Origin of the sequence: Cupriavidus sp. DF5525, from assembly GCF_040149425.2 — a bacterium.
In the GTDB taxonomy this organism is placed as follows: domain Bacteria; phylum Pseudomonadota; class Gammaproteobacteria; order Burkholderiales; family Burkholderiaceae; genus Cupriavidus; species Cupriavidus pickettii_A.
The window spans coordinates 1485917-1601259 of sequence record NZ_CP168267.1; the positions used below are offsets into that span (position 1 = coordinate 1485917).

Here is a 115343-nt window from a genome sequence, read left to right on the forward strand (position 1 = left end):
ATGTCCATGGCCGATTCCGCCAGCATGAACTGGATCGCCTGGTGGTCGGCGATCGGGCGGCCGAAGGTCTTGCGCACCTTCGCATACTCCAGCGCCTGGTCCAGTGCCCAGCGCGCCAGCCCTACGCAGGTTCCTGCCATCGACAAGCGGCCCACGCTGACGCCGCCCAGCGCCACGGCCAGCCCCTTGCCGACTTCTCCCAGGCGATGGCTGTCGGGCACGCGCACCTTGTCCAGCGTGACGATGCCGATTTCAGCGCCCAGGTGGCCCATGGTCGGGATCACGCTCGGCACGCTGAAGCCCGGCGTGCTGGTCGGCACCAGGAAACCGGAGATGCCGCCCTTGCGTTCGCGCGCCAGGGCCTCGTCGGTGACCGCGAAGACCATGGCCAGGTCGGCGTAGGGGGCGTTGGTGATCCATTGCTTGGTCCCGGTCACCTCCCAGTGGTCGCCGTCCCGGACCGCACGTGTCTTCATGGCGAAGACGTCCGAGCCCGCGTCGGGCTCGCTCAGTCCGAAGCACATGGTCTGCTCGCCGCGCGCCAGGCCGTCGCGGTACAGCTCCAGTACCGCGGGATCGAGATGGCGCAGCACCGGCGACAGGCCGTTGGTGAACGACGAAGGCAGGATCACGTTCTGGATCAGGGTGCGAGCCGGCCCGTATCTGGCGTTCACCGCTTCCTGGATCGTCAGCGCGGCCTGGGCCCCGAGGCCGCCGCCGCCGAGTGCCTCGGGCGCGAACAGGTTGTAGAAGCCCAGCTCGGCCGAGCGCATGCGCACCTGCCGGCGCAGCGCGACCACGGGCGCGGTGAAGCGGCCGTCGGCACCGTAGATGGTGCGTTCGCTGGCCAGCAGCTCCTTGTGCTCGCGTTCGAGCGGCAGCACCTCGCGGTCGATAAAGCGGATCAGCGAGTCGGCAATGACCAGCGCTTCGTCTTGCAATTCAGTATTTGTCATGTCGGCTTCCGGTGGTCAGACCGGGTCCCAGGAGAAGACGTCGGACGAGCGGTCCAGCGGCGCGAGCGAGGACTTCAGCGCGGGCAGCATGTGGTCTGCCAGGGTCTCTGGCGTCCAGCCCTCGCCACGGTGCATGGAACGCACCGGCCGGGGATGGTTGATCAGGAACACTTCATTGCGCCGCACCGCGAAGATCTGCCCGGTCACGTCGCGCGCCGCGTCGCTGGCCAGGAACACCGCCACCGGGGCGATGGTTTCCGGCGACAGCTTCTGCGCCTTCTCCAGCCGTTTCTCCTGGTCGCCGGTATTCGGGATGCTGCCGACCATGCGGCTCCAGGCGAAGGGCGAAATGCAGTTCGAGCGCACGTTGTAGCGGGCCATGTCGAGCGCGATCGACTTGGACAAGCCCAGGATGCCCATCTTTGCCGCGGCATAGTTGGCCTGGCCGAAGTTGCCCACCAGACCCGAGGTCGAGGTCATATGCACGAAGCTGCCGCCCTTCTGCTCCTTGAAGTGGTCGGCTGCCGCCCGGCTCATGTAGAAGCTGCCGAACAGGTGCACCTTGAGCACCGATTCCCAGTCGTCCTCGGTCATCTGGTGGAAGATGCGGTCGCGCAGGATACCGGCGTTGTTGATGACGCAATCGATGCGCCCGAAGGTGTCCACCGCCGCTTCCACGATGTGTCGGGCACTGTCCGATTGCGCCACGCTGTCGCCGTTGGCCACCGCTTCGCCGCCGGCCTCGCGGATCAGGCCGACTACCTCGTCAGCTGGGTTCTCCGCACCGGCTTCGCCATTGACCGACACCCCGGCGTCATTGACCACCACACGTGCGCCATGCGCCGCCATCAGCATGGCAATTCCGCGGCCGATGCCGCGGCCCGCGCCGGTTACGACGACAACCTTCCCTTCCATAGTCTTGCTGGTCACCTTGATGTCTCCCTCATGGATTGATGAATTGCCGGCAGGCGGGTCATGGCGACCAGCTGCCGTGTGAGTGAATGCATGGCGCGCTGCGCTACCGCTGCAACTCCAGCTCCTGCAGCTCGCGCCACGCGATCTTCCCGGTCGCGGTGCGCGGCAGCGCGTCGACGATCTCGACCATGCGCGGCGCCTTGTAGGTGGCCATCCGTTCGCGGCACCAGGCCAGGATGTCGGCTTCGCTGGTCTCGCGCATCGCCGGCATCAGCACCACCACGGCCTTGACGGTCTCGCCCCGGCGCTCGTCGCGGCTGGCGATCACGCAGGCTTCGCGGATGGCCGGGTGGCTGTGCAGCATGGCTTCGACCTCGGCGGGCCAGACCTTGTAGCCGGACGCGTTGATCATGCGCTTGAGCCGGTCGCGCATGACGAAATAGCCGTCCTCGTCGACATAGGCCAGGTCGCCGGTACGGAAGAAGCGCTTGCCGTCGATCACCACGAAGCTCTCTTCGTTGGCGCGCGGCTTGTTCCAGTAGCCCAGCATGATCTGCGCGCCATGGGCGACGATCTCGCCGGTCTCGCCCTGCGGCAACTCCCGCAGCGTGGCGGGATCGACAATGCGGGCGTCCACGCCAAAGGTGCGCACGCCCAGGCAGCCGGGCTTGAGCCGGTGCAAGGGGTTGGCCAGCAGGAACGCCGCGGTCTCGGTCAGGCCGTAGCCCTCCGCATACTCCAGGCCGTACTGCTCGCGCATCAGCCGGGCGGTGCCCTCCGGCATGGCCGCGCCGCCGCCGGCCACCAGGACCAGGCTGCTCAGGTCCCGCTGCGCCAGGCCCGGTTGCGAGAAGAAGTCGACCATCATCGGCGGCGGCCCGCCGAAGAATGTCACGCGGTAGCGCTCAATCAGCTGCGCGGCGGTCTCCTTGTCCCAGCGCGGCAGGATCACGACCGTGCCGCCGGCGTAGAACACCCCGTTGACGCCTCCCTGCAGGCCGAGCAGGTGAAAGAACGGCGCGGAGGCCAGGAAGGTCGATTCGGCATTGACATGCCGCCACAGCCGCGAACCGGCGACGGAAGACATGACCGTGCGGTGGGTGTGCATGCACGCCTTGGGCGCCCCGGTGGTGCCGGAGGTATAGGGCAGCAGGCACAGGTCGTCCGGCTGCGCCTGCGGCGCGTCCGGCGCTTGCCCCTGCGCCAGCGCATCGTGCCAGCGCGTGCCCGGCAAGGCATTCGCAGCCGGGAGGCGCTCGCGCACGGCATCGGGAATGTTGAAGCCCCCGGCATCGTCCGGCAGCGCATCGCCGTAGGCGTGCACGATCAGGTGCCTGAGCGTGGTCTTGCCGACCAGCGGCGCAATCTCCCCGGTCAGTTCCTGCGCACAGAAGGCCGCCACCGCCCCGCTGTCCGTTGCAATATGGCGCACTTCCTCGCGCAGCAGCATGGCATTGACCGGCACCACCACCGCATCGGCGCGCAGGATGGCGAAGTAGGCGGCAATGAACTGCGGGCAGTTCTGGCTGAACAGCAGCACGCGGTCGCCGCGCTGCACGCCGCAGGTGCGCTGCAGGTAGCCCGCCATGCGCTCCACGTCCTGCAGCAGGGCGGCATAGCTGACGGCTGCGTTGTAGAAATAGATGGCCGTCTTGTCCGGAAAACGCCGCGCCGACATCTCAAGGTTGTCGAACAGCGTCGTCTGCGGCACGTGCAGGCACTCCGGCACGCCGTTGCGGGCATATTGCCTGTCGAGCCTGAGCGGACTCTGCGGCCGTACGACCACGCCGGCGTTTATCGGGAAACCTGACTGCATTGTCTACCTCCTGGTCTGCTTGTTATGGGCATCGTGCCGGGCTGAAGCCCGGCCGCGGCCGGCTGGCGCCACGCGGCGCTCCGGCTGCAGCTGTCGTCTGACTGAAGTAAAGCAGTCACCGCTGGGCGCAGACGCCACCCGTCTCGGGTAGCGCCCCCCACACCGGGCCCGCCACCGGGACAGCGCCACCCGCCGCGGGTGGCTCGACGCGCGCACCGGATGGCTACCTTTGACGGCATGCAGCGAACTCACGCTGCCGACGCCACACAGGAACAGACCCCATCCCTTCCGGAGCCTTCCATGCAAATCACCCGCAGCATCTTTCGCGACGATCACGAGATGTACCGCACCACGGTACGACGCTTCCTGGAGCGTGAATGCGTCCACAAGCAGGCCGAATGGGACAAGGCCGGCAAGGTCGACCGCGAGACCTGGCTCAAGGCCGGCCGCGAAGGCCTGCTCTGCGTCACCCTGCCGACCCGCTACGGCGGCGGCGGCGGCGACTTCGGCCATGCGGCCGTCTTTGCCGAGGAGTTCGCCCGCACCGGCGTCAGCGGTCCGGGCTTCCGGGTCCATTCGGACATCATCGCGCCGTATATCAACCGGATCGGCAATGAGGAGCAGAAGCAGCGCTGGCTGCCCAAGGTCTGCTCCGGCGAGGCCATCCTGGCGATTGCCATGACCGAGCCCGGCACCGGCAGCGATCTCAAGGCGATCCGCACCACGGCCATACGCGAGGGCGACGAATACGTCATCAACGGCAGCAAGACCTTCATCAGCAACGGCCTGAACGCCGACCTGATCATCGTGGTCTGCAAGACCGACCCTGGCGCCGGCGCCAAGGGCGTCAGCCTGATCGTGGTGGAAGGCGACCGCCCGGGCTTCCGCCGCGGGCGCAACCTGGACAAGGTCGGGTGCGCGGCACAGGACACGTCGGAGCTGTTCTTCGACGAGGTGCGCGTGCCGGTCACCAACCGTCTCGGCGAGGAAGGCATGGGTTTTTCCTACCTGATGGGGGAGCTGCCGCAGGAACGCTTTGCCATCGCCGTCACCGCCGCCGCCAAGCTCGAGGTCTGCCTGGAGCACACGCTGAAGTACGTGAAGGACCGCAAGGCCTTCAACCAGACCGTGTGGGACTTCCAGAACACCAAGTTCAAGCTGGCCGACATCAAGGCGCAGGCGATCGCGGTGCGGCTGATGATCGATTACTACCTCGGCGAGCACATGCGCCGCCGCCTCACGCTGGAGGAGGCCGCCGTCGCCAAGCTCTTCGCCACCGAGACGCTGGGCAAGGCGCTCGACGAGATGGTCCAGCTGCATGGCGGCTATGGCTACATGCTTGAGTACCCCGTGGCCCGCGCCTTTGCGGACTCGCGCGTGTCGCGGATCTACGGCGGCACCAGCGAAGTGATGCGCGACCTGATCTCACGCAAGCTCTGATGCGACCCTGGCGCGCCGTACGCGCATGTTGCGGCGCGCCCATTTGATTCCCCAACTACATCCCTACTTCCCAAAGGAAAACTGACATGACAAGTCGCGTCTATGTTGCCGGCGTCGGCATGATCCCGTTCCGCAAGCCGGGCACCAGCGAGCATTACGACGTAATGGGCGCCCAGGCGGTCGGGCAGGCGCTGGCCGACGCCGGCCTGGACTACGCCGAGGTGCAGCAGGCCTACGTCGGCTACGTGTACGGCGATTCCACCTGCGGCCAGAAGGCCCTGTATCACGTCGGCATGACCGGCATCCCGGTCATCAACGTCAACAACAACTGCGCCACCGGCTCGTCGGCGCTGTTCCTGGCGCGCCAGGCGGTGCAGAGCGGCGCCGTGGACTGCGCGCTGGCGGTGGGCTTCGAAGAGATGGGCGCGGGCGCGCTGAAGTCGGTGTGGACCGACCGCCCCCGCGCCACCGAGCGTGCCGGCAAGCTCGCCAACGAGCTGATCGGCCGCCCCGACCTGCCCGGCGCCATCCGCCAGTTTTCCGGCGCTGGCCAGGCCCATATGCAGAAGTACGGCACCCGCCTCGAGACCTTCGCCAGCATCCGCGCCAAGGCAAGCCGCCATGCCGCCAACAACCCGCTGGCCGTGTTCCGCAATGTGCTCACCACCGAGGACGTGATGGCCGCGCCGATGCTGTGGGATGGCGTGATGACCCGCCTGATGGCCTGCCCGCCCACCTGCGGCGCCGCCGCGGCGATCGTGGTGTCCGAGCGCTTCGCGCGGAAGCACGGGCTGCGCACGGATGTGCTGATTGCCGGGCAGTCCGTCACCACCGACACGCCGAGCAGCTTCGAGACCCGGGACATGATCCGCGTGGTGGGCTTCGACATGACCCGCGCGGCGGCAGCCCAGGCCTATGAGCAGGCCGGCGTCGGCCCCGCCGACGTGGATGTGATCGAACTGCATGACTGCTTCGCGCAGAACGAGTTGCTGAGCTACGAAGGCCTGGGCCTGTGCGAGGAAGGCGGCGCCGAGAAGCTGGTCAACGACGGCGACAACACCTATGGCGGCAAGTGGGTGGTCAACCCTTCGGGCGGGCTGCTGTCCAAGGGGCATCCGCTGGGCGCAACCGGGCTGGCGCAGTGCTTCGAGCTGACCCAGCAGTTGCGCGGCACCGCGGCGCAGCGCCAGGTCGACGGCGCCAGGGTTGCGCTGGCCCACAACGTCGGCCTGGGCGGCGCGTGCGTGGTGACCATCTACCAGGCGGCCTGAGCCGGGCCAGCGCCCGACGGATTTCCAGACACCGGATACAGACATGATCGACAAGAAATACATCGGCATGACGCTTCCCGCGTTCCACGCCACGGCGGAGGCGGGACAGCTGCGCTTCTTCGCCAAGGCGACCGGCGAGGGCAACCCTGTCTATTTCGACGAAGCCGCGGCGCTTGCCGCCGGCCATCCCGGCATCCCGCTGCCGCCGACCTTCCTGTTCTCGCTGGAGATCCAGCAACCGGCCAGAAGCTGGCGTGCCGAGATCGGGATCCAGCCGGCGCGGGTGCTGCATGGCGAGCAATCCTTCACCTACCACCGCATGGCCTATGCCGGCGACGTGCTGCGCTTCGAAAGCCGCATTGCCGATATCTACGCGCGCAAGAACGGCGCGCTGGACTTCGTGGTGCGCGAGACCCGCGTGACCAACCAGCGTGGCGAGCACGTCGCGGACCTGCGCGGTGTGCTGGTGCATCGCAACTGAGCAAGGGAGAACAAGCATGCACCCGCTGAACTTCAACGACATCGAGGTTGGCCAGACCCTGCCGCCCCTGACGCTGGCACCGGTCAACCGCACCACCCTCGCCCTGTTCGCCGGCGCCTCCGGCGACCACAACGCGATCCATATCGACCTGGACTATGCGCGCCGCGCGGGCATGCCCGACGTGTTCGCGCACGGCATGCTGTCGATGGCCTGGCTGGGCCGGCTGCTGACCCAGTGGGTCGACCAGCGGCAATTGCGCCACTTCGGCGTGCGCTTTGCCGGCATTACGCATCTCGGGCACGAGATCACCTGCACCGGCCGGGTGGTCCGCAAGTATGAGCAGGACGGCGAGCAGCGCGTCGCCCTGGAAGTCCTTACCGCAAACCAGTATGGCGACACCCGGGTCCTTGGCGACGCCGTGGTCGCGTTCTGAAACTAAATTTCATCCACGGAGGAAGACATGGGAAAGCTTGACGGCAAGGTTGCCCTGGTAACCGGCTCGGGCCGGGGCATCGGCCAGGCCATCGCAATGAAGCTCGCCAGCGAAGGCGCACGGCTGGTCATCAACGACCTCGACGCCGACCCGGCGCATGAAACGGTCGAACTGCTGAGAAGCGAAGGCGCCGAGGCCGTCGCCTGCGTCGGCAACGTCACCGCGCCCGATTTCGCCGAGCGCTTCATCGGCACCGCGATGAGCACCTTCAAGGGCATCGACATCATCGTCAACAACGCCGGCTATACCTGGGACGACGTCATCCACAAGATGACCGACGAGCAGTGGCACGCCATCGTCGATTGCCATATGACCGCGCCTTTCCGCATCTTGCGCGCCGCCCACCCGCATATCAAGGCGCTGCACCAGGCGGACGTGGAGGCCGGGCGCGAGGTGTATCGCAAGATCGTCAATATCTCGTCCACATCGGGGCTGAACGGCAATGCCGGCCAGGTGAACTACTCGTCGGCCAAAGCCGGCGTGATCGGCATGACGCGCGCGCTGAGCCGCGAGTGGGGCCGCTTCAATGTCAATGTGAATTGCGTGGCATTTGGCCTGATCCATACCCGCATGACGGCCGCCGACGCGCACGCGGGCGCCACCATCAACATCGAAGGCCGCGACATCCGCGTCGGCATGAACCCGGAACGGCTCAAGACCGTGGCCCAGCGCAATCCCCTCGGGCGCGGCGGCACCACCGCCGAAGCCGCCGGCGGGGTCTACCTGTTCTGCTCGCCTGAGTCAAACTACATCACCGGCCAGACCATCGCCGTGTCCGGCGCACCGCAATAAGCTGGCCGCCCGGCCCGCCGGCCGGGCGCACTGCCCATACCAGAAGAGGCCATCCTTCATGCGTACCAGAAGCCTGATTGCCATCGCCGCGCTCGCCGTCCATGCCTCGTGCTTCGCCCAGGCATACCCGACGCGGCCCATTACCTTCGTCGTCCCGGCACCGCCGGGCGGCGCGCTGGACACCCTTTCCCGCACCCTCGCCGAAGAGATGGGCAAGCGGCTGGGACAGCCCGTCGTTATCGACAACAAGCCCGGCGCGGCCGGGATCCTGGCCGTGCAGACCGTCACACGCGCGGCCCCCGATGGCTACACCGTGCTGGTGACCCATGCCGCGCCGATCATCAACACGCCCTACCTGCTGCCGAAGGTGCCTTACGACGTGCGCCGCGACCTGGCCTTCGTGTCGCAGGTTGCGGTCGGGCCGGTCGTCTTGGCCGTCAGCCGGGATGTACCGGCCAGGAACATGAAGGAGTTCCTGGCGTGGGCGGCGCAGAACAAGGGCAAGGTCAGCTACGGCTCCTACGGCGTCGGGACCTTCGGGCACCTGGTTGGCGTCCAGCTCAATAAGACGCGCGGGCTCGACATGGTCCACGTTGCCTACAAGGGCGAGGCGCAGGTGGCCCAGGACGTGCTCGCCGGCAACATCGCCTGGGGCGTGATCTCGCTCGGCACGCTCAAGCCACAGATCGAAAGCGGGCGGATCCGGCCGCTGGCCGTGTTCGGAGACCGCCGCGCGCAGGCCATGCCCGAAGTGCCCACCATGGCCTCGGGCTGGACGATCCCGCATTCCGCCCCGCCGGGTGGATCGGGCTGCTGGTCCGCTCCGGTACGCCGGCACCCGTGGTCGGCCGGCTGGAGCAGGAAGCGCGCGCAGCGGCCTACTCGGCACCGCTGAAGAAGCGTTTCCAGCAGTCTTCCTCGGAGCCGGTTGGCAGCACGGCGGCACAGTTCCGCCAGGAATTCGAAAGGACTGAACCCGTGGTCAGGCACCTGATTGAGACGTCTGGTGTCAAGGCGGAGTAAGGCAACAGGGGCATGGCCGGCGCCAGCCGGCCATGCCCCATCCGTCGGGCCAGTCAACGATGGCGGATCACTCCACCGTCAGCCCGATCGACCGGGTCATGGCCTGAAAGGTGGGCCAGGTCCGATCGATAAAGCGCCGCAGCGCTGCGCCCGTCAGCGGCACGTCTTCGCTGCCCAGCTGTTCGCGCACCGTCCGCACCCGTTCCGACTGGGACACCGAATCCAGCACCAGGGTGGCCAGCCGCGAGACGATCGGCTCAGGCAGGCCGGCGGGGCCGAGCAGCATATTGCACTCGTTCAGGTTCTCGAAGGCCGGGCCCTTGATGCCTTCTTCGGCCCAGGTCGGAACGCCGGGCAGCTTGGCCGAACGCGCGCCATTGATCACCAGCAGCGGCCGCAGCCCACCGCCGGCAATGCCGCCTGCCAGCCCCAGCAGGGACCCGGCACCAATCTCGATATGCCCCGCCAGCAAGTCGCCGACCATGGCACCGGTGCCCTTGTAGTTGATGATATCGAACTGCGCGCCGGTGTCCCGCGCCAGCTGCGTCACCATCAGCTGCCAGCCGGACCCGATGCCGTAGTTGCCCACGCTGACGGGCCGCTTGCGCGCCAATGCCAGCAGTTCCTTGAAGTTGCGGGCGGGCAGGCTCTTGGTCGCCACCATCACGCCGACGCCGGTACTGGTCGCCGCGATCGGCAGCAGGTCCCGCGAGGGCGAGATGGGGGGCTTCTTGAGCAGGACCGGCGCCTGGGCCAGCTGGCTCTGCAGCGTGAACAGCAACGTATAGCCGTCAGGCGCGGCACGGGCCACGGTTTCGGCTGCGATCATGCCGACCCCGCCGGGCTTGTTCTCCACCACTACCGAGACGCCCAGCTTGCCGGCGAAATAATCGGCCAGGGCACGCGCGGTGGAGTCGTTGGAAGAGCCGGGCGCCTGCGCCGCGATAATGCGGATCGGGCGGTCAGGCCACGCGGACGCGCGCGCCGCCCCGGGCAGCCAGGGCAGCGCGGCGAGGCCGGCGCCGGCCGCCAGCAGGCGGCGGCGCCGAGGGTCGATGTGTGCGATGGGGGATTGCTGCGGTGTATCCATGATGGCGTCTCCAGTCGTGTCGGCGCCCTGTGGATTGCAGCGGCGGGCGCGCTTGTGAGAGATGCCGGGCAGTGATCCCGCTGGGGCACTGCCCGCCTTCCAGCGTGTTACATGCCGATCTGCGTGGCGCGCTCGACCAGGTTCCTGACAATGCGCACCGAGGCGATGTCGATCATCTTGCCGTTGTACTGGACGGCGCCCAGGCCTTGCGCCAGGGCTTCGTCATACGCACGGATCATCTCGCGCGCCTGCGCCACGTCAGCCGCGGCCGGTGAGAACGTCTGCTGCGCAAGTTCCACCTGCGCCGGATGGATCGCCCACTTGCCCACCATGCCAAGGATCATCGCGCGACGGGCTTCTTCCGCATACGCCTGTGGATTGCGGAAATCCGCGAACGGCCCGTCGACGGCATCGAGCCGGTTGGCCCGCGCGGCAATGGTCAGCCGGTGGCGCTGGTAGTTCCAGATGTCGCCCGGATAGCCGCCGGTGCCGCCGATGTCGCGGATCGATACCCCCTGGCTCGCGGAGTAGTCGCCCATGCCGAAGATCAGGCATTCGAGCCGCGGCGTGGAGGCGGCGATCTCCTCGACATGCATCATCGCCTCGACTTCCTCGATCAGCACGTCGATGCCGATGCGCCGGCGCAGGCCGAGCTTCTTCTCCATCATGCCCAGCAGCTTGTCGACGAACAGCACGTCGGCGGCACTCATGGCCTTGGGCAGCATGATGACGTCAAGGTTGGCGCCGGCGCCCTCGACCACTTCGATGATGTCTTCGTAGGCGTACTCGGTGGTCAGGTCGTTGATGCGCACGCAACGCGTGGTCTTGCCCCAGTCGTGACCGTTCAGCGCTTCAATGATCTTGCGCCGGGCCGGCCGCTTCTCGGCCGGGGCGACGGCGTCTTCCAGGTCGAGGAACACAAAGTCCACGTCCATGGCCGCGGCTTTCGCCATCATCTTCTCGCTGGACCCCGGCACGGAAAGCTGGCAGCGACGCAGTCTCTTCACTCGTTCTTGCATGTTTGGAATCTCCTCCTGGCATTGGCTGTACTTACTGGATGACGCAATCGGTGCGCAGCGCCGCAATCTCGCTTTCGTCAAAGCCGAAGTCGAAAAGCGTGCTGTCGGTATGCTCGCCGGTCATCGGCGCGCGGCGCCGCACACCGCCCGGGGTGTCGCTCATGCGCACCGGGCTGCCGGCGATGGTCAGCGGGCGAGCGGCGCCCGGCTGGTCGACATCGACCAGCATTTCCCTGACACGAAAGTGCGTGTCGCTGAAGATCTCGTTGGCGCCGAAGACCGGGCCGAACGGGATCTCGCCGCCGAGCATCCCGGCAAGCTCGCGCTTGGTATAACGCGCGGTCCAGGCACCGACCGCGGCTTCGACTTCGCCGCGATGCGCGACACGCGCCTCGTTGGTGGCAAAACGCGGATCGGCCGCCAGTGCCGGGTCGCCCATCTGCGCCACCAGCAAGTGCCAGAAGCGGTCGTTGGGCACCCCCAGGCTGACAAAGCCGTCGCGGGCCGGGAACAGGCCGAACGGGCACAGCAGCGGATGGCCGTTGCCTTCGGTACCCGGCACCTGCGCCGTGGCGCTGTACTGGAACACCACGCGCTCGCAGACGGCCAGGATGGCATCGACCATGGCCACGTCGACGAACTGGCCGCGGCCGGTGCGCTGCGCCTGCCAGCACGCGGCCGCGACGCCGTAGGCCAGGAACATCGCCGGCACGATGTCGCCCACGCCCGGGCCGATCTTGGTCGGGGGGCCGCCACGACTGCCGCCGGTGATGCCCATGATGCCGCCCATTGCCTGCGCGACGGGATCATAGGCGGGCCACGACGCATAGGGACTCTCGCCGCTGCGCGGATCGCCGAAGCCGCGCAGCGCGGCGTACACCAGCCTGGGGTTCTCGGCCGCCAGGGTCTCGTAGCCCAGCCCGAGCCGGTCCATGACGCCGGTGCGGTAGTTCTCCACCAGCACGTCCGCCCCCTGCACCAGGCGCAGCAGCACGGCGCGGCCGGCAGGCTGCTTCAGGTCCAGGACCACCGACTCCTTGCTGCGGTTGATCGAGCCGAAATAGCTGCCAAAGCCGCCCTCCGGCATCTTCACCGAGCCGTCCAGGTGCGGCCCGGTGCGCCGCGTCTGGTCGCCGCCCGGCGGCTCGATCTTGATCACGCGCGCGCCCTGGTCAGCCAGCATCATCGACGTGTAGGGTCCCGCCAGCATCTGCGTGAGGTCCAGCACGACCAGGCCGTCGAGCGCACCCGCACCGCGTTCTCCGGATCTCATGACGTGCCCCGCTTCGGCCGGCGGCGGATCAGCGCGGTGCGCTCGGCCTGCACGCACAGCTTGTCGTTCTGGTTCAGGCCGTAGTGCCGGAAGCAGACGACGCCGGCGTCGTCCTGGTCAGCGTCGCGCTTTTCCAGCACCTCGGTGTAGGCGTAGAGTGTGTCGCCGTGGAAGACGGGATGCGACAACCGGATCTTGTCCAGCGTCAGCTCGCGCAGGCACTGCTCGGCCGTGTCCTGCGCCGCCAGTCCGAGCACCATCGACAGGTTGATGCCGCCATAGACCACGCGTTGAGAGAAGATGCCGCCCGGGCTCTTCTGCATCACGTCCTCGTTGAAATGGCCCTCCGCGGTGTTCATCACCATGTTGGTGATCAGCACGTTGTCCATTTCGGTCACGGTCTTGCCGCGCGCATGGCGGATCAGCATCCCGACCTCGAAGTCCTCGAAGTAACCGTCCGGGCTGGTCAGCGTCGCGATATCGGTGCCGGTAGTCATGCCGCCTCCCGTTGCGTGCGCGCCTGGCCGGCAAAGGCCCGCTCCGCGATCATCGCTTCCACCTCGGAGCGTCCCAGCAGGCTGTTGGCAATGACTCGCTGCTGGATCTCGGAGGTGCCTTCGAAGATCTTGGTCAGGCGCGCATCGCGCCAGTAGCGCTCGATCGGGAACAGGGTGGTGTAGCCCGCGCCGCCGAAGATCTGCAGCGCGGTGGAGGTCACGCGCTCGGCCATCTCCGAAGCGAAGTACTTGACCATCGACGCTTCCTTGTCGCAGCGCCGGCCGCTGTCGATCTCGTTGCAAACGTAGTACAGCAACTGGCGCGCCGCCTCGATCTCGGTGGCCATGGTCGCGATCTTGAAGCGGATGGCCTGGTATTCGGCGATCGGCATGCCGAACTGCTTGCGCTCCGTGGCATAGGCGATCGCGTCTTCCAGCGCGCCCTGTGCCAGGCCGATGGCGCGGGCCGCAGTGTGTGCGCGTGCACCTTCCAGGCCCTTGCTCATCAGCAGGAACGCCTTGCCCTCTTCGCCCATCAGGTTGCGCTTGGGCACCCGCACGCCGTCCAGCGCCAGCTCAAAGGTCTTCCAGCCGAAGTAGCCGATCTTGGGAATCGGCTTGCCGATCATCCCGGGCGGAAACTTGCCCCGCTCCTTCTCGATCAGGAAGCTCGATATCCCCTGCCACCGCTTCTCGGGGCTGGGCGGCGCCGAGGTGCGCGCGAATACGGTCAGGTAGTCCGCGCCGTCGGCGAAGGTGCACCAGTACTTGTTGCCGGTCAGCACCCATTCATCGCCTTCCAGCACGGCGCGGCACGAGATCGACGCCAGGTCCGAGCCGGTATCGGGCTCCGATAGCGCGCTGGCGCCGAGAAACTCGCCGCGCACCACCCTTGGCAGGTATTCCTTGCGCATTGCCTCGGGCATGGACTTCTGGATCCACCCGCCCTGCGCGCGCGCCACGATCGACGCCACCGACATCCAGCCGCGCGAGAGTTGCTCGCAAATCAGGCAGTACTCGAAGATGCCCAGGCCCAGGCCGCCGTAGGCCTCGGGAATGGTGATGCCGAAGTAGCCCATCTCGGTCAGCTTCTCGCGCAGCGCCATCGGGATCTCGCCGTCCGGGCCGTCGAGCGCGTTGGCGACCGGCAGCACTTCCTTCATCGTGAACTCGCGCGCGGCGTCGCGAATCATGCGCCGCTGCTCCGTCATGTAACCCAGTCCGTCTTGCGACATGCTTGTCCCCTTGTTTCGTCTCTGTTACTGGTTCCTGGTCCTGACCAGGTTCGAGCGCTTGAACGTGATCACCTCTTCGCCCTGCTGGTTGGTGCCGCGCGTATGCCACGTGACGATGCCGTAGCCGGCCCGGTTGGTGGCGGGCCTTGCCGACACCACGACCGAACTTGCGTACAGCGTGTCGCCCGGATAGACCGGCTTCAGGTAGGCCAGCTCATCCACGCCGAGGAACGGACCGCCGCCTTCCGACAGGTCCTCCACCGACAGCCCGAACACCGTGTTGAAGACCAGCAGCGGATTGATCGGCGTATCCGGGTGCCCCTGGGCCGTGGCCAGCGCCGCGTTGGTGTATTGCGGGTTGTAGTGCAGCGTGAGCACGCAGAACAGCGTGTTGTCCGCCGCGGTCACAGTGCGTCCCCAGTGGTGGGTGTATGACTGTCCGGCCTCGAAATCCTCGAAGCGGTGGCCGCGCGCACGCAGCTTTGCTTCGGACTTGAGCCGGGCAACGATCATGGCGTCTGATGTCATTGCATTGCCTCGAACAAGGAATTGACGGAGGGCGAACGGTCGAGCGCTTCCACCGCCGCCACGAGTTTTCTGAAACGGCCCGGCCCGATCACCGGCGTGACAATGGCGCGCGACTTTTCCACCAGCCGCTCCCATTGCGCGACGAGATCCTTGGCCGGGATCGCCACATTGGTCTGCTCGCGAAGCTCGCGCCCGTTACGGGTGCGGATGGTCACCGTGGCGGCATTGCGGTCGCCGCCCGGTTCGACCAGCAAAACGATGCGCTGCCGCGCGCGCACGTAGCGCGGGTCCAGCGCGGTGCTGTCGGAGTAGAGTTCAAGCGATGAAGTCGGCGCACCGTCGAGCGCGAGTGCCGCAAGGTGCTGCACGGCGAACTTCACGGCCAGGCCGGTCTGCGGGTTCGGGTTGTCGCAGACCCCGCGGTGATGGCCCGAGACGACGATCGTCACCGACTCCATGTCATCAAGGCCGACCCCGTGGTTGCGGCGGGCCTGGCCGATCGCCTCGATCGTCGAATGCGTGAGATAGCAGGAGGCGTGGTACTTGAAGAGCGTGCGCTCGATCGCCATGCCACGCCCGGTGTCCAGGGCCGTGGGAAACGCATTGGGCGTCGGGGCCTGCGTGCGCGCGAAGCCTTGCTCGCATTCGATGGCCCCCGTTTGCGCCGTGAAGCCGCGCGCCGCAAGCTGGGCCGCCATCAGCCCGTTCATGGCCGCCTTGCCTGCGTGCAGCGGCTTGGCCATGGTGCCGAACATGCACTTCAGCCCGGCCGCCTGAGTTGCCGCAAGGCCCAGCGCATGCGAAGTCGTGGCGGCGTCAAGCTGGTGCAGCGCCGCGCACGCCGCCGCGGCGCCGAGCGTGCCGACCGTGCCAGTGACGTGGAATCCTTGCTGGTAGTGGCTGGCGCCAAGCACTTCGCCGACCCGGCTTTCAATCTCGTGGCCGACGATCAGCGCGCGCAGCAGTGCCCGTCCGCTGGCGTTCTGCACCTGTGCCTGGGCCAGGGCAGCGGGCGCCACCGGCACGGTCGGGTGCCCGTACATGGACGAGGCGACATCATCGAAATCCAGCGCATGACCGGCCGAGCCGTTGATCAGCGCGGCCTCGAGCGGATTCGCACGCGCCGTCCTGCCCAGCAGGCTACAGGGCAAGTCGCGCGAGCCGGCATACTCCGCCGCCAGCATCTCCACCAGCGGCTCGTTGGCGGCCGCAAGGCTGACTGAGATCCAGTCAAGCATGGCGTGCCTGGCCCAGATGAAGGCCTCGGGACCGATAGCTTCATCGTCCACCGTGCTGATCCACTGCGCCAACAATTGCGTGAAGCCGGCGGCCTCACTTCCACCCTGATTCCTGTTTTCCACTCGGTTTTCCGCCTGGCTTTCCCCGGCGGTCCTCGGTTCCGGTAAACCAAGTATCGGGCAGGCTTCCGGGCTACGGCATCACATATGTGATTGTTCCCGGCACGCCAGATCCATCACATATGTGATTTACATGAGGACGCCGACAGTGGAGACTGCTGATGTGCGCTGCGTTGCCGCCGTGCCGGGCGCCGCGCCGAATGCCTCCACCTATCCATCAGATGCCATGACAGACAACCAGAGACCATCACGCCGCTCCGTCCTCTATGTGCCGGCGAGCAATGCGCGCGCCCTCGCCAAGGCGCGCAGCCTGCCGTGCGACGCCATCGTGTTCGACCTTGAGGACGCCGTGGCACCCGCCATGAAAGACGCAGCCAGGCACAACCTGATTGAAGCCTTTGCCGCGGGGGCGTTCACGGGCCAGGAGACCGTGATCCGGCTCAATGCCCTTGATACCTCGGAATTCGCCCCCGATCTGGAAGTCGCCGCCCGGTGCGGTCCGGATGCGGTGTTGCTGCCCAAGATCAACCGCGGCGCGGACATCGAACGCCTGCGCACAGCCTGCGGCGCGCACACTTGGACTCGCGCTTGCGCCCTGTGGGCCATGATCGAGACGGCCGATGCGATCCACCATATCGACGAGATCCTCCGCGCCGGCAGCGCGACGGGGCCCGCGCTCGATTGCCTGGTGATCGGCACCAATGACCTTGCCAAGGAAACCGGTGTCTTTCCGGGCGACCAGCGCCAGTACCTGCTGCCGTGGCTGATGTCTGTCGTGCTGGCGGCGAAGCGCCATGGTGTCGCCATACTGGATGGCGTGTGGAACGATTTTGGCGACCAGGCGGGTTTCGCTCAGGAAGTGGAACAGTCCGTGAAGATGGCGTTTGACGGCAAGACGCTGATCCACCCGTCGCAGGTGGAACCGGCCAACCAGGCCTTCGCGCCGTCGGCGCCCGCTGTGGAAGAGGCCAGGCAGATCGTCCGTGCCTTTGCTTCGCCGGAGCATGCCGGCGCGGGGGTCATCAACCTGAACGGCCGCATGGTCGAGCGGCTGCACCTGGAGCAGGCCACGCGCCTGCTGGCGCTGCACGACACCATCCAGGCGCGCAACGCATCGCGCGCGGCCTAGGGCGGGCAGGCGCTCAGTGGTCCTTTCCGACCGCCAGCACCGCCGTCACCAGTTTCTTGCGACGCTCATGCAGGCGGGCCACCGGCCCGCCGACGCCAATTCCCATCCATTGCCCGCGAATCGGCGTCGCCAGCAGTGTGGCGATCACACCGGCCCCCGCGGTAGCAAGACTGGCTGATTCATAGTAGCCCCGCTCGCGCGCCGACTCGACGGCGCGCATCACTTCGGCAGGTTTTGCCGGCAGCGCCCCGCCCTTTGCGTGCTCGGCGTTGTAGCGGCGCAGCAGCCGGCCGATGTCGTCATCTTCCATCTTGCTCAGCAGCATGATGCCGATGGCCGCCCGGTGCATCGGCCGGACCGTGCCGGATGACACCGACAGTCGCAGCGCATACTGCGACTCGACCACGGAAAGGTATTGCAGCATGATGCCGCTGCGCCGCCCCAGCAACACGGTCTCACCGGTCTCGCCGGACAGGCGCCGCATGGCATCGCGCACGGTGTTGCCCGGGCCCTGCTTGCGCGTGGCCCACTCGTTGAGGAAGGAGACGCGGACCGACGGACAGTACTCGCGTGTTTCGGCGTCGAACTCCATATAACCGCGCGCGACCAGCGTCTGCAGCAGCATGGATACGCTCGACTGCGGCAGGTGCAGCATGGCGACGATCTCGACGGCCCGCAGCGGCCGGCGCTCCTTTTCAAAGAGCTCGAGCAAATCAAAGACCCGGGTCGCCGACTTCACCATGCCGCGCTCCATCTGCCTGCCTCCTGTCTCGCGAAAATCCTGGTTTGCGAGCATACAGGATCTGGTCGCTCATTCGGAGATTGGCGCGGAAGCCGGCAGTACCAGCGCATCCAGCGCGATCGCGCCTTGCCCTTGTGGCATCAACAATAGCGGGTTGATATCCACCTCGCTGACAATATCGCGCTGGCTGTCGGCGAAGGTGGACAAGCGTACCAGCACGTCAACCAAGGCTTCCACATCCGCTGGCGGGGCACCGCGTACCCCGTCGAAGATGGCCTTGCCACGGAGTTCCCGCACCATCGAACGTGCCTCATCCCGATCCAGCGGCACCAGGCGCATCGCGACATCCTTCAGCACCTCTACATGCACGCCACCCAGGCCAAACATGAGTACCGGTCCGAGCACCGGATCACGGAACACGCCGCAGAGGGTCTCTGTGCCTCCCCGGCGCATGGGTGAAACCAGCACGCCGTCCACTCGCGCCGCGGGAAGTTGGTGGCGTACCCGCGCCAGCATGTCGCGTGCGGCGGCCACGGCCAGTTCCGGTTGGGAATATCCAGGACGACGCCACCCACCTCGGTCTTGTACGTGATGTCCGGCGACACAATCTTCAGTGCAACAGGGCAGCCGATGCGCGCGGCCGCCTCTCCGGCCGCTTCCGCACTTGCAGCAAGAAGCTACTGCTTGCGCTGGTGGCGGTGTGTGCGCTGGGCGGGGCATGCTATGCGTGATCCTTGCCCGACTATTACCAGGCGGATGTGCTGGTGCGACTCGAGCGCAGCGACTTGCCCGCCTTGATCGAGCGTAACCAGGCCACCGCGCAGGCCAGCGCGCCGGCACCCGCCAGCGAGCTGGGGCTTGGCTTGCTGACCAGCTGCGCAGTGCTGGCGCCGGTGGTGTGGGAGACCAGGCTCGATATCCGTGCCGCACCACGCCGCTTGCCGCTGGCGGGCACGCTCTGGGCACGGCTGGTGGGGGACGCGCCGGGCGAGAGGCACTCAGGCGGCTCGGCCAGGCCCGCGCCATTGTGGTGAGGGGCGTGCTCAATGGCGTGCAACTGCGCCGAAGCAACCGGGAGTGCTACGCCGACACGAGCGAGTACTTGCGCCCAACCAGCCCCCCCACCATCCCTGAAGCCCTGCTGCTGACCGGCGCCACCGGTTATATCGCCTCGCATACCTGGGTAGCGCTGCTCGAAGCGGGCTACCAGGTAATCGGGCTCGACAATCTGTGCAACAGCAACCGCGTGGTGGTCGAGCGGATTGCGGCCATTACCGGCAAAACCCCGCATTTCGTCGAGGGCGATGCGCGCGACCGCGCCTTGCTGGAGCAGCTGTTAGCCAGCTACCGGATTGCCGGCGCGATTCATTTCGCCGCGCTCAAGGCGGTGGGCGTTTCGGTTGCGCAGCGGCTGGCCTATTACGACAACAACCTGAACGGCCTGCTGACGCTGTGCTCGGCCATGCAGGCGGCAGGGGTCAGGCAACTGGTGTTCAGTTCCTCGGCCACCGTCTACGGCAACCCGCAGAGCGGGCCGATCCTGGAGGATTTCCCGCTCTCGGCCACCAATCCCTATGGCCAGATCAAGCTGATGGGCGAGCAGTTCTGCGCGACCTGGAGCGCTCTGACCCGTCCTAGCGCATTGCCTACCTGCGTTACTTCAACCCGGTCGGCGCGCACGAAAGCGGCCTGATCGGCGAGGACCCGGGCGGCGTGCCGAACAACCCCGAACTCTTCGGCGATGAGGTGCGCGGTCGTCAGCGCGCACAGCGCCGGGCTCGACACCAGCAGATCAGGCTTCACGTCGCGCTTACGTCACGACTCGACTTGGCGAGCCGAACGAGAAATAAAGTGTTCATGGGTCACCCTCCGCCGATGGGCATTCGCCACTACCTTGCCCGCGCCTGCGCATTTGGGGCAGTCGCTGCCGCGCCCACTGACGCGGTGAGGGCTGCGTGGCGCGCGCCGGTAGGCGTCCACTAGCCCTCCGCGAGCCTTCAGCTCGATTCGCTCGATGCGAATGGACGGCTTGCAGAATGCACTTGAAGTTAATACAGGTGTCAACTAGTTGTATGTCAAGCCCACTTTGTGGGCGCTTATGTCGAGTCACCCGAGTTGAACTCACGAAGATTACGCCAACGCTCGTCCATGAACTACAGTACCAACTGACCGGACGGAGGGTATCGTGGCAAGCCTGGATCGCGACATCTCTTCGTACGAGCGCTGGCTGCGCAAGCAATGCAGCGTCATCGAATCGGATCTGCAGGCGAAGCATGAGCGCATGCGACGAAGCCCCTTCGACTTCCTGCGCGCGACCTACTTTCGCTGGGCCAGAACGATTGGCTCCACCTGCCCCGGATGCACGGATGCGCCGAAAGTCGTGTGTGTCGGCGATATCCACGTCGAGAACTTCGGCACCTGGCGAGATGCGCAGGCGCGCCTGGTATGGGGCGTCAACGACTTCGACGAGGCCGCGGCGATGCCGTATGCCTACGACCTCGTCCGCTTGGCAACCAGTGCCGACCTGGCGCCGACGCTGCGCGTCAGCGCCGGGGACGCCGCCTCGGCCATCCTCGAGGGCTACCTGAAAGGCCTGGACAAGCCGCACCCGATGCTGCTCGACGAGCGCGAACATTGGCTGCGGCCGCTGGTCGCCGGGTCACAAGACGCCTCGCGCAAGTTCTGGAAGGAGGTGGACGACTATCCCGACGCGTCACCGCCGACACCCGTGCGTCACGCGCTTCGGAACAGCCTGCCCAAGGGGGCGAAGATCGAGCGTTACGCCTCGCGCACCAAAGGTGGCGGCAGTCTCGGCCGGCCGCGGTTTCTGGTGATCGCGCGCTGGCAGGGTGGCCGCCTCGTCCAGGAAGCCAAGGCTCTGGTTCCTTCCGCATGGCTTTGGGCCCACTCGAAATCACCCGCCAGGAGCCGCGTCCTGGATCTGGCCTTCGGCGCGCATCGCTCGCCTGACCCGAAGCTGCGCATCAAGTCTGGCTACGTCTTGCGGCGCATCGCCCCTGACGCCCACAAGGTGGAACTCGAGGATGTCGCGGAGCAAGGGCTTGGCACGAAGCTTCTGGAGGCGATGGGCACCGAGCTGGGCGCGATCCACGCCGCCGGCAAGCGCCGCAAGCGGATCCTGGAGGACGTGAGCAAGCGCGATCCCCGCTGGTTGCACGAGCTTGCCGCCGACGCAGTGCGATTCGTGCAAAGCGACTTCGAAACGTTGAAGGCGCTGTAGTTGAATTGCCCGCTCATGCCCGATGGATTTGCTGTGACGCGAGGCGGCGATCTCGAGCGCCGAGATGCGGTCGGGTGAGAGTTCGCCGTTCAAAACCGCGACCCTAACCTGCACCATGCAGTGCGCCCCTGGAGGTGACCCGTTTTTTCGGACAGTGCCTATCTTGAGTAAACAGGAGGTGCACCATGTCGAAAACGCGCCCACCTTACAGTGCTGTCTTCCGTCAGCAAATGGTTGACTTGGTCCATGCGGGTCGCCGTCCGGAGGATCTGGCCAAGGAATTCGAACCGACAGCCCAGACGATTTACAACTGGGTCGCTCAAGCGGATCGCGATGCCGGCGTTCGCCAGGACGGTCTAACCACAGCCGAGCGGCAGGAACTCACGCGACTACGCCGTGAGAACCGACAGCTCAAAATGGAGAGGGAGATACTTGCAAAAGCCGCGGCCTGGTTCGCCCGGGAGACCGACTCGCTGCCCGACAAGGGTACGAATTCATGAAGGCGAACCAGGCTCGTTATCCGCTGTCCACCATGGCCCGGCTGCTTAAGGTCTCGCGCAGTGGATTCCATGCATGGATGGAACGACGTCCGAGCGCTCATGCCGTGAGTGACAAGCTGTTGCTCGCGCAAATCCGTGAGATTCACGCGCGCTCGCGCGGTACCTATGGGATGCCACGAGTGCATGCCACGCTGCTGCGCCGGGGCGTCCACGTCGGGCGCAAGCGCCTGGCGCGCCTGATGCGTGAAGCCGGCTTGCGCGGGGCTTGCCGGCGGCACTTCATTTGCACCACCCACCGCGCGGCAACAGGCAGACCCGCGCCTGATCTGGTGCAGCGGCACTTCTGTGCCGATGCGCCCAATCAACTGTGGGTCGCCGATGCAACGTACATTCCGACCGCTGCCGGCTTTTACTAGACTGGCTGTCGTGCTCGACGTGTACAGCCGGCGCGTCGTCGGCTGGGCCATGGGAAGTCATCTGCGCACCGCACTGATGCTGCAAGCGCTGGACATGGCGCTGGCACAGCGACATCCCACCAGCGCAGTGATTCACCACTCGGACCAGGGCTGCCAATACACGTCCGTTGCCTTCGGGCGACGTTGTCGCGACGCCCGTGTTCAGCCCTCGATGGGCTCGGTGGGCGACGCCTACGACAACGCCATGTGTGAGTCCTTCTTCGCCACGCTCGAATGCGAGCTGCTGATGCGTTCGCGCTTCGCCACGCACGACGACGCCCGTCAGGTATTGTTCACCTGGATCGAGGGCTGGTACAACCCACATCGCCTGCACAGCGCCCTGGGATATCGGTCCCCGCACGAGTTTGAAAAGCTCGCTGTCGATGGCAGGGATCCGACGATACACAGGGCCTACACCGCCCCATTACGAGGAGACAACCGATCGATCTGATTCAAGTACAAATCTGTCCGATGAAACGGGGTAACCCCACCCTTCGTCCGTCCAGCGCATGATCATCGAAGCCAGGTTGGCCGACGAGGCCAGTGACCTTGCGCAACTGGGCCTGACCCTCGCGGAGGGGCGGTCGCTGCTGGTCAAGGTGCAACCACTCTCTTCTACGGCTCGAGCGTCTGCGCCTGCCGCCGGTCCTGGCCGGGCGCGACGGCAGCAACCGCGCACCTGCCCCGGCCGCCCGCATCGCCGCGGCCGACGACCTGGCCGCCGTCACCGCCTGGCTCGCCCGGTACGACGACAGACCAGCGACCCTCCCAACCTACCGGCGCGAAGTCGAGCGACTGATCCCTGTAGGCGGTCCTGCAGCTGGGCAAACCGCTGTCTCGCTCACGCACGAGGACCTGCTGGCCTACGAGCGCTTCCTGGCCGACTCGCAACCGGCCGCGCGCTGGGTCCTCGCCGGGAGCAAGAAGCTCGCGCGCAGCCATCCGGACTGGCGCCCGTTTGCCGGGCCGCTCTCGCCCGGCAGCGTGCGCCAGGCGATGGTCATCCTGAATGCGCTGTTCGCTTGGCTGACCGAGGCGGGATACCTGGCCGGCAACCCGTTTGCCCTCGCCCGCCGGCGGCGCGCGCCAACGAAGCCGCACATCCCGCGCTAGCTGAGCCATGACCTTTGGGCGACCGTGAAGGCCGGTTCAGGGCAGATTATTGTGGTTGTTGAAACCGATCATTGTGAGCGTAGGGGTTTACCGTTACAAGGGAAATCCCTAATATGCTGCCATCGGATGCCGCAGCGCAACAAAGGTCAAGGGATGACATTGGCATCCACCAGTTTGAAGAAGAGGTGAGCCATGAATACCAATCGCCAAACCCTGATCGCTGTCGCCGCACTCGCCGCCGCTCTGTCGGCCGCTCCGGCGCTTGCCAAGAGTGGCAAATTCGACACTTACACTGACGGCGCGAGGTCTGGGAAGTACGACGTTTACACTGACGGCGCGAGGTCTGGGAAGTACGACGTTTACACTGACGGCGCGAAAAGCGGCAAATTCGACACCTATACCGACGGCGCCAGGTACTATATTGCGTCTGACCGCGCCCCCCTCTGAGCTGCAACCCTCGGTCTGGGACCACTCCCCCCGAACCCGGTCCCAGCGTTAAGGTCTTGGGGAGGGCTCCTTCAGGCGCCCTCGTCGCATTCCTTAGTCGAAGTAGCTCGCCCGGAGGTGGGCTTCAGACTGCTGCGAACCCCACACTTTTCTGAAGTGTGGGGTTTTCTTTCAGGCGGCCCAACTTGCCTGGTGGAAGGCGCATCGCGGGTAGATCTGGCCGGCCAAGAGGCCAGGCACGTCAGCCAGGCCAATGCGAAACGGGCGCGGCATCTGCGAGCAGTCGTGCGGCAATAGCGCGATCAAATCCTGCGAATGTGTCGAAGCCCAGCTGATTCTCGTCGATGTCCCTGAGGTCAGGGTATCGGCACAGGCCCGGCGAAGGTACGCAACGATTTGTCTCAGGGCCACGCGCTTCCCGCGCGGCGTCTTGGCCAACCGCGGCCGCGTCAAACCCAAGTGTGTACATCGCTGACAGGCCGCAGCCCGGCATTACACCTGCGCTGATCAGGGCGCCACGCGACTTCTCCAGCTAGGCATGCTGATCCCACACAGCACCCTCGCCGACCTTGGCCGCATGGGCCGCTGCCTGTTCGAGCCAAGGCGCATGCGCCTTGGGCACGACCAGCACCGTCAAACCCAGTCCGTCCATCACACGCAGGGCGTGCTCGAGATTGACGCCCTTGCCGTTCTCCAGCTTGGAGAGCATGCCGATGGAGACACCGCAATGCCTCGCTGCCTGGTCAATTGGCATCCCGTCTCCTGCCCGGGTTGCTCGAATGCGGTCGCCCAGTGCTTGTAGGCCTTGCCTGGCGATTAATTGCGTTTTTATTTTGGCGTGCGACGTCTTCAAACTGCGCCAGAATCTGGCGCGGATGTGGCGCAGTATGAGAAATCGTGCGACATAAGTGACCCATGAGATACGGCGCGGCCAGTGCGAAGTTTTTTCGGGCCTGCCTGGAGATGGAGGTGACGTCGCACGGGAACTGCGCCAGAATCGCGCCACCCTTCAAGCGAACTGCGCCATGGCCAACATGTCCACTGCCCGGGCCTGCCTCGTCGAAGGTGCCAGCATCGCATCACGCCGAAATGGCCTCGCACCGAGGCTAGCCCAACGCCTGCCAAATAGCGGCCTTGCCCTGCCTGCGAGTGCACGGCCCCTCGTTGCCAGCCAACGGGCATGCTTGCTCCGCAAAGATGCGACATCGCACTGGCGATTATTTGCATTTGTGGGGGCGCGAGGTCGCAGCTGCCGGGCCGCTAGGTCGGCCTGTAGTTCTTCGTGCGGACATTCAAACTTTGCCGGTGGGGCTTCCCCTGCGCCACCCTGATCCCGAATCAGCCGCTTCCGGCCAGCATCACCGCCCTTTCCACCCCCCCTAAAAGCCTTCACCCCAGCGCAAAAGCACGACCGTGCCGACATTTCTAAACAGCCAGCCCGACATTTGAATCTGGTATTGACAATGTTGGTGTCAGGCACTCGCCGTTGCCGGGCGCGCCATGCAGTTTCAATACCACACCGCGCCTGCCTGGGAGCTCCGCGCTTTCGATGCAGATTGACGCGAGCGGTGCAAAAATGTCCAAACCAATCAAAAATTCAAGTTACGCTGAATTGTTGCCGCGAATCCGCAAGGATTTGTTGCGCAATGCTTTTTACCGAAAGCGCGGTTACGTCAGACAGGCACCGCTGCGGGGTTGATCGCCGTGGTGCGCCACTTCCGGCTCAAACTCGGAGATGCGGATGGGCTCCAGCACAGTGTCTCAGCATGCCTCCTGAAGCTCGTTACTCTGTCCGGTTGTTCGGTGAGTTCCATCTCGACGGTGCTGACGCGCACATACCCGATGCGAACTCCCCCCGATTACAGGCGCTGCTTGCCTACCTGATTCTGCGTCGGGGCGCGCCGCAGTCGCGCCAGCAACTTGCATTTCTGTTCTGGCCCGATTCCGGGCAAGCCCAGGCGCGCAATGCTCTGCGTCAACTCCTGTTTCAGCTGCGCAAGGCTTGGCCGCAGGCAGCCCGGCTCGTCCACGCCGATGCGCAAATGGTGCGATGGCTGCCCGATTCGGCGCTCGATCTTGATGTGGCCCAGTTCCAAATCGCCCTCGCCACTGCAGAGCAAGCTGCCAAGAACGGAGACGCCGCCGCCGAAGAGGAAATGCTGACGCATGCCGCGGAGTTGTATCGCGGCGACTTGTTAGCGAATTGCCTCGATGAGTGGATAGCCCCGGAGCGCGATCATCTGCGCGAACAGTGCATCGCGGCGCTCGCCCGTCTCAGCGAGTTGAGTGAGAACAGACGCGACTACGCAAAGGCGTTGAAGCACACGCAACAATTGCAGCGGCTAGATCCATGCCGCGAACCTACCTATATGACGTTGATGCGTCTGCATGCACTGAACCGCGATCAAGCGTCCGCGTTGCGCGCCTATCGATCCTGTGTTGAAACGTTCGAGCGCGAGTTAGGCGTCGTGCCGAGCAGCGCTCTGCGAGAGGCCTATGCGCGCCTCGCTGCCGAGGCTGCGCCAACGCAACTCCAACGCCCGCGGGACGCAACGCTGCCCCTGATTGGACGTGATCGTGAATGGCAACAGCTCCTCGAAGTGTGGCAGCGCACGCAACTCGGCGACAAGCAATTCACCCTGATCTCGGGCGAAGCCGGCATTGGCAAATCGCGCCTGGCACAGGAGTTTCTCGTATATATCGCCGGGCAAGGAATCACCGCGGCGCACTCGCGCGCCTACGCCGCCGAGGGACGGCTTGCGCTCACGCCGGTCACCGCCTGGCTACGAAGCCCTGCGCTGCACGAAGCGATATGCCGGCTCGACAAACTATGGCTGACCGAAGTCGCCCGTCTGCTGCCTGAACTGCTGACGCAGCAACCCGGCTTGTCACCGCCCTCTCCGTTCACCGAATACTGGCAACGCCAGCGCTTCTTCGAAGCGCTGGCACGAGCTGTCCTGGCGAAAGGCGGGCCGCTGCTGTTGTTGCTAGACGATCTGCAATGGTGCGACGCGGAGACGCTCGAATGGCTGCGCTTTCTGATGCACTTCGACGTGGGCGCGAAGCTCCTGGTGGTCGCTACGGCGCGTCATGAAGAAATCATGCCATTGCACGCCGTGAACCGGCTGCTTGACGCCTTGCGCCGCGACGACCAACTCATCGAGATATCACTGGACGCCCTGGATGCCGCCGAAACCGCGAAGATCGCGGCCCAGATCATAGACCGACCGCTGGCCGATACGGAGGCCACACGGCTGTTCCAGGAGAGCGAGGGCAATCCTTTGTTCACGGTCGAGATGATGCGCGCCCGCTCGGACATCGCGACGGCCGATGGAGCGCAGAGTGGGACAAGTTCGAAGTTGCCACCCAAGGTATATTCGGTCATCTCGAATCGGCTGGCGCAACTCTCGCCCGCCGCAAGGGACATCGTCGGGCTAGCCGCGATCATTGGACGCGCCTTCAACGCCGACGTACTCACCCTGGCGAGCGACTTGAGCGAGGACGCTCTCGCAAGCGCGTTGGACGAACTCTGGCAACGGCGCATTGTGCGCCAGCCCGACAGTGGGAGCATGGCCTTTGACTTCAGCCATGACAAGATCAGGGACGTGGCATACGCCGAGGTGAGCCCCCTACTGCGCCGCCGCTTGCATCAGCGCGTGGCGCGGGCACTCGAGCAGGAACCAGGCGGTGATCTCGACGCTGTAAGCGCACAGATTGCTGCGCACTACGAGCAGGCGGGCCAGACCAGCCGGTCAGCCGCTTTCTATCGTCACGCGGCTGGCGTCGCACAGAGTGTGTATGCCTATGACGATGCAATCGCGCTGCTGCAACGCGGGCTGTCACAAGCCAATCAGATCGTGGACCCACAAGAGCGCGCCAGGCAGTCGTTGGCATTGCAACTCGACCTTGCGCCACCCATCCGCATCTCCCGCGGCTGGGCGGCTCCCGAGCTGGAATCGCCGCTGCGAGGCGCCGTGGAACTCAGCAGATCCGCGGGCGACGTCAGTCAACAGGCGCGCGCTCAGGTCAGCCTTGCATTCTTTCTCGAAGTGAGGGCGGAAATTGCGCAGGCACAGAGCCTGAGCGAGGAACTCCTTGCGGGGTTGGGCCCGCTTGGCTCGGGTACCTACGCGGTGATGGCGTGGACCAACGTGATGGGGAGCCTGGTCCAGAAGGGAGATTGGGTGGCGGTGGAAGCTGCGTATCAACGTGCGCACGACGCGTATAACGAGGCCCAGCACGCCGAGCATGTGTCACTGATGGGCGGCAACTTCGGCGTATTGGCCGCAGCATGGTCGGCGCATGCCTTCTGGTTCACGGGACTTGCCGACCAGGCCTTGCAGCGTGGGCGCGAAGCACTGGCGATGGCGAATCGCGTGGCACACCCATTCTCCCAGGCGCTTGCATTGGCCTATCTCGCCATGCAGCATGCCCTGCGACGCGAGCACGGTCTCACGCTTCACTACGCCAGACAGGCGCATGAGATCGCCGAACGGTACCACGTCGGGTATTACCTCGCCTGGGCCGACGTGCTGCTCGCATGGGCGAGCGCCAAACAGTCGCCGAGCCCCGAGGCTGTGGCGGGGATGCAGGCGGCCATCGACGGCTTTCTCGCCACGGGCGCACGCCTGCGGCTGACGCTGTATCGCGGGCTGCTGGCGGAATGTCTGGGCGACGTGGGTGAAACCGAGGCCGCGCTTGCAGCGCTCGATCGAGCGCTCGATGACTCCAGGCGCACAGGGGAGCACTGGCTGGACGCCGAACTGTGTCGCCTGCGCGGCGAGCTGCTGTTGCACAACAGCGCCAACCTCGTCGAAGCCGAATCGTCGTTGCTCAGGGCGCTCGAGATCGCCACGAGCCAGGGAGCTCACTCACTCGAGTTGCGCGCCGCCCTGTCGCTGGCAAAGCTGCGACAGAAACAGGGCCACGTCGACGCGCGTACTGCGGTCGAGCCGCCGCTCGCCCGATTCACCGAGGGCTTCGACCAGCCCGACATCATCGAGGCGCGAGCGTTACTTGCGCGTTAGTTGCGGTTGGACCGCTCAGCCCGGCCGGGCAAGAAGATCTCACATCTAACGCCCGACCTAACGCTTTCCAGACGCTGCGATTGATACAACTACTGCATACCAACCGTGCAGGAGGCAGCCATGGAATCTTCGCTGAATGAGACCGTCGCAACCGCGCTTAAACCGCATTTTCGGGGCGAATTGATTCAACCTGGTGATGCGGCCTACGACCAGGCGCGCAAGGTATACAACGGAATGATCGACAAGCGCCCGGCGCTGATCGCGCGCTGCACCGACGTTGCAGACGTCATTGCGGCGGTGAACGCCGCGCGAGACGGGGGACTGATGTTGGCCGTGCGCGGAGGCGCACACAATGGCGCCGGGCTCGGCACATGCGATGGCGGACTGGTAATTGATCTGTCACCGATGAAAGGCGTGTTTGTCGATGCGAAGCGCAGGACGCTTCGCGTCGGCGGTGGCTGCACCTGGGGCGATGTGGATCATGCCGCAAGCCCCTATGGCCTGGCGACGCCCAGCGGATTCATCTCGACCACCGGTGTGGGCGGGCTGACGCTTGGCGGGGGCATTGGCTATCTCAGCAGAGCATTCGGTTTGACGATCGATAACCTGCTCAGTGCGGAGGTTGTGCTGGCCGACGGACGCTTGGTCAATGCCAGCGACGACGAAAACGCGGACCTGTTCTGGGCGCTGCGCGGCGGCGGTGGCAATTTTGGCGTGGTCACGTCGTTCGAGTTCAAGGCCCATCCCGTCGGCACGGTCTACGGCGGCCCGATGCTGTGGCCGATGGACAAGGCGCGCGAGTTGATGAAATGGTGGCGCGAGTTCATCTTGACCGCGCCGCAGGACATCAATGGCTGGTTCGGCTTCGTTACGGTTCCGCCCGCGCCGCCGTTCCCCGACGCTGTTCACCTGCAAAAGATGTGCGCCGTGGTGTGGTGCTATACCGGCCCGCTGGATGAAGCCGAAGCCCGCTTCCAGCCGATTCGCGACGCCATGCCGCCAGCGGTGGACTTTGCCGGGCCCATTCCATGGCCGGTCCTGCAGAGCCTGTTCGACGGGCTGTATCCGCCTGGCTTGCAGTGGTACTGGAAAGCCGACTTCGTGAGCGACCTGAGCGACAAGGCGATTGACCTGCACATCAAGTACGCGCAGCAGTTGCCGACGATGCATTCGACCATGCACCTGTATCCGATCAACGGCGCGGCGCATCGCGCAGGCCGAAACGACACTGCGTTCAGCTACCGCGATGCGAACTTCGCCAGCGTGATTGTCGGCGTGGATCCCGACCCGGCCAACAACGATCGCATGACCCAGTGGGCGAAGGACTATTGGCTGGCGCTGCACCCGTACGCGGCAGGCGGAGGCTACATCAACATGATGATGGACGAGGGTAATGACAACGTGAAGGCGGCCTATCGCGACAACTATGCGCGCCTGGCGGAAATCAAGCGGAAGTACGACCCGAAAAATCTGTTCCGCGTGAATCAGAACATCAGGCCTACTTGATACAGCGGATGGGGACATGCGGAGGGAATACCCCTTGCGGAGCACTCCCCTTACCTATTGGAATCTGAAGGACATATTCATGAGCAAGTTCGTGTGCACGGGATTCGCGGCCTTGATGTTCGCTTTCGCTGGTTGCGCTGGTACCGGGAGTGACGCGGATTGTTCCGGCGGCAAATCCATGGGTGCAATCGCCGGTACAGGTGATCGGGCAAACGAGGGGCAACGTTCGCTCTACCTGTTTCAATAGGGGGCGCGCGGCGGGAGACCTATCAAGAAGGCGGGCTGGCAAACGATAATGTCTCGATCATGCAGAGCTCGGTGCCACAATGCCCTACCGGCAGGCCAACAGGTCATTTGTGGTGTTCGGCAACTTGTTCCCCCCATAGCCGCGACCCCGCCTTCTCGCCGCAAAGCTCCGGTTCTGATACTTACCGGCCGCGAACGGGGGAGTTCGCAGCCGGCGCTGTCGCGCTAACTCATGATTGGTGCCATCGCGGTTTCGATTCGAGACACCTGGTTCCCAGTGATCATACCGCCGAGAATCTGACTGAAGCGGGGTTCCTGCACTCCGGAAATGATGTATTGCCACCTGTATGCTGCAAGCAGGCTCATGCGCACAGATTCTTTGTCGGCCATTGGCAGCGATCGTCCGCAGATCATCGCAAAGTAATCAGCGTCCGCGCGAGCCTGTGTTTGCAGCATGCCGTCGACGGCGGCGATCAGTTCGATCAGATCGTTGACACCTGCGTCACGTTCTTCAGGCGAAAGCGTCGCATCTTCGCGGCGCCATTCGATTTCATCGAGAATCGCATGCTGTGATTCCTCGCGCCAGTGATAGAGAAAGACATCCTTCCATAGTTCAGACGAATTCGGGTCCCCGTCGATGCTGCCGCGATAGTGCGCGAGCACGAAGAGTTCGATGTGACAGGTTAGAGCGAGCACTGCCCATGTGGACTTCGCGAGTACGAACGACGCCACGCTGTTTGCATCCGGCAAAAACGTGTAACCGGCTGGCATGCCTTCGGCGCACATGCCTTCGATGCGGCGAAACAGCTCCTGATGCTTGATTTCTTCATCGGTGAACCGGACGAGTGCTTCGAGTGCGCTTTGGTCGCCGAGGCGGTATGGGCCGCTCATCTCCAGTACCTTCGCTGCAATGAAGCGTTCGACGAGGCCAAACATGTTTGCGTAAGTGCGGCCCTGAATCTGACTGAGCAGGCGCTGCTCGTCGGAACCAAGAAAGGCGAGAGCATCGACCTTCGATAGCGCGTCCGGGAGAAACTTCTTCGTGAAATCGAAGCGTCTGCCGCGAATCACGTCGCGGTCGATATCCCAGCGGACGCGCTTGGATGCAGCGATACACTTGGCATAGCGGTTGGTGTTGAGCTTATGCCCATCAGTCATGATTTCCATTGAAACATCTCCTTCAATTGCGATTCACGGATACCTCACACGGCAGCCTGGCGGCAGTTCTGAGGCTCTTGGGTGCGTGAGCTGCCGTGCCGGTGCCGCCCGGGATTTCCCGGCCCCTCGAACGTGTCAGCCAGGTTTGGCGTACGGCATCGTCACGATCCAACTATCGTTGGCGGACGTCATCGATCTGTGAACAGCGTGCGAGGCCGCGTAAAAACGCCGTCAAAAAAAAAGAGACTCATGAAGGACAGACGGGCGGGCAGTCTGCATGGGATGCCTGAATGTCGTGCAGCGCGGAGTACACTGTTTGAGGGCGACGCATCACCTCACGCACGACATGACCCGGCTCAAGATCGAAGTCCTCGGAGGCCTGCACATCCGGCTTGCTGGGCAGCATGTGCCGCTGGACTTTCCCACCAGGAAGAGCAAGGCCATCCTGGCCTACCTTGCCTTGTCACCAGGCATGCTGCGCTCGCGAGAGCAACTGGCAAGCGTGTTCTGGGAGCGCAGCGCTGAAGAGCAGGCGAGAGCCAGTTTGCGGCAGACACTGTCGAGCTTGCGCCGGATTCTGCCGAACGCGCCGCCATTGTTGAAAGCGGAGCCGGATGCCATCTGGCTCGACGCACATCTCGTGGAAGTCGACGCGCTGCAATTCACGCACCTCGCGACTGAGCGGTCTCCCGATGCACTGGCAAAGGCTGTCGCGCTCTATCGGGGCGCGCTACTGGATGGTTTTGGCCTGCGTGAAGAGCCCTTCGAGCAGTGGATGATGGTCGAGCGTCGCTGGTTTCATGAGCGCGCTGTGGAAGTGTTCGCCGAACTCGTCAGCCATTATGAACAGTCTGGCGAATTTAGCCGTGCAATTGCGGCGGCAAGCAGAGCACTGGCTTTGGACCCATTACTCGAATGGGCCCATGCGGTGCTTATGAGGCTCTATGCGAGGACGGGACGCCGGGACGCTGCCGTTCGCCAATATCAGGAATGCGTCCGTGTGCTCAATACCGGACTTGGCATTGCCCCCGCAGAGGGCACGCAACGTCTGGCAGCCCGAATCCAGCAGGATTCAGGCGGGGATAGAGAGACTGCAGGTCCAGCTGTGTCTTTCGGGAAGCCGGCTCAGCCGTCCGGCAGCGCGTGGCGCGCTGAGTACGAAGCAGACAGTGCGACGGTATTGCCGGCGGAGCGTAAGCAGCTAAGTGTGCTCTGCGCGCGCATGCGCGAGCCGATTAGCGACATGGATCCCGAAATTGCGCTTGAGCGCGTCGACCCTGTGCTGAAAGCAATGGTCGACGCTGTTCGGCGATTCGGCGGCTTGGTCACCCAGCTCAGAAGCGATGGTGTGACAGCACTGTTTGGGGCGCCTGTCGCACACGAAGACCATGCGGTGCAAGCGTGTTACGCAGCGCTCGCGATGCGCGAAGGCATCTCGGCGATCATTGACCGGCCTCTGGATGTACGGATCGGCATACATTCTGGCGAGGCCGTCGTCCGGACGATTGGAAACGACCGGTCGCAACACTATGACGCGCTTGGCTCTGTACCGCAGCTTGCAAATCAGATAGAGGCCGCGCTCTCTGCCGGAGAGATCGGCGTGAGCGCCGACACGGTGCGGTGTGCGGAAGGCTTCATCGAGGTCTCGGATCCTCGCGCGACGCCGCTTCCTGGCGCGACGCCTCCCGTCGAAATTTTCATGCTGCGTACGAAGTCTGCGTTGCGTCTTCGCTGGAACGCTCGCACCGTACGCGGCCTCACACGTTTTGTCGGCCGCGACGCGGAGATGGCCAGTTTGCAGGGGATGCTCGAGCGTGCCGGACGCAGCGCAGGCCAGGTATGCGCGATCGTCGGAGAACCAGGCGTGGGAAAGTCTCGCCTCGTGCACGAGTTTGTCAACTCGGAACAAGCGGCCGGGTGGACAAAATTCGAGACCGGCACGACCTCACACGACACGAGCGCGATCTATCTTCCGCTCGCCAACCTGCTGCGGACATGGTTCGGCATCGGCGAGCGCGAGCCACTGGCCGAGGCAGCCGACAAGCTTCGTCGCGGAGTCGACGCGGTCGACCCGGAACTCGCGTCGACGCGTCCCGCGCTCGCTGTAGTGCTGGACTTGCCGCCGGACGATCCGCAATGGGAGATGGCGAGTCCGCCGCAAAGGCGCAAGCGCACGCTCGAAGCGGTTGCCACTCTTGTGATCCGCGCGAGTGAGCAGCGTCCATTGATACTCGTTGTCGAGGATCTGCACTGGATCGATGACGGCACCCAGGCTGTGCTCGATCATCTCGTCGACTTCATTGGTGCGTCGCGCGTGATGCTTCTCGTGACCCATCGACCCGAGTATCGGCACAAATGGTCTGGCAAGAGCTATTTTTCCCAACTGCACGTGGACAGTCTTGGCGACGAAAGCGCAGAACTGCTGCTGCGGACGCTGCTCGGCGACGACGGCAGGCTTTCCGCGCTTCGCCGGCGCCTGATCGAGCGCACGGGAGGCACGCCCCTTTTCCTGGAAGAGTCTGTTCGTGCGCTGGCAGATGCGGGCGCACTGGTCGGCCAGATGGGTGCCTACCAGATGGTTCGAGCCATCGACACGTTCGATATTCCATCGACCGTGCATGCGGTCCTTGCTTCGCGGATCGATCGCCTGTCCGTGCAGCAGAAGAACCTGCTGCAGATGGCGGCCGTGATCGGTCATGAGTTTCCGGTCGATCTTCTGCAGCCGATAGCCGATCTCGACCGCGAAGAGGTACTCGATCTGCTGGCTGATCTGCAGGCGGCTGAATTCGTCTATCAGACCCGGTTTTTGCTGCACCAGCAATACACCTTCAAGCACGCGCTCACGCATCGTGTCGCTTATGCAAGCGTACTCAAAGAGCGGCGACGCTCGGTGCACGTACAGCTTGTGGATGTCATCGAGCGACTTTACGCGCAACGTCTCGACGAGCATGTCGAACGCCTCGCGCATCACGCGCTTGCTGGCGAACTATGGGACAAGGCTGTTCATTATCTGTACCAGTCCGCGGGCAAGGCGCTTCAGCGGTCCGCGTATCAGCAGGCGGTTGAGCACCTGAACAGAGGGCTCGAGATCATCCGGACGTTGCCTCGCACCCCTGCCCTGCTCAGGCAAGAACTCGATTATCAGAAGGTCCTGGGCATGACCATGATGGCGGCGAAGGGCTGGGCGGCGAAAGAAGTGCTTGACGCGTATACGCAGGCGAGAGCGCTCTGCGAGGAGCTTGGAGACGAGAGCGAACTGTTCACCGTGCTACGGGGCGAAGGACAGTATCGAATGATCCGTGGCGAGTCGGAAATCGCCCGCGAACTCGGCAACCGTTGCATAGCTCTGACGGCGGGTTCGCATGACCACGGGATGCAAATCGAGACGCATCATCTTTTCTGGACGAATAGTTTTTTCATGGGTGAATACACTACCGCAGAGTTTCATAGTTCAAGAGGAATGGTCCTTTACGAGCGCGAGCGAGACCACTCGCTGACATTCAAATACTCTGGACATGATCCTGGTGTGTGCTGCCGATGCTTCACCGCGTTAGTGCAGTGCCTGCGCGGATACCCGGACAAATCGCTGTCGATTTGCGACGAGGCGCTGGAACTCGCGCAAGAACTTGGTCATCCACTGACGACGGCATTGGCATACTGGGCATGTAGCTTCGCGCATCTCCTGCGTGGCGAGCCGGAGCTGGCGAGACAATGGGCGGCGCGGGAAATTGCAGTTTGCGAGGAGTACGTTTTGCCCTTGCTGCTGTCGCAAGGGACATTTCAGCTGGGTTGGGCGCTGGCGCAGCTGGGTGATCTCGACGAGGGCATAGAACGGATGCGGGAGGGCATTTCAGCAATCAGTGCAACGGGTGCCGAAATGGGGCTGCCGTACTTCAATGCGCTGCTTGGCGAAGCGCTTGGCCGCGCGGGCAAACCAGAGGCAGGGCTCGTCGAGATCGATCGGGCGCTCGCCGCTGTCAATCAGCACGGCGGACGCTTCCAGCTCTCGGAAATGCTGCGTCTGAAAGGCGAATTGCTCGCAGCTCAGTGCCCCGTGCGACGAGAAGAAGCACTCGCGTCCCTTCGCGAGGCGATCGCGGTTGCGCAAAGGCAGGGCGCCAGTTTTCTCGGGCTTCGGGCGGCGATCAGCCTTGCACGCCTGTTGGCAGCAACGGGTGACATTGAAAATGCATACACCGTGCTGCAGCCCGCCTGCGAAAGCATAAGGGAAGGAAGTGAACTCACTGATGTTCGCACGGCGCAAGCACTCCTGGCTGATCTGAAGAGTCGCTAGCGCAAGGCTGAGTGGAAAGAACCGTCGGAGGCGCGTAACCAAGCTGAATCGAGACAAGAGCTCTCAGCAAGGCGGAAGGCGCGTCAGCAAGCCCAAGTGAATGGCATTTCCGCACCGATCGAGGACCGCATACGAGATTGACGCCCATCCTGATCGGCGTCTCTACCCTTCCAGCCAGGCATGCTGTTCCCTGGCAGCATCCTCGCCGGTCTTGGCCGCATGGGCTGCTGCCTGTTCGAGCCAAGGCGCATGCGCCTTGGGAACGACCAGCATCGTCAAACCCAGTCCGTCCAATACACGCAGGGCGTGCTCGAGGTTGACGCCCTTGCCATTTTCTAGCTTGGACAGCATGCCGACGGAGACAGCGCAAGTTCTCGCCGCCTGGTCAATGGGCATCCCTTCCGCTGCGCGGGTTGCTCGAATGCGGTCGCCCAGTTGATGAATGGTGCGAATTGTTGCGCGCGAAGGTGGCGTCGGATCAGGTAGTGGTCGCGGCATGGAGGCCCGTCTCGTGAAGAGGGAAGTCAGCGAGGAGGCTGCTCGCCAAATTGTTTCATGATCATGAAATTATACTCCGCAACGGTAATGGTTGCGCTCTATTCCGAGGGGAACGGCCTTATGCCAGCCAGCTTACGCACGGTTGTACGTGAAAGCTTGGCGATTAATTGCGTTTTAATCTCTGCACTACCCTTCGAGCAGTTGCCGATGCAGCACATGACCACCCGGCCCAGCTACGTGCGGAATGAGGGTCGGGCGCCGCCACGTTTGAGCTGCATGATCAGCCTTCCTGATCGCCTCCGGCGTATTCACGATCTCGCCCCACATACCTGACTTCGCCGCCTGTGTCAGCCACCGCCACTTCGATGGCTTCTCGGGGCGGCATCCAAGCGTACATACTTGCTAGACTTGTCCATGACCTGACGACTCAATGTGGCTCTGAGCCGTGGTTTATGCCTAGGCCTGCCGGTGGGCGTGCAACTGGTCGCAGGCAGTTTCCGCGAAATGCGCCTGCTCCATACGGGCGAAATCATCGAGGCCGAATGCGGAACTCTTAACGAGGTGCGCTGGGCACGCGAATAACACTGGCATGCATCGCCGCCACGCCTACCCCCTGACAAGCCGGACGCCCCAACCGTCGCGTTAAACGCGCGATGTGTCGCGGCGCGTCCGAGTGTTGCCCCCCGGTCCGCGAACGCGCGCTCGTCCGGACTGCTTGAATCCGTCCACATCCTTCTTTGACGTGACCCTCGGCGATACCGAACGCATGGCCAGGACGTGCCCGGTGCGGGCGAAGCGCGTGCTGCCGGTGGTACTCAGCCCCCACTGGGTCGGTTCAGCAAGATTGCTCAGCTGAGCAATCATTAAAGTGAAGGAAGAGGCAGCGCAGTCTTGTAGCGCACCTGCTTCAGCGCAAAGCTGGAGCGGATCTTTTCGATGCCCGATATCGGCGTCAGTTGCTCAAGTATGACGAGCCAGCACGTCTCTCGTGCCACCGGGCGCGAATGGGACGACTATCTTGATAGGTTTGCTCGGATAGGCTGGTCCTGGCTGTGCTGCTGCGATGGCGCAAGCTGGAACCGGGAGAAGAGAATCTGGCAAGCAGTCGTTGAGAGGCTTGGGTAGCAGGCGCCAGCGAGCGTGAGGGTGCGGCTGGCGCTGGACAAGGCGCAGCCTACGCCGTGTCGCACAGAATGATGTCGCTTCTTGTAGAGCGTCCTCTGAAGCGCTACCGATTTGACCCGACCCGCGAGTCTGAAATGGCGCCGGCTCCAGCGACATCTGCCGGAGGATCGGCGGGAGTTTCAGGCCGGAAACCCGAAGAGCCGCGCGAAGTCCTGCACGCGCTCCCGTGGCATCCGTGTTTGATTGACCCTGGCCTCCGGGTCTCCGTATCCCATGGACATACCGAAGGCGGTGACTTCCTCCGATGGCATGTGCAGATGCGACGCGATCAGGTCATGGAACGGCGCGAAGGAAACCTGCGGGCATGTGTCGATGCCACGCGCTTTGGCGGCGATCATCAGGTTCTGCGCGAAGAGGCCGATGTCGATCCAGCTGTGCGGCTTCAATCTGCGGTCGATGCTGATGATGAGACCCACCGGCGCGCCGAAGAATGAGAAGTTCTGCTCCGTCTGGCGCATGCGCGCCGCGGTGTCGTTGCGATCGATCCCGAGCGAAGCGTAGTAACGCGCGCCGAAATCAGTCAGTCTCGCGCGGAACACGTCTGGCAACGGCTCAGGGAAGTGGGCGGGCGGGGGGGCGGTCCCGGCGCGGGAGGCAGCGACCAGGACGTTGGCCAATTCATCCTTGACCGCGCCGCTGACCACATACACTCGCCAAGGCTGGATGTTGGCCCCGCTCGGGGCCGTCGTTGCCTCTTCCAGGATTTCTTCTACGAGTTCCCGGCGCAGCGGCTCAGGCTTGAAGGCGCGAACCGCCTGGCGCGAGCTCATGACGGTGGCGACGCATCTCACGACCGCCTCCTGGGACCATTCAATTGCTGTCTGAACCATGGACTACTCCTGCGGGACGTCGTGGTAGGAAATCCGACCGGACGGCAGGAAGAACAGCGCGATAACGGCGCCACCTTTCGCTTCAGGATAGTGATGACTGCCTGGCGCCGGGGCGGTCCAGCCTCTGGAACACCAGCCATTGGGCCCGTTCAGGGCGGCGCCGGGATCTAGCGGAACGACCATGTTGAACTCGCCATAAGGATGACCGTGATACTGCCCTCGGAATCGATGGTCAGGGTGCCCTTGCTGATTGCCGGTGCTATCCATGTACACAGCTGTGATGCTGAAATGGAGCGTGCGCTCTGAGGGCGCCGAGATGCGGCTGCGGCGGTAAGTTGGGCCGTCGATCTGGACATTCGCTGCCCAGCCGTCCTCCACGCCCTTCCTTACCAGGCGAGACAGGGTTTCGTAGAGCTCGCTGTCAGGTCCGTACTTCTGGTTCAACCAGCGCTCGACCGCGGTGCTGGCGGTCAGGTCCTTCACTTCCTCAAGGAAGGGTATGCAGCGCGCGATCAGCGCTTCTCGATCTTTGATGAGGGGTTCGGCCGTCATGGTTTCGCTTCCAGTCAAAAGGCTGGACCTGATCATGCTCCAACCGTGAATTGAATGGAATTGATGTCTTTACAATTGCATAATGAACAGCATTCAATTGATGGAGCGAGATCATGAGCATCGGCCGCACGGACCTGAACCTTTTGAAGGTGTTCGAGGCCGTCTACGAGGAGCGCAATCTGATACTGGCGGGCAAACGCCTCAATCTCACGCAATCGGCCGTTAGCCACGCGCTCCGAAGGCTGCGCGAGCTTGTTGGCGACGAGCTTTTCATGCGCATGGGGAAGGGCATGGTGCCGACCGGGCGTGCAACGGCGATGGCGCCAATCCTGCTGGACTCGCTGCGCCGCATCGAGGACGCCCTGGGCGTGGAGCCGTTTTCTCCAGATACATCCAGACGGCGATTCGTCATCGCGGCGAACGATCACGTCACTGAAGTGATCGTTGCGCCTTTGTCCCGCGAACTGCAAAAGGTCGCCCCGGGCGTCGACCTCGTCATCCGGCCGTCCACGCGGCTCGATTTGGCTGAGCAGATCGACCTGGGACGCATCGATCTTGCCATCGGCATCTTTTCCCAAGTTCCACCCCGCCTGAACTCGCGAACGCTGATGTCCCAGGGAGAGTCCATCTTGATGTACAAGGGACATCCTGCTTCCCGCCGGAAGCTCACACTCCGCGATTTGGCGAAGTACCCGCTTGTCACCCTATCCGTTGGCGGGGAGGAGGAAGGCGCGGTAGGGGGTTTCATCGTTGAGCGTGGCCTCGCGCGCCAGTCGGAGATGTTCGACCGGCGTGCGCTAGAGAAGGCGCTCCTTGAATCGAAGGAGGCTCCGCGGCTGAGAGTCACCGTCCCGCACTCGCTCGCCATTCCAGCGCTGCTTCGTGATACGCACATGCTGTCCATTGTGCCCGCGTCCTTGGCCCTGGCACTTACAAAGAGCGGCGACCTGATTCGCCGACATCCGCCGTACCAAGCTGGAAGTGAGACCATGCGTGCGGTTTGGCATGGCCGCGACGACCACGACGTGGGTCACGCCTGGCTGCGCGAGATGATCGCGAAGACAGCCCGAACCGCTGAAGAGGCGCTTGAGTAGTCATGGCATGCGCGCCCGTTGCTGGAGCGGGGAACTCCAGTCTGTTGCGGACCGGGGAACGACAGTGGAGCAGCATCGCAACCGGACGTAACATGAATAAAATCAATAATTTACACTCAGCGAAGTAAAGTCGTCATTGCTGGTCACGCCAAGGCACCAGAGCGTCGAGCAGGTCAGCTGCCTGCCCCAAAAAGGGTCCTGTCTTGGAGTATCGTCTTCACAACAAAGGTACGAACGGACGATCACACTGCCCGGCCGGGGGAGACGCTGCTGTCCCTCATCGCCCGTCAGAACGACGAGAAGGCCCTGTCATGCGGGGCATTGACTTCGGCTGCGGGTGCCTCACTCCGGGTTGCGGAGCCAAAGTGGGACTTTGAGGGGCCGACAATGTCGCTCTCGAGTACCGCTGCCTGCTCAGATGTAGGGTACCTTTCGCCAGTCTGATCGATCACAAATTGAGAAGTCTGGTGTCTCGGGGTTACCTTGAGCAGCCGCCGGGATTACGCATACGCGCGAGCTTGCACAAACGACCCCAGAGCATATCCTCGTCAAGAGTTCTATTTGGTCCGACACAGCCGGTACTGGACGGCTTCTCCCTAATGGGATTATTCAGGCAGCGACTATGGGTGGCAGATCATGCGCAGGCAACCGTTGCACCGATCGGCAAAGCTTGCTTCCTCAGCCTCCGGGTTTGAGGAGGGCTTACAGCACTTTAGATTGCTCGCCGACGGAATACCCCATATCGTTCTGACTGCCAATCCGGATGGCTGGATCGACTACTGCAACCAGCGATGGTTCACCTATACAGGACTCACGCTCGAGCAAACTCAACTTGGCGCCTGGACCGTCGTCATACACCCAGATGATGTGCAAGACACCATCGACCGCTGGAGGAGCGCCGTTGCGAGCGGGTGCGAGTATGAAGTCGGATTCCGTTTGAAAAGAGCATCCGATAGCGTCTATCGATGGCACCTCGCCCGCGGAGCACCTTTTAAAGACGCCGATGGAAAGATCGTAAAGTGGTTTGCGACCTGCACTGACATCGAGGACCAAAAGCAGGCGCAGGCGGCGGCTGAAAGCGCTAACCGCGCCAAATCAGATTTTCTGTCGAGCATGAGCCATGAGTTGCGTAGCCCCTTGAATGCGATCCTTGGCTTCGCGCAGTTGATGGCCTCGGATTCACCGCCGCCAACGCCTTCGCAGCAGGCCAGCATCGACCAGATTCTGAAGGCGGGATGGCATTTGCTGGAACTGATAAATGAGGTACTGGATCTCGCGAAGATAGAGGCTGGACAGGCGTCGCTGTCGCTGGAGCCGGTTTCCCTTGCTGAAGCCTTGCATGAATGCCACTCGATGATCGAGCAACAAACGCTCAAACGCGGCATTCGCATGCGTTTTCCATTGCTCGATTTCCCGTGTTTTGTCCGCGCTGATCGCACCCGGCTGAAGCAGATCCTGCTCAACCTGCTTTCCAATGCCACCAAATACAACCGCGACCGGGGAACGGTCGAGGTGCAATGCAGCGTGGCCACAGGGGACCGAGTTCGCATCAGCGTGCACGACACCGGCGAGGGATTGCCACCTGATCGGCTGGCGCAACTATTTCAGCCATTCAATCGCCTCGGGCAAGAAGCCGGCCCCGAGGAAGGTACGGGCATCGGCCTGGTGGTGGCCAAGCGACTGGTCGAACTGATGGGAGGGGCCATCGGCGCCGAAAGTACGGTTGGCGTCGGCAGCGTATTCTGGGTCGAACTGATTGCCGCAAGCGCCCCGGAAATGACAGGTGTGAGTGCCCAACCTGCAGTGGATGCCAACGCGCAAGTGGAGAACCGCTCTACGGTTCATACCCTGCTGTATGTCGAAGACAACCCCGCAAATCTGAAGCTGGTCGAGCAACTGATAGCGCGCCGTGCCGATCTGCGCCTGCTGACCGCGGTGACCGGGCTCCTCGGCGTCGAGCTCGCGCGCACTTCGTTGCCAGAGGTAATCGTGATGGATATCCATCTGCCAGACATCAACGGCGTCGAAGCGCTGGAACTCCTGCGCGAAGACGCCACGACGGCGCACATTCCAGTCATCGCTCTCAGCGCAAATGCGATGCCACGCGACATCGAGAAGGGGCTAAAAGCAGGATTCTTCCGCTACCTGACCAAGCCGATCAAGCTCAATGAGTTTATGGTGGCACTGGACGCGGCGCTGAAATTGACAAGAAAGGGGGCTGTTCCGAGTCAATGAAGTGGAACCCTCGAGGAGTCAGCTCAGCACGCGGAAGAAATCCCGGACGTCCGTGATGATGGCCTGCGGTTCTTCCCAGGCCGCGAAGTGTCCGCCGCTGGCGTGATGCCGCCTCTGCCTGAGGTTGTAGTAGCGCTGGGCCCAGCGGCGCGGGGCGCTGCATATTTCTTCCGGCAACACCGAAATGCCGACTGGAGCCTCGACCACGGGCATGCGGTCGTGCACCGGCGTCCAGGGATTGTGTGCAGCCTCGTAGTAGTAGCGCGCCGACGTGCCGTAGCTCTGCGTGACCCAGTAGATCATGATCGTGGTCAGCAGGTCGTCCTTGCTGAAGCGGGCTTCGACGTCACCGTGGCAATCGCTCCAGCTGCGTTGCTTTTCCAGTATCCACGACGCCAGTCCCACTGGTGAATCGTTGAGCGCTGCCGCAATCGTCTGCGGCTTGGTGCTTTGCAGCGCCGAGTAGGCCGACTCGGTGGCGAAGAAGTTCTGCAGGCGTGCAGCCATCGGCGCTTCGTCGGCGTCGTAGTCTTCGGGCACCGGCATGCCGCCACTGAACAGGTCGAGCGGCAGCACCATCGGGAAGTGGACGCCCATCACACGCTCGGGATAGCGGTGCCCCAGGTCGGCCGTGATCAGCGCGCCCCAATCGGCGCCGTGCGCAGCAAATCGCGGATAGCCCAGCCGTTCCATGAGCCTCACCCAAAGCCCGGAAGTGCGCCAGAAATTGACGCCAGGCTTGCGCAGCGGCGTGGAGAATCCGTAGCCAGGCAAAGACGGCACCACCAGGTCGAAGGCATCGGCGGGATCGCCACCGTGTGAGTGGGGATCGCTGAGGGGGCCGATTACCTTGTGATATTCCCAGAATGTCCAGGGCCAACCGTGCGAGAGGATCAGCGGCTTGGGATTGGGGCCCTTTCCGCGCACGTGGATGAAGTGGATCGGCACACCGTCGATCTCGGTGCGGAACTGCGGATACGCGTTGATTGCGCGTTCCTGCTTGCGCCAGTCGTAGCTGTCGATCCAGTAGGCCACCAGTTCCCTGAGGTAGGCGGTGTTGGTGCCATACTGCCAGCCCTCGTTGGCGAAGTCGTCGGCCCAGCGCGTGAGCTTGAGACGCGCGTGCAGATCGTTAAGCACTTCATCGGGCACATCGACGCGAAATGGTTCCATCTCGTCTTTCTCCTGTGATCTTTGGGCGCATGCGCAACCACTTGGGCGACGGGCAATCCGTTGCTCCGGGCTGCCCGAGGCCCCTTCTTCACCACTGTCAAGGCGGGCTCCGGAAGCTCCACAGACAATGCTTCATCCATGGAGCTTCCTCGAGCCCGTTACGCGCGCAGCGACCTGAAGCTCGCACGCAGCTCTTCGGTGAGGACCTTAGGCTGCTCCCAGGCCGCGAAGTGACCGCCGTGGGGAAGCTTGTTGTAGTGGATGAGATTGGGATAGGCCTGCTCGACCCAGCTCTTCGGCGCCTGGAAGAGTTCGTCCGGGAAAGCGCTCACGGCCACGGGGATCTTGACGTCCTTTGGCGTAAAGAAGCCGACCTTTCTCTCCCAGTAGAGACGGGCCGCGGAAACCCCGGTGTTCGTCAGCCAGAACAGCGTGATGTTGTCGAGCACATCGTCGCGCGAGAGACCTTCAGGGACTCCGTTGAAGGAGCGCGAGATGAGCTCGAGGCTGCGCGCATCGTGGTCGATCATGAAGGTGGCAAGGCCGATGGGTGAATCTGCCAGCGCGGTCAGAGTTTGCGGACGCGTCCCCATGAACAAGGCGTAGTAGACATTCTTGTAGAAGGCCGCCACCTGCTCGTAGGCATGCTTTTCATCCGCGGAAAGACCGGCTGGCACCGGCGCGCCGGCGAGAGCCGCAGCGTCGATCGCAGGCGGAATCACGCCGGGCATGTTGGTATGGATGGCCAGCAATTCCTTGGGTGCCAGTACGCCCATCTGGTCGACGACGACCGCACCCCAGTCGCCGCCTTGCGCCACGTAACTCGTGTACCCGAGGCGCTTCATCAGCACAGTCCACGCGTGCGCGATGCGCTCGGACCCCCAGCCAGTCTCGGTCGGCTTGCCCGAGAAACCGTAGCCCGGCATGGACGGAATCACCACGTGGAAGGCATCGCCGGCGGTGCCACCATGTGCGGTCGGGTTGGTGAGCGGCTCGATGAGCTTGAGCTGCTCGACGATGGAGCCCGGCCAGCCGTGCGAGATGAGCACTGGCAAGGCATTTTCGTGCTTCGAGCGCACGTGGATGAAGTGGATGTCGAGACCATCGATCTCGGTGATGAAGTTCGGCACGGCATTGAGGCGTGCCTCGACTTTGCGCCAGTCATATTCGCTGGCCCAGTAACGCGCGAGTTTCTGCGTGGTCGCGAGCGGAACGCCCTGCGAAAAGTCCGTGACGGTTTCCCGCTCCGGCAACCGGGCGGCGGCGACGCGCCGGCGCAATTCGGTGAGATCGGACTCCGGAAAATTCACATGAAACGGACGGATGGCAACGCCGTCGGTGCCGATCTGTTGTGCAACTTGAGTCATGGCGTGAGACCTCTTTGAAAGATTGAGAAGACCTAGGGTGCTTGCAGCGGTTGCCGCTGCAGCTCTGCAAAAGAGACGGCGACCGAAATCGAGCGTCTGTTGCATGGCGAACTCCTTGGCAACCGGTGGTTGCGTTCGGGTGTGACTGCAAATGTTCACAACCCGGGAGTAAGCTTGCGCTGCGCGGCGGTTGGCTTGTATTGCGCCGTGGTTGATCGGCTCAGCCTCCTGGTATCGACGTGCACGACTGCCGCACGCGAAACGCAGGCCGTCTTCAACCAGCGGGCCGAGGGCCTGCGCACATGGTTGGGCGCACTGAACCCTGGTTCAGTACAGGCCTGGCAGCGTGAACCTGAAAACGGTACCGCAAGGCCGATGGGTGGACAGCGTCAACCAGGATAGATGCGGGCAAGACGATTGTCGCGTTCGGAAGGCATCAGCAGCGCAGCGTCGGGGGCCGCCACCACGACGGCGGCCGTCGCGGCGTCCGCCCTCGCTACTGCGGTCACAAAGCAGTAGCCCTGCAGCAGATCGTTGACGACGTACCGCTGTGCGGCGCGTCCGTCGCCGGGCACCTTTCCAGGGCCGGCCATGTGGATCCGCAGCGTACTCGGATCGACAACCGGCTACAGACGGGCGTTGAGAGGTGGGTCAGCTGATGAGAGCCAGTGCATCGCGGGCGGTACTCCACCCGTTGACCAGGCTGGCCAGCACGTGAGCGGCGCGCGCGACCGCGCGCGAACTCAACAACAGGCGCTCAACTTGCTGGCTGCGAGCGGCTCCGGTCAGGCACCAGGAGCAGAAGTGCTCGCAGTTGTTACGCAGAACGTCGTAGGCGTCTTCGCCCAGGCGAGAGCAGGCACGGGCTACGACTTCGATACCGGAATACGCCACGTCCGCCTCACCGTGCACCCGCACCGGGTGGCCTTGGGCGAACTCGGCGAGGCTGACCTTCGCGACCGGACCGCGGCGCAGCGATGAAGACAGGCCTTCGTAGTGGACGACCTGCCCTGCTCCGACGTAGATGCCGTGATGCGTGTACCAGCCGCGAGGCGTCACGATGTGCGCGCCGAGCGGAAAGTGCGCGTCACGCGCAGCGGTCGATTCGGTCGCTGCGCTGGTCATGTCGGCCTCGCGGAATCTCGATCGAGGGTCGTGGCCTGCGTTTGCTGTGGGTCTCTCCTCGACCGCGTTCGCCGACGGCGTCTGTTGCATGACGAACTCCTTGGCAACCAGTGGTAGCGTTCGGGTGTGACTGCAAATGTTCACAGCCCGGGAGCAAGCATGCGGGGCGCGGCGGTTGGCTTGTATTGCGCCGTGGTCGATCGGTTCGACCTCCTGGTATCGACGTGCACGACTGTCGCACGCGAAACGCAGGCGGTCTTCAGCCAGCGGGCCGAGAGCCTGCGCACATGGATGGGCGCGCTGAACCTTGGTTCAGTGAAGGGCCGGCAACGTGAACCTGAAAGCGGCGCCGTGCGGCCGGTGGGCGTCCGCCCACAGTTTTCCACCGTGGGCGTCGATGATGGACCGGCAGATCGACAGGCCAATTCCCAGGCCGCCGGACTTTGTGGTGTAGAAGGATTCGAAAACCCGCTCGCGATGCTCCGGTGCGATGCCGGGACCCATGTCGGCGACCGTGACGAGCAGGCCCTGCGACGGACTCGATTCGGTGCTGATCACCAATGTCCGCACCTCAGCGCTGACGCCGGCCATGGCCTCGATCGCATTGAGGATCAGATTCAGCATCACCTGTTGCAATTGAACCCGATCTCCGCGAACAGGCGGCAGTCCCTCCGCGAGCTGCGTGTGGACCGTCACGCAATGCTTCGACAGCTCCCCTCGCACGATTGCAATCACGTTGCCGATGGCATCGTTCAGGTCGACGCTCTCCTGGCGGGGAGGCACTTTTCTGACTTGATCGCGGATCCGACCGATGATGCCGCCAGCCCGGTAGGTATCGCTTACCACGCACTCAAGAGCCTCACTGACTTCCGCCAGTTCTGGCGGATCTCGGGCAAGAAATCGCAATGCCGCGTTAGCGTTGTTGCGTGCCGCCCCAATTGGCTGGTTGACTTCGTGCGCGATGGAAGCCGCGAGCTGTCCCATGGTGGCCAGGCGGTTCGCGTGCGCCAGCTCCATCTGCACCTCGCGCATCGCGTCGGCAGCGCGCTTGCGCTCAGTCAGGTCGAGCACGAATGCGACACCTTGGTATGCATCCTCTTCGAAAGTCGCCGCGCCGATCAGAACAGGTACGCGGCCGCCGTCCTTCCGGAAGAACTCCTTCTCATAGGGCTGCACTGGACCCGTCGCCTTCAGTGCAGGCACGAACGTTTTCCCATCACGATCGCGCCACTCCGGCGGCGTCAGATCTGTCAAGCGGATACGCCCTGAGGAGAGATCCTCACTGTCGTATCCCAACATGAGAAGAAAGGCGCTGTTCGCCTCGACAATCCTGCCTTTGAGATCCCAGAAAAAGATCCCGATGATGTTGGCATCCACGAGGCGCCGGATTCTGGCCTCGCGTTCGGCAAGGTCACGGTACAGGCGCGCGTTCTCAATCGAGATGGCGGCCTCCGATGCCAACAGCTTGAGAACTGCCATTCGAGCGGGGGTGAAGGCGTCGATCGTCAGGTTGTTTTCCAGGTACAGCACCCCAAGCAGCCTCGTCTGCTTGAGTATCGGCAGGCAGAGTACCGACTTCGCATGGTGCTTGCGAATGTAGTCATCGGCGGAGAAAGGGTTCTTGCCTGAGGCGTCATGCAGCAGCACGCATTCCTTGGTACGCAGGACGTAGCGGAAGACGGACTCCGGTAGATCTGCTGCGCTGACGCTCGTTTGTCGGAAATGGACCTCCACCTTGTCGCCGCTGGTCGTGACTTCCGCTTCTATCCAATATTCATTCCCTCTCGGAAGAATGAGCACACCCCGTTCGGCGCCGGCATGCTCAGTGGCCGTACGCGCCAGCGTTTCGATCAGCTTCTCCAGGACGATCTCGCCCGACACCGCTTCGGAGACCTTGATCACGGTCGCAAGGTCGAGGTGCTCAACGGATGCCAGCATCGTGCCGGTGAGGTCGGGAGTCGGCTTGTCCACCCTGAGGTGCGGATACAACTGCTCGAGATGTCGAACCTTGCCGTCAGCGCCCCAACGAAGGTAGCAGTTCCGCGCATCCCGCAGGTAGGTATTCGCAATCCGCTCGAAGCCGCGCGCCGCGTAAAAGCGCCCCGCCAGTTCGTTGGCGACAGCCTCATTGTGGACAAAGCCGTGCTTGTGAGCCGACCGCGCGGCCTTCTCATAGAGCTCCTGGGCGTCCAGCACGCGGCCCTCGATCCGTGCGATCTCGGCGCCAACGATCGCTGCGCGGTTCTCGAACGTGACAGGGTTATGTTCGGCCCACGCTTCGAGCTGTCTGTGGTGGGCTGCCAGAGCGTCGAAATGCTCCCTCTTCTGATCGGAGGGCACAAGATCCCAAGCTGCGGCGTGTGCAAGTCCACCGTAGAATTGAAATTCCGCACTTTCAAAATTCAGGGTCGATGACCAGAGCAGCCGCTGCGCATTCCGCGCGGCATCAACCGCCGACGCGTGGTCTCCGGCAAAGAAACGAGCCTGCAATTTACGGCACCAATAGTAGAACTCGCCGAGGGCCAAAGTGGGGTTGCTGGCCAGATGGCGTTCGGTCGCCAGCTCACTATAGTCGTCGTGATCCATCCGCCCGAACGTCGCGGTCAGCCCGCGGAGAGATCGGATCAGCCCAAGGTGCGCACTGCAGGCGGCACTGACAAGACCCAAGCGTGCCCTGCTGGAAAACGCAAGACCCTCTTCGGCCTCCTTTTGCACTTCCGCGAGATGATCTCCTACCGCCAGGCTAACTGTGATCGAGGTGTTCTGGCTATAACCGGCAAAGGTAAGGTCGCCGAGCCGCCAGGCAGCGTCGAACGCTCGGCGTATCAACTCGCGCCCGCTGGCCGGGTGTTTTGTCCATGGCATGACGAGAGCACCCACACACAAGTAGGTTCGAGCCTGATAGCGCATCAGGCCGCGCTTCTCGACCAGGTCATACCCCAACTGGGCGAACCGAAAGCCGTCGCGGAAGTTGTCAAAGCGCGGTCCGGCGACAATCGCCATCCAGACATAGGCGAAGCACGACGCATCGCAGTTGCCGTGTTCGAGGCTGAGATTCACCAAGCGACAGACAATGAGGGATGACATGTGCTCGTCGATGAAATAGGATGTCGTAACGGCTTCCGTGAAGACATCCAGAGTGTCAAGGACATCCGGGTCCGTTATCAGTGGCAGCTCGACTAGTTCTTCAATTTTCCGACTGCCGAGACGCATCCAGATTCGTTCGTATTCGCGCATCGCGTCTTCGCGGGTCGGATGTTTCGGCCATACGGTCCCGTCGCGACGGAGCCACTCCAGGAAGACGTCGAGCCCGCTGTCATTCTTGTCCAGCGCGGTGTAAAGCCTGATCCGCAGCAGAGTCGCGACGCAGTAGTCATGGCGACTCCTGGCCCGTTCGGCTAACCGCGAGAGCCGATTCTCGGCCGTCAACATATCTCCCGTCAGCAGTTCGCACTCGGCCATCAGGTACTCGATGGAGAACATGAGTGTGTAGTTGTGCTCCCAGGTTTCCTCTGCAAGGAGGACGCTGCCCGCTCTGAGGTACTTGAGCGCCGAGACATAGGCGGTCGAGAGCTTTGCGCGCCGACCAGCGCTCAGATTGAGGTCTGCAACGTTCTCCCGCTCCTCGACCGAGGTGATGAGATGGGAGCCGCGGTTCAGTTGATTGACGATTTCGAATATGGCCTCCTCCCGCTTCCCCGCAGGCGTGTGCTCGGCCAGGAGTGTGCCAAGGCGCAGATGTGTCTCGGCATGCAGTTCCTGGGGGATCAATGAATAGGCCGCCTCCTGCACGCGGTCGTGGAGAAAGCGGTACCTGTCGTTCGAGCGGAAGATCAAGCCAGCCCGAACCGCCTCCCACAGGTGGTCGTGCAATGCCTCGATCGATTCCTGACAGACCATCCGCAGCACGTCGAACTCGGCGCTGTTTCCCAGGCAAGCAAACTGCTGCAGCGTCTTCTGCGTGGTCATTGGCAGGCGGTTCAGTTTCCCGACCATCAGCTCCACGACGTTGTCGGTGTAGCCCTTGGCATGGATGAGGTCCAGATCCCATGACCATCGCCCTTCACCGTAGTCAAAGGCGAGCAAGCCCTCGTCTGCCAGCGTGGAAATGAACTGGATCGCGAAAAACGGATTGCCGGTCGTCTTCTCGTGAATCAATTGCGCCAACGGGCCGACGCGCTTCGGTTCGCAGTGAAGACAGTCCGCCAGCAAATGCACCAGGTCGTCGCAATCCAGCGGGGCGAGGACGATGTCCTGCAGCACGGCCCCGCCTTGACGGATGGCGTCCAGCTTGCGCACCAGGGGGTGGGTGGCGCTGACCTCGTTGTCCCGATAAGCGCCGATCAGCAGAAGATGCTTCAGATCGGAGCGCGTCAGCAGGTCTTCGAGCAAGTCGAGCGTGGCCGCATCCAGCCATTGCAGATCGTCGAGAAAAAGGGCGAGCGGATGCTCGGGCCGCGCGAATACCTCTATGAAGCGCCGAAATACCAGCTGAAAGCGCCCTTGCGCATCCTGCGGAGGCAGTTCGGGCACAGGCGGCTGTTCCCCGATGATGTGCTTCAATTCCGGAACGAGCTCGACCATGAGCAGTCCGTTCGGATCCAGCGCCTCGCGAAGGGCGTCGCGCCATTTGCACAAGTCTTCCTCGTTCTTGCTCAGGAGCGGCCGGATCAGTCCCTGGAAGGCCTGCGCCAGCGTGGCATATGGAATGTCGCGCTTGTACTGGTCGAACTTGCCTGACGCGAACAACCCGCGAGGAGAAACCAGCGGCTTCTGGAGTTCGTTGACGACAGCGGATTTGCCAATGCCCGAGTATCCGGAGACGAGCACCAACTCGGACCTCCCCCCAGCGACGATGCGATCAAACGCGGCGAGAAGCGTGTTGACCTCCGATCCGCGCCCGTAGAGCTTCTCGGGGATCATGAGGCGAGCTGGGATGTCATCATCGCCCGGCGCGAAATCATGGATGCGCCCCTGCGCGTTCCATTCGGAGAGGCAGCGCCGGAGGTCGCGCTCGACACCCGCCGCCGACTGGTATCGTTCCTCGACGGTCTTGGCGAGCATCTTCATGGCGATGGCGGAGACGGCGCTCGGAATACTCGCCAATCGCTCGCTGGGGCTTGTCGGCAGTCGCGCAATGTGACAGTGCACCCACTCCATCGGTTCCGATGCCGTGAACGGAAGACGGCCGGTCAGCATTTCATAGAAGGTGACTCCGAGCGAGTACAGGTCGCTTCGGGAATCGATGGAGCGGTTCACGCGTCCGGTTTGCTCGGGTGCCATATAGGCGAGCGTGCCTGCGATGAACTCGGGAGGTTCAGGCGACTGCCGCTCGCGCGGGAGGCGAGATGCAATGCCGAAGCCGGTGAGCCAGACTCGCTCCGTCGCCGATTCCACGATCACGTTGGCAGGCTTGATGTCCTTGTGGATGAGCCCGCGTCCGTGAAGCCGGCCGAGCGCGGCCGACATCGCCACCGCAAGTCGTAGAAATCGTCCGATTTCCATGGGTTGGCGGATCAGGCGGTCCAGCGGCTCACCGCCTGCGAAATCGACAACCAGCATCGTCCGTCCGGGCTCGCGCACGAGTTCTGTCGGGCGCAATGCCCACGCCGCATCGAGGTAGTCCTTGAGTGCGTATTCGTGTGCGAGACGATTTATGCGCTCTTGCGTCGAATGCTGAGCGCCGGACATGACGGGTATGAAAGCGTGTCGGTCACCTTCGGTATCGTCGCTCCTGAGTCTGCAGAAGATACGCTCGGCGTCCCCCCACAGGACTTCCGCAGAGTCATTGCCCAAATCGCCGTCGAACGCGTTCATGGCGCGACTCGAGGCGTCCTGTCGCGCGCGAAGGCGCGATGAAGGCAATCGATCAGCACGGCCTCGTCCAATGGCTTGTGAAGGTAGCCTCTGACGCCCAGGCTCAGCATGCGTTGCCGGACGCCATCCTCCGGATAGGCCGTGATCAGGATCGTCGGGATGGCGTGCCCCGTCGCTACCAGTTGCTGGTAAAGCTCGGCACCCGTCATGGCGGGCATGTGAACGTCAGCGACCAGGCAGGCGGTAGCGGGCAGTTGGGTGGACGCGAGGAATTCGGCCGCGGACGGGAACACCGCGACGGTGTAGCCGTGCGACCTGAGTAGTCTTCGCATGGAGTCGCGAAAGGACTGGTCGTCATCGACGATGGAGATCAGGAATGGCTCAGGCACGAAAGTTTCCGGTGCGTCACTTGCAGCCTCGGCAGCATGCCCGACGGCACGACCGACTACCGCTCTGTTGCCAAGAGTACTGCCACAGCGGGGCTGGATCTCTAAGCCTTGGTTTAGGTATGAGCGGGCGGGCATCTGGAGGAACGTCGACTCCAGGTCTTGGCGACTACGAGCGCTCAGCTTTCTTCGGCAGCAGGTTGAGTTGGTCCGCCATTCGGCAGAGATCCGGGAGCGATGCGGCCTCGATCTTGCGCATCATGTTGCTTCGATGAACCTTCACCGTGGTTTCGGTGATGCCCATGTCGCCGGCAATCTGCTTGTTCAGCCGACCCTGTACGACCTGGACGAGAATCGCGCGTTCACGCGGCGTCAGCTCTTCGAATCGGGCCCTGAGCGTGCGCAGGGATGCTTCGTTCTCGCGGCGCGCGCGGTCCCTGGCGAGCCCCACATTCACGGCATCCAGAAGATCCTGATCCCGGAACGGCTTTGTCAGAAACTCGAGGGCGCCCGCTTTCATCGCCTGCACGGTCATCGGAATGTCTCCATGTCCGGTGATGAAGACGATGGGGAGCGCCACGCCTGCCGCGACAAGATCGCGCTGATATTCCAACCCGCTCCTTCCTGGCATTCTCACATCCAGAACCAGACAGGTAGGACCATTGGGCGGCTCGGATTTCGCAAACTCGTCTATCGACGCAAACGCTCGGGCATGCAGACCCGCCGACCGCAAGAGTCGTTCGAGCGATTCGCGAAACTGCGTGTCGTCGTCGATGACCACAACGCAAGGATCTGAGTTCGGCACCACTTTCGTTAGCGATTGAAGTTCCATCGGAAAGCGCTCCATCGCCTTGCAGCTTGTCGCATGAAATTCCGCAGCACGGTGCCGCCTTCGCGGTAGCTGCGGCGCAGCAACTGGGATCGGTCGACCTTGCCCTTGTAGGTGCGCGTCGTAGTGACGAGATGAGCGGTTCCGGTTCGGGTGAGCATCGAGGAGGATAGGCGAAAGAGCGTAGATGTCAAGTCATTAAGTAACTACATAGCGAAGGCAGAATAGGCGCCTCAATGGCGCTTTTCGCAAGGAAACCCGCGGGCTTGCGCCCGCATGGTGACTACGAAACGTCAGGACTTCGGGCTGGTTGCTCGGCAACTCGACAACGACTTCGGCTCGGTCTGGGGTCGTGTTGTCGGAGCGCGTTCGGGGTGCCATAAGAGACAATTGCCGCGTAGCTGGCCGCGACACGTGTAAGGTGAAGATGAGGCGCTTCATCACGACGCCCCCCCTTGGCGTGGCGGTTTGCGCAGTGGTGCGGTCGACGGCCGGTTCGACGATCATGCACAGAGCCAACCGGCCGTGCGGCCATCACGCTGCGACGACCTTCATGGCGACGTCGATGTTGCCGTGAACTGCCTTCGAGTATGGGCAGACGTCGTGCGCCGCGTGCGCGATGGCTTCGGCGATGTCGAGTGCAACGCCGGGCATGCTGACGTGGAACCGGGCCTGAATAAAATACGCGTCGCCGGTCTTGCCTAGATCAACCTCGATGTCAACGGACAGGTCGGAGGGAAGCGCCACCTTCTTCGCATTGGCCATGAGGCCGAGCGCGCCGGTGTAGCAGGCCGACCAGGCGCCCGCGAACAGCTGCTCCGCGGTCGGATGCAGCTGAACCGCCGTGAACGCGATCTCGTTGCCAGCTTTGCCGGGGGTCGAGAGTTGGATGTCAATGCGTTCATCGCCGCGGGGGGCGCCTTCACGGCGGCTGGCCGTCGTATGAGTCTTACCCGTGAATAGCACGGTCTGGATCTTGGTGGTCATTGCGAAATCCTCATCGGTTAGCCCAGTTGCCTAAGCGCGGACACTCGCTGCGTCTTGGCAACCAGTGGTTGCGTTCGGGTGTGACTGCAGATGTTCACAACCCGGGAGTAAGGATGCCGGGCGGCGCGGTTGGCTTGTATTGCGCCGTGGGCTATCGGTTTGACCTCTTGGTGTCGACGCGCACGCTTGCCGCACGCGAATCGCAGGCGGTCTTAAACCAGTAGGTCGAGACGCAGAGCACAAGGTTGGGCGCACTGAACCTTGGTTCAGTGGAGGGCTGGCAGTGTGAACCTGAAAACGGCGCCGCGAGACCTGGGCGCGTCCGCCGCAATATTCCGCCGTGGGCATCGATGATGGAGCGGCATCTCGACAGGCTTCGACTTCTCGTGTCGAAGAGCGCATAACACGCCCTAACGTTTTGGTTTAGGTGCCCATACCCGTGGTAGAAGGCCTGCATCCCTGCCGACTATGGCAGTTACCGAATGGCTGAATCAACCAGCGCCGTTGGGAGCCTCGGTTTAGCAACACCCTCACCGGGCTTACGAAACCCATACGGACATCCAATTGGTGGCGCCCCGTTTTCCGACCAGACTGTATTCAAGGATCCGCGCCATTGCGGTCCGAACAATCGCGGCTTAAAGCTAAGCCGGATCTCATCGGTATAGATTGGAGAACATCATGAATGCTCGTATCGCAAGCACCCTCGCCGCAGTCGCCCTCGCTGCCGCCAGCGCGCTAACCACTCCCCTCTCCCACGCTGCGGATCAGCGCGTCAGTGGTAAGAGCCCCAATCTGTATGGCTACACCCTCGACCAGGGAAAGCGCGACCCCTATATCGACGGCGGACGCGTTGGGGACAAGCGTGACCCCTACACCGACGGCGCCCGCGTTGGGGACAAGCGAGACCCCTTCACGGATGGCGCCCGCCAGGGGAATTTTGGTGGGTTCATCGAAGGCGTAAGCCTCTCGCCCGCCAAGAGGAATTACTTCGGAATCCAGCTCACCGGCCGAGACCTTACTGGTGTATCGACGCCCCCGGGCTGAGCGACCCGGCTGTGTCTTAAGGTAACACCAGGCTACCTGCTCTTGCCTCTCGGCCTACCGAACCCAGAAGTCGGCAAGCCGATCCGTGGATAAGCTCGGCTACTTGCAGCTACTGCGTCCATTCCGCCCCGTGAGGAACCACGTACAGACCTCGCCCACTCCCTTGGCCGCAATCGTGCCGCGTTTCTCAAACAGGAACGCCTCTCCCAGCCGCTGCCGGGTGGCCTCCGTCACCTGGACCCGGCCCGCCATGCCATGGGACTCCATACGACTCGCGATATTGACGGCATCCCCCCACAAGTCATAAATGAACTTGCGCTTGCCGATCACGCCAGCCACCACCGCACCGCTGTTGATGCCAACGCGCAGTTGCAGGCTATAGCCGCTGCGCTCGTTGAACCGCTCGATCGACTCGATCATGTCCAGTGCCATATGCGCCGCACGCACGGCATGATCGGCCGCCGGGACCGGCAGGCCGGCAGCGGCCATGTAGGCGTCGCCAATGGTCTTGATTTTCTCGAGCCCGCGGCGGTCGGCGATGCTGTCAAAGTTGGAGAAGATTTCGTTGAGTACGGCCACCAGCCGTTCCGCACTCATGCCCGCGGTAAAGCGGCTGAACTGGACAAGGTCCGCGAACAGCACGGACACTTCAGGGAAGTTGTCCGCGATGATTTCTGGTGGACTGCCGTCAGCGAGTTCCGTGCGCGCCTTCAGGCGCTCGGCAATGGGCAAGGGCAGCAGGTTCAACAAGAGCCGTTCAGATACCTTTTGCTCTTCGACAAGCCTGTCGTAGAGATCCCTGAGCTGATCACTCTGGCGAACAATGGTCTCGCGGCTCGCCTCCACTTCGCGCACCTTTTGCTCCAGCGCCTTGCCGTATGCCAACGACTCCGTGTGCAACAGGCGGACCTCGAGCATGTTATGTACGCGCATCAGTACTTCGGCCAGGTCGAACGGCTTGCTGACGAAGTCTTTCGCGCCTGCCCGCAGCGCTCTGAGCTTGTGGTCTGGTTGTGCGGTGATGACGATCACTGGCCGGTAGCTGTCCGCCTCGACGTCCTTCAGGCCGTCCATGACCTGGAAACCATCAAGGCCTGGCATCTGCAGGTCCAGCAGGATCAGGTCGAAGCGGTGGAGACGATGCAGGTCGCAGACCGTGCGGGGGTCTGTCGTCGACGTCACGCACGCGTAGCCTGCGCCACGCAGCATCTGTTCCAGCAGCAGGACGTTGGCCTCCATGTCATCGACGACCAGGATGCGGGCGGCCAGGATATCGGCGGAATGGATCATTGCCCTGTGACCTGCTTTCTGAGACAACGTTACGGCGGCACAAGTACTCCGGCCTTCCGCCGCTCACGCCGCGCACAACCCGTAAGCCGCTAAACCGCTCGTGCTACGTGTGCATCGCGTCAACAAGCCGCATAAGGAAACGCATGGGCTGCGGAGGGAAGGATCGAAGTCCTCGTGGTTTCAGTTGCAACTTCGGCGCTTGGATTCTGCTCTTGCGATAAGCATACTCGTCCAAGGCGATCCGCCTGCTGCCGCATCTTGCTCGCCACCCGATGAAGGGCGCCCATTAAAGTTGCTGCCGGTGCCAATTGCGGCACTCGGACCGGCCTTTCTCCGTCGACCAAATAGAAATGTCGAATTGGACACCTCCCCGCTCCGTGACAGGGCGTCGCGACTTGATGGCCGGTGCGGGAGTTTGAAACTCGCTTGCTAGCGAAGGCCGCCGCTTGTGATCAAGTGTTCGCCGGTGAGCCACCGCGCATCATCCGATGCGAGGAACACCGCCACAGCCGCAATGTCGTCCGGCTGTCCGAGCCGGCCCAGCGGTGTCTGGCTAACGGCTGCAGCATCCAAGCCGGAACCAATGATTCCCGCACTATGTGTGCCTTCGGTCACGACTACCCCAGGATTGATGGAATTAACGCGAATCTTGCGCGGCCCTAGCTCGCGCGCCAGCGCGCCCGTGATCGCGTCGACTGCGCCCTTCGTGCCGCTGTAGACGGCACTCGCCGCAGGCGTAGTACGGCTCACAACGGAACCCAGGTTGATGATGCTGCCGCCCTCCCCAAGATGTCTGGACGCTGCCTGCGTCACGAGCAGCGTGCCCAGCACGTTAACATCAAATTGCTTATGAAAATGCTCTTCCGTCACTTCCTCTATCGCGGCAAATTCATAAATCCCTGCATTGTTGACGACGATGTCGAGGCGACCGAAATGCTTGATCGCAGCACCGACTATGGCTTCCGCGCCAGCACGTTTAGTTACGTCGCCGCCGACTGCGACCGCCTTCCCGCCTGCGGCCGTGATAGCGGCGACGACTTTATCGGCATCTGCCTTTCCGCTGGCGTAATTCACGACGACGGTCGCGCCTTCGGCCGCGATCGCCTTCGCTATCGCAGCGCCGATGCCTTTTGACGCCCCAGTGACGACCGCTGCCTTACCCGTGAGCTTGCCCATGGTGCGCTCTCCTATGAGGGTCCCCTTACTCGTCGCCGTCATGCTGCGACGACCTTCATGGCGACGTCGATGTTGCCGTGAATTGCCTTCGAGTACGGGCAGACGTCGTGCGCCGCGTGCGCGATGGCTTCGGCGATGTCGAGTGCAACCCCAGGCATGCTGACGTGGAACCGGGCCTGAATAAAATACGCGTCGCCGGTCTTGCCTAGATCGACCTCGATGTCAACGGACAGGTCGGAGGGAAGCGCCACCTTCTTCGCATTGGCCACAAAGCCAAGCGCGCCGGTGTAGCAGGCCGACCAGGCGCCCGCGAACAGCTGCTCCGCGGTCGGATGCAGCTGAACCGCCGTGAACGCGATCTCGTTGCCAGCTTTGCCGGGGGTCGAGAGTTGGATGTCAATGCGTTCATCGCCGCGGGGGGCGCCTTCACGGCGGCTGGCCGTCGTATGAGTCTTACCCGTGAATAGCACGGTCTGGATCTTGGTGGTCATTGCGAAATCCTCATCGGTTAGCCCAGTTGCCTAAGCGCGGACACTCGCTGCGTCTTGGCAACCAGTGGTTGCGTTCGGGTGTGACTGCAGATGTTCACAACCCGGGAGTAAGGATGCCAGGCGGCGCGGTTGGATTGTATTGCGCCGTGGGCTATCGGTTTGACCTCTTGGTGTCGACGCGCACGCTTGCCGCACGCGAATCGCAGGCGGTCTTAAACCAGCGGGCCGAGACGCAGGGCACAAGGTTGGGCGCACTAAACCTTGGTTCAGGGCTGGCAGCGTGGACCTGAAAGCGGGCCGCGAGGCCAAGGTGCGTCCGCCCGCCGTATTCCGCCGTGGGCATCGATGATGAAGCAGCCTGTCGACAGGCTTCGACTTCTCGTGACGACGAGCGCATAGGGCCGCATGGGCCCCTGCCTGTTCGAGCCAAGGCGCATGCGAGCATCGTGCCGGCAGAATAATCCCCCATCGCCGAGACAGTGACCTCCGACGCCCGCAGCCCGCCCAGCCCTTGGAAGCAGCGCTTCAAGCGATCTCCAACCCGGCAGCCCGTGCAGAGCGCCTACATCGAGCGCTTCAATAGCTCCTTCCCGCCGCGAGTCTCTGTCGCGGCACTGGTTTGCAAGCTTGAGCCACATGCGCAACATCATTGACAACAGGTGCGACGACTAAAACCATCGCCCGCCGCACAGCCAATCCACCCAAGATAAGCCGTCAAATAGAATCGCAATTTGCCACGCGCACGCTTGACAGATGACGAGGTTCGAGCGGCCGCCGCCCTGCTTGCGCTGGCTGTTTAGCGCAAGCAGGGCGGCGGCCAATAGAGGATCGTTTCTCGATCTTCGCTTGGCTCTCATGCCCCTGTCCGATCTGTTCGCTACGCTTACCCAATATCTGCACACCAAGGTCTTTCACGATCTTGCCCGTCATCCCGAATATCCAGCCGCATTCACCCGTCAGCGCAAGCTCACCCTGCCCACACTGATCGCGTTCATGCTTGGCAACTTGCGCATGGGCGTTCAAGCCGAACTCGATCAATTCTTCGCCGCGCTCGCCCGCCAAAACACCTTGTGCCGGCGAGTCAGTGAACAAGCCTTCGCCCAGGCTCGCAGCAAACTCAGCGGCGATGTCTTTGCTCACCTCAATGACTGGCTGCTTCAGCAGGTGTCCAACCATTTGCCGCGCTGGCATGGCTTTCGGCTGGTCGCAGCCGACGCCTCGCACCTGCGTTTTGCCATCCGCCACAGCCATCTGCCTCGAGCCGCCACCCGTGATCAACTCGCTTTCGGCCTGTACCTCCCCGGGGCCGAGATGATGCTCGCCGCCTCACTGCACAGCGTGCTCGAGAACGAACGCCAGATCCTGTTCGAGCATCTGGACCGCCTGCAATCCGACGACTTGCTGTTGCTCGACCGCGGCTACCCGGCCCGCTGGCTGGTAGCCGTACTCAACCAACGAAACATCCCTTTCTGCATGCGCGCCGACGGTAGCGGCTTTGCTGCCCTGCGGGACTTCGTCCGCTCCGGCCGCGCCGAGACCGTCGTCACGCTCCCGGCTCCAGCCCGCAATGACGCGCGCGACTATGAATGTGCGTCCGTCCCGCAGACCGTCCGGCTCATCCGGCAGATCTCGCCAGCCGCCAAGGTTCGCGTGCTCATCACCAATCTGCTCGACAGGCACCGCCATCCGGCTGCCACCTTCCGCGATCTCTATCACCAGCGCTGGCGTCTCGAGGAGGCCTTCAAACGCCTCAAACACCGCATGGCACTCGAACACCTGTCCGGCCTCTCACAGTTGGCCGCCAGGCAGGACTTCGGAGCCAAAGTCCTGTGCGATAACCTGCACGCCCTGTGCTGTCTTGCGGCCGCGCAGGAACATGACATTGACTCGGATCATCGGATCAACCGTGCCTACGCCATCACCGCCCTTAAACGTGTCCTGCCTGCACTGCTGCTCGGCCTGCGCTGGGCCAAGGCTGCCCTGAACGAGACCTTGACCTTGATCGCAACACGTCTCCAGCGCGTGCGACCAGATCGCGCCAAGCCCCGTCCACCACGCCACAAGCCTCATCGACATGCCGCTTATAAGGCTTGTTGATGCTGCTTATCTTGGGTGGATTGGCCGCACAGCACCCTGGGGTACGTGCCGCCCGCGGGTTCGCCGCGCGTTGCTGCCAGCTCGCTGGCAGCAACGCGCAAACAGAACTACGATGCAAGCCCCTACGCCGCACCGTCGTGGTGAAACGGCGCCGCAATGGCGCCGTTGATCTTGACGTCGATCAGGATCGGGCCCTCCGGATTGGCCAGCATCGGCGCCAGTGCATTCAGTTCGTCCATCGTGCGCACTGTCGCCGTCTGGAAGCCAAAGGCCTCGGCGACCGGTCCGAAGTCCACTTCCGGGAAGAGGGACATGCCGACTGGCATGTCGCGCATCGCGAGAAAGTGCGTCTCCGCTCCGTAGGCGTGATCGTTCAGCACGACAATCACCAGCGGGATGTTCTCGCGCGCCACCGTCTCCAACTCGCCCAGCGTCATCAGGAAGGCGCCGTCGCCGACCACGAACAGCGTGGTGCGCTCGAGGTTGGCGCGTGCAAAACCCATCGCGACGCCGAAGCCCATGCCGATGGATGCGAAATCGCCGGCCTGCTTGTAGTGCGAGGGGGCCGGCACCGAGATATACGGCACCACTTGCAGGAAGTTGCCGGCGTCGTACACCACATTGCGGTCTTGCGGCAACAGGTTGCTCAGCGCGAGCCCCGCAGAACGTGTGTCCACCGTGCGCGACGTGTGGGCCGGCTTGAAGTCATTTGCCAAGTCCCAGCTGTCCAGCCACTGACGAAATGCCGGCGCATGGAGCTCCTTCTGCGATGCAGTGCGAGGCGGCAGCGCCACCATCAGCGCCTGCGCAGCCAGCTTCGCATCGGCCGCCATTGCGACGTCTGCATAGGTGTAACGGCCGATGTTGCTGCGCGAGCGGTCCACATGGATTAACGGCGCGTCCTTGGGAATGGAGGTGCCATTGCTGGTGGTGCGCTGGTTCATGCTGGCGCCGAAGGCCAGCACGCAGTCCGCCTGCTCGATCAACCGGCGCCCGCCGGCATGCGAGAAGGAGCCGATGATGCCGCAATCCATGGGGTGGCCACGGAACATGTCCTTGGCCTTCATGGTGGTCGCCAGCGCGGCGCCGAGATGGTCGGCCAGAGCGATCAGCGCGTCCTTCGCACCGGCCTGGAATGCGCCCTGCCCCGCGATTATCAGAGGTCGACGGCTGTTCTCCAGTAGCGCCCCGGCGGCGGCAACGGCGGCGGCGCGCGGCGGCTGCAGCTTCGCGGGCACGGCGGGCTTGACCACGGGCGCACTCTGCTCCACGTTGGCCAGTTCCAGCTGCACATCGGCCGGCAGCAGCATCGCCACGGCACCGCGCTCGGTCGCTGCGACGGCATCGGCCAACACCTGGCGGACGCTGTGCGAACTGGTGGCGATGAAGGGCGTGAAGCCTGCGGCCTGAATCGCAAGGCTGGTGTCGAAGCGCTTGCTGTCGGGGCCGTGGCCGTCGGCCGACGTGTGGGTGGGCTGGTCGCCGAAGATCACCAGCACGCGCGATCCGGAACGTTGCGCGTAAGTGGCGCCGTGCATCGCATTGGCCGCCGCCGGGCCGCGTCCAATGATCGCGATGCCCAGCTTGCCGCTGGCCGCTGCGAAGCCTTCGGCCATGCAGACGGCGGTGTTCTCGTGGCGGGCGCCGTGGAACTTCACGCCGATCGAGTCCAGTGTGGTGACGAATAGCGCGGTGTCGTCGCTCATGAGGCCGAACACGACCTCGATCCCCATGGCCTTGATGTCCAGTGCCAGGGCTTGGTAAGCCGGTAATGTCTTGTTGCTCATCGTGTCCTTTGCTTGGTCAGTTGCCGACGATGTCGCGTTGGGAACTTGCATGAATTACTTCTCCGACTCTATGCGACGGCCGCTACGCTTTCCGTCGGTTTTCCGGAGCCCAGGTAAGCAGCGATCACCGCCTCATTGGCTTGAACCTCGTGCGGCGTGCCTTCGGCGATCTTGCGGCCGAAGTCAAGCACGACGATCTTGTCCGAGATGTCCATGATCACCGGGATATCGTGCTCCACGATGAGGAAGCTCATGCTGTACCGCCTGCGCACGCGTTGTATCAGATCGGTCATGGCGATCTTTTCCGATCCGCTCATGCCCGCCATTGGTTCATCCAGCAGCACCAGCCGGGATCTTTGCATCAGCGCGCGGCCGAACTCGACTTGCTTCTGGCGTCCGTAGGAGAGTTCGCCCGGCAGCAGACCGGCGGTTTCGCTCATCCCCAGGAACTCGAGCACCTCCATGGCTGCAGCGGTGGCCGCACGCTGCTCCGCCCGCGCTCGGCCGGTGCCCAACGCACCCTGCAGCAAACCTGAGGAGCCCTGGCGATAAGCGCCGACAAGCAGGTTGTCGAGCACCGTAAGGCCGCCGAACAGCGCAAGGTTCTGAAAGGTGCGTGCAATGCCGTGTCGCGCCACCAGATGCGCCGCCTGCCCGGTGATGTCCTGACCTTCGAAGGCTACCTGGCCGGAGGTCGGACGGTACATGCCCGTAATGCAGTTGAACAGAGTGGTCTTGCCAGCGCCGTTCGGGCCGATCAGCGATGTGATCGAGCCGGCCTCCATCGTGAATGACACGGTGTCCAGCGCGATAATCCCCTGAAAGCGCATCAGCAAGTCCTTGATATCGAGCATCGCGGTGGTCATTGCTGCGCCTCCTCTGCCCGGCTTGTCACAGGTGCGGGCGTGCGGGCTGACCCGAGGTAGGACTCTTTCACCAGTTCGCTGGCCGCCAACTCCGCGGCCGGCCCTGACAGCACGATGCGGCCGCGCTCCAGAAGGTAAGCCGTCGCGGCAAATTCGAGTGCAAGCCGGGCGTTCTGCTCCACGACCAGCATCGATGTGCCGAGGGTCTCGCCGACGAACCTTAGTTGTTTATAGATAGATTGAACGATGAGCGGTGCGAGGCCCAGCGAGAGCTCGTCAACCAGCAGCACCTTGGGGCCGGACACCAGCGCGCGGCCGATCGCCAGCATTTGCTGCTCGCCACCGGACATCCACCCTGCCATCTGCTTGCGCCGCTCGAGCAGCCGTGGAAACAATTGATAGACGCCGTCGAGCCGGCCTTTCAGCGCGGCGTGCGGAACGATAGCAGCACCGACCATCAGGTTTTCTTCGACGGTTAGCTGCTTAAAAATCAACCGGCCCTCGGGCACCTGCGCCATACCCATCCGCACCAACCGGTGCGAAGGCAGGCCCAGTACCTGAGCGCCATCGAATGTCACGTGGCCCCGCGTCACGTGGCCCTGGTGCAAGTCCAGCAGGCCGGTTACAGCGCGTATCAAGGTGGTCTTGCCGGCGCCGTTGGCGCCCAGCAGTGCGACTATGCCACCCTGCGGCACGGTCAGGTTGATGTCTTCCAGCGCCAGGCCCTTGCGCGCATAGCCGACCGACAGGCCCTTAACTTCGAGCAGTGCGTTCATCGCTTCTCCCCCCTCACCGCGAACCGGTTGCGCAGCCGCCGTCCCATGCCGGCGATGCCGGTGGGCGCGAATAGCAGTAGCAAGATGACGAGCGTCCCGAAAATCAGCTGCACCGTTTGCGCTTTGTTCTCCACCAGGATGCGGTGCGCGAGTCCGGTGGTGGCGCCGGCCTGGCTGGCGAAGCCGGTGATGATCGACGGCAGCAGCAGCCACACCGCCGCGCCAACGAGCGCACCCGGCAACGAGCCCATTCCGCCGATGATGATCATCGCGATGAACTGGATGGCGAACTGAATGCCGAAAGTCTCGAAGGTGACGTTGGTCAGGTAGTACGCGAACAGCGCTCCCGCCATCGCCGCGATTGCCGAACTCAGGCCGAAGGCCTTGAGCCGGAGAACCCGCACGTCCACGCCGGCCGAGGTGGCAGCCAGCTCGTGATCGCGCATCGCCATCATGGCGCGGCCTTCGCGCGTGTGGAGCGACTTGCGCAGTCCCAGATAAACCAGCGCCACGACCGGCAGAAGGAAGAAGTACCAGCGCAACGGCGTGTTCAGTGCGATCGGGCCGAGCGCGGCTTCCTTGTACGGCACCCCGACGACGTCGAAGAACCTGTACTGGTACTCTGCATAGGCGAACACGACGATGTAATGCACCGCGAAAGTGGACAGCACAAAGTACAGCCCTCGCACGCGCAGGGATGGCAGTCCGGCCAGCAGCCCCGCCACGGAACCCGCAAGCCCAGCGGCCAGCAGCACCAGCGGGAAGGGCCAACCCCACTGCGTCCCGGTCACCGCGGCGGTCATGGCGCCAACGGCATAGAAGGCGGCGTGGCCAATCGACATCAGGCCGGCGCTGCCCGTCAGGTAGTTCAGCGACAGCGCCCCGATCATCGTGATCATCATCAGATTCACTTGGGTGAGCCCGATGTTCAGCAACTGCATGTTTGACAGCCGCATGCCGAAGATCGATCGATCCGTCAGCAGAATCGGAAGGTAGCAGAGGACCGCGATGCCGACGATGGCGGCCAGCCAGCGCCATGGAAACGGACGGGCTCGTGCCGCGAGGGACAGCGTGTTTTCCTGGTTCATCATGGGAATAGTTCTCGGGTGGGATATCAGACGCGACCGAGCTCGCGCTGGCCGAACAGGCCCCATGGGCGGACCATCAGGATCAGCAGCAGCAAGGCATAGATCACGATGTCGCTGGACTTGGGCGAGATGTAGGTGGCAGCGAGCTGCTCGATCACGCCCACCAGCAGGCCCCCGACGATGGCGCCTGGAATGCTCTGCATGCCGCCGATCACCACCGCGGGCAGCGCCAGTAAGCCGATGCCCTCAAGTTCGGTCGACGCGAGCTGCAACTGGCCCATGAACAGGCCGCCAAGCGCGGCCAGGCTCGCACCGATGGCCCAGGCCAGCCGGTTCATCACGTTCACGTTAATGCCCGATACGAGGGCTGCCTCATGGCTGTTCGCGGTCGCCCGCATCAGGAGCCCGACTGACGTGAATCGGAAGAACGCGCCGAAGCCGGCCATGCAGGCCCAGCTCACTGCCGCCGCGGTGAGGTGAAGCTGCGAGATCCGTACGTCACCCACGAGAAAGATCCCCGCGGGCAACGGCGTCACCAGCGGGCGGCCTTGCGGGCCGTAGCTGATTTCGATAATCGCGCGCATCACGATCGACAGTGCGATCGTCACCATGATGACCGACAGCATTGGCCGGCCCGACAGCGGCTGGATCAGTAGCACGTGAATGACGATGCCCAGCGCCGCCGCGGCGCCGATCACCGCCGCAACGGCCAGCGGGAACGGCAGCTGCATCAGGGTAATCGTCGTCACCGCGAAGAACGCGCCACACACGACGAACATGCCCTGCGCGAAATTGAACACCTCGGTCGCCTTGAAGACGACGGCGAAGCCGAGCGCAACCAGGCCGTAGATGCTGCCCAGGGCCAGACCGCTGAAGAGTACTTGTGCAAGCATGATGCCGGCCCGGTTACTTGGTGTACTTCACGTAATCGTCGTATTCGCCAAAGGCCTTGAACTTCTTGGCGGCGTAGTCATAGCCGAAGAACTTCAGAACCTGTGGCCCGATATGGTCGTCCTTTGTGAACGTGATCGGCGCAGACAGGCCCTTCGTGTCGACCGTGAAGCCCTTGTTCATGGTGTCCATCAGCTTGGCACGCGTCGGCGTGGCGCCGGTACGAGCGATCGATTCGGCGACCATCTGCGCGGTGGTCCAGCCGGCCACGTAGTTGATGTCCTCCTTCATGCCGCCGCGGCCCATCTTGTCAGCGTAGGCGGAAAGTTCCTTGTTGCCGGGAGTGTTGTCGGCGCCGCCGGGCGTGAAGCAGCTGACGAACGTGTAATTGGCGCCGGCCTCTGGGCCAATTGAGCTGAAGATGTTCGGCGCCCCAAGGTAGGAGATGCCGAACGCGGGGATCTTCAAGCCATACTGCTGCATCGATTTCATCGTCAGGATCGCGGTGTTGGCGACACCGTAGATCGTGATGAAATCCGGTTTGGCGGCGATGATGGCCTGAACCTGCGGCGTGACGTCGGCTGCGGTGACCTTCATGGTGATGATGCTCGAGGTGCCCCCCAGCTTCCTGGCAGCGTCAGCCACGAATTCAGCGTACTCAACACCGGCGGCGCTCTCGACCGAGACCACCATCACCTTGGGGTTCTTCAGCTTCAGTTTATCGGTGAGGTAGCGCACGCCGGTCTGGGCCATCTCGCGGTAGCCGCAGAAGCCGCCGTAGACCATGGGCGAGGTGGGCTCGGACAGCGCCTTGGTGCTGGTGTAGGTTCCGACGATCGGCACCTTGCCGCTGCGGATAGTGGGCGCCAGCGCGACCTGGGCACCGGCTGTGCCGAGGCCGGAGATGCCTAGAACCGGCGTTTGCGTCACCAGCTTCTCGTAACTGACCTTGTCCTGCGCGGCGTTGTAGCGGCTGTCCTCGGCCAGCACGTTAATCTTGCGCCCGTTGATGCCGCCGCCCTCGCTGACCCGGCGCATGTAATCCTGGAAACCATTGACCCAGATGGCTTGCGACGCCGCCGTCGGGCCGCTCAGGTCCATCATGACACCCCAGTCGATGCGGTCTTTGTAGACGCCATCGCCTGGCGCTTCGAAAGCATTGGCGGCCAGGGCCAGCCCGCCCAGGATCAGCGCAGTCGCCACCGTTCGGATCGAGTTCGCGAGCCGTGCCGATGCCGCGCTTGCGGTGGATGGCGTTGACTTGTTCGTTGCATTCATGCTGCTGTGTCTCCAGTCTATGCACCCGGATGGCGGTGTGCGTTGCTAGCCAAGAGCCTGCGGAAACAGGCGATTGAATTCAGAAAAATGCGCAGGCATGGTTTTCCCGCGCGCAGTGCTCTACAGGGCCGCGCCGCCGTCCATCGCGATTTCAGAACCGGTCATGTAGGCGCTGCCGTCGGACAGGAGAAACAACACAAGCCCGGCGATCTCTCGCGCAGTGCCCAGCCGCTTGATCGGCACCTGCTGCACGCGGCGCAGGTTTTCCTCGCGGGTTCGGACATTCAGCATGTCGGTGTCGATCGGCCCCGGGTGCACGGAGTTGACGCGGATGTTCCTGGGCGCCAACTCCAGTGCCGCCGCCTTGGTCATGCCCCGAACCGCCCACTTGCTGGCGGTGTACGCGATGGCGTTCGGCGCACTGCGCAACGCCACCGTCGAGGAGATGTTGACGATGGCCCCGGTACCCGTCCGTTCCATGGCGGGTACCACCGCCCTCATTCCGAGAAAGGTGCCCAGCTGATTGACGCGGGTGTGACGTTCGAACTCAGCGGTGTCGGTCTCGACCAGTGGCACGGGCTTGTAGACGCCGGCGTTGTTAACCAGCCCGTGCAACCTGCCGAGCGTTTCCGCCAACGCGACGGCATCACTCCACTGCGCTTCGCTGGTCACGTCGAGCGGCAGGAAAGAGCAGGCTGCGCCGAGTTCGGACGCCAGCGCCTCGCCCTCCGCCTCGAGCACGTCGCCAATCACCACCTTGGCGCCTGCGTCCACCAGCAGCCGGGCCTGCTCGGCGCCGAGCCCGCGGGCGCCGCCCGCGATAAGGAACACTCTGCCTTGCAATCGATTCATCTTGTCTCCAGGTTGGGCAGGCTTGCCGGAATACTTCGCGATCTCAAGAAAAATTTGCCAAAAAGTTAGCGCGCAGAGGCGCGGTGCAAGCCCCCTGCAGGGTTTGCGCCCTCACAGCCGGTTGGCGGCGACGGCGTCCTCGGACTCGGACTCGGACTCGGACTCGGACTCGGACTCGGACTCGGACTCGGACTCGGACTCGGACTCGGACTCGGGCGCGGGAGCGGGCGCGGGCGCGGGCGCCGATTGCAGCAGGAAACCGCGGTAGCCGTCCTCGGCCACCTTGTCGCAAATCACGGTGTAGTTACCCAGGCCACCGACGTACGGCAGAAATACGCGCGGTTTGCCAGGGATATTGGCGCCGGTGTACCACGACGCGGTGGTTGGAAACAGCGTCTTGTCGGCGACTTCGTTCACATGCGCGACCCACTCGTCCTCGGCCTCGCCTTTCGCTTCGGCGACGTTCAGGGTCCGCTCCTGCATGTAGTGCACGCAGCGCGCGATCCAGTCGACGTGCTGCTCGATCGCCACGACCACGTTGGTCAGCACCGACGGACTGCCGGGGCCGGTTATAAAGAACAGGTTTGGGAATCCGGTTGTCATGAGACCCAGGTAGGTACGCGGGCCCTCGGTCCATTTCTCCTTGAGCGCCCGGCCATCGCGCCCGCGGATATCGATGCGGTCCAGCGCGCCGGTCACCGCGTCGTAGCCGGTCGCGAACACAATGCTGTCCAGTTCGTAGGTCTTGTCCGTGGTGCGAATGCCCGCGGCCACGATCTCCTTGATCGGGGTCGCCTTCAAATCTACCAAGCTGACGTGCGGCAGGTTGAAGGTGTCGTAGTAATCGGTGTCGACGCAGATGCGCTTGGTGCCGATGGCATGGTCGGTTGGTGCGAGCTTGGCCGCGACATCGGGGTTCTTTACGATGCTTCGTATCTTGTTGCGAACGAATTCGGCCGCTTGGTCGTTCGCATCACGGTTGAAAAAAATGTCATTGAATGCGTGCGTGTAATTAGCGCCGCCGCGGCGCCAACGCCTCTCGTATTCCTGCTGCCGCTCTGCCTCGCTGACATCGAAGGTGCCGCGCTGGCTGTAGTCGTACAGGATGCCGGAGCGCGTTTTGCGGGCCTGCTCGCGGTACTCGGGGTACTTGGCCTTCCACTCCTGCTGTTCCTCTGCCGAGAGCGGCCGGTTCCACGCAGGGATGCTGAAGTTCGGAGTTCGCTGGAACACCACCACCTCCCCCGCGTGGTGTGCGATGGCGGGAATCGCCTGGATGCCCGACGAGCCGGTGCCGATGACGCCGACCCGCTGCCGCCTGAAGTCGACCGGCTCGTGCGGCCAGTTGCCGGTGTGATACCACTTGCCCGTGAAGTTGTCGAGACCGGGGATGGCTGGCACGCGGCCGGCCGAGAGACAGCCCGCCGCGGAAATCAAGAAGCGCGCGACCATCTCGTCGCCGCGATCGGTCCTCACGGTCCAGAGGTGCTTGGACTCGTCATAGTGAGCGGCGATTACGCGCGTCTCCAGCTGGATGTCGCGCCGCAAGTCGAAGCGGTCCGCCACATGATTGACATAGCGCAGGATCTCGGCCTGCTGGGGGTAACGCTCGGTCCACTCCCACTCTTGCTGCAGCTCGGGCGAGAACGAGTACGAGTACTGCATGCTCTCCACATCGCAACGCGCGCCGGGGTAGCGGTTCCAGTACCAGGTGCCGCCCACGCCAGCGCCCGCCTCGAACACCTGCGCGCGCAGCTTGAGCTGGCGCAGCCGGTACAGCATGTAGAGGCCGGCAAAACCGGCGCCGACGACGACAGCGTCTACGGTGCGGAGGGGTTGGCTCAAAGAGGATGAAGTCATGAATCTTCCTTCGTGATCATTGCGCGGCGGGTTCAAGGCCGAGCGAGTTTGAATGATGCAACGCCAGCCTGATGGCGGCAGCGACGAAACAGACGATGGTGTTGCTAGCCGGGACCATTTTTCCGGTGAGAAGCATGCCGTGCATGTGGTCGCTCAGGTGCAGCGATGTGACACGTACGCCCTCGGCTTCCAACCGGGCGGCGTAGGCCCGGCCCTCGTCGCACAACGGATCGTGGGCCACGGTGAGTACGAGAGCAGGGGACGTGCCGGCAAGGCTGGCCGCCTTGAGGGGCGAGGCCCGCCAGTCCTTCCGGACCGCGATGGATGGCGCGTAATGCTCGATGAAGTAATGCATGGTGGCCGCCGTTAACGGAACGCCGGCGGTCACTCTCCGATAGGAGTCGCTGTCGGCGGCCAGGTCCAGTGCCGGATACAGCAATGCCTGGTGGATCACCGGGTGAACGCTGCCGTCGCGCGCCATTAGCGCGAGCACCGCGGCTAAGTTACCGCCCGCGCTATCCCCGCCGACACCGATCCTGTCAGGCGCAATGCACAGGGCAGCGGCGTTCTGACCCACCCATTGCAATGCGGCGACTGCGTCGTCCACCGCAGCGGGATAGCGATGCTCCGGCGCGAGGCGATAGTCGACCGCCACGACGCAAATGCCCGCGAGATTCGCCAACTGGCGGCACAACCGGTCGTGGCTTTCGAGATTACCGATGACCCAGCCCCCGCCATGCAGGTACAACAAACAGGGCAGTCGCTCGCCCGGCTGCGTCCCCGCGCCACGATAAATACGCAATGGCAGGGATCCGCCCGGTCCGGGGATCGCTTCGTTACGAACGCTGCCGACTTCGGTGCGCGGCGGCTGCAGGATATCCCAGCTGGCCGCATAAGCACCGCGCGCCTCTGCCGGCGTCAATGCCTCGAACGGCGGCCGGCCGGCCTGCCTACTCAGCGCGAGCAGGCGCTCGACATCAGGATCCAGGGACGACATAAAGTGAGTCCTTATGAAAGATTCCAAAACTGCCCCTAGACGAGCGCGACGCGCATACCTGCCTGGGCCCCGATGAGGTAGGCGTTGGCCCCCAGAAAAGGCCGTCGCCAACGTATTGGCGGGCGCGATGCCGTTCCGGGACAGGATCTGTTGCGACGCACGCGAGGTGTCGTCAGTCATGCAGTGTCCCTTTGCAGGTAGGGAAATGCGCGACGCGTACGCATTCCACCAGGTGCCCGGGTTCGGCAAAGCTGGCCAGCCGGTTGCGCGCCGAGGGAATGGCGACCAGCTCCATCAGCTCTAGCGCCCTGCGCTCGGCCGTCGCGTGGCCGCAGCGCGTATGGCACATGATGGTCTCGACGACCGGTAGCCAGGGCCCCCTGGATGCCAGGAAATTGCGTCGATTCATGACCATGCCTATCCCTGTTTGTTGAAGCGTCTCAGCGGACGATCGGCCAACTGCGTACCGTCGATCAGCCGCAAGCAGTATTTCATGCGCTCGGTAAGCCGCGCTTTTCCGTGAACGCCAGCGAATGTTTCCCGACCGACAAACTCGAGTTGCTTACCGAATCAATGTAGACGCCCCCGAGCACGCCGCAACCCCCTGCTTTGGTTACCTAGACGATGACGTTGGCGGCCCTGAACTGAACCAAGGTTCAGTGCGCCCCATCCATGTACGCAGGCTCTCGGCCCGCTGGCTGAAGACTGCCTGCGTTTCGCGCGCAGCAGTCTTGTACGTCGATACCAGGAGGTCGGACCGATCGACCACGGCGCAATACCAGCCAACCACCGCGCGCCCGCATGCTTACTCCCGGCTTGTGAACAATTAACAATGGCCAAACGCCAAGATCGGCAATCGCAGCCCAGGCGGGCACAGATGGGAGTTTTCATGACGTATCCAGCCGCGGTTGATTACCTTCTCGTACTGTGACATACTGACCAGTATTGCGCAATACCTTTCATGAAACAGACATCGGCACTTCCGTGGAGAATCTATGCAAACGATCGAGGACTTCGATGCACGTCAATTGCGGAACGTGCTTGGCAGCTTCGTCACCGGCGTTACGGTGGTGACCACGGTCGACGGGCATGGCAAGCCTCACGGCCTCACGGCGAACTCGTTCACGTCGGTCTCGCTCGATCCACCTCTAGTGTTGTGGAACCAGGCGCATTCCTCCCCCAGCCACCCTGTGTTCCGAGACACCTCACGCTTCGCCATCAACATTCTTGCTGAGCATCAGATCGCAATATCGCAGTGCTTCGCACGACCAAGTCCCGACAAGTTCAAAGGCGTGTCAGTCACATCAGGCTTAGGCGGGATCCCACTGATCGAAGGCTGCGCGGCAACATTGGAATGCCGCAAGGTAGCTACCCACGTGGGAGGTGACCATGCCATCTTCATTGGCCACGTAGAGCGCATTGCCATCGGCAACCCGCGGGCTCTGGTCTTCGGCGGCGGAAAATACCTTGTGGTGCATCCACACGACCTTGGCGAACTATCGGGGGACGGCAATACCAACGGTCTGCGCGAGGTGCGTGCTGTCCGTGCAGCGACACGGCTGACTCGCGAACTCGCGGCGGAACTCAACGAGACGCTTGCAGTCTCGATCTGGACCCCACACGGGCCGACTGTGGTGAATTGGGAACCAGCGTCTGAACCGGCAAGCACGACGCTTCGCATGGGCGTGGTGCCCCTGCTCGGTTCAGCAACGGGGCGCTTGTTTGCGGCACTACAGCCTCCCGACGCGCTCGCGACCACGCTTCGCATGCAGAGTCGTCTTGATTCGCTACCCCCTCAATTCGAGTCCGCGCTGATCAAGATTCGAGAGCAAGGCCATTCGATCAGCGAGCCGCCCGGCCCGGGTTCCAATCCCTCCGGCTTACGGGCGTTCAGCGTGCCAGTGTTCGATAAGCAGGGCGTCATCCTGCTCGCCATCACGGCGTTGCGGCGCATTGACGGAAGGCAGCAGGAAGAGCAATTGCTACAGCGCCTCAAGAACACCGCCCATATGCTGTCCCGACAGCTTTGACATAGCCACCAAATCCAACACACACCACTAGGAGACATCGATGAGACTAGGTCTGTTCATGATGCCGATGCACGCGCTACAGCGCGATTTCACGCAGACTCTGCGAGAAGACCGTGAAACAATCATTCTCGCCGACAAGCTCGGATTCCACGATGCTTTCGTCGGCGAACACCTTACCGACACGTCGGAGAACATCACCAATTCGATGATGTTCCTGTCTTCGCTCATCCATTCCACACAGAACATCCGGCTCGGCAGTGGCACCTGCAATCTGTCGCAGATGCACCCCGTGCTGGTCGCGGCGCAGGCGGCTATGTTCGATCACCTGTCAGAAGGCCGCTTCATCTTTGGCATCAGTCCGGGGGCGCTGCCGTCTGACTTCGAGGCACTGGACATGCTCGATAAGGATCGCCTCAAGCTCTTCGCCGAGGCAATCGATGTCATTCTCGCGATCTGGGATCGCGAACCGCCATACGACATCGAGTTTCCCAACAACCGATTCAAGGTAACTACGCGGTCCACCTACGATCTCGCCACGGGTGTCGGCATCCTGCCACGTCCTTACCAGTCGCCGCGTCCGGAGATCGTGGGTACAGTGGTGGCACCTTTCTCGAAGGGTGTGATCGCCATGGGCGAGCGCGACTTCCATCCAATGTCGGCGAACTTTCTGCTGCCCAAGTGGGCAAGGACGCATTGGGGAAACTATGTCGAAGGCAAACGCAATGTCGGCAAGACGGCCGACCCGTCCGACTGGCGAATCGCGCGCACGATTTTCGTTGCCGACGATGACAAGACTGCAGCCGCTTATGGACGAAACGATCGCGGAAGCCCGTATCGCTTCTACTATGAGCAGCTCTTGAATAAGCTGAAGAAAGGCGGTCGCCACGTTGTGTTCAAGGAGCGCATGGACCAGCCTGACGAAGAGCTGACGATGGATTTCATTCTCGACCGGCTGGTCATCCATGGTTCAGTAGATAGCGTGGTCGATCAGATCCTCGCCTTGCATGGGGAGATTGGCGACTTCGGCGAGCTGGTCTACGCGGCGATGGACTGGGTCGACGAAGGACTTGCCAAGCGGTCGATGCAGTTGATGGCCGAACAGGTCATGCCGCGCGTCAATGCGGCACTCGGCCGAGGGTAAATCCGGCGGTGCGGTAGCCATTCAAAGGCAACACGGTTCCATTTTCGGCTTCGCCCGGGTGGTGTGCACCGTCTGGCACCAGCACCTGGCCGGCATGAAGGGCTCCAAGGTGATCGTCGCGATCAACAAGGACGCCGAAGTCCCGATCTTCTCGGTGGCGGACTACGGCCTCATGGGCGACCTGAATACCGTGGTGCCGGAACTGGCGGAAGCCTTCTCGAAGTAACGAAGAATTGACTATGACAAGGCTCCCATTGGCAGGTGTGCGCATTCTCAGCCTGGCCGAGCAATGGCCAGGCCCTTTCGCCACCTTGCTGCTGGCCGACCTCGGTGCCGATGTGATCCTCGTCGAACGGCCCGGCGGTGGTGATCCATCACGCCGGTTTCCAGGTCTCTTCTCGGCGATGAATCGCAACAAGCGCTCGGTGGCGCTTGATCTAAAGTCAGACCGTGGCCGGGAGGACTTCCTGACACTGGTGGACACCGCCGACGTCGTGGTCGAAGGATTTCGTCCGGGCGCGATGGATGGGCTAGGGCTAGGCGCGGATGCCTTGCGGGCACGCAAGCCGTCGCTCGTCTTTGTTTCGATCTCGTCGTTTGGCCAAACAGGTCCCAGAGCCGCAGTCGCCGGGCATGACCTGAGCATACAAGCCGCCGCCGGCATGATCGACGTGCCGGCGGGCGAGGAAGCCGGCTTTGCGCTCCCCGTGCTGCCCCTGGCAGACATTTCAGCCGCAATGTTCGGTGCCCTGGCGGTAGTCACCGCGCTTTTCGACCGCTCCCGCACGGGCCAGGGAACACAGGTCGACGTTTCCATGCTGGATTCGCTGGTTGCCTGGATGGCGCCTTTCCTCGTCCCGCCCATGAATGGCTTGCCCATCCGGCCGCTGCCGCCCAAGGATCCCGGATATGGATTGTTCGGTACTGCGGACGGTCGCCAGATCACGCTCAGCATAGCGGGCGAGGACCACATGTGGCGCGCCCTATGCCGACTCTTGGCTCTGCCGGAATTCGGCGAACTGACCGAAGCGCAGCGCTCGGAACACGCTGCGGATATCGATCGGGTACTGCGCGCGTCGATAAAGCGACACCCTCACGACTGGCTTTGCCAACAGTTGGAGACGGAACGCATTGCCTTTGGTCCAGTCAATCACGTCGACGAAGTAGCGCAGGACCCTCAAATACTGGCCCGAAACATGGTGGTCGGCTTCGAAGGTGCCCGCTTTATCCGCCAGCCGCTGGTCTTCGATGGCGTCGAGAGCAAGATCGTCCGCCCCGTGCCGGGGCTTGGCCAGCACACTGAGGAAGTACTGAATAGCACAGGAGGAGAGAGTGTCTTCCGCCTCAGCACGCCTGACTGACCTGCCAATCAGGCAAATCCCCCCCTGTTCGCGGGCAGGCCGCTTAATGCATCATGCTGGACTCCGCCCCTGGACGAACAAATCCGTTGGTGAAACGGGTGCCCGGCGCCGGACGGGGCGCAAGGGCTGACATGAACATTCAACAACTCGAGACGTTCTACTGGATTACCCAATTAGGTACCTTCGGAGCGGCAGCCGAGCACCTTCACACGTCGCAGGCCAGCGTGTCTTCGCGCATCCGGGAGCTCGAGGCCGAACTCGATTTGATGCTGTTCAATCGTATCGGGCGCAACGTCACGCTCACGCTGAAGGGAAGGGAACTGCTAACGCACGCGGAGCGGGTCGTGGTCGAGGCTGCGCGACTCCGGATCGCTGCCGGCAAGCTCGTTATTGGACAAGGGTTAGTCCGGATAGGTGTGGGCGAAGTCATTGCCCTCCGTTCCCTGAGCACGATCATCAGCCAGCTCAAGGAACGCTATCCCGGCCTCGGCGTCGAGTTCGACGTGAACCTGAACGCCAACCTGCTGAACAAGCTGGCGCGCGGCGCGATCGACATTGCCGTCGTCGGCGAGCCTTCCGTGGACCCTGAAACCAAGCTGGTGCCGATCGGGGCACTGGGCTTTGCGTGGGTTGGCACGCCGGCGCTGCTCGGCGATCTGAACTGCGCCCGTCCAAGCGAGCTGGCGGAGTTGCCGATAATTTCCCTGCCACGCGATGCGCGCGTGTTTGCGGTGATGCAGGCATGGTTCGCCGAAGACGCCATCACGCCGATCGCCATCAACTACTGCAACAGCCTGTCAACCATGCTGAATGTCGTTCGCGCGGGACTCTGCATCTGCCTGGCGCCGATCGACCTGGTTGCCGCCGATATCGAGGCTGGCACCCTGCGCGCCCTGCCACCGGATCCCCCCTTGCGACCACTGACGTTTTTCGTCGCGACGCGCGCCGAGAACATCGATCCGGCGGTCGCCGAAATCGCCAAAATCGTGGTGGACGTCGCTCGCCTGCCCGAAGCCGGAACGCTCGCCCCCCTGCAATAGCCGGCATGGCAGATGCGGTCACAGCCGCAAAGGCAAGGCAACGACTGGCGGGTCGGCGTCAACACCTTGTTCGCTTGCCAGCGAAGGCGCTGCACGTTCGGCGCGACATCGAAAAATCTGATCAATACCGATCAGAAATTCCCGTTTGACCGCATAGGGCTCGCCTCGTAACTTGTCGCTACGGAGGCAACACTGCGAGGCACGTCGCCTGCAGAAACCTTGATGACAGTGCTGGCGTCTTTCATTCGCCATGACATCGGGGATGGCCTCACCTCCGACGGCCCATAGCTGTCCAAGGAGCACTGCGCACGTCGGCAGACGACGCCGCCCCAGTCCAGACAACACCTACAACGCGAGACACCATGCCTGAACCTCTCAGCAGAAATTTGTTCGATCTACTCCTTGAAATGGCGAACCGGGCGCCGGACCACGATGCCGTCATCGCGAATGGTCAGCATGTCACCTGGCGAGACCTGGAAGCGCGGGCTCGCCGCGTCGCCGCGGGTCTGCAGGCATTCGGTGTCATGCGCGGCGATCGGGTCGGCTTGCTGCTGAACAATCGCGTGGAATGGCTGGAAATCTGCTTCGGCGCGTCAATGCTGGGCGCGGTCACCGTGCCGTTCAGCACGTGGTCCAAGCGTGCCGAGTTGGACTTTCTGCTGCGCGACTCGGGGGTCAAGGTGCTGTTCATGCTGGAGCAATTCGGCGACCAGCGCTATGCAGCCGATCTCGCACAACTGATTCCGGCCCTACAATCAAGCCATCCCGGCACATGGCGCACGTCGGCCTACCCATCGCTGGAGCGCATCGTGACCCTCGCCGGCGATGCGCTGGTCGGGGCAGACAGCTATGAACGCCTCCATGCGGAGCCTCTGCCGCCTGTCGCAACATCCGCGTCCCGCGCGACGGACGATGCCCTGGTCTTGTACACGTCCGGCTCCACGTCCTATCCCAAGGCCGTCAGGTTGCTGCAAAGCGAAATCATCCTGAACGGCTTCCATATCGGCGAGCGGCAAGGCTATACCAGCGCGGACCGCGTACTGGTGAGCCTGCCGCTGTTCTGGTCGTATGGATCGGCGAATGCAATGTGCGCGACTTTTACGCATGGCGCCACGCTCGTCCTGCAAGGCCGCTTCGAGCCCGGCGAGGCGCTCGACCTGATCGAGCAACACGCATGCACGGCCATCTATACGCTGCCAGCCGCCACATCGGCACTGGTCTCGCATCCTTCCTTTGCGCCGAACCGCACGCGTAGCCTGCGCACCGGGCTGACGATCGGCAGTCCACAGGACCTCGCCGTTGCGGCAGAAGTGCTCGGAGCGAGTGAGATCTGCAATATCTATGGACAGACCGAGACCTATGGGAATTGCTGCGTGACGTGGCACCACGCGCCGCTCGACATGCGCAAGCAGTTCCAGGGCCCGCCCCTGCCAGGCATGCGAGTGCGCATTGTCAGTCCCGAAACCGGTGACCCTATATCGCCCGGCGAAACGGGCCTGATTGAGGTCGGCGGCCGCGTGACCCCGGGATATTCCGGCAAGAGCGAGGCGCTCAACATCGAGGCGGTCACCGAGGATGGGTACCTGAAGACGGGCGACCTGGGACGGATCGCGCCGGATGGGAGCCTGCAATTCCTCGGACGTAACACCGAAATGATCAAGCGGGCGGGCATCAACATCTCGCCCGCCGAAATTGAGGAAATGCTTCAGCAGCACAAGGATGTCGCGCTGGCAGGCGCCGTGGGAGTGCCGGAGGCAGAGAAGGGGGAGATGATTGTCGCTTTCGTCGTGGCGGCACCGGGCTCGGCGGTCACAAGCGAGGAATTGCGCGTGCATTGCAGGGCCCTGGCTTCGAGCTACAAAACGCCTGACCGGATCGAAATATGCGCCGAGTTGCCATCCACACCGACAGGCAAATTGCTACGCAAGGAATTGAAGAGCATGGCCGCGGCCCTGCTGGCGGCAAAACAGCCGAATGAGGCTGTCGACGCGGCAGCCTGAATCAGGGCGAACTGGCCTGCTGGTTCTCTTATCTGATCAGGAATACCCGGTCCCCTGAGGGCGATCGGGCATGAGCTCGAAGGAATCCGTCACAAATGCGGCCCTGCCCGGCTGTGCGTGATGACATGTTCCGTCCACGAGCATGGTGCCCTGTTCCCTTTGACCGGGCGCCCAGTCGCGCGAATCGCCCAGCGTTTTTCATCACAGCAAACCGCTTGCACGAAGGCGGACAAAAAGGCAGGAGGAGACACATGACAATGGACATCGAGACCGATGCAAGAGGGGAAAGGCGGAGAGTCATCATTAGCTCGTCATTGGGCACGGCGTTCGAGTGGTACGATTTTTTTCTATACGGCACACTTGCGCCGATCCTGGCCAAGCAATTTTTTGGCGGCGTAAATCCATCCGCCGCCTTCATTTTCGCCTTGCTAACGTTTTCCGCTGGCTTCGTGGCCCGACCGTTCGGATCGCTGGTATTCGGAATGATTGGCGACCTGATCGGCCGCAAACGCACGTTCGTCGCGACCATCGTGTTGATGGCATTGCCAACGTTCCTGGTTGGCCTGCTGCCCACCTACGCGTCATGGGGTATCTATGCACCCGCGACCCTGATTTTTCTGCGCATTCTGCAGGGCCTCGCGGTCGGCGGCGAATATGGGGGCGCGCTGGTTTACGTCGCGGAACATTCGCCACCGAACAAGCGAGCCCTCGACGTCTCGTGGCTCTGCGCCATGACCCCGGCTGGCATCATCATGTCGACCTCCGTCACATTGGCCATTCGGACCTGGGTTGGCGAGGATGCGTTTGGAGAATGGGCGTGGCGCATCCCGTTCCTTGCGTCGGCCTTGCTGTTCGGCATTGCCATGTGGCTGCGTCTCAGATTGAAGGAATCACCGATCTTTGCCGAGATGAAGGCCGCAAGTCATGGCCGGCGCAGGCCTGTACGCGAGGCTTTCGGTGACTGGAAGCATCTGCGCACCGCCATCCTGCTCGCATTCGGTGTGAACACCGCGATCGGGGTAATTGCCTACACATCCCAGTTCTACACGCAGTTCTTCATGAGCAAAACGCTGGGTATCGATCCGGTGACAATCAACTGGATCCTGCTGCCGTCACTGTTGATGAGCATGCCGACTTATATACTGTTCGGCTGGCTTTCGGACAGGATCGGCCGCAAGCCGGTGTTCGTGATGGGAACTCTGCTGGCGGCGTTGACGCTACAGCCGGCATTTCGGGCGATGACGCACTATGGCAACGGGACGCTGGAAACAGCGCAACAGACAGCGCCAGTCGTTGTGTATGCCGACCCGGCCAAATGCTCCGTACAGTTCAATCCGGTCAGTGCCACGAAGCTATTCAGTTCCTGCGACATTGCGAAGGGCTATCTGGCCGGCAAGATGGTGCCGTATTCGAATCAACCCTTGCCATCGGAGGCGACGGCGATCATCCACATCGGCCAATTGCGAATCGAGGCGTTTGAAGGTGCCAACCTGACGAAAGCCGCGTTTCAGGAGGAGGAAAAGCGCTTCCAGACTCGGGTTCAGCAAGCGCTGAGCGCGAGCGGATATCCGGAATCGGCGAATCCGCACGCAATCAATCGCGGCGCGCTCATTGTCATAATGACCTATCTTCTTTCGCTGCTCGGGATGATCTACACGCCAGCGTCGGCGTGGATGACCGAGCTTTTCCCGACCCGGATTCGCTACACCGCACTATCGTTGCCCTACAACATCGGCGCTGGCTGGATTGGCGGCTTCATGCCCAGTGTGGCCTTCGCCATGGTGGCTTCCAATGGCGGCATCTATTTCGGCCTCTGGTATCCCGTCCTGTTTTTCGCCCTGGCCATCGTGATCAGCACGCTTTGCCTGCCGGAAACAAGGAACCGCGAATTGAACGCGCCCTTGCAGGACGCTACCGGCCTTTCCGGAGACGTGCTGCCTGACGAGCCAATGGATGAAAGGCGGAAGCCAGCTGTCCGGGGCAAGAACTTGACCGCCGGATCCTGACGCGATGCAATGGTCCCTGCGATGCGGCCGATGGGGCGGACATATGCGCCAGCTGTATGGCCCATTTCGCGCCGCTCGCATTCAACTCGCCGCACCGCAGGGAATTCGGACACATAATGCACGGCGCATGTCGGACAAGGTGTCAACAGCTGGCAGGCCAACGCATGCTTATGGAACCGTTCACCGCCTCACGGCAATGACGCAGGCTCTTCGAACTCGCATGGAAGAAATGTTGATCGAACATGGAGACGGGCAAGTCGTCCGCCACTCGACGGCATTGACTTGCAAGGCTTGCGGATCGTTGGCGGGCCCGGCCAACCCGTCAACAGGTTCCTCGGGGGTAACGCCAGCATGCGTTCACGCCGCTTCTGTCGTCGCGGGTCGCGTGTGTTTGCGGCGCTTCTTGACCTGGCTCATCGACAACACCAGCTCCGCCACGTGCTCGGCGGTTTCGCCCGCCGTCAGTCTACCCTCGGGCCGGTACCAGACGTACGACCAACTGACGATGCCCCCGATCGCCAGTGCAGCAAGCTTGACGTCCTCGACGATGAATTCCTCTGCGGCAATTCCTTGGTCCAGCAGATCGCACAGCTTGCGGTCGAACTCGCGACGCATGTCGTTGATCGCCGCCGCATCCTCTTCGGACAGGTGCTTCTCTTCGCGCGTGTAAATCGCGATATGCGCCTGATTCTGAATCACCGCCAGCATGAAATCGCGCACCAAGGCACGGAGCTTCTCGGTAGGCGTGCCCTCCGAAGCAGTCACACGATTCGCCACGTCCAGCGACGCGCGGATACCACGCGAGCAGATCTCGCCCAGCAGCGCGTTCTTGGACTTGAAGTGCGAATAGATAAACGGCTTAGTCACCTTCATCCGCTCGGCTACTGCATCCAGCGTGGTGTTGGCAAACCCTTGCGTGTAAAAGAGACCTACCGCTTCCGCGATAATCCGCTCCCGCTTGAGGTGTGAAATCGCGTCGCGAATGTCGTCAGTCGGCTCGGCAGCACCGCTCGCCCTTGCCGGGCGGCTGGCTGCTTTCTCCGATGCCACGGCACGCGCCTGGGTTTTTGGCGCCGATTCGCCTTGCTTACGATCAGGTATTTTTTTCATACTAATGGGTTCCGCTGCTAACCGTCATCATTCTAGAGCCTTTTGCTCATCTTTTGTAGCCTCGGCAGGCGTCTCTTCGTGCACTTCGACGTGGCGTATCACGCGTTGACCGATCCCCGGCGCAGGAGCCCAGCGCCCTAGCGCGCGCACGCCCTCATCCACGTCGACTGTCACCAGCACAGGTTTCCCGCGAAGGCCGGATGGATAGCGTGATGCGCGACAGTCCAGCCATGGATGCGCCCGAGACCGCTAGGGGTCTGCCATTCAATGTTGATGGAATAGCAATTGTCGCAAAGAAGCCGTGGATAGTGTCGAGTCTTCTACCCCCTCGGTGCAGCGCCGCAGCAAGAGGGGGCCAGTGGCGGCCCGTTCCCAATAGTTGCGCGACAAGTCGCCAGGTTGCGGAATCGGTTTGATGGTGCGGTGACCGACGCGCAGGAAAAGTTCGAGTTTGCGTCCTTCCAGCGGCCGGAGCGACGGGTCCAGGAAAGGTAGGTGCACGGCACAGCCGGCGGCTGCGATCACAGTATCGGAGCGCTTAGCGCTGCCATCCGGGAACCGCACATCGTCGCCCTGTACCGACTCGATACCGGGCGTTGACTTTGATGCGATTCCATAGAAAGTGTGACATCAGGCTCGGATGGCTGGTGGGATGCGTCCAGGTGCATCGGCACGCCCCGGTGACCGGTGGCGACGAGGACTGCATCGAACTCGTCGTCGGTACCGTTTTCGAGACGGACGTGCCAGCGCCCGTTGTCCGACTATGTCGACTATGTCTCTACGCCCTTCGAACGAAAGCGTATGTGGCGGACCATGTCAAAGTGCTCAGCATACGCCTGGAGCTACCGACTTACCTGATCATGGTCGGGAAACAGCGGCGTTCCATATGCGGTCACTGCAACCTTTGAGTTGAGGTGCAGCGACCGATAGGCCGGCGAAATCCCGTTATCATTTTAGTAGTCTCAACGGCCACCCACTCTACATCCGGCCTTATAGACGACCACTTCCATGCCGGCGGCGAGCCTGTGTTTTGCGGAACACAAGCCCGCCGCTCCGGCACCGATCAACGCTCTCCGGCTTCCATGTTGCCTCGCCGCTGCATCACTCGACCTCGAACCAGAAGTCGACCACGTCGCCGATACGCTGCTCGGCGAATTTCGTGGTGACGCGGGTGCCCACTTTCAAGGTCTGCGCCGCGGCGGCCGGGTCGCTCAGGTCCACGCCCCGGAAGAAGCCTCCGATTGCCGTGTCCGCTCCGTCCAGCAGCACATAGCCAAATGCATAGGGCGGATCAGGTAGACCCTGGAACGGCTCGTACACCATGGTGAACGTCTCGATGCGTCCTCCCGGACCAACCTCCACCCATTCGGTCGTCGGCTCCAACGTCTGATCCGAGAACGCCCGCGGCGGCACCAGCACGCGCCCCGTCTTGCCACAGCGGCGCCCGTAGATCTTCGCGTTGTCACGAATCTGCACGTAGAACCAGCTCGCGGTCTCGCCCAGCGCGTGGTTATAAACGATGTTCCAGGCCTCGCGGCGCTTCAGCAGTTCCATTTGTTTTCCTTTCGATGTTATGCCTCGACAACCATCGTTCCGAAGAACTGATGGTCGCCGCCATTACCGCTCGCGATTCCCACGCGCGCGCCCTTGACCTGATGCCCGCCTGCGCGGCCAGACACCTGCAACGCCACCTCTGCCACGCGGATCATGGCCGTCACCGCAATCGCGTTGGTACACAACGTGCCGCCCGACGGATTGACCGGAATCTCCCCGCCGAGCGTGAAACGCCCCTGCTTGAGTTGCGCGGGCGATTCGCCCAACCCCGCCAGCCCCGCCGCCTCGATCGAGTGGAACTCGGTGTTGCTGAATGGCGCATAAAGTTCGGCGACGTCCACCTGCTTTTGCGGATCGCTGATACCGGCCATGCGGTACGCCCGCTCGAACGAGCCCTTGAGCGCGAACGCGTCGGCATGGTCCGCCGTGAAGCCGTTGCCCATGCGATCGCCGATGTAGTAGCTTTCCGAGCAGTGGCCTACCCCGGTGATCCACACCGCGTCCAGCTTGCGGTCCTTGATGTATTTCTCCGACGCCAACACCATCGCACCGCCGCCGCTGGACTGCGGGCAGCAGTCCATCAGCTTCACCGGCCAACTGATCAGGCGCGAGGCCAGCACCTCGTCGACCGTGGTCGTCTTGCGCAGGTGGGCGTTCGGGTTGAGCGAGGCGTGATAGCGGTTTTTCACCACCACTTCGGCCATATCGCCCTCGGTTAGTCCGTACTTCTCCATATAGCGCACCGCCGACATCGCCAACATCGTGATCGTCCCAAGCGGCAGCGACCGCTCGTACATCGGGTCCCAGATCTTGTTCAGCACCGTCTGCGAGTCGCCGCACTCGCCGACCTTGTCGGCGCCGGCGGTCATCACCACCTCACTGGCCCCGGAGGCGATGTGGTAGTAGGCCGCAGCCACACTGGAGATGCCGGTCGCGCCGCCGGTATTGATGCGCAGGAAGCGCTTGTTGCGCGCTCCCACCGCATCGACGCCCAGCCGCTCGGCGTTGCCAATGCCCACCATCGCGTCGGGCGACAGCGAATAGACGATCGAATCGATGTCCTCGAAGCCAGTCTGGGCGTCGTGCATCGCCTGCACCACCGCCTCGCGCACCAGGTCCGGGTAACTGGCATCGTCGCGCCGCGGCTTGAACGCGGACTGGCCGATGCCGATGATTCCTACGCGTGGATAATTCATGGATTTCCTCACTGGTCGCGGCCAAAGACCACGACGGTCTGGTACATCATCGCGGGGCCGCTAGCCGCCTGCGCCAGCGCACTACGCACCAACGGCGCCTGATGGCTGCCGGCCACGCCCCTGACTTGATTGGCGGCTTCTGCAATACGCACCAGGCCGCCACAGAACACCGGATTGATCGCGGCAAGCCCGCCCGACGGGTTGATCGTCGGCCCGCCTGCTTCCCCCGGCGCCGCGTCGTCCCCCTGCTCTGCCCGCGCAACGCCTAACGCCTGGCAAACCAGCAGTTCCTGGTAGGGCGTCGGCCCCGTGAGTTCGGCAACATCCATCTGCTGCACGCCCTGCACGCCCGCCTCGCCGAACGCCTGCCGCGCCGCCTCCTCCAGCGCAGGCGCAGCACTCAGGTCGCGGTCGCCCAGGAACGCCGCCTCCGTTGCCCAACCCATACCTCGCACCCACGCCGGATTGGCGATCCCCTGTTTGTCCACGACGGCCTGCGAAGCCAGCACCAACGCCACCACGCCACCCACCGGCGGGCGCATCATCGCTTCGCGCACCGGCCAGCGCTTCACCTTCGAGGCACCAACCTGCTCCGCGGTCTCGACCGGACCCACGGCCTCCGGGTAGGCGATCGCGCCATGCCGCCGATTGCGCTCCACCACCGCCGCCGCCAGGGCCTCGGTCTGCGGCTGGGCCTGGACGATGACGTTTGCCTGCAGCGCGAACGACGACAGGTCGTCCAGTGGCAGCTGCCGATGAAAATACGGATCCGCGCCAAGGCGCTCGGCTTCCGCCAGCGATGTCGTCTCGGTCACTCCCCACGCCAGAACGAGCTGTGTCTCGTACTGGGCCGAGGCAACCCGCAGTACCCCCATCACGAAGGCGTGCTCGCCCGCCGAGGGCGTGGACAGGATGTCGCGGTCGACGCCGCCCACGGAGCCCGAAGCGGCCATCACTGAGATGGCGCGTCCGTCAAACTGGTCGTTGGATCCCACCACGATCCCATCGATCTGCTCCATCGTCAGCCCCGCATTCTTCAGCGCGGCCTGCGATACCTCGTAAAGAATTTCTTCTAGTGAGTGCCGGTCTGACTTGACCGGGACCCGGATAGCGCAGCCGATAACGGCTGCAGGTCGGTTCAGTGACATGTAGTCCTCAGAAGTGGAGTGCAAAGGCACAACGGCCTTCGCATATGCGAGCGTCAGTCGCTTCAACGCCGTCGCAAACAGCACAGATGCGATGAAGGTACAACTGGACAACTCATGATTCCGTACTTTTCAGAATCGTATCACCCCATTGGAACTCACGTCTACTAGTCAGTAGCATATCGTACGACTTTTATCTTGCGAGCATCGAGAAGCCGATGCCCCCTGCGGATTCTGAGCAAAGAGGTGCAGCGGCCAGGATGGCCTAACCCGGGGTCTGGCGACCGGTCGGGGGCAGTCGAAAGCAATGCCGCGCCACAAACAATAAGACCAGCCGCTTTGGCTGGTCTCGCAGTTCCACAGCAAGTCAACCATCCGAGCCACGGAGGCCTTCTCTTCCTGACGGTCACGGAAGCTTAAAGAACCGGATGCTGCGTGGGCCGACTTCAGGAGACCACCGGCGACAACCGGCACGCAGTATCCGGGAACGAGCAATCAGTATGTTTAGAAGTTATGACGAATGGCGAGAACCACGCCAAGCTGGTTTTCCCCCGGCATCACGGTGCCATAGCCGCTAACGCCAAGATTCGAGCCTTCCTTGTTTCTGGCGTACGCACCAGCTGTGTAGAGGGAAGTCCGCTTGGAGAACGCATACGTTCCCGCGACCGTAAACATCCATGGGTCGGCGCCACTAGCGCGACTATTCGTATAATACGCAGCAGCCGCGAGTGTGAAAGCCGGGTAGATCTTCCACTTCGCACCGGCCCAATATAGATCGGCCCGAGACGTGATCGGTCCGCGTACTGTGCTCAGATAACGATAGCCAACAAAGGCTTTCGCCGGGCCGAAGGCAAACCCGCCTGCCGCGCTCGCTCGCCGCGTCTTGTCGTCCACTGTTGCAACGGTTGACCCGGCAATCTCTTCATAAATTGCGCCAAGATCGAAGTTGCTTCCGCTATAGACAAGCAAAGCACCATATTCCCGACCGACCCTGGAATTTCCTGGCACTTCTCCATTCACTCCCGCCCCTCCGTCGACACCGAAGCTATACGTGATTTCCGTATAAACCGGACCATAGTTTCCAGTGTACTTCACTGAATTATCGTAACGAGTACCCGGCCCACCGGGGTTGTCGTTGGACGCGATGGAATAGCGTGTCGCCAGCTGCATCGGATCAAAAATCAGCGCGTATGCAAAATTTACCGAATACTGCCGCCCGAACAATAGCTGCGAATTCTTTGCACCAAGTCCAACAAATGCCTGGCGACCAAAGAGCCGTCCGCCTTGGGCGGCCATTCCCGTATCGAGACTAAAGCCGCTCTCAAGCACAAAGATTCCTTGGCACCCGTTGCCCAAACTCTCAACACCACGCAAGCCCCAGCGCGAACCGGCCGCATTGCTGTCCTGCAGTCGCAGGGCACTGTGATTGCCCGCTGGCAGATGCGTCGCGTATTCGAAACCGGCATCGACCACGCCGTAAAGAATCACATTGGATTGTGTCTGAGCATGCGCGGCGGCGCCTGCCAGACCCAACAATGGTAAAGCTGTGGATAATCTCCTGATCACGTTCGCTCCTCCTGTTGATTATATTTTTTCAAACTTCGATCGTGGTTTTTCTTGATTCAGGCAAGAATTTCTTATCTCTTATATTGAAAAGTCGCATTTTTCCGGCGTAGAACGTCGTGGACAAGACGCCTGGATCCCGGCGGACGCTTTGAATCGCCACGACCCGGTGATTTCATTTTGCGATGTGCTTATCGCCCTTGCGCGCTTTCCGGATCGGTAGCAATGCCTCAGAGAATGGCGACCGGAGAAAGCGGGCTTCCCGTTGCACCCACGATCGGCAATGCGCTGGCGACGAACATGAATTCATGCCGGCCGCTCGCGACGAGTGGATCCAGCATCAGCCCCTCCAGCAACGGGACGCCGAAGTCGCGGATCAGCAACTGATGCACCGGGAAAATCCGCCCTTCGGGGAACGGTAAAACCTCCACCGCAAAGTTGTCGGCGCCAACGATTGCCACCTCGTGTTCGGCCAGCCACAATGCCGCCTCGACGTCGATACCCGGCTCCTCATCGAATGTCGGCCGCTTGATGCCCTTCTGCGACTCCAGCCATCCTGTGCGCAGCAGCACGGCGTCGCCGCGCCGCGGCTTTACGCCAGCCGCCTCCGCGGCCGCTTCGAGGTCGGCACGGCCTATTGACTGACCTGGACTCAGCACGCTGCCTTTCTGGCGCACCAGATCCAGCAGCAGGCCTCGCGTGACGACGGGCGGCATCTTCTCCACTCCGAGACGCGACGCACCAGTGGTGCTGCGTATCGTGTCACCGAGGTAGCCGTTGTATAGCTTGTCGTCATACCAGGCATGGCAGAGGGCATCGACATGCGTACCGATATGCAGCGGCATGACTACGGAATCCTCGGCAAACTGGAAGCCGCCCGGCCGCCGGCCGCCGGCGGCATAGTCACCGCCGTCCCTTCCCATGAAGTGTTGCAGCCCACAGCGGTGCCCAGGCACCGGCGTCGCAGGCGACAATAGCTGGGCCAGCCGCAGCACCTCGCCCGTGCGTACCAGCCCGCTAGCGCTCTTTACCTCCTCTGGCCCGATGAAGTTAAGCGCGCCGCGTTCGTCGTCGGCCCCCCATCTATTCCACGCTTCCTGACTCACCCGACTACTCCTTCTGCTTGAAGATGTTGCATTCGTCACTCGGTGTCGCAACGTTGCTGCTGTTCGCCTGCCCGTCTCCTCATGCTTCACAGGGTCAACAAAACCCATACGGTTGTATTGATACTCGTGAGTATCCTGCAGTACCACTTAGAATGAAAGAACTTTTTTTCATCGACGTTATGGTTTTTTGTGATTGCATGCCTCTCCATGTCGGGATAGGTGTCGCCCAGCCGGCTTTTGATGAGGTCAATGCCAGGACTGAAATGATGGGAAAACGAAACGCTATCCGGCGGAATACAAGGAGTGAGTGGTTGGTCAGATGATGCCGCCCGTGAATCGATCCGCTGTAGAGCTAGCGCAGGGAAAGGGGTGTCACGACAGCTAGCCAGCGCACCTGTTGTGCCAGCAGCGGCAAACAGAGTGACAATTGGTCCAGCACGGCCAGGCTCCGGGTGGCGTCAGAGACGGCGCCCCTGTAAGTCGGCTGACTGAGCATCTTCCGTACGAGTGGATCGAGCGCGCGGTAGAGGCGACAAGTATCCGTCGCCGTCGGTTGCCCGCTGAACAGGTGGTATGGCTGGTGATTGCGCTGGCGATGTACCGCCATTGGTCGATCAGCGAAGTGCTCGACAATCTGGAGCTGGCACTGCCTGACGAGGTGGCGCCGTTCGACAGCAAAAGTGCGGCAACACAAGCCCGCCAGCGCGTTGGCGAGGCGCCGCTGGCCTGGCTGTTCGAACGAACTGCGCGCGCTTGGAGTCTGCAGGACGCCAGCGACTTACGCCTTCAAGGCACTCAGCTTGTGGGCGATGGATGGCACCACGCTACGCACGACCGACAGCCCCGCCAACCGCGAGCACTTCGGCGCCCAAGCTTACGCTCGCAGGGTCTCCAGCTATCCGCAGGTGCGCGTGGTGACGCTGACTGCGATCCCCACGCATCTGGTCGCAGGCGCCAGCTTCGGTCGCTATGAAAGCAATGAGATGGTGTACGCCAAAGGCTTATTGCCGCAGATACGGGATGATTCACTGACGGTATTCGACAAAGGCTTCCTGGCTGCCGAGATACTGTGCGGCCTGACGATGGGCGGGCACAACCGCCACTTCCTGATTCCGGCCAAATCCAACACGTGCTGGGAGGTTATGGCCGGCACGCCCGAGGATGCCACAGTACGCATGCGTGTGTCGCCGCAGGCACGCAAGAAGTGTCCGGCGCTGCCAGAATTCTGGCAGGCGCGGGCGATCCGCACGATCGATGCACGCGGACGTAGCCGAATTCTGCTGACGTCGCTGCTCGATCGCCGACGCTTTAAACCTGCTGATATCGTCGCCTGTTACGAACGTCGCTGGCAGATCGAAACGAGCTACCGGGAACTGAAGCAGTCGATGCTCGGCATGGAGCTGACCTTGCGCAGTTGAACCGTCGATGGGGTATGTCAGGAAATTTGGGGCGCCTTGATCGCCTACAACCTGATTCGCCGCGAGATGGCCAGCGCCGCCCGAGAAGCGAAGCTCGCGCCGACCGACATGAGCTTCGTCCGCGCCTTCCATGTTATCCAGCACGAGATGATGTGGGCAGCCGTCACGCCAGCCTTTGCGAAATTGCCCGACTGTCTGCGGCGCCTACGCGAGCGCCTAAAGTCTCTGCCCAATGTAAAACGACCCGGCCGCTCATGCGACCGGGTCGTCAAGTCACGCCCTTCACGCTATGCCGTTCGCTTCCTCAACCGGGACCATAACTGAACGGCATTAACCCATCGGGTCGCTTTTTTTTCTGGTTCATCGCCAATCTGCGGGGTGGGGCGAGGGTCTCAGAACGCCCCTGAGTGGAGATGACCCGCTTTTTTGGACACCCACTATCTTGAACCGTAGGGGGTACCCATCATGGCCAAAACTCGAGCGCCGTATGCCGACGCTTTCCGGCAGCAAATGATTGACCTGGTCCATGCCGGCCGGACGCCGGAAGACCTGGCCAAGGAATTCGAACCCACTGCCCAGACCATCTACAACTGGGTCGCACAAGCCCGACCGCGACGCCGGAAAGCGTCACGATGGCCTGAGCACTGCTGAGCGTCAGGAACTGACCCGTCGTCGTAGAGAGCTTCGTCAGGTCAAGATGGAGCGCGATATATTGGCAAACTGACTTCGCGACCCGTCGCGGCCCGGGCAGAAGAAACACGCGGCGCCTACACTGTCGTGGCACCCGGGCCCGAGGCCGTCAGCTTTTTGGCGATATTCCACCCCGTCGGCAAACATGGTCCAGGGGATCTGCGGACCCGATTTTGGTGGCGCTTCGGTGACCCCGTTTAGGAAAGTGATGCTTGTCCGTGTCCCCGTCCGGGCGCTCAACGCAGGAGGTGACCATGAGCAGGCGATCCAAGGCGGTAGGTCTACCGATTCTCAACGCACGTGCTGCGGCCATCGATATCGGTGCCCGCTTCCATGTCGTGGCGGTGCCCAGCGAATTGTGTACCGAGCCAGTGCAGACGTTTCAAGCCTTCACCGGTGACTTGCACCGAATGGCCAACTGGTTGTCCGCGCTGGGGATCACGACGGTGGCAATGGAATCCACCGGCGTGTATTGGATCCCGGTGTATGAGGTGCTGGAGGACGCGGGGCTGGAGGTCATCGTCACCAATGCGCGCGAAGCGCGCGCCGTGCCCGGCCGCAAGAGCGATATCAAGGACGCCCAATGGTTACAGCGCTTGCATGCTTGCGGTCTTCTGCGGGCCAGCTTTCGTCCGGGCCGGGAGATCGCGGCGCTACGCGCGTACCTGCGGCTTAGAGAAAGGCATCTGGATTACGCTGCCGCCCATATCCAGCATATGCAGAAGGCATTGACGTTCATGAATCTGCACCTTCATCACGTCGTCAGCGATGTAACGGGGGCGACCGGGCTGAGGATCGTGCGGGCCATCATCGCCGGCGAGCGTGACACTAAAGTACTGGCACGGATGCGTGATCTCCGATGCAAGGCAACGCACGAGGTGATCGAAGCCGCGTTGCAAGGCAACTATCAGCCCGAACACGTCTTTGCGCTACAGCAGGCACTGGAACTGTATGACTTCTATCAGCGACAGGTCGAGCAATGCGACCGGCAGATCGAGCAATTACTGACGAGGCTTGCTGCGCAATCCCCTGCGCCCACCGCACCGCTGCCTAAGCCACGTCATCGAACCAAACAGCCCAACGCCGTCGATTTCGACACACGACCACTGCTGCATCACATCACGGGCACTGATCTGACTCAAATCCATGGCATTGGCCCCTACCTCGCGCTGCGCCTGGTCTCGGAATGCGGCACTGATCTGAGCCGTTGGCCGACTGCTAAGCACTTTACGTCTTGGCTGTCGCTGTCGCCAGGTTGCAAAATCAGTGGCGGCAAGGTCCTGTCTTCGCGAACACGCAGGTCGAGCAATCCAGTCGCCGCCCATCTTCGCTTGGCAGCAGTGACGGTGGGCCGCACCGATACTGCGCTTGGCGCCTTTTATCGGCGCCTTGCGGCCCGCCTCGGCAAGGCAAAGGCGGTGACGGCGACAGCACGGAAGATTGCCGTGCTGTTCTATAACACAATGCGCTACGGGGCCGACTATAAAGATCCCGGTGCCGATTATTACGAGGCGGCTTACCGAGACCGTGTCGTCAAGCAGCTTCAGCGGCGAGCGGCAAACTTCGGGTTCCGCCTCGAAGCCATTGATGGTGTTTCTTAGGAAAGCCGCGGCCTGGTTCGCCCGGGAGACCGACTCGCTGCCCGACAAGGGTACGAATTCATGAAGGCGAACCAGGCCACCTGGCCCTTGGCGACCATGGCACGGCTGCTCAAGGTCTCGCGCAGCGGTTTCCATGCGTGGAATCAACGCCGGCCATCGGCCCATGCGCTGCGGGATATGGACCTGCTGGCACGCATCCGGGTCATCTACGCGCGTTCGCACGGCACCTATGGCATGCCGCGCATTCACGCGACGCTGGCCCGGCAAGGAATACACGTCGGGCGCAAGCGCGTGACGCGCCTGATGCGTGAAGCGGGCCTGCGCGGCGTGAGCCGGCGCCGCTGGGTAAAGACCACGCGGCGAGCACTTGGGGCACGACCGGCTCCAGATCTCGTGCAGCGCCACTTCCAAGCTGACGCACCGAACCGTCTGTGGGTCGCCGATGCGACCTACATACCGACCGCAGCAGGCTTCTTCTATCTCGCGGTGGTGTTGGATGTGTTCAGCCGCCGGATTGTTGGCTGGGCTATGGGCAGCTATCTGCGTACCGAGTTGATGCTGCAGGCGCTGGATATGGCGCTCGCGCAGCGCCGCCCCGAGGATGTCATTCACCACTCGGATCAAGGGTGCCAGTACACCTCCATTGCGTTCGGGCGACGTTGCCGTGAAGCCGGTGTGCGCCCCTCAATGGGTTCGGTGGGAGACGCCTTCGACAATGCAATGTGCGAGAGCTTTTTTGCTACGCTCGAATGTGAGCTGCTCGCGCGCACTCGATTTGTCTCGCACGACGAGGCCCGCCAAGCGCTGTTTACTTTCCTCGAAGGCTGGGGTACAACCCGCACCGCCTGCACAGTGCTCTGGGCTATCTCTCCCCGCAGGAATTTGAAAAGCTACCTGTCGGTGTCATGAATCCGCCGCTACACCGGGGCCTACACCGCCCCATTACAAGGAGAAAACCCATCGACATAAAATTCAAATGCAGATCTGTCCGATGAAACGGGGTAACCCCAGAGCTGTCGTACGCGCGGTGCGGCCCGCCGCCAAAAAGCGAACGCTCAACGTTTGACATGAGGGGCGGCCGCAAGTGGGCGAAGCCCGCTTGTGGACGTCCCTCGATGGAAGGGTTAGGCCTCGGGTTCGTGGCAAACCACTTCGATGTTGTGCCCGTCCGGACCAATGACGAAAGCTGCATAGTAGTTCGCGTGGTAGTGCGGGCGCAGACCAGGCGCACCATTGTCTTTGCCACCCGCCTCCAGAGCCGCGCGATAGAAAGCTTCGACTTGCTGGCGATTCTCGGCCGTGAACGCCAAGTGAAGATGCGCCGGCTTCTCCTCGGTTTGGTACAGGCACAATGAAGCCTTACCCTTTGGGCTAAGCTCGACACCGTACGTCGGCGCCCCCTCCGAGGCAACAGCTACGCCGAGCGGTTTGAGTGCCTTGAGGAAGAACGCTTTGCTCGCTGCATAGTCGCTGACTCCGAATTTGACGTGGTCAAACATGAGTTCTCCTGAAGTGTGTGGGCCTTAGCCAGCCATCAACGTAAAGACGGTCTTCAGCGGCCGTTACCACACGGGAGATGGTGACTGATTTTTTCGACAAGGCGGTCCACCTATCTATCGATAGCGTACTAGATGGACTACTTTTCAACCTGGAACAAGCATGGGCAGAGGATTGGATAAGCTTGCTGAGTTTCCGAAGGTTGCGCCAGAATGGTCAGTAACGGACAAGCAACGTTTGAATGACGGACTTCAGTATTACCGAGTTCATGGCCTCCGGTAGAGCGGGAAAACCACAACAGGTCGACGAGCTAAGCGAGCCATAAGGCGGAAGGCAATACGTGCGTCTGCGGCTGGAACTAAAACAAAAGCCCCGCGCGGATTGCTCCGGCGGGGCTTGGATGAATGTGGTTGCGGGGGCAGGACTTGAACCTGCGACCTTCGGGTTATGAGCCCGACGAGCTGCCAACTGCTCCACCCCGCGGGACGCAATATACGCTGGTTGGCAGCACCTGGATACCCCTTACACAAAAAAACCTGTGCAGATAGCTCTGAGCGGGTCTTCTCGGGCCGACCGCTTTGGCGCTGGCTCCGGAAGCTCGCTCTTGTGTCAGGCCTTACCTGGAGGGGGATCGCAGCCGAGGGGCACCGCCTCGGATGGACCAGCAAGGCGTAAGGCGCGGCAGCACGCCAAGCCAGAAGCATTTCCGCACCGAACGAGGACCGCATCCGAGAATGACGCCCAGCCTGATCGCGCCCCTACGCTTCCAGCCAGGTATGCTGTTCCCTGGCCGCATCCTCGCCGATCTGGGCCGCATGGGCCGCTGCCTGTTCGAGCCAAGGCGCATGCGCCGTGGGAACGTCCAGCATCGTCAAAGCCAGCCCGGATAATCAAGAATTCGTGGGATTATTAAACGTCTGCCAGCTAAACGACTGGAGCGCACCTTGACGACAGAACGGATGGAGTATAAGTGGCTCTCAGATCACTATGGCGTTACACCAATACAGGATTTTCAGATCACCAGCGAGATCGTCGCTGCTCGGCGCACCGTGGTAGCCGATGGCAGAACCCTTGAAACCTACCCCGCTGGTTCTCGCCAGGCGCCCACGCTGCAGGCCCACCTGACTTACGCACTCCGACAAGAGGGCGTTGAGTTGCCTTAACGGCGCGTTTGCATAACCGTCGGCGATATGCGGCTGAGCCTGCGTGAGGTTTGCGGAGCGCAACCAGCAGCAGATGCCCCTGTTCTACCAAGCTTGGGCCATCAACCACATTTCGTAGACACCGTCTGCGAAATTGCCCCGCCCCCTGATATAGGCATCGTCTGCAATTTTCACGGCTGACGAGACTCCTAAAGCCCTCTCCACGCCAGTCAGCAGCGTGCCCGGCACCGCCGGCGGGCTGCTCCATCCGCCCGGGCCGTGCCTCAAGTCAAAGATTGAGGCGCTGGAAATACCCGGTCAGTTCGAGGTAGCCCCGTCCGACCGCCTTGCCTCCCCGCAGCGCTGTCACCGCGCCCTCCCAATAGACCGCGCCGGTGCTCGCGCGGCTATCGAGTTCCTGATCATCCATCAGCGGTACCAGTTCGAGCGTGAGATCGCCTGCGTTCAACCCCATGGCAACCGGATAGCTCGTGCCCGTACGAGGTGAGCGCCAATGGCGCGCCGGCATGAAGTTGACCTCTTCGGGAGCCAGTACCTGGACGTGACCGTCGCTGCCGCGCAGCGTGCCGCCTCCCCAGAACTTGCGCCCCGCCTTGTCCCGGATCTGGAAAGCCATCAACGCGCCGCCGTCATCCAGGTTGATGCCGAGCCAGTCCCAGCCGACGGCCTCGTCGGCCAGCAAGGTCGACGACCATTCGTGATCCAGCCAGGCGGTGCCGTGCACGGTTTCCTGCTGGCTGCCCCGCTTCAAGGTGCCGCTCACCTTCAGCCCTGGCTGGCTGTAGTAATAGCTCGCCTGGGCCGCCAGAGGGCCCTTGCGGCTGTAACCCCGTTCGCCCTGTAGCAGCAACCTCTGGGTTGGCTCCATTGTCAGATCGAGCGTGAAATCCCGCGCGGGAATTCTGGCTCGGTAGCGCCCCGTCATTTCTCGGCGCAGCGACCAGTTGTCGATGTACACATCGGTGTCGGCAGTATTGGCAAGCGCCAGGCCAAAGCCGCTGCGCACCGCGCGCTGGTCGTGTTGGAGCTTGCCGACCACAGGCTCGCTCAGTGCGACATTGGCGAACAGCAGTTGCAGCGGCGCGAAGCGGCTTGGGTTGGCCTGGTCAAACTGCGGGCGCGAGCGGAAGAACGTAACCTGGAAGCCGAGCAGCGCTCCTGCCTGCGTCTGCAGCCAGCCGGTGGCATACCACCATTCGGTGCGATAGTCGGGGTGCGCGCCGTGGTCGCGTGGGAAGGCCAGGGTTCGACCTGCGTCGACTGGCGGATAAGCGGGCGCTGCGCCCAGCGCCGCGGCCGCCGCGCCGGAACCCGGCAACAACAGCAGGAATGAGCGCCGCTTCACCAATCCTCCTGCACCGCGCGCACGGCGCTACGCGACATCGCCTGCCGCCCGCTCGCCAGCGCAGCCAGCGAGGCCGCTGCCACCACCGCGCTCGCCACCTGGGCCAGGAATGCCCAAGGCACATGCAAGCTCATGGTCCAGTGGAACGACTGCGGGTTGACAACGTGAACCAGGATCAAGGCGATGACCCATCCCAGCGCAAGACCGGCTACCACGCCAAGCAGAGCGAGTAACGCGCCCTCCAGTGCCAGCATCGCGCCGATCTGCCAACGCATGAAGCCGAGATGCCGCAGCATGCCGAATTCCCGCGCACGAGCCAAGGCCTGCGCGCTGAAGCTGGCGCCGATGCCGAACAGGCCTATCACGACCGCTATACCCTCCAGCAGGTAGGTCACTGCGAAGCTGCGGTCGAAGATTTTCAGGGTGATGGTGCGAATCTCGCCGCGCTCGGCGAAGGTAATGTGTTCACCGCCGGCGACGCGCTGGCGCAGCCTCTCCTTGACCTGCGCCGGGCCGTTGCCCTGCTCCAGCCACAGGGCGACGTCAGTGACACGCCACTCGTCCGTGAGCCGCCGATAATCGTCCTGGCTGATCACCACCGTACCATACTGGCGCGCGTAATCGCGCCACACGCCGCCCACCAGGAAGGCGACGGCCCGGCCCTGCAGCGGCAGCGTGATACGTTGTCCCGGGCGGAAGCCATAGAGGTCGACCATCGCCTCGCTGACCCATACCGCCGGCGGATCACCCGGCTGCGCCGCGACGGGCGCAGCCGTCAGCGGCAACCGCGCGCCCGGATTGCGCGGATCGATCGGCCTGGCAATGACCGTTACGGGGGGACGCTGGGGATCAAGCAGGATCTGGCTCGAACGTAGAAACTCGGCACGCGCAACGCCACGGACGCTGGCGATGGCGGCTTGGTCGTCAAGCGAGAAATACGCGCTATCGCCGTAAGACGATGCACGCAGATAGAGGTCGGCCGGCAGGACATTGTGCAGCCAATCGTCCACCGAGATGCGGAAGCTTGACACCATAATCGCCATCGCGGCCATCAGGCTGAAGCTGGCGACAATGCCGGCCAGGGCGATGGACGCGCGGCCCGCTGCGCCGGCGAGTTGGGTCAGGGCAAGCTGCGGCACAGCCTGTCGCGAAGAGGGCAGCAAGCCGAACACAAGATGCGCCAGCCATGGCATCAGCAGGATGGCGCCCACCAACAGCAGGGCGATCGCCGCATAACCGAAGACCGGCAGATCCGCCACCGGCCGCAGTGGCGTCAGCCCAAGCCCGGCTGCCATCGCAGCAAGCCCGGTCCACGGCGAGCGTAGCCGCTTGAGCGGTGTCTCCTCATCGCCCGCCTTGAGCGCCTGCGCCGGCCGCGCGCGGGCGGCCTCCCATGCCGGTGCGAAACTGCCGAGCACCGCCGCGGACAAGCCGAGCGCGAAGAAGATCAGCGCTGCCAGCGCGTCGAAGCGGACCTTGGGCTTTACACCTTCAAAGTAGCCACCGCCCAGATCACCGCCCGCGTACCCGAGTACCGCGGCGGCGAGGACAAAGCCAAGCGCCAGGCCGAGCATCGCGCCGAGCGTGCCTTGAGCCACGCCTTCCGCCAGCAGCAGCCGCAGCAGACCAGCGCGCGTCATCCCCAAGGCGCGCAGCAGTGCAAGCTGCGAGCGCCGCCGCAGCACCGATACAGCCTGCATCGTGAACACCAGGAAGGCGCCTGTGAACAGCGCGACCAGGGCAAGCACGTTCAGGTTCACCCGATAGGCGCGCGACAGGTTGGAAGTCCGGCGCGCGTTGTCCTGCGGCGAACCCGCCACCACACCTGGCGGCAGCAGCGCGGCCAGCGCTTGCGCAAAGTTGCCCGTGTCCACTCCCGGTCTAAGCTTGACGTCGATCCGCTGCAGCAGGCCAAGCCGGTCGAGGCGCCACTGCGCCGCACCGATATCCATCACGCCCAGGCGCATGCCCTCGCCCGCCGCCGGCAGCGTGCCGGCAATACGCAGCGTAAGCGCGGTGAGCCCGACTTGCACGGTGAGCGGGTCCCCGGGCTTGAGATCGAGCCAGCTCAGCGCCGCCGGCGAAAGGAACACGGCGTCGGGATCGAGAACGTCGAGCTTGCCCGCGCGCTCCTCGGTGGGCCGCCCGATCAGATTGGGTGTCACAGGCGCCGCCCGGAACACATCGATGCCAAACAGCGTCAGCGCACCGGTGCGCCCCGGCACCAGCGCATTGACTTCCACCACAGGGCTGGCCGCCGCCACCTCCGGCAGGCCCGCGATGCGCGGATAGAGCGATTCGTCGAAGCCCATGCGCGGCCCGCGGATCTCCAGATCGGCATTCCCCATCAAGGAGCGCACCGCCTGGGAAAACTCCGCCAACGCAGCGTGGTTGACCAGATGCACGCCATAGCCCATTGCCACACCGATGGCCACGGCAAGGATGCCGATGATGGCGCGTCCGGGATGGGCGCGCAGTTCGCCCAGGAGTAGCACAAGGCCGAGCGAGCTTCGCGTTCGCATGGCTTAGGCGGCCGGGCTTATTGGCGGCAGTGGCCCCAGCGGCGTCAATCCGCCTGGCGTCAATTGCAAGACGCGATCCGCCGTCGCCGCAGCCAGTGCCGAGTGCGTGACGATCACCGCGGCCGTGCCATTTGCGTTGACCAGTTCGCGCAGCAGGCTTAGCACCCGCGCAGCCGTCTCGTGATCAAGGTTGCCAGTCGGCTCATCTGCCAGCAGCAGCATCGGCCGGTGTACCAGGGCACGTGCAATTGCCACCCGCTGCAGTTCCCCGCCGGAAAGCTCGCGCGGCAGACTGTCCTCGCGCCCCTCAAGCCCAACCGCGGCAAGCATCTCGGCAACGCGCGCCGACGCCTTTTCCCGCTCGAGGCCGTTCAACAGCAGCGGCAGCGCCACGTTCTGTGCCGCGCTCAAATTCGGCAGAACATGGAAGGCCTGGAACACGAACCCCAGCTTTCGCCGCCTCAGCAAGGTTGCGGCATCGTCGTTCAGCTTGCCCAGATCCTGTCCGTCGAACTGGATGCGGCCACTGTCGGGCCGATCCAGGCCGGCGATCAGGTGGAGCAGCGTTGACTTGCCCACGCCAGATTCACCCATGACGGCGACATATTCGCCGGCGTCCAGCGCAAGACTGACTCCTCGGAGAACCGTGCGCGGTCGGGCGCCGTTGTATGTCTTGGAGACGTCTGTAAGGGTCAGCACAATTTTGTCAACCTCGCAAGGCGCGCGTCCACGGCAAACCAATGACGGGAGAGCGGGCACAAGCCATTCTGCCACCATGGGAAGGCGCCACATAGGTAACAAGAAAGGGAGGAATGACCCACCGAATGGAACGACTGGGACCCCTCCCCCAGTACCTGCCGCGTAATGACCGAGGGCACGTGTTGAGCACTTCGGCAACGCCACGGATCGCGAGCGGTACACGAGCACCTCTTGAAAGTTATTTCAGCCGCATTTGATTGATTTCACGCATGACCTGCCTGCACTGCGTTGCCCGTAGGGCAACGATTTCGTGTAAAGATTGCTGTTCCTCGAACAAATTTTCCAGCCAACAATCCCCCCACACAACCGATTCTCGTATCTACGCGAGAAGGTCTAAGAAAGTGGAGGACGACATGCAAGACCGAGGACTACCCCCCGTCAAACGCTGGATCGCGCTTAGTGCCGCCATCCTGGGGATTACGCTGACCAGCGCGCCGGCGTCCGCCGCCGACGCGTTTCCCACCAAGCCGATATCGATGCTGGTCGCATTCCCGCCGGGGGGCCCCGCTGACGTTCTTGCGCGGGCCATGCAGCCGGCGATGGCCAAGGCGCTCGGCCAGCCCGTGGTCATCGAGAATCTGCCCGGCGCCGGCGGCGCGCTGGCAGTGCAGCGCCTGCTGAGCCGTCCGGCCGATGGCTACACGCTGATCATGGGCTCGCCCAACGAGGCCATCCTGACGCCGCTGGCGCTCGCCAGCGCCAAGTACAAGTCGGAGGAGCTGGCCCTGCTGGCGCCGGTCTCGAACCACCCGCTCGTCGTGATGACGCGCAGCGACCTGCCGTACAACTCGCTCGAACAGATCATCGCGGCCAGCAAGTCGGCAGGCAGCAAGAGCCTGACCTTCGGTAATCCGGGCTACGGGACCATGTACCACATCGTCGCCGAATACATCGCTCAGCTGACCGGCGCCAAGATGCTGCAGGTGCCGTACAAGGGCGCCACGCCGATGCTGGCAGACCTGACCGGTCGCCAGATCGACATGACGATTCTGCCAAACCTCGGTGCCTCCACGCAGCTGCTCGAAACGCACAAGATCAAGGCGGTCGCAGTGCTGGACACGCAGCGCATGCGAACGCTGCCCGATGTGCCTGCCATCTCCGAAACCAGCGTCGCACGCAAGTCCGAGTTCAATTATTCGATCTGGCTAGGCGTCATGAGCAGGGCCGGCATCCCGGCGGAGCGTGCCCGCGTATTGATGGACGCCTCGCAGCAAGCGCTGCGGTCGCCCGAACTGATCAAGGCGCTTGAGCTCTCCGGCGTGCAGCCGATGAGGCCGCAGACGCTCGAGGCCTCCGCGAAGTTCTACGTCGCCGAGACCGAGAAGTTCAGGAAGATGGCCGGCTCGATAAAGCTGACGCCGCAATAATTCCACCCGTCACGGCCGTTCCCATGGCGGCGCCGGCGCTGGCGTCGCCGGCCCCGCCTCGTTCCAGCATCCCGTTCCAAGGAGGTCTTCCTTGAATATCCTAGTTGCCGGTTTCCAGCACGAAACCAATACATTCGCCCCAACCATGGCCACCTACGAGAGCTTCGTCCGTGGCGAGGATTTTCCCGCCATGGTGCGCGGCGAGGCGATCTACGACCTGCTGGGTGTGAACGTGCCGATCAGCGGCTTCATCCACCACGTTCGCGAGCACGGTCACACCGTCACGCCTGTGATCTGGGCGGCTGCCGGGGCCTCGGCCCACGTCACGACCGATGCCTACGAGCGCATCGCCGGCGAGATCGTGGAGGCGGTAAGGACGGCCTCGTACGACACGATCTATCTCGACCTGCATGGCGCCATGGTGGCCCAGCACCTCGACGACGGCGAGGGCGAGTTGCTGGCGCGCATCCGTGCCGTGGCCGGCCCGGACATGAAGATCGTGGTCTCGCTGGATCTGCATGCCAACGTCACCGAACGGATGCTCGCGCTGGCGGATGGAGTGGTGGCGTATCGCACCTATCCACACGTGGACATGGCCGCCACCGGCAAGCGGGCAGCCGAGATGCTGCTGGAGTTATGCAGGCGGGAGTCGCGTGCGCACCTGGTGGCACGACGCGTGCCGTTCCTGATACCGGTCAACAGCATGTCCACGATGATGCAGCCCGCTCAAGGCATCTACGGCCTGCTCGAAGAGCTGGAGCCGCAAGGCGTGCTGTCGCTGTCGTTCACACCGGGCTTTCCCGCGGCCGACTTCGCCGAGTGCGGTCCCGTGGTTTGGGGGTACGGCTTCGACAGAACCCGCGTCGAGCGGGCCGTCGACGCACTGTTCGCGCGCATCTGCGAACCCGAGAGCCAGTGGGCCGTGCAGTTCGAGGAGCCGGATGCAGCGGTGCAGCGTGCCATGCGGATCGCGCAAAAGGCCACGCGGCCAGTGATCCTCGCGGACACGCAGGACAACCCGGGCGTCGGCGGCGATGGCAACACCATGGGCATGCTGCGTGCGCTTCTCAAGGCCGGCGCGCAGGACGCCGCGATCGGGATTATCTGCGATCCCGCCGCGGCCGCGGCCGCGCACCAGGCTGGTGTTGGCGCGAGGATCGAAATTGCGCTTGGCGGCTGCCCACAGGTGAGCGAGGATGCCCCGCTGCGGGCGACCTTCGAGGTGGAGGCGCTGTCTGAAGGCAAGTTCGTCTACGGCGGACCGATGATGCACGGCAAGGCTGCCAACATGGGACCAATGGCGCGACTGCGGCTCGATGGCGTGCTCGTTGCCGTTAGCTCGACCAAGGCACAATTGCTCGACCGCAACATGTACCGCGCGGTCGGCATCGATCCGGCGGGGATGAAGATTCTCGTGAACAAGAGCTCGGTGCATTTCCGCGCCGACTTCGCCGCGATCGCGGAAGACATTTTCGTGGTGCGTGCGCCCGGTCCGTTCATCGCCGATCCGGCGGACCTGCCATGGCAGCATCTCAAGCCCGGCATGCGCCTGAAACCGAACGGTCCGGCGTTCGCGCCGGCGCCCCGAATCTACGATAAGCTTACGCAGCTCGGCATCGAACTGCCCAAGGCTTCGGGCCCGGCGGCGGCCTATGTGCCGAGCGTGCGGTCCGGCAAGCTGATCCACGTGTCCGGCCATCTCTCTCGCGTCGATGGCCAGGTTCGGACCGGCCGCTTTGGCGACGACCTGCGCACCGCCGACGGTATCGCGGCGGCCCGCTTGGTTGCCATCGACTTGCTCGCGACGCTGCACGCCGCCACCGGCGACCTCGATTCGATCGTGCGGATCGTCAAGCTCACCAGCCTCGTCCATTCGACAGCGGACTTCACCGAGCAGCACCTCGTGACCAATGGCGCCAGCGAACTGCTCGCCGAGGTGTTTGGCACGCGCGGCCAGCACGCGCGCAGCGCGTTCGGCGTGCCGCAGTTACCACTCGGCGCCTGCCTGGAAATCGAACTGATCGTCGAGGTCGCCTGATTCCATGCGCGGCCTGAAACGTGATCGTTCCAATAAACCACTGCAGTTGCTTTAAAGCTCAACTTACGTTTGCAGCGACACAGCATCCGCGACCATCGCCAGGAAATTAGCCGTCTTCGCTGGTGTTGGCTCGATCCTCGACGCGAGCGCCAAGCGGATAGAGATGGAGCTGCCAACTATGTCTCTATAAACAACTCCCTCCACCTGTATTTGGCAGACAGAGGCAGGAACGAGCGACACACCGAACTCCGCTGCAACGAGATTCACAACCGAGGAGAGCTGCGGCGCTTCCTGGCCCGCAATGGGATCAAAGCCAGCCTTCTTGCACGCGCCGACGATGACGTCATGCAAAGTCGGACTTGCTTCCCTAGGTAGCAGTACAAAATGGTCTTCTGCCAATGCGTCGAGGGAGATTCGACGTCTCTTCGCAAGATGGTGCGTTGCAGGTAGCACGACCTTCATTGGCTCCACGGCAATGTGCTGAAGTTGAACCCCAGCCGGCGATTGCCCGCTCAATCGGACAAAGGCCACATCTACTCGACCATCATTAAGATATGCAAGGAGCTCGGACGTGTTACCTTCCGCCAGGGTCAGGACGACATTCGGGTAGTCCTGTCGATAAGCGCGAATTAGCCTGGAGACCACGGGGTTGAACGCGGCAGAGCCGGTAAATCCGATGTTGAGGCGCCCGATTTCGCCCCGTCCGGCGCTTTGCGCTTTCTCCACTGCTGCGCGCGTGTCATGAAGTATTCGCCTGGCATCCGTTGCAAACGCCTCGCCCGCTTCCGTCAAGACCACGCCATGCCCGGTTCTGCGGAAAAGCTTTACGCCGAGCTCCTCCTCCAACGCGTGAATCTGCTGGCTGAGAGGCGGTTGTCCAATGCCAAGCCTTTCCGCTGCCCGCGTTACGTTGCGCTCGTCAGCGACTGCGAGGAAGTAGCGAATATGCCGCAGCTCCATGCGATATCTGCTGTTATATATATCAGAAAGATGCGATAGATATTGGACAGTATATCAGCGACAGGCCAGAATGCCGCGTATCCCGCCTTGCCGAGAGCGTCCCGGTGTCTATGACCGCGGCGATGCTGTTTGAGGCCGAGGCGGCGAATCCATCCAACGAAAAGAATCAGCCCCCATGGAAAAGCTGCAGTCAACCAGGCCCGAATACCGGAACATCGGTATCTCGCAGATCGCGAGATACCGCTTGCCCTGGGCCGGCAAGGTATCCATCCTGCATCGCGTCAGCGGTGCACTGATGTTCCTCCTCCTTCCCTTCGTGCTGTACCTGTTCGAGCAGAGCATCACTTCGGAACTGAGCTTCGCAAAGTTCTCGGCCCTCCTGTCCGGCGGCTTCGTCAAGCTGGTTCTGCTGGCCCTGATCTGGGGTTATCTGCATCACTTCTGCGCCGGTATCCGTTTCCTGCTGCTGGATGTGCACGTTGGTGTCTCCAAGCCCGCTTCGGCTAAGTCTGCCATCAGCGTGCTGGTTGTCAGCCTGCTGCTTACCCTGATTTTCGGCCTGAAGCTGTTCGGCCTGTTCTGAGGAGAATCACGGTGGCAAACAACAATATCGGTCCCAAGCGTCTTGTCGTCGGTGCCCACTACGGCCTGAAAGACTGGCTCGCGCAACGCGTCACGGCCGTGATCATGGTGGTCTTCACCGTCGTCCTGGCCATTGCCTTCCTGCTGTCGAACGGCGCTTCATACGAAGCGTGGGCAGGGCTCTTCTCCAACCAGTGGATGAAGATCATCACGTTCCTGACCATCCTGTCGCTGCTCTATCACGCCTGGATCGGCGTGCGCGACATCTGGATGGACTATGTGCGCCCGATGGCCGTGCGCCTGGTGCTGCAAGTTCTTACGATTCTGTGGCTCGTCGGTTGTGCGGGCTACGCTGCTCAGATTCTCTGGAGGGTGTAATAAATGGTCGCAGTCAAGACTGGATTGCCGCGTCGCCGCTTTGACGTGGTCATCGTCGGTGCTGGCGGCGCCGGGATGCGCGCATCCCTCCAGCTCGCGGAAGCCGGCCTGAACGTGGCCGTGCTGTCCAAGGTGTTCCCGACCCGCTCGCACACCGTGGCGGCGCAGGGCGGTATCGGTGCTTCGCTGGGCAACATGAGCGAAGACAACTGGCACTATCACTTCTACGACACCATCAAGGGCTCGGACTGGCTGGGTGACCAGGACGCCATCGAGTTCATGTGCCGTGAAGCCCCGAAGGTCGTGTACGAGCTCGAACACTTCGGCATGCCGTTTGACCGCAACCCCGACGGCACCATCTACCAGCGCCCGTTCGGCGGCCACACCGCCAACTACGGTGAAAAGCCCGTGCAGCGCGCCTGCGCCGCGGCTGACCGTACCGGCCACGCGCTGCTGCACACGCTGTACCAGCGCAATGTGCGCGCCAAGACCCACTTCTTCGTCGAATGGATGGCGCTGGACCTGATCCGCGACCAGGACGGCGACGTGCTGGGCGTGACCGCGCTGGAAATGGAAACCGGCGAGGTCTACATCCTCGAGGCCAAGACCACGCTGTTCGCGACCGGCGGTGCCGGCCGCATCTACGCCGCTTCCACCAACGCCTTCATCAACACCGGTGACGGCCTGGGCATGGCCGCACGCGCTGGCGTGCCGCTGGAAGACATGGAATTCTGGCAGTTCCACCCGACCGGCGTGGCCGGCGCGGGCGTGCTGATCACCGAAGGCGTGCGCGGCGAGGGCGGTATCCTGCGCAACAAGGACGGCGAGCGCTTCATGGAGCGCTATGCCCCGACGCTGAAGGACCTGGCGCCGCGTGACTTCGTCTCGCGCTCGATGGACCAGGAAATCAAGGAAGGCCGCGGCTGCGGCCCGAACGGCGACTACGTGCTGCTCGACCTGACCCACGTCGGCGCCGAGACCATCATGAAGCGCCTGCCGTCGATCCGCGAAATCGGCATGAAGTTCGCCAACGTCGACGCGATCAAGGAACCGATCCCGGTGGTGCCGACCATCCACTACCAGATGGGCGGCATTCCGACCAACTATCACGGCCAGGTCGTGGTGCCGAAGAACGGCAACCCGAACGAAGTCCTAAACGGTTTCTACGCGATCGGCGAATGCTCGTGCGTGTCGGTGCACGGCGCCAACCGCCTGGGCACCAACTCGCTGCTGGACCTGGTGGTGTTCGGCCGCGCGGCCGGCAACCACATCATCGCGCAGAACCTGAAGCAGAAAGAGCACAAGCCGCTGCCGGCCGATGCCGCCGACCTCGCGCTGTCGCGCCTGGCCAAGCTGCAGGCAACGTCGTCGGGCGAGTACACGCAGGACGTGGCCAACGACATCCGCAAGAACATGCAGTCGCATGCCGGCGTGTTCCGGACGCAGAAGCTGATGGACGAAGGCGTCGAGCGCATCCTGGAAGTCTCCGAGCGCGCCAACAACATCCACCTGAAGGACAAGTCCAAGGTCTTCAACACCGCGCTGGTGGAAGCCCTGGAAGTGGCCAACCTGGTGGAAGTGGCCAAGGCCACCATGATCTCGGCGGCCGCTCGCAAGGAATCGCGCGGTGCCCACGCGCACAGCGACTTCCCGAATCGCGACGACCAGAACTGGCTCAAGCACACGCTGTTCTACAGCGAAGGCAACCGCCTCGACTACAAGCCGGTGAAGATGGAACCGCTGACGGTGGAAAGCGTGCCGCCGAAGGCCCGTACCTTCTGAGCACCGCATCGTAGAGACAACAGGACCCACAGAAATGAAGCGTATTTTCGAAGTCTACCGCTACGATCCGGACAAGGATGCGGCACCGCGCATGCAGACCTACGAGGTCGAGCTGGACGGTCACGAGCGCATGCTGCTGGACGCGCTGGTCAAGCTGAAGAAGCTGGACGAGACCATCTCGTTCCGCCGTTCGTGCCGCGAAGGCGTGTGCGGCTCGGACGCGATGAACATCAACGGCAAGAACGGCCTGGCGTGCCTGACCAATATGCGCGAGCTGCCGGACCGCATCGTGCTGCGTCCGCTGCCCGGCCTGCCGGTGGTGCGCGACCTGATCGTCGACATGACGAACTTCTTCAAGCAGTACAACTCGATCAAGCCGTTCCTGATCAACGACGAGCCGCCACCCGAGAAAGAGCGCCTGCAGTCGCCGGAAGAGCGTGACGAGCTGGACGGCCTGTACGAGTGTATTCTCTGCGCCAGCTGCTCCACGTCGTGCCCGTCGTTCTGGTGGAACCCGGACAAGTTCGTCGGCCCCGCCGGCCTGCTGCAGGCTTACCGCTTCATTGCGGACAGCCGCGACCAGGCCACCAGCGAGCGCCTGGACAACCTGAACGACCCGTACCGCCTGTTCCGCTGCCACAGCATCATGAACTGTGTCGACGTGTGCCCGAAGGGTCTGAACCCGACCAAGGCCATCGGCAAGATCAAGGAGCTGATGGTCCGCCGCGCGGTTTGAGGAATACGATGCCAAAGCCGTCGCAGTCAACGAAGGACATGGCCGTAAGCGAACGGCGATCTCGCCTTGACGACGGCATGCGCACTATAAGCGAATCGCTGCTGTCCGTGAAGCTCGCGAGGCCAAGGCAGAGGCGACAGGCCAGCTTGGCCGGAGTGTCCCCTCACCTGCCAGGCTAGCTACCTTCGTTTTCCGCTGTGCAGGCATTAAACACGGCCCGCACAACAGACAGAGGCACGGACCCGAGAAGTGCGGCGGCCTCCGCCTGGCAGTCGCGTGTGGGGCCAACCGGCACGCCAGGCTGATTGATCGCGGGTGTCTTGCCGGGCTGCATGCCCTCGTTCGTCGCGGAGCAGGCGCTTAGCAGGCTCAGCGTCGCGAGCACTTGCACGGATCCGAGACGCAAATGGAACCATTTCGTTGCCCGCATCTCGCTGTGCCTCCTATTTACCGGGACCCGCAGCCAGTTATCGAACTCAGAGGCGAAACACCACACTTAGCATGGGACCCTTGAGGGTGAGCCTTTGCACCAACTGGTTACCGCCCAACTGGTAGGTGATGTAGCGATAGGACAATTGCACATCCCCCCACCTTGCCGCGTACGCCGCCCCCCCGTACGCTTGAACCGTGTATCTGGAGGAACCGGTGCCGACGTCAATGTAATAAGGCACGTACCACTTGCCACTGCTACTGAGATTGATGCGTCCGCGCATACCGACTATGCCGTCCACGATATTCGCCGTCTGCGATACGCTCCCTTGCCTTGCCAACATCGCGCCTTGTTGATCGAACGTTGCGGATAATGTCCAGTTCGCGTTAGCGCTCAGGTTCAGATACCGGAGCCCGCCGAACGGCATGACAGTTCCCCAAGGCGCACGCAGGGCTGTATAGCCTCCTGCAAGTGCGAACAGGCCGCCGCTCAGGCCGCTGCTGACATCGGTCGCCAGGTCGCGCGGGACGACAACCCTGGTGCCGCCCTCCGCCCCCACGGCCTTGAGGTTGGTTTGCTGACGACTAAAGTCAAGGTAGATCGCGTCGGCAAGGACAGTCCAATCTCCCTTGCTGGCTTCGACCTGCAGCATCAGAACAAACTGCAAATTCTGGAGATAGCTGTCCGGCCCCGCTCCAACATCGAGGTTGCCACCTCCGGTAGACGAGGATCCGGAGAAGCGCAACGCGCCGCTCACGTTTGGCAACCAAAGATACGGGGCGACGGAAAATTGCCAGCCGTCAGCATCCGTCGGCGCGGCATGCGCCGACCCGGCGGCGACAGCAAGGACGATAGTGCTCCCAAGACAACGGCGGCCCAGATTAGCGCATAGGCCTTTACTGTTTGGTGCACCGAACCGACCAGCGAGTCGCACTTTTCTCATGGCTTTGCCCCCATTTCACAACACGCTGCGCCCCGTGCGCATGAGGGAAAGGGATTGCGGGGGTCGTCGGAGCGCCCGGTGCCGGCCCCCATCACCAATGCAATGCCACGGGAAATGTTTGCTGATGCAAATCCAAGATAGCAGACGCCCATGGTGGCGAGCGCCGGCCACGCATCCGTCGTGCCGTGGCGTCTTGGTCACAAGTGCGCCATCACCCATCCAAATGAAGGCGGACGGGATCACAAGGTGCCCTGAGCCACTTCAATTTCTCGGTGGATTTGACGAACCACAGCGCTCGCCCTTTACGACCTCAGATTGAAGGCGTTGCCTTTCCGCTTGACACGGCACGCTTGACGTCTACGCTTGATGCATCCAACACGGCACACCGCCCATGCGCCCCACATGGAAGTTCACGCCGCTCGCGACGCTCCTTGTCTTTCCCTTGGTTGGGATCGCGCAGCCTGAGGCCGTCCCGGCCTTTAAGCAAGTGGACTCTCTCGAAGCCAGGGTACAGGGCTGCGTCACCTGTCACGGCCAGAGCGGCCAAGGCACAGCAAACGGCTACTTCCCCCGCATAGCCGGCAAGCCGGCAGGGTACCTCTATAACCAGTTGGCGGCCTTTCGCGACGGCACGCGGCGGTATCCGCCGATGAACTACCTGGTGGCCTACCTGCCCGACCCCTACCTGAAGGAAATTGCCGAGTACTTCGCCAAGCTGCGGCCGCCCTTCGCGCCCAAGGAGAGCAGCAACGCCGCGCCGCCCGTGCTCGCCCGCGGTCAGGCGCTGGTGAACAAGGGCGACGCTGGCCAGGGCATTCCGGCCTGCGCCGCCTGCCACGGCAACGGGCTGACCGGGATGGAGCCGGGCATTCCGGGGCTGGTCGGGCTGCGCCGCGCGTATATCGTCGGCCAGCTCACGCGCTGGAAGGTAGGCGAGCGCCATGCGGCCGAGCCCGACTGCATGAAGCGCATCGCCGGGCGGCTGAGCGATGCCGACGTTTCGGCGGTGGCTGAGTGGCTATCGCAGCAGCCGGCGCCGAGCGACCCGTCGCCGGAATCCTCAAACCTGGTTCGCATGCCGCTGGCTTGCGGCAGCCAGCGGTGATGCAATGAAACGTTGGCCCGTACTCGTCCTCGGCACTGCGGTCATACTCGTCATCGTGGTGCTGGCGATTCGCTTCATGCAGCGCCCCACTTCGGCGCCACAGCAGGCGGGCTCGCCGCCGACCAAAGCCGCCCCGTCCGGGCCGGTCGGCGCTGCCACCCAGATCATCACCAAGGGCGAGTACCTGGCCCGCGCCGGCGATTGCGTGGCCTGCCACACCGAGCCAAACGGAAAACCTTTTGCCGGCGGACGGCCAATGGCCACCCCCTTCGGCAACCTCTACGTGCCCAACATCACGCCCGACGATGAGACCGGCATCGGTCGGTGGAGCGCTGACGACTTCTACAAGATGATGCACACCGGCGTCTCGCGCGATGGCACCCTGCTCTACCCGGCCATGCCGTTCGCTTCGTATACGAAGGTAACGCGCGCGGATTCGGATGCCATTTATGCCTACCTGATGTCGGTGCCGCCGGTGAAGCATCCCAACCGGCCACACGAGCTGCGCTTTCCGTTCAATAAGCGCGAGTTGCTGATCGGCTGGCGCACCCTGTATTTCAAGGAAGGCGAGTACCAGCCCGATCCGAAGCAGACGGCGCAATGGAACCGTGGTGCCTACCTGGTGGAGGGGCTGGGCCATTGCGCGATGTGTCATACGGCCATCAATGTGCTGGGCGGCTCCAGCGAATCGAAGGAATTCGAGGGCGGCATGATCCCGAACCAGAACTGGTACGCGCCGTCGCTGACCTCCAATCGCGAGGCGGGACTGGGCAACTGGCCAATCAAGGACATCACCGACCTCCTGCAGGTGGGCATCTCTCACCGGGGCACGGTGTATGGACCGATGGCCGAAGTGGTCTACAACAGCCTGCAATACCTGACCGATGCGGACGTGGAAGCCATGGCCGTCTACTTGAAATCGCTGGCCCCGCGCGACACCGAGCCGCCGCCCACCAGCCAGGCGCGGCTGGTCCAACCGGCGGTGATGGAACTGGGCCGGCAGGTCTACACCCAGCAGTGCGCGATGTGCCATGCCGACGACGGCAAGGGCCATCCGCCCTCCTTCCCGCCGCTGGCCGGCAACCAGTCGATCACGATGGCCTCGCCGGTGAATTCCATCCGCATGGTCCTCAATGGCGGCTATCCGCCCGGCACCGCCAAGAATCCCCGCCCACACGGAATGCCGCCGTTCTCGCACATTCTTGACGACGACAAGGCTGCCGCAGTCGTTACCTATGTCCGCGTAGCGTGGGGCAATGCCGGTACGCCGGTCGCCCCAAACCAGGTGAATGAGCTGCGCAAGCTGCTGCCGGAGTGAATCCGATGACCAGACCCAGTCCGATACCCGGCGCGAAACCGGGCGCCTCCGATCCTGACCATGCCGAGCCCATCGAGCCCAACGAGGCCGACGTGCATCGCGTGGTCAGTGCGGGGCCGACCGGCGCCTTCGCCGTGGCAGGGGTGGCGACGGCCATCGTCGTGCTGATCTACCTCGCTTTCTGGTTCTTCATCCACGTGCCGAGGGGGATGGTCCAGTGAACGCAGCGACGCCGCCCTCCGGTCCGTCCGCCGCCCCGGACGGCCATCACGCCGAGGCGGTCGCGGTCGCGGCCGAGCGGCGCTGGGCCGTGGTGGTCGGACTCATCATCGCCGTGATCATTCTGTTGATGATCTTCGCCGGGCTGCACTGGGCGTCGATGCCGCCATCGCGGGTGGAGACGGTGGATGTGAAAACATTGCACCTGCGCGGCGAGTTCGCCGAGGGCAACCTGGGCACCGCCGTGGACGCCGATGGCAAGGTCACGGTGCGGCTGATCGCACAGCAGTACTCCTTCGAGCCACAGTGCCTCGTGGTGCCTGCAGGCGTGCCGGTAACCTTCCGCGGCACCGCCGCCGACACCATCCATGGCTTCATCGTCGGCACGACCAACGCCAACACAATGCTCATTCCGGGCTTCGTAGCCACTTTCACCACCACCTTCCCCAAGCCCGGCGAGCACCTGATGCCCTGCCACGAGTACTGTGGCACGGGCCACGAGGCGATGTGGGCTCGGGTGGAGGTCCTGCCCCGAGAGGAGTTCATGGCCCGCGCGCGTGGCGCGGAAAGGATGAACTGTGTTTCTCGCTAGAAAGCTTGTCCTCGCGCATTTCTGGGTGGCCTTCATCGCCTTCCTCGGCGCCATCCTGCTTGGCGAATGGCAGATGTTCATCCGCAGCCCGCTGGCTCAGTGGGTCAACAATCCCGAGCACTACTACCGCTCCGTCACCGCCCACGGCACGGTCATGGCCTATGTGATGCCCACGCTGGTGGCGATGGGGTTCGGCTACGCCATCACCGAGCTGTCGCTGAAGCGGCCTCTGCTGGGGCTGCGCTGGGCGTGGCTCGGCTTCTGGCTGGTGATTGCGGGCACGGTGCTGGCGTCCATCGCCATGGGGCTGGGCAAGGCGTCGGTGCTCTACACCTTCTACCCGCCCATGATCGGCAGCCCGTTCTACTACCTCGGCGTGGTGCTGGTGGTGGTGGGCTCGTGGGTGTGGGTGGCGCTGATGTCGGTGAATCTGCACGCCTGGCGGCGAGACAACCCCGGCGCAACCGTCCCGCTGGCGCTGTACGGCACAGTGGCCGGCGCCTACCTGTGGGCGTGGACGTCGGTGGGTGCGGCGGTCGAGGTGCTTGTGCTGATCCTGCCCGCGTCCCTGGGGCTGACCGACACCATCAACGCCGGGCTATCGCGTGTGTTCTTCTCCTGGACACTGCACGCCATCGTCTACTTCTGGCTGATCCCGGCCTACGTGGCCTTCTACAGCATCGTGCCGCGCGCCATCGGCGGGCGGCTCTACAGCGATACGATGGGGAGGGTAGCCTTCGCGCTGTTCCTCGTTTTCTCCATGCCCATCGGTATCCATCACCTGTTTGCCGATCCGCAGGTCGGCGCAGGCTTCAAGTTCGTGCATGCGGCCATGACAGGGCTGGTGACAGTGCCCACGCTGCTCACGGTGTTTACCATCGTCGCCTCGGTGGAGATCGCGGGGCGGCTGCGCGGCGGCAAGGGCGTGTTCGGCTGGCTGACGGCGCTGCCGTGGCGCAACCCGATGATGCTGGCGGTAACGTTTTCCTTCATCATGCTCGGCCTGGGCGGCGCCGGCGGCATTATCAACATGAGCTACCAGCTCAACGAGACGATACACAACACGCAGTGGGTCACCGGACATTTCCACCTGATCTTCGCCGGCGCCGTCGTCATCATGTACATGGTGGTCGCCTATGACATATGGCCGCAGCTCACTGGCTGCGCGCCGCTGCAATCGGGGCTGGTGCGCCTGCAACTGTGGCTGTGGTTCCTCGGCATGCTGGTGCTGTCGCTGCCGTGGCACTGGGTGGGCCTGCTCGGCATGCCGCGCCGCATGGCCTACTACGACTACAGCCACCCGGCGCTCCAACCGCAGGCATGGACGGTGACGGCCTCCACTTTCGGGGGGCTGGCGATGGTTGTCTCGGCCATCCTGTTTGTGCTGATCCTTGCCCGCGCCCAGCGGCGCCCCGCGCCGGCGCCCGCACCATACACCTTTAGCCAGCCGCTGCTTCCCGGGGCCCGGCCGCCAGCCGCACTGAACGGCTACGCGCTTTGGGTGGGCATGATGATCGCGCTGACGCTGGTGAATTATGGCTATCCCATCGTGCAAATGGCCATGCTGGACAACGCCCGCGTGCCGGTGGTGCCCATCGGGAGCCGCTGATGCAAGACAACCGTACGCCCCCGGACCGCAGCCCGCTCGGCAGGCAGAGCGTGGTGGCTCTGGCCGCGCTCACCGCCCTGCTGATGCTGGTCGGTTTCCTGTGGCTGCCCATGGCGCAAGGCGACTTTACCGTGCGTGGACTGTGGGACACCATCTGCCGTGCTGCGGGCGTACCATCCCAATGGGCCGGTAACAGTGCTGCCCGTACCGGCCACGTGGCCACCAACGTCGTGCTGGACCGCGCAATGGCCCATGCCGCGCCGGCCGACGCCGTAGGCCGGGGTGCCACGCTCGCATTGAACTGCACCATGTGCCATGGCGCGCAGGGCATGAGCGCGTCCAATGCGCCCAACCTCGCCGGACAGTATCCCGAAGTCGTCATCAAGCAGCTGCAGGACTACAAGACAGGCAAGCGTGGCAGTCCGATCATGGAGACGCTTTCCCGCAATCTCTCCGAGCGCGACATCGCCGACCTCGCGGCCTACTACGCTTCGCTTCCCAAGGCCCGCACGGCTCCGACGACCTACGACGAGAACCTGCCCGCGTTGGTGCGCGTGGGAGACCCGCTGCGCAATGTGGCGCCCTGCATTTCTTGCCACGGAGGCGTGGATCAGAAATTCGGTGCGCCGTGGCTCGAAGGCATGCCGCACGCCTATTTGACAAGCCAGTTGCATGCGTTCCGCGACGGTACCCGCCGTAATGACAGCGAGGCGCAGATGCGCAATATGGCGCGAGCGATGAGCGATCAAGAGATCGAGGAAGTTTCGAATTTTTACGCAAGAAAAAACAGTGCGGCAGAGGGGCGCTAGATCAGTATGGCCATGCCGGCTTCGTCGACAAACGCCTTGTACCGCTCTTGGTGGTGCCCCAACGACACGCCACGTTCCGTAGGCCGGAGGCACGGCGCGGCACCACAGCGGCAGGTACCGCGCCACGTCGCGCGATGCTCTCGACATGTGTTTGGGCGGCTTGTTCGGTTGTCACGTGGATGGCCCCCAGGCGAGCGGCTTTAACTGGCCGCCGAGACCCGAGCTTCGGCCTCGGCAGGAAAGCTGTCGATGGTGTTCAGCTTCGACGTGTCCAGAGCCGTATCGAGCGGCCCGGAGCCTGTCAACGCCGGCGCATCGCGGCGATGCACATCGTGGGTCACGAAGCCGATGTCGTGGCTCGGAATTGCCAGGCACTCGGGACGGGCAAACGAGCCGCGGATGTCGTCCAGCCCGCTGGTCCAGTGCTCGCCCATGGTGTCGGCGCTGAACTCGAAGTCCTTGTAATGTCCTTCGAAGAACTTATTGCGGTAGATCAGGTGCACGACGTTGACGGCGCTGCCGTCGGCAATCCGCTGCGCCTCGCGCATCAGCGGATGGGTCTCGCGGACAGACTCCGGCACGTGTTCCAGCAGTTCCTTGATCAGCCGCGCATGCTTCTGGCGGCCTTCCATGAACGCGGTGACGGCGCGGGTCCGGCTCGAGTACTGGATGTCCTTGGTGCGCTCTGATACGTCCAGGAAGTTGCCCGGCAGGGCCCCGCTCGCGCTCCACAGGTCCACCTGGAAGATCAGCGTGTCCTTGTGCTGCGATTCGCGCAGGATCTCGGTCAGCGGTGTATTCGATACGAGGCCGCCATCCCAGTAGAACTCGCCGTCGACCTCCACGGCCGGGAAGCCCGGCGGCAGCGCGCCGGACGCCATGAAGTGTTCCGGCTTGAGGTGCATCTTCGTGTTGTCGAAGTACACGAGGTTGCCGGTGCGGACGTTGACCGCGCCGACGGAGACGCGCATTTCACCGTCGTTGATGCGATCGAAATCGGCGTACTTGAGCAGGGTCGCGCGCAGCTCGCTCGTATCGTAGAAGCTCACCTGGCTCGGCGCGCTGCCTTGGCTGCCAAAACTGTGCAGCGGCGAGCGAGGCACGAAGAAGCCCTGCTGGCCTTCCACCAGCGCACGGCCGGCGGCCCACATGCTCGACCACTTGCGCGCGATGTCCCAGAAGCCGAACGTCGCCGGCACCCAGGCACCGACATTGCCAATCACGTCCGCCGGCAGGCTGATCGTGTTCCAGAATCCGCGCAGCGCTTCCACGCGATCCTCGGGGGCATTGCCAGCGATGATTGCGGCGTTCAATGCGCCGATTGAGATGCCCGATACCCAGGTCGGGTGGATCCCCGCCTGGGCCAGGCCTTCGTAGACGCCAGCCTGATAGGACCCAAGTGCGCCGCCACCCTGAAGGACGAGGCCGACCTCGTCATAGGGCGGCAATGTCAGCGGAGATGCTTGTTGAAATGTCTTGCGTTGACTGCGGTGCACGTCGGTTCCTTGTCTTACTGCATGAACCAGCCGTGGCTGACCACGACCGATTGGCCGGTCAGCGCGGCGGATTCAAAGCCGGCCAGGAACGCGACCGTGCGGGCCACGTCGGCGAC

The 115343-nt window shown here is 63.1% G+C and carries 89 protein-coding genes, 1 tRNA gene and 9 pseudogenes (2 of these 99 running past the window's edge); 45 read left to right on the plus strand and 54 right to left on the minus strand.

The features are described from left to right. From ABNX08_RS41425 to ABNX08_RS41435, 3 genes are all read right to left on the minus strand, one after another. Nucleotides 1-956: the 5' portion of an acyl-CoA dehydrogenase gene (locus tag ABNX08_RS41425; RefSeq protein WP_349607548.1), read on the minus strand. It extends 280 nt beyond the left edge of the window; 956 of the gene's 1236 nt are visible here — the first part of the coding sequence; it begins with the start codon at nucleotides 954-956; its stop codon lies beyond the left edge, outside the window. Nucleotides 957-971: 15 nt separating this feature from the next. After that, the gene (locus tag ABNX08_RS41430; protein WP_349607550.1) at nucleotides 972-1886 is read right to left on the minus strand and encodes an SDR family oxidoreductase; all 915 of its coding nucleotides are present in this window, start codon (nucleotides 1884-1886) and stop codon (nucleotides 972-974) included. 88 nt (nucleotides 1887-1974) lie between these two features. Beyond that, nucleotides 1975-3687 (minus strand): long-chain fatty acid--CoA ligase, encoded by a 1713-nt coding sequence (locus ABNX08_RS41435; RefSeq protein WP_349607552.1) that lies wholly within the window; start codon nucleotides 3685-3687, stop codon nucleotides 1975-1977. A 300-nt stretch (nucleotides 3688-3987) separates the two neighbouring features. Here ABNX08_RS41435 and ABNX08_RS41440 point away from each other — a divergent pair, with 300 nt between their 5' ends. From ABNX08_RS41440 to ABNX08_RS41465, 6 genes are all read left to right on the plus strand, one after another. Next, nucleotides 3988-5127 carry an acyl-CoA dehydrogenase family protein gene (locus ABNX08_RS41440; protein WP_349607554.1) on the plus strand — a complete coding sequence of 380 codons (1140 nt, stop codon included), beginning with the start codon at nucleotides 3988-3990 and terminating at the stop codon, nucleotides 5125-5127. Between the two features lie 86 nt (nucleotides 5128-5213). Continuing rightward, the gene (locus ABNX08_RS41445) at nucleotides 5214-6398 is read left to right on the plus strand and encodes a lipid-transfer protein (RefSeq protein WP_349607555.1); all 1185 of its coding nucleotides are present in this window, start codon (nucleotides 5214-5216) and stop codon (nucleotides 6396-6398) included. A 43-nt stretch (nucleotides 6399-6441) separates the two neighbouring features. Then, nucleotides 6442-6879 (plus strand): MaoC family dehydratase N-terminal domain-containing protein, encoded by a 438-nt coding sequence (locus tag ABNX08_RS41450; RefSeq protein WP_349607557.1) that lies wholly within the window; start codon nucleotides 6442-6444, stop codon nucleotides 6877-6879. Between the two features lie 16 nt (nucleotides 6880-6895). Then, nucleotides 6896-7312 (plus strand): MaoC family dehydratase, encoded by a 417-nt coding sequence (locus ABNX08_RS41455; RefSeq protein WP_349607559.1) that lies wholly within the window; start codon nucleotides 6896-6898, stop codon nucleotides 7310-7312. 27 nt (nucleotides 7313-7339) lie between these two features. Beyond that, nucleotides 7340-8164, plus strand: a complete 825-nt coding sequence (locus ABNX08_RS41460) for an SDR family NAD(P)-dependent oxidoreductase (RefSeq protein WP_349607561.1) — start codon at nucleotides 7340-7342, stop codon at nucleotides 8162-8164. Nucleotides 8165-8222: 58 nt separating this feature from the next. Beyond that, nucleotides 8223-9059 carry a tripartite tricarboxylate transporter substrate binding protein gene (locus ABNX08_RS41465; RefSeq protein WP_349607563.1) on the plus strand — a complete coding sequence of 279 codons (837 nt, stop codon included), beginning with the start codon at nucleotides 8223-8225 and terminating at the stop codon, nucleotides 9057-9059. A gap of 195 nt (nucleotides 9060-9254) precedes the next feature. Here ABNX08_RS41465 and ABNX08_RS41470 read toward each other — a convergent pair whose 3' ends face one another. The 7 genes from ABNX08_RS41470 to ABNX08_RS41500 all read right to left on the minus strand — a co-directional run bounded on the left by ABNX08_RS41470 (nucleotide 9255) and on the right by ABNX08_RS41500 (nucleotide 16190). Continuing rightward, nucleotides 9255-10277: a tripartite tricarboxylate transporter substrate binding protein gene (locus ABNX08_RS41470; protein WP_349607565.1), complete on the minus strand. Its 1023-nt coding sequence runs from the start codon at nucleotides 10275-10277 to the stop codon at nucleotides 9255-9257. Nucleotides 10278-10384: 107 nt separating this feature from the next. After that, nucleotides 10385-11296 (minus strand): CoA ester lyase, encoded by a 912-nt coding sequence (locus ABNX08_RS41475; protein ID WP_349607567.1) that lies wholly within the window; start codon nucleotides 11294-11296, stop codon nucleotides 10385-10387. 31 nt (nucleotides 11297-11327) lie between these two features. Next, nucleotides 11328-12569, minus strand: coding sequence for a CoA transferase (locus tag ABNX08_RS41480; protein WP_349607569.1), 1242 nt, complete (start codon nucleotides 12567-12569; stop codon nucleotides 11328-11330). After that, nucleotides 12566-13066: a MaoC family dehydratase gene (locus tag ABNX08_RS41485; protein WP_349607571.1), complete on the minus strand. Its 501-nt coding sequence runs from the start codon at nucleotides 13064-13066 to the stop codon at nucleotides 12566-12568. The genes ABNX08_RS41480 and ABNX08_RS41485 overlap by 4 nt, the downstream gene beginning before the upstream one ends. Continuing rightward, the gene (locus tag ABNX08_RS41490) at nucleotides 13063-14301 is read right to left on the minus strand and encodes an acyl-CoA dehydrogenase family protein (protein WP_349607573.1); all 1239 of its coding nucleotides are present in this window, start codon (nucleotides 14299-14301) and stop codon (nucleotides 13063-13065) included. Before ABNX08_RS41490 ends, ABNX08_RS41485 begins: the two co-directional genes overlap by 4 nt. 24 nt (nucleotides 14302-14325) lie before the next feature. Then, nucleotides 14326-14829, minus strand: coding sequence for a MaoC family dehydratase (locus ABNX08_RS41495; RefSeq protein ID WP_349607575.1), 504 nt, complete (start codon nucleotides 14827-14829; stop codon nucleotides 14326-14328). Continuing rightward, complete coding sequence (locus ABNX08_RS41500; protein WP_349607577.1) at nucleotides 14826-16190, minus strand: MmgE/PrpD family protein; 1365 nt, start codon at nucleotides 16188-16190, stop codon at nucleotides 14826-14828. Before ABNX08_RS41500 ends, ABNX08_RS41495 begins: the two co-directional genes overlap by 4 nt. A gap of 223 nt (nucleotides 16191-16413) precedes the next feature. Here ABNX08_RS41500 and ABNX08_RS41505 point away from each other — a divergent pair, with 223 nt between their 5' ends. Beyond that, complete coding sequence (locus tag ABNX08_RS41505) at nucleotides 16414-17316, plus strand: CoA ester lyase (protein WP_349607579.1); 903 nt, start codon at nucleotides 16414-16416, stop codon at nucleotides 17314-17316. A 13-nt stretch (nucleotides 17317-17329) separates the two neighbouring features. On the opposite strand, the gene ABNX08_RS41510 is transcribed toward ABNX08_RS41505, so the two are convergent. Beyond that, nucleotides 17330-18070, minus strand: coding sequence for a helix-turn-helix domain-containing protein (locus ABNX08_RS41510; protein ID WP_349607581.1), 741 nt, complete (start codon nucleotides 18068-18070; stop codon nucleotides 17330-17332). 57 nt (nucleotides 18071-18127) lie between these two features. Continuing rightward, a pseudogene (locus ABNX08_RS41515) lies at nucleotides 18128-18690 on the minus strand (acetate--CoA ligase family protein). Between the two features lie 102 nt (nucleotides 18691-18792). Here ABNX08_RS41515 and ABNX08_RS41520 point away from each other — a divergent pair. From ABNX08_RS41520 to ABNX08_RS41550, 7 genes and pseudogenes are all read left to right on the plus strand, one after another. Beyond that, on the plus strand, nucleotides 18793-19092 hold the full coding sequence (locus ABNX08_RS41520; protein ID WP_349607585.1) for a hypothetical protein: 300 nt from the start codon (nucleotides 18793-18795) through the stop codon (nucleotides 19090-19092). 92 nt (nucleotides 19093-19184) lie between these two features. Next, a pseudogene (locus tag ABNX08_RS41525) lies at nucleotides 19185-19822 on the plus strand (NAD-dependent epimerase/dehydratase family protein); the annotation flags it as partial. Nucleotides 19823-20243: 421 nt separating this feature from the next. After that, nucleotides 20244-21299, plus strand: a complete 1056-nt coding sequence (locus ABNX08_RS41530; protein WP_349607587.1) for a DUF2252 family protein — start codon at nucleotides 20244-20246, stop codon at nucleotides 21297-21299. Between the two features lie 185 nt (nucleotides 21300-21484). Continuing rightward, nucleotides 21485-22705: pseudogene (locus tag ABNX08_RS41535) on the plus strand (IS3 family transposase). Between the two features lie 179 nt (nucleotides 22706-22884). Beyond that, nucleotides 22885-23364, plus strand: a pseudogene (locus ABNX08_RS41540) (integrase); the annotation flags it as partial. 195 nt (nucleotides 23365-23559) lie between these two features. Continuing rightward, nucleotides 23560-23814 (plus strand): hypothetical protein, encoded by a 255-nt coding sequence (locus ABNX08_RS41545; protein WP_349607589.1) that lies wholly within the window; start codon nucleotides 23560-23562, stop codon nucleotides 23812-23814. A 183-nt stretch (nucleotides 23815-23997) separates the two neighbouring features. Then, nucleotides 23998-24093 (plus strand): annotated as a pseudogene (locus ABNX08_RS41550) (prop effector); the annotation flags it as partial. A gap of 253 nt (nucleotides 24094-24346) precedes the next feature. Here the strand turns inward: ABNX08_RS41550 and ABNX08_RS41555 are convergent. Further along, nucleotides 24347-24568: a helix-turn-helix transcriptional regulator gene (locus ABNX08_RS41555; RefSeq protein WP_349607591.1), complete on the minus strand. Its 222-nt coding sequence runs from the start codon at nucleotides 24566-24568 to the stop codon at nucleotides 24347-24349. 1012 nt (nucleotides 24569-25580) lie between these two features. On the opposite strand from ABNX08_RS41555, the gene ABNX08_RS41560 reads away from it, so the two are divergent. The 3 genes from ABNX08_RS41560 (at nucleotide 25581) to ABNX08_RS41570 (ending at nucleotide 30594) form a co-directional block, all read left to right on the plus strand. After that, nucleotides 25581-28841, plus strand: a complete 3261-nt coding sequence (locus tag ABNX08_RS41560) for an AAA family ATPase (RefSeq protein ID WP_349607593.1) — start codon at nucleotides 25581-25583, stop codon at nucleotides 28839-28841. Between the two features lie 120 nt (nucleotides 28842-28961). Further along, the gene (locus tag ABNX08_RS41565; RefSeq protein WP_349607595.1) at nucleotides 28962-30347 is read left to right on the plus strand and encodes an FAD-binding oxidoreductase; all 1386 of its coding nucleotides are present in this window, start codon (nucleotides 28962-28964) and stop codon (nucleotides 30345-30347) included. A 79-nt stretch (nucleotides 30348-30426) separates the two neighbouring features. Next, nucleotides 30427-30594, plus strand: coding sequence for a hypothetical protein (locus tag ABNX08_RS41570; RefSeq protein WP_349607597.1), 168 nt, complete (start codon nucleotides 30427-30429; stop codon nucleotides 30592-30594). 224 nt (nucleotides 30595-30818) lie between these two features. Here ABNX08_RS41570 and ABNX08_RS41575 read toward each other — a convergent pair whose 3' ends face one another. After that, on the minus strand, nucleotides 30819-31760 hold the full coding sequence (locus tag ABNX08_RS41575; RefSeq protein WP_349607599.1) for a hypothetical protein: 942 nt from the start codon (nucleotides 31758-31760) through the stop codon (nucleotides 30819-30821). Between the two features lie 307 nt (nucleotides 31761-32067). On the opposite strand from ABNX08_RS41575, the gene ABNX08_RS41580 reads away from it, so the two are divergent. Then, the gene (locus tag ABNX08_RS41580) at nucleotides 32068-36045 is read left to right on the plus strand and encodes an AAA family ATPase (RefSeq protein WP_349607601.1); all 3978 of its coding nucleotides are present in this window, start codon (nucleotides 32068-32070) and stop codon (nucleotides 36043-36045) included. A 162-nt stretch (nucleotides 36046-36207) separates the two neighbouring features. Here ABNX08_RS41580 and ABNX08_RS41585 read toward each other — a convergent pair whose 3' ends face one another. The 4 genes and pseudogenes from ABNX08_RS41585 to ABNX08_RS41600 form a co-directional block, all read right to left on the minus strand. Then, entirely contained in the window at nucleotides 36208-36543 is a 336-nt protein-coding gene (locus tag ABNX08_RS41585) for a helix-turn-helix transcriptional regulator (RefSeq protein WP_349607603.1), read from the minus strand. An 863-nt stretch (nucleotides 36544-37406) separates the two neighbouring features. Beyond that, a pseudogene (locus tag ABNX08_RS41590) lies at nucleotides 37407-37511 on the minus strand (ArsR family transcriptional regulator); the annotation flags it as partial. Between the two features lie 336 nt (nucleotides 37512-37847). After that, nucleotides 37848-38558, minus strand: coding sequence for a nitroreductase (locus ABNX08_RS41595; protein WP_349607605.1), 711 nt, complete (start codon nucleotides 38556-38558; stop codon nucleotides 37848-37850). A 3-nt stretch (nucleotides 38559-38561) separates the two neighbouring features. Continuing rightward, nucleotides 38562-39110, minus strand: a complete 549-nt coding sequence (locus ABNX08_RS41600; RefSeq protein WP_349607607.1) for a DUF4863 family protein — start codon at nucleotides 39108-39110, stop codon at nucleotides 38562-38564. Nucleotides 39111-39223: 113 nt separating this feature from the next. Between ABNX08_RS41600 and ABNX08_RS41605 the strand changes: the two genes are divergently transcribed. Continuing rightward, the gene (locus ABNX08_RS41605) at nucleotides 39224-40204 is read left to right on the plus strand and encodes a LysR substrate-binding domain-containing protein (RefSeq protein ID WP_349607609.1); all 981 of its coding nucleotides are present in this window, start codon (nucleotides 39224-39226) and stop codon (nucleotides 40202-40204) included. 636 nt (nucleotides 40205-40840) lie between these two features. Beyond that, on the plus strand, nucleotides 40841-42439 hold the full coding sequence (locus ABNX08_RS41610; RefSeq protein WP_349607611.1) for an ATP-binding protein: 1599 nt from the start codon (nucleotides 40841-40843) through the stop codon (nucleotides 42437-42439). A gap of 18 nt (nucleotides 42440-42457) precedes the next feature. Here ABNX08_RS41610 and ABNX08_RS41615 read toward each other — a convergent pair whose 3' ends face one another. The 8 genes from ABNX08_RS41615 to ABNX08_RS41650 all read right to left on the minus strand — a co-directional run bounded on the left by ABNX08_RS41615 (nucleotide 42458) and on the right by ABNX08_RS41650 (nucleotide 54123). Next, nucleotides 42458-43612 (minus strand): epoxide hydrolase, encoded by a 1155-nt coding sequence (locus tag ABNX08_RS41615; RefSeq protein ID WP_349607613.1) that lies wholly within the window; start codon nucleotides 43610-43612, stop codon nucleotides 42458-42460. 158 nt (nucleotides 43613-43770) lie between these two features. Beyond that, entirely contained in the window at nucleotides 43771-45084 is a 1314-nt protein-coding gene (locus tag ABNX08_RS41620; protein WP_349607615.1) for an epoxide hydrolase family protein, read from the minus strand. 284 nt (nucleotides 45085-45368) lie between these two features. Continuing rightward, a complete protein-coding gene (locus ABNX08_RS41625) occupies nucleotides 45369-45572 on the minus strand; it encodes a hypothetical protein (RefSeq protein WP_349607617.1) in 204 nt (67 codons plus the stop codon). Nucleotides 45573-45630: 58 nt separating this feature from the next. Further along, nucleotides 45631-46194, minus strand: a complete 564-nt coding sequence (locus ABNX08_RS41630; RefSeq protein ID WP_349607619.1) for a lecithin retinol acyltransferase family protein — start codon at nucleotides 46192-46194, stop codon at nucleotides 45631-45633. Nucleotides 46195-46416: 222 nt separating this feature from the next. Continuing rightward, nucleotides 46417-51921 carry an AAA family ATPase gene (locus ABNX08_RS41635; protein ID WP_349607621.1) on the minus strand — a complete coding sequence of 1835 codons (5505 nt, stop codon included), beginning with the start codon at nucleotides 51919-51921 and terminating at the stop codon, nucleotides 46417-46419. Continuing rightward, a complete protein-coding gene (locus ABNX08_RS41640) occupies nucleotides 51918-52310 on the minus strand; it encodes a response regulator (RefSeq protein ID WP_349607623.1) in 393 nt (130 codons plus the stop codon). Before ABNX08_RS41640 ends, ABNX08_RS41635 begins: the two co-directional genes overlap by 4 nt. Nucleotides 52311-52476: 166 nt before the next feature. Beyond that, nucleotides 52477-53139 (minus strand): response regulator transcription factor, encoded by a 663-nt coding sequence (locus tag ABNX08_RS41645; RefSeq protein ID WP_349607625.1) that lies wholly within the window; start codon nucleotides 53137-53139, stop codon nucleotides 52477-52479. Nucleotides 53140-53670: 531 nt separating this feature from the next. Next, nucleotides 53671-54123 (minus strand): Ohr family peroxiredoxin, encoded by a 453-nt coding sequence (locus ABNX08_RS41650; protein ID WP_349607627.1) that lies wholly within the window; start codon nucleotides 54121-54123, stop codon nucleotides 53671-53673. A 678-nt stretch (nucleotides 54124-54801) separates the two neighbouring features. On the opposite strand from ABNX08_RS41650, the gene ABNX08_RS41655 reads away from it, so the two are divergent. Beyond that, complete coding sequence (locus ABNX08_RS41655; protein ID WP_349607629.1) at nucleotides 54802-55167, plus strand: hypothetical protein; 366 nt, start codon at nucleotides 54802-54804, stop codon at nucleotides 55165-55167. Between the two features lie 99 nt (nucleotides 55168-55266). Here the strand turns inward: ABNX08_RS41655 and ABNX08_RS41660 are convergent, their stop codons facing one another. From ABNX08_RS41660 to ABNX08_RS41670, 3 genes are all read right to left on the minus strand, one after another. Next, the gene (locus ABNX08_RS41660) at nucleotides 55267-56457 is read right to left on the minus strand and encodes an adenylate/guanylate cyclase domain-containing protein (RefSeq protein ID WP_349607631.1); all 1191 of its coding nucleotides are present in this window, start codon (nucleotides 56455-56457) and stop codon (nucleotides 55267-55269) included. Between the two features lie 429 nt (nucleotides 56458-56886). After that, nucleotides 56887-57633 carry a glucose 1-dehydrogenase gene (locus ABNX08_RS41665; protein ID WP_349607633.1) on the minus strand — a complete coding sequence of 249 codons (747 nt, stop codon included), beginning with the start codon at nucleotides 57631-57633 and terminating at the stop codon, nucleotides 56887-56889. Nucleotides 57634-57671: 38 nt separating this feature from the next. After that, nucleotides 57672-58124: an Ohr family peroxiredoxin gene (locus tag ABNX08_RS41670; protein WP_349607635.1), complete on the minus strand. Its 453-nt coding sequence runs from the start codon at nucleotides 58122-58124 to the stop codon at nucleotides 57672-57674. Between the two features lie 855 nt (nucleotides 58125-58979). On the opposite strand from ABNX08_RS41670, the gene ABNX08_RS41675 reads away from it, so the two are divergent. Then, nucleotides 58980-60221, plus strand: coding sequence for an IS4 family transposase (locus ABNX08_RS41675; RefSeq protein WP_051370080.1), 1242 nt, complete (start codon nucleotides 58980-58982; stop codon nucleotides 60219-60221). 122 nt (nucleotides 60222-60343) lie between these two features. On the opposite strand, the gene ABNX08_RS41680 is transcribed toward ABNX08_RS41675, so the two are convergent. The 10 genes from ABNX08_RS41680 to ABNX08_RS41725 all read right to left on the minus strand — a co-directional run bounded on the left by ABNX08_RS41680 (nucleotide 60344) and on the right by ABNX08_RS41725 (nucleotide 71025). Beyond that, nucleotides 60344-62008, minus strand: coding sequence for a thiamine pyrophosphate-dependent enzyme (locus ABNX08_RS41680; protein ID WP_349607883.1), 1665 nt, complete (start codon nucleotides 62006-62008; stop codon nucleotides 60344-60346). A 68-nt stretch (nucleotides 62009-62076) separates the two neighbouring features. Next, a complete protein-coding gene (locus tag ABNX08_RS41685; RefSeq protein WP_349607885.1) occupies nucleotides 62077-62874 on the minus strand; it encodes an ABC transporter ATP-binding protein in 798 nt (265 codons plus the stop codon). Then, a complete protein-coding gene (locus ABNX08_RS41690; RefSeq protein ID WP_349607887.1) occupies nucleotides 62871-63650 on the minus strand; it encodes an ABC transporter ATP-binding protein in 780 nt (259 codons plus the stop codon). Before ABNX08_RS41690 ends, ABNX08_RS41685 begins: the two co-directional genes overlap by 4 nt. After that, nucleotides 63647-64591, minus strand: a complete 945-nt coding sequence (locus ABNX08_RS41695) for a branched-chain amino acid ABC transporter permease (protein WP_374063767.1) — start codon at nucleotides 64589-64591, stop codon at nucleotides 63647-63649. The genes ABNX08_RS41690 and ABNX08_RS41695 overlap by 4 nt, the downstream gene beginning before the upstream one ends. A gap of 173 nt (nucleotides 64592-64764) precedes the next feature. Then, nucleotides 64765-65631, minus strand: coding sequence for a branched-chain amino acid ABC transporter permease (locus ABNX08_RS41700; RefSeq protein WP_349607891.1), 867 nt, complete (start codon nucleotides 65629-65631; stop codon nucleotides 64765-64767). Between the two features lie 13 nt (nucleotides 65632-65644). After that, nucleotides 65645-66907 carry an ABC transporter substrate-binding protein gene (locus tag ABNX08_RS41705; RefSeq protein ID WP_349607893.1) on the minus strand — a complete coding sequence of 421 codons (1263 nt, stop codon included), beginning with the start codon at nucleotides 66905-66907 and terminating at the stop codon, nucleotides 65645-65647. 120 nt (nucleotides 66908-67027) lie between these two features. Continuing rightward, nucleotides 67028-67759, minus strand: coding sequence for a glucose 1-dehydrogenase (locus tag ABNX08_RS41710; protein ID WP_349607895.1), 732 nt, complete (start codon nucleotides 67757-67759; stop codon nucleotides 67028-67030). 111 nt (nucleotides 67760-67870) lie between these two features. Continuing rightward, a complete protein-coding gene (locus ABNX08_RS41715; RefSeq protein WP_349607897.1) occupies nucleotides 67871-69619 on the minus strand; it encodes an NAD(P)/FAD-dependent oxidoreductase in 1749 nt (582 codons plus the stop codon). Nucleotides 69620-69635: 16 nt separating this feature from the next. Then, entirely contained in the window at nucleotides 69636-70616 is a 981-nt protein-coding gene (locus tag ABNX08_RS41720; RefSeq protein ID WP_349607899.1) for an alpha/beta hydrolase, read from the minus strand. 172 nt (nucleotides 70617-70788) lie between these two features. Continuing rightward, nucleotides 70789-71025, minus strand: a complete 237-nt coding sequence (locus tag ABNX08_RS41725; RefSeq protein WP_349607901.1) for a hypothetical protein — start codon at nucleotides 71023-71025, stop codon at nucleotides 70789-70791. A 586-nt stretch (nucleotides 71026-71611) separates the two neighbouring features. On the opposite strand from ABNX08_RS41725, the gene ABNX08_RS41730 reads away from it, so the two are divergent. From ABNX08_RS41730 to ABNX08_RS41760, 7 genes and pseudogenes are all read left to right on the plus strand, one after another. Next, nucleotides 71612-72646, plus strand: coding sequence for a flavin reductase (locus ABNX08_RS41730; protein ID WP_349607903.1), 1035 nt, complete (start codon nucleotides 71612-71614; stop codon nucleotides 72644-72646). A 40-nt stretch (nucleotides 72647-72686) separates the two neighbouring features. Continuing rightward, nucleotides 72687-73787 (plus strand): LLM class flavin-dependent oxidoreductase, encoded by a 1101-nt coding sequence (locus ABNX08_RS41735; protein WP_349607905.1) that lies wholly within the window; start codon nucleotides 72687-72689, stop codon nucleotides 73785-73787. A 79-nt stretch (nucleotides 73788-73866) separates the two neighbouring features. Next, nucleotides 73867-74013, plus strand: a pseudogene (locus tag ABNX08_RS41740) (electron transfer flavoprotein subunit alpha/FixB family protein); the annotation flags it as partial. 13 nt (nucleotides 74014-74026) lie between these two features. Further along, on the plus strand, nucleotides 74027-75148 hold the full coding sequence (locus ABNX08_RS41745) for a CaiB/BaiF CoA-transferase family protein (RefSeq protein ID WP_349607907.1): 1122 nt from the start codon (nucleotides 74027-74029) through the stop codon (nucleotides 75146-75148). 131 nt (nucleotides 75149-75279) lie between these two features. After that, a complete protein-coding gene (locus tag ABNX08_RS41750) occupies nucleotides 75280-76188 on the plus strand; it encodes a LysR family transcriptional regulator (protein ID WP_349607909.1) in 909 nt (302 codons plus the stop codon). Nucleotides 76189-76550: 362 nt separating this feature from the next. After that, nucleotides 76551-78188, plus strand: a complete 1638-nt coding sequence (locus tag ABNX08_RS41755) for a class I adenylate-forming enzyme family protein (protein WP_349607910.1) — start codon at nucleotides 76551-76553, stop codon at nucleotides 78186-78188. Between the two features lie 257 nt (nucleotides 78189-78445). After that, a complete protein-coding gene (locus ABNX08_RS41760) occupies nucleotides 78446-80194 on the plus strand; it encodes an MFS transporter (protein WP_349607912.1) in 1749 nt (582 codons plus the stop codon). A 357-nt stretch (nucleotides 80195-80551) separates the two neighbouring features. Here ABNX08_RS41760 and ABNX08_RS41765 read toward each other — a convergent pair whose 3' ends face one another. The 6 genes from ABNX08_RS41765 to ABNX08_RS41790 all read right to left on the minus strand — a co-directional run bounded on the left by ABNX08_RS41765 (nucleotide 80552) and on the right by ABNX08_RS41790 (nucleotide 87868). Further along, nucleotides 80552-81304, minus strand: coding sequence for a TetR/AcrR family transcriptional regulator (locus ABNX08_RS41765; protein WP_349607914.1), 753 nt, complete (start codon nucleotides 81302-81304; stop codon nucleotides 80552-80554). A gap of 1101 nt (nucleotides 81305-82405) precedes the next feature. After that, a complete protein-coding gene (locus tag ABNX08_RS41770; RefSeq protein ID WP_349607916.1) occupies nucleotides 82406-82858 on the minus strand; it encodes an OB-fold domain-containing protein in 453 nt (150 codons plus the stop codon). Between the two features lie 17 nt (nucleotides 82859-82875). Further along, nucleotides 82876-84054 (minus strand): thiolase family protein, encoded by a 1179-nt coding sequence (locus ABNX08_RS41775; protein WP_349607918.1) that lies wholly within the window; start codon nucleotides 84052-84054, stop codon nucleotides 82876-82878. 8 nt (nucleotides 84055-84062) lie between these two features. After that, entirely contained in the window at nucleotides 84063-85202 is a 1140-nt protein-coding gene (locus ABNX08_RS41780) for a hypothetical protein (RefSeq protein WP_374063768.1), read from the minus strand. A 501-nt stretch (nucleotides 85203-85703) separates the two neighbouring features. Then, nucleotides 85704-86765, minus strand: coding sequence for a porin (locus ABNX08_RS41785; protein ID WP_349607922.1), 1062 nt, complete (start codon nucleotides 86763-86765; stop codon nucleotides 85704-85706). Between the two features lie 227 nt (nucleotides 86766-86992). Further along, complete coding sequence (locus tag ABNX08_RS41790; RefSeq protein WP_349607924.1) at nucleotides 86993-87868, minus strand: cyclase family protein; 876 nt, start codon at nucleotides 87866-87868, stop codon at nucleotides 86993-86995. Between the two features lie 427 nt (nucleotides 87869-88295). Here ABNX08_RS41790 and ABNX08_RS41795 point away from each other — a divergent pair. From ABNX08_RS41795 to ABNX08_RS41810, 4 genes and pseudogenes are all read left to right on the plus strand, one after another. Then, nucleotides 88296-89610 (plus strand): annotated as a pseudogene (locus ABNX08_RS41795) (IS4 family transposase). 141 nt (nucleotides 89611-89751) lie between these two features. Continuing rightward, the gene (locus ABNX08_RS41800; protein WP_367576174.1) at nucleotides 89752-89937 is read left to right on the plus strand and encodes a transposase; all 186 of its coding nucleotides are present in this window, start codon (nucleotides 89752-89754) and stop codon (nucleotides 89935-89937) included. Between the two features lie 293 nt (nucleotides 89938-90230). Continuing rightward, complete coding sequence (locus tag ABNX08_RS41805) at nucleotides 90231-91577, plus strand: IS110 family transposase (protein WP_349607926.1); 1347 nt, start codon at nucleotides 90231-90233, stop codon at nucleotides 91575-91577. Beyond that, nucleotides 91578-92572: pseudogene (locus ABNX08_RS41810) on the plus strand (IS3 family transposase); the annotation flags it as partial. It abuts the gene before it with no gap. Nucleotides 92573-92701: 129 nt separating this feature from the next. On the opposite strand, the gene ABNX08_RS41815 reads toward ABNX08_RS41810, so the two are convergent. The 5 genes from ABNX08_RS41815 to ABNX08_RS41835 all read right to left on the minus strand — a co-directional run bounded on the left by ABNX08_RS41815 (nucleotide 92702) and on the right by ABNX08_RS41835 (nucleotide 98803). Further along, on the minus strand, nucleotides 92702-93076 hold the full coding sequence (locus ABNX08_RS41815; RefSeq protein ID WP_349607928.1) for a VOC family protein: 375 nt from the start codon (nucleotides 93074-93076) through the stop codon (nucleotides 92702-92704). Nucleotides 93077-93481: 405 nt separating this feature from the next. Continuing rightward, nucleotides 93482-93557 (minus strand) — tRNA-Met (locus tag ABNX08_RS41820). Nucleotides 93558-94505: 948 nt separating this feature from the next. Further along, nucleotides 94506-95582 (minus strand): lipocalin-like domain-containing protein, encoded by a 1077-nt coding sequence (locus tag ABNX08_RS41825; protein WP_349607930.1) that lies wholly within the window; start codon nucleotides 95580-95582, stop codon nucleotides 94506-94508. After that, complete coding sequence (locus ABNX08_RS41830) at nucleotides 95579-98104, minus strand: FtsX-like permease family protein (RefSeq protein WP_349607932.1); 2526 nt, start codon at nucleotides 98102-98104, stop codon at nucleotides 95579-95581. Before ABNX08_RS41830 ends, ABNX08_RS41825 begins: the two co-directional genes overlap by 4 nt. Before the next feature lie 3 nt (nucleotides 98105-98107). Then, a complete protein-coding gene (locus ABNX08_RS41835) occupies nucleotides 98108-98803 on the minus strand; it encodes an ABC transporter ATP-binding protein (RefSeq protein WP_349607934.1) in 696 nt (231 codons plus the stop codon). Between the two features lie 413 nt (nucleotides 98804-99216). On the opposite strand from ABNX08_RS41835, the gene ABNX08_RS41840 reads away from it, so the two are divergent. Both ABNX08_RS41840 and ABNX08_RS41845 read left to right on the plus strand, forming a co-directional pair. Continuing rightward, nucleotides 99217-100230, plus strand: coding sequence for a tripartite tricarboxylate transporter substrate binding protein (locus tag ABNX08_RS41840; protein WP_349607936.1), 1014 nt, complete (start codon nucleotides 99217-99219; stop codon nucleotides 100228-100230). A 91-nt stretch (nucleotides 100231-100321) separates the two neighbouring features. Next, nucleotides 100322-102268, plus strand: a complete 1947-nt coding sequence (locus ABNX08_RS41845; RefSeq protein ID WP_349607938.1) for an Atu1372/SO_1960 family protein — start codon at nucleotides 100322-100324, stop codon at nucleotides 102266-102268. A gap of 63 nt (nucleotides 102269-102331) precedes the next feature. Here the strand turns inward: ABNX08_RS41845 and ABNX08_RS41850 are convergent, their stop codons facing one another. After that, entirely contained in the window at nucleotides 102332-103228 is an 897-nt protein-coding gene (locus ABNX08_RS41850; RefSeq protein ID WP_349607940.1) for a LysR family transcriptional regulator, read from the minus strand. A gap of 175 nt (nucleotides 103229-103403) precedes the next feature. On the opposite strand from ABNX08_RS41850, the gene sdhC reads away from it, so the two are divergent. From sdhC to ABNX08_RS41870, 4 genes are read left to right on the plus strand one after another with little or no spacing between them, the layout of a single operon-like run. Further along, entirely contained in the window at nucleotides 103404-103811 is a 408-nt protein-coding gene (gene sdhC, locus ABNX08_RS41855; protein WP_349607942.1) for a succinate dehydrogenase, cytochrome b556 subunit, read from the plus strand. A gap of 11 nt (nucleotides 103812-103822) precedes the next feature. Beyond that, a complete protein-coding gene (gene sdhD / locus ABNX08_RS41860) occupies nucleotides 103823-104188 on the plus strand; it encodes a succinate dehydrogenase, hydrophobic membrane anchor protein (protein ID WP_010814617.1) in 366 nt (121 codons plus the stop codon). 3 nt (nucleotides 104189-104191) lie between these two features. Continuing rightward, nucleotides 104192-105970, plus strand: coding sequence for a succinate dehydrogenase flavoprotein subunit (gene sdhA / locus ABNX08_RS41865; RefSeq protein ID WP_022535986.1), 1779 nt, complete (start codon nucleotides 104192-104194; stop codon nucleotides 105968-105970). Nucleotides 105971-106004: 34 nt separating this feature from the next. Then, on the plus strand, nucleotides 106005-106706 hold the full coding sequence (locus ABNX08_RS41870; protein WP_011298473.1) for a succinate dehydrogenase iron-sulfur subunit: 702 nt from the start codon (nucleotides 106005-106007) through the stop codon (nucleotides 106704-106706). A gap of 476 nt (nucleotides 106707-107182) precedes the next feature. Here the strand turns inward: ABNX08_RS41870 and ABNX08_RS41875 are convergent, their stop codons facing one another. Next, nucleotides 107183-108079 carry a hypothetical protein gene (locus tag ABNX08_RS41875; RefSeq protein WP_349604316.1) on the minus strand — a complete coding sequence of 299 codons (897 nt, stop codon included), beginning with the start codon at nucleotides 108077-108079 and terminating at the stop codon, nucleotides 107183-107185. Between the two features lie 391 nt (nucleotides 108080-108470). Here ABNX08_RS41875 and ABNX08_RS41880 point away from each other — a divergent pair, with 391 nt between their 5' ends. The 6 genes from ABNX08_RS41880 to ABNX08_RS41905 are packed head-to-tail and all read left to right on the plus strand — an operon-like array spanning nucleotide 108471 to nucleotide 113731. After that, nucleotides 108471-109184, plus strand: coding sequence for a c-type cytochrome (locus ABNX08_RS41880; protein ID WP_349604318.1), 714 nt, complete (start codon nucleotides 108471-108473; stop codon nucleotides 109182-109184). Between the two features lie 4 nt (nucleotides 109185-109188). Next, the gene (locus tag ABNX08_RS41885) at nucleotides 109189-110502 is read left to right on the plus strand and encodes a cytochrome c (protein WP_349604319.1); all 1314 of its coding nucleotides are present in this window, start codon (nucleotides 109189-109191) and stop codon (nucleotides 110500-110502) included. A 5-nt stretch (nucleotides 110503-110507) separates the two neighbouring features. Continuing rightward, on the plus strand, nucleotides 110508-110723 hold the full coding sequence (locus ABNX08_RS41890) for a hypothetical protein (protein ID WP_349604322.1): 216 nt from the start codon (nucleotides 110508-110510) through the stop codon (nucleotides 110721-110723). Next, nucleotides 110720-111313, plus strand: a complete 594-nt coding sequence (locus ABNX08_RS41895) for a cytochrome C oxidase subunit II (RefSeq protein ID WP_374063769.1) — start codon at nucleotides 110720-110722, stop codon at nucleotides 111311-111313. The genes ABNX08_RS41890 and ABNX08_RS41895 overlap by 4 nt, the downstream gene beginning before the upstream one ends. Further along, nucleotides 111300-112922, plus strand: a complete 1623-nt coding sequence (locus ABNX08_RS41900) for a cbb3-type cytochrome c oxidase subunit I (RefSeq protein ID WP_349604323.1) — start codon at nucleotides 111300-111302, stop codon at nucleotides 112920-112922. The genes ABNX08_RS41895 and ABNX08_RS41900 overlap by 14 nt, the downstream gene beginning before the upstream one ends. Beyond that, a complete protein-coding gene (locus ABNX08_RS41905; RefSeq protein ID WP_349604325.1) occupies nucleotides 112922-113731 on the plus strand; it encodes a c-type cytochrome in 810 nt (269 codons plus the stop codon). The genes ABNX08_RS41900 and ABNX08_RS41905 overlap by 1 nt, the downstream gene beginning before the upstream one ends. A 200-nt stretch (nucleotides 113732-113931) precedes the next feature. Here the strand turns inward: ABNX08_RS41905 and ABNX08_RS41910 are convergent, their stop codons facing one another. Both ABNX08_RS41910 and ABNX08_RS41915 read right to left on the minus strand, forming a co-directional pair. Then, complete coding sequence (locus ABNX08_RS41910; RefSeq protein WP_349604326.1) at nucleotides 113932-115227, minus strand: patatin-like phospholipase family protein; 1296 nt, start codon at nucleotides 115225-115227, stop codon at nucleotides 113932-113934. A 14-nt stretch (nucleotides 115228-115241) separates the two neighbouring features. Next, nucleotides 115242-115343: the end of a 3-hydroxybutyrate dehydrogenase gene (locus ABNX08_RS41915; RefSeq protein ID WP_349604328.1), read on the minus strand. 681 nt of this gene lie beyond the right edge of the window; 102 of the gene's 783 nt are visible here — the last part of the coding sequence; the start codon falls outside the window, past its right edge; its stop codon occupies nucleotides 115242-115244.

Bases quoted from the DNA above. Each gene is read 5' to 3' on its own strand.
- ABNX08_RS41435 (WP_349607552.1), bottom strand. From the start codon at position 3,687: ATGCAGTCAGGTTTCCCGATAAACGCCGGCGTGGTCGTACGGCCGCAG.
- ABNX08_RS41440 (WP_349607554.1), top strand. From the start codon at position 3,988: ATGCAAATCACCCGCAGCATCTTTCGCGACGATCACGAGATGTACCGC.
- ABNX08_RS41445 (WP_349607555.1), top strand. From the start codon at position 5,214: ATGACAAGTCGCGTCTATGTTGCCGGCGTCGGCATGATCCCGTTCCGC.
- ABNX08_RS41450 (WP_349607557.1), top strand. From the start codon at position 6,442: ATGATCGACAAGAAATACATCGGCATGACGCTTCCCGCGTTCCACGCC.
- ABNX08_RS41455 (WP_349607559.1), top strand. From the start codon at position 6,896: ATGCACCCGCTGAACTTCAACGACATCGAGGTTGGCCAGACCCTGCCG.
- ABNX08_RS41460 (WP_349607561.1), top strand. From the start codon at position 7,340: ATGGGAAAGCTTGACGGCAAGGTTGCCCTGGTAACCGGCTCGGGCCGG.
- ABNX08_RS41465 (WP_349607563.1), top strand. From the start codon at position 8,223: ATGCGTACCAGAAGCCTGATTGCCATCGCCGCGCTCGCCGTCCATGCC.
- ABNX08_RS41470 (WP_349607565.1), bottom strand. From the start codon at position 10,277: ATGGATACACCGCAGCAATCCCCCATCGCACACATCGACCCTCGGCGC.
- ABNX08_RS41475 (WP_349607567.1), bottom strand. From the start codon at position 11,296: ATGCAAGAACGAGTGAAGAGACTGCGTCGCTGCCAGCTTTCCGTGCCG.
- ABNX08_RS41480 (WP_349607569.1), bottom strand. From the start codon at position 12,569: ATGAGATCCGGAGAACGCGGTGCGGGTGCGCTCGACGGCCTGGTCGTG.
- ABNX08_RS41485 (WP_349607571.1), bottom strand. From the start codon at position 13,066: ATGACTACCGGCACCGATATCGCGACGCTGACCAGCCCGGACGGTTAC.
- ABNX08_RS41490 (WP_349607573.1), bottom strand. From the start codon at position 14,301: ATGTCGCAAGACGGACTGGGTTACATGACGGAGCAGCGGCGCATGATT.
- ABNX08_RS41495 (WP_349607575.1), bottom strand. From the start codon at position 14,829: ATGACATCAGACGCCATGATCGTTGCCCGGCTCAAGTCCGAAGCAAAG.
- ABNX08_RS41505 (WP_349607579.1), top strand. From the start codon at position 16,414: ATGACAGACAACCAGAGACCATCACGCCGCTCCGTCCTCTATGTGCCG.
- ABNX08_RS41510 (WP_349607581.1), bottom strand. From the start codon at position 18,070: ATGGAGCGCGGCATGGTGAAGTCGGCGACCCGGGTCTTTGATTTGCTC.
- ABNX08_RS41545 (WP_349607589.1), top strand. From the start codon at position 23,560: ATGAATACCAATCGCCAAACCCTGATCGCTGTCGCCGCACTCGCCGCC.
- ABNX08_RS41555 (WP_349607591.1), bottom strand. From the start codon at position 24,568: ATGCCAATTGACCAGGCAGCGAGGCATTGCGGTGTCTCCATCGGCATG.
- ABNX08_RS41560 (WP_349607593.1), top strand. From the start codon at position 25,581: ATGCCTCCTGAAGCTCGTTACTCTGTCCGGTTGTTCGGTGAGTTCCAT.
- ABNX08_RS41565 (WP_349607595.1), top strand. From the start codon at position 28,962: ATGGAATCTTCGCTGAATGAGACCGTCGCAACCGCGCTTAAACCGCAT.
- ABNX08_RS41570 (WP_349607597.1), top strand. From the start codon at position 30,427: ATGAGCAAGTTCGTGTGCACGGGATTCGCGGCCTTGATGTTCGCTTTC.
- ABNX08_RS41575 (WP_349607599.1), bottom strand. From the start codon at position 31,760: ATGGAAATCATGACTGATGGGCATAAGCTCAACACCAACCGCTATGCC.
- ABNX08_RS41585 (WP_349607603.1), bottom strand. From the start codon at position 36,543: ATGCCGCGACCACTACCTGATCCGACGCCACCTTCGCGCGCAACAATT.
- ABNX08_RS41595 (WP_349607605.1), bottom strand. From the start codon at position 38,558: ATGGTTCAGACAGCAATTGAATGGTCCCAGGAGGCGGTCGTGAGATGC.
- ABNX08_RS41600 (WP_349607607.1), bottom strand. From the start codon at position 39,110: ATGACGGCCGAACCCCTCATCAAAGATCGAGAAGCGCTGATCGCGCGC.
- ABNX08_RS41605 (WP_349607609.1), top strand. From the start codon at position 39,224: ATGAGCATCGGCCGCACGGACCTGAACCTTTTGAAGGTGTTCGAGGCC.
- ABNX08_RS41610 (WP_349607611.1), top strand. From the start codon at position 40,841: ATGCGCAGGCAACCGTTGCACCGATCGGCAAAGCTTGCTTCCTCAGCC.
- ABNX08_RS41615 (WP_349607613.1), bottom strand. From the start codon at position 43,612: ATGGAACCATTTCGCGTCGATGTGCCCGATGAAGTGCTTAACGATCTG.
- ABNX08_RS41620 (WP_349607615.1), bottom strand. From the start codon at position 45,084: ATGCAACAGACGCTCGATTTCGGTCGCCGTCTCTTTTGCAGAGCTGCA.
- ABNX08_RS41625 (WP_349607617.1), bottom strand. From the start codon at position 45,572: ATGGCCGGCCCTGGAAAGGTGCCCGGCGACGGACGCGCCGCACAGCGG.
- ABNX08_RS41630 (WP_349607619.1), bottom strand. From the start codon at position 46,194: ATGCAACAGACGCCGTCGGCGAACGCGGTCGAGGAGAGACCCACAGCA.
- ABNX08_RS41635 (WP_349607621.1), bottom strand. From the start codon at position 51,921: ATGAACGCGTTCGACGGCGATTTGGGCAATGACTCTGCGGAAGTCCTG.
- ABNX08_RS41645 (WP_349607625.1), bottom strand. From the start codon at position 53,139: ATGGAACTTCAATCGCTAACGAAAGTGGTGCCGAACTCAGATCCTTGC.
- ABNX08_RS41650 (WP_349607627.1), bottom strand. From the start codon at position 54,123: ATGACCACCAAGATCCAGACCGTGCTATTCACGGGTAAGACTCATACG.
- ABNX08_RS41655 (WP_349607629.1), top strand. From the start codon at position 54,802: ATGAATGCTCGTATCGCAAGCACCCTCGCCGCAGTCGCCCTCGCTGCC.
- ABNX08_RS41660 (WP_349607631.1), bottom strand. From the start codon at position 56,457: ATGATCCATTCCGCCGATATCCTGGCCGCCCGCATCCTGGTCGTCGAT.
- ABNX08_RS41665 (WP_349607633.1), bottom strand. From the start codon at position 57,633: ATGGGCAAGCTCACGGGTAAGGCAGCGGTCGTCACTGGGGCGTCAAAA.
- ABNX08_RS41670 (WP_349607635.1), bottom strand. From the start codon at position 58,124: ATGACCACCAAGATCCAGACCGTGCTATTCACGGGTAAGACTCATACG.
- ABNX08_RS41675 (WP_051370080.1), top strand. From the start codon at position 58,980: ATGCCCCTGTCCGATCTGTTCGCTACGCTTACCCAATATCTGCACACC.
- ABNX08_RS41680 (WP_349607883.1), bottom strand. From the start codon at position 62,008: ATGAGCAACAAGACATTACCGGCTTACCAAGCCCTGGCACTGGACATC.
- ABNX08_RS41685 (WP_349607885.1), bottom strand. From the start codon at position 62,874: ATGACCACCGCGATGCTCGATATCAAGGACTTGCTGATGCGCTTTCAG.
- ABNX08_RS41690 (WP_349607887.1), bottom strand. From the start codon at position 63,650: ATGAACGCACTGCTCGAAGTTAAGGGCCTGTCGGTCGGCTATGCGCGC.
- ABNX08_RS41695 (WP_374063767.1), bottom strand. From the start codon at position 64,591: ATGCAGTTGCTGAACATCGGGCTCACCCAAGTGAATCTGATGATGATC.
- ABNX08_RS41700 (WP_349607891.1), bottom strand. From the start codon at position 65,631: ATGCTTGCACAAGTACTCTTCAGCGGTCTGGCCCTGGGCAGCATCTAC.
- ABNX08_RS41705 (WP_349607893.1), bottom strand. From the start codon at position 66,907: ATGAATGCAACGAACAAGTCAACGCCATCCACCGCAAGCGCGGCATCG.
- ABNX08_RS41710 (WP_349607895.1), bottom strand. From the start codon at position 67,759: ATGAATCGATTGCAAGGCAGAGTGTTCCTTATCGCGGGCGGCGCCCGC.
- ABNX08_RS41715 (WP_349607897.1), bottom strand. From the start codon at position 69,619: ATGACTTCATCCTCTTTGAGCCAACCCCTCCGCACCGTAGACGCTGTC.
- ABNX08_RS41720 (WP_349607899.1), bottom strand. From the start codon at position 70,616: ATGTCGTCCCTGGATCCTGATGTCGAGCGCCTGCTCGCGCTGAGTAGG.
- ABNX08_RS41725 (WP_349607901.1), bottom strand. From the start codon at position 71,025: ATGAATCGACGCAATTTCCTGGCATCCAGGGGGCCCTGGCTACCGGTC.
- ABNX08_RS41730 (WP_349607903.1), top strand. From the start codon at position 71,612: ATGCAAACGATCGAGGACTTCGATGCACGTCAATTGCGGAACGTGCTT.
- ABNX08_RS41735 (WP_349607905.1), top strand. From the start codon at position 72,687: ATGAGACTAGGTCTGTTCATGATGCCGATGCACGCGCTACAGCGCGAT.
- ABNX08_RS41745 (WP_349607907.1), top strand. From the start codon at position 74,027: ATGACAAGGCTCCCATTGGCAGGTGTGCGCATTCTCAGCCTGGCCGAG.
- ABNX08_RS41750 (WP_349607909.1), top strand. From the start codon at position 75,280: ATGAACATTCAACAACTCGAGACGTTCTACTGGATTACCCAATTAGGT.
- ABNX08_RS41755 (WP_349607910.1), top strand. From the start codon at position 76,551: ATGCCTGAACCTCTCAGCAGAAATTTGTTCGATCTACTCCTTGAAATG.
- ABNX08_RS41760 (WP_349607912.1), top strand. From the start codon at position 78,446: ATGGACATCGAGACCGATGCAAGAGGGGAAAGGCGGAGAGTCATCATT.
- ABNX08_RS41765 (WP_349607914.1), bottom strand. From the start codon at position 81,304: ATGAAAAAAATACCTGATCGTAAGCAAGGCGAATCGGCGCCAAAAACC.
- ABNX08_RS41770 (WP_349607916.1), bottom strand. From the start codon at position 82,858: ATGGAACTGCTGAAGCGCCGCGAGGCCTGGAACATCGTTTATAACCAC.
- ABNX08_RS41775 (WP_349607918.1), bottom strand. From the start codon at position 84,054: ATGAATTATCCACGCGTAGGAATCATCGGCATCGGCCAGTCCGCGTTC.
- ABNX08_RS41780 (WP_374063768.1), bottom strand. From the start codon at position 85,202: ATGTCACTGAACCGACCTGCAGCCGTTATCGGCTGCGCTATCCGGGTC.
- ABNX08_RS41800 (WP_367576174.1), top strand. From the start codon at position 89,752: ATGGCCAAAACTCGAGCGCCGTATGCCGACGCTTTCCGGCAGCAAATG.
- ABNX08_RS41805 (WP_349607926.1), top strand. From the start codon at position 90,231: ATGAGCAGGCGATCCAAGGCGGTAGGTCTACCGATTCTCAACGCACGT.
- ABNX08_RS41815 (WP_349607928.1), bottom strand. From the start codon at position 93,076: ATGTTTGACCACGTCAAATTCGGAGTCAGCGACTATGCAGCGAGCAAA.
- ABNX08_RS41830 (WP_349607932.1), bottom strand. From the start codon at position 98,104: ATGCGAACGCGAAGCTCGCTCGGCCTTGTGCTACTCCTGGGCGAACTG.
- ABNX08_RS41840 (WP_349607936.1), top strand. From the start codon at position 99,217: ATGCAAGACCGAGGACTACCCCCCGTCAAACGCTGGATCGCGCTTAGT.
- ABNX08_RS41850 (WP_349607940.1), bottom strand. From the start codon at position 103,228: ATGGAGCTGCGGCATATTCGCTACTTCCTCGCAGTCGCTGACGAGCGC.
- sdhC (WP_349607942.1), top strand. From the start codon at position 103,404: ATGGAAAAGCTGCAGTCAACCAGGCCCGAATACCGGAACATCGGTATC.
- sdhA (WP_022535986.1), top strand. From the start codon at position 104,192: ATGGTCGCAGTCAAGACTGGATTGCCGCGTCGCCGCTTTGACGTGGTC.
- ABNX08_RS41870 (WP_011298473.1), top strand. From the start codon at position 106,005: ATGAAGCGTATTTTCGAAGTCTACCGCTACGATCCGGACAAGGATGCG.
- ABNX08_RS41875 (WP_349604316.1), bottom strand. From the start codon at position 108,079: ATGAGAAAAGTGCGACTCGCTGGTCGGTTCGGTGCACCAAACAGTAAA.
- ABNX08_RS41880 (WP_349604318.1), top strand. From the start codon at position 108,471: ATGCGCCCCACATGGAAGTTCACGCCGCTCGCGACGCTCCTTGTCTTT.
- ABNX08_RS41885 (WP_349604319.1), top strand. From the start codon at position 109,189: ATGAAACGTTGGCCCGTACTCGTCCTCGGCACTGCGGTCATACTCGTC.
- ABNX08_RS41890 (WP_349604322.1), top strand. From the start codon at position 110,508: ATGACCAGACCCAGTCCGATACCCGGCGCGAAACCGGGCGCCTCCGAT.
- ABNX08_RS41905 (WP_349604325.1), top strand. From the start codon at position 112,922: ATGCAAGACAACCGTACGCCCCCGGACCGCAGCCCGCTCGGCAGGCAG.